Source organism: Bradyrhizobium sp. LHD-71 (assembly GCF_031157255.1).
Taxonomy (GTDB): domain Bacteria; phylum Pseudomonadota; class Alphaproteobacteria; order Rhizobiales; family Xanthobacteraceae; genus P52-10.
In genome coordinates this window covers 1-111,899 of sequence record NZ_JAVIFX010000021.1, presented here as the reverse complement: position 1 = coordinate 111,899, position 111,899 = coordinate 1, and the positions used below count along the sequence as shown (strand labels likewise).

The 111,899-nt window shown below is 62.7% G+C and carries 114 protein-coding genes and 2 pseudogenes; 64 read left to right on the top strand and 52 right to left on the bottom strand.

Translation table 11 applies throughout. From position 1 onward, the window contains the following. Positions 1–609: 609 nt before the first annotated feature. The 4 genes from RCO31_RS22635 to RCO31_RS22620 form a co-directional block, all read right to left on the bottom strand. Positions 610–837 (bottom strand): hypothetical protein, encoded by a 228-nt coding sequence (locus RCO31_RS22635; protein ID WP_308970769.1) that lies wholly within the window; start codon positions 835–837, stop codon positions 610–612. Positions 838–896: 59 nt separating this feature from the next. After that, positions 897–1,121: a hypothetical protein gene (locus RCO31_RS22630; RefSeq protein WP_308970768.1), complete on the bottom strand. Its 225-nt coding sequence runs from the start codon at positions 1,119–1,121 to the stop codon at positions 897–899. 320 nt (positions 1,122–1,441) lie between these two features. Further along, the gene (locus RCO31_RS22625; RefSeq protein WP_308970767.1) at positions 1,442–1,978 is read right to left on the bottom strand and encodes a PRC-barrel domain-containing protein; all 537 of its coding nucleotides are present in this window, start codon (positions 1,976–1,978) and stop codon (positions 1,442–1,444) included. 273 nt (positions 1,979–2,251) lie between these two features. Then, positions 2,252–2,434, bottom strand: coding sequence for a hypothetical protein (locus RCO31_RS22620; protein ID WP_308970766.1), 183 nt, complete (start codon positions 2,432–2,434; stop codon positions 2,252–2,254). Between the two features lie 738 nt (positions 2,435–3,172). Between RCO31_RS22620 and RCO31_RS22615 the strand changes: the two genes are divergently transcribed. Next, complete coding sequence (locus RCO31_RS22615) at positions 3,173–3,646, top strand: VOC family protein (protein WP_308970765.1); 474 nt, start codon at positions 3,173–3,175, stop codon at positions 3,644–3,646. A 37-nt stretch (positions 3,647–3,683) separates the two neighbouring features. Here RCO31_RS22615 and RCO31_RS22610 read toward each other — a convergent pair whose 3' ends face one another. Together RCO31_RS22610 and RCO31_RS22605 are read right to left on the bottom strand one after the other, a co-directional pair. Then, positions 3,684–4,343 (bottom strand): DUF308 domain-containing protein, encoded by a 660-nt coding sequence (locus RCO31_RS22610; protein WP_308970764.1) that lies wholly within the window; start codon positions 4,341–4,343, stop codon positions 3,684–3,686. A gap of 236 nt (positions 4,344–4,579) precedes the next feature. Further along, entirely contained in the window at positions 4,580–4,852 is a 273-nt protein-coding gene (locus RCO31_RS22605; protein WP_308970763.1) for a hypothetical protein, read from the bottom strand. A gap of 347 nt (positions 4,853–5,199) precedes the next feature. On the opposite strand from RCO31_RS22605, the gene RCO31_RS22600 reads away from it, so the two are divergent. Both RCO31_RS22600 and RCO31_RS22595 read left to right on the top strand, forming a co-directional pair. Then, a complete protein-coding gene (locus RCO31_RS22600; protein ID WP_308970762.1) occupies positions 5,200–5,433 on the top strand; it encodes a hypothetical protein in 234 nt (77 codons plus the stop codon). A gap of 75 nt (positions 5,434–5,508) precedes the next feature. Then, positions 5,509–5,691, top strand: coding sequence for a hypothetical protein (locus RCO31_RS22595; RefSeq protein ID WP_308970761.1), 183 nt, complete (start codon positions 5,509–5,511; stop codon positions 5,689–5,691). A gap of 9 nt (positions 5,692–5,700) precedes the next feature. On the opposite strand, the gene RCO31_RS22590 is transcribed toward RCO31_RS22595, so the two are convergent. From RCO31_RS22590 to RCO31_RS22575, 4 genes are all read right to left on the bottom strand, one after another. Continuing rightward, complete coding sequence (locus RCO31_RS22590; protein WP_308970760.1) at positions 5,701–6,141, bottom strand: hypothetical protein; 441 nt, start codon at positions 6,139–6,141, stop codon at positions 5,701–5,703. Between the two features lie 235 nt (positions 6,142–6,376). Then, positions 6,377–6,745, bottom strand: coding sequence for a PRC-barrel domain-containing protein (locus tag RCO31_RS22585; RefSeq protein WP_308970759.1), 369 nt, complete (start codon positions 6,743–6,745; stop codon positions 6,377–6,379). 173 nt (positions 6,746–6,918) lie between these two features. Continuing rightward, on the bottom strand, positions 6,919–7,173 hold the full coding sequence (locus RCO31_RS22580; RefSeq protein ID WP_308970758.1) for a hypothetical protein: 255 nt from the start codon (positions 7,171–7,173) through the stop codon (positions 6,919–6,921). Between the two features lie 220 nt (positions 7,174–7,393). Next, positions 7,394–7,654, bottom strand: a complete 261-nt coding sequence (locus tag RCO31_RS22575; protein ID WP_308970757.1) for a hypothetical protein — start codon at positions 7,652–7,654, stop codon at positions 7,394–7,396. Between the two features lie 416 nt (positions 7,655–8,070). Here RCO31_RS22575 and RCO31_RS22570 point away from each other — a divergent pair, with 416 nt between their 5' ends. Then, positions 8,071–8,268, top strand: a complete 198-nt coding sequence (locus tag RCO31_RS22570) for a hypothetical protein (RefSeq protein ID WP_308970756.1) — start codon at positions 8,071–8,073, stop codon at positions 8,266–8,268. A gap of 108 nt (positions 8,269–8,376) precedes the next feature. Here the strand turns inward: RCO31_RS22570 and RCO31_RS22565 are convergent, their stop codons facing one another. After that, on the bottom strand, positions 8,377–8,565 hold the full coding sequence (locus RCO31_RS22565; RefSeq protein ID WP_308970755.1) for a hypothetical protein: 189 nt from the start codon (positions 8,563–8,565) through the stop codon (positions 8,377–8,379). A gap of 261 nt (positions 8,566–8,826) precedes the next feature. Here RCO31_RS22565 and RCO31_RS22560 point away from each other — a divergent pair, with 261 nt between their 5' ends. After that, a complete protein-coding gene (locus RCO31_RS22560) occupies positions 8,827–9,060 on the top strand; it encodes a DUF6894 family protein (RefSeq protein ID WP_308970754.1) in 234 nt (77 codons plus the stop codon). A gap of 58 nt (positions 9,061–9,118) precedes the next feature. Here RCO31_RS22560 and RCO31_RS22555 read toward each other — a convergent pair whose 3' ends face one another. The 5 genes from RCO31_RS22555 to RCO31_RS22535 form a co-directional block, all read right to left on the bottom strand. Continuing rightward, on the bottom strand, positions 9,119–9,355 hold the full coding sequence (locus tag RCO31_RS22555) for a hypothetical protein (RefSeq protein WP_308970753.1): 237 nt from the start codon (positions 9,353–9,355) through the stop codon (positions 9,119–9,121). Positions 9,356–9,721: 366 nt separating this feature from the next. Next, a complete protein-coding gene (locus RCO31_RS22550; RefSeq protein WP_308970752.1) occupies positions 9,722–10,045 on the bottom strand; it encodes a DUF3551 domain-containing protein in 324 nt (107 codons plus the stop codon). Positions 10,046–10,196: 151 nt separating this feature from the next. Next, positions 10,197–10,961, bottom strand: coding sequence for an RES family NAD+ phosphorylase (locus RCO31_RS22545; protein ID WP_308970751.1), 765 nt, complete (start codon positions 10,959–10,961; stop codon positions 10,197–10,199). After that, positions 10,921–11,298 carry an MbcA/ParS/Xre antitoxin family protein gene (locus tag RCO31_RS22540; protein WP_308970750.1) on the bottom strand — a complete coding sequence of 126 codons (378 nt, stop codon included), beginning with the start codon at positions 11,296–11,298 and terminating at the stop codon, positions 10,921–10,923. Before RCO31_RS22540 ends, RCO31_RS22545 begins: the two co-directional genes overlap by 41 nt. A gap of 172 nt (positions 11,299–11,470) precedes the next feature. Further along, positions 11,471–12,832 (bottom strand): amidohydrolase family protein, encoded by a 1,362-nt coding sequence (locus tag RCO31_RS22535; RefSeq protein WP_308970749.1) that lies wholly within the window; start codon positions 12,830–12,832, stop codon positions 11,471–11,473. 433 nt (positions 12,833–13,265) lie between these two features. Between RCO31_RS22535 and RCO31_RS22530 the strand changes: the two genes are divergently transcribed. From RCO31_RS22530 to RCO31_RS22495, 8 genes are all read left to right on the top strand, one after another. Further along, on the top strand, positions 13,266–14,105 hold the full coding sequence (locus RCO31_RS22530; RefSeq protein ID WP_308970748.1) for a hypothetical protein: 840 nt from the start codon (positions 13,266–13,268) through the stop codon (positions 14,103–14,105). A 204-nt stretch (positions 14,106–14,309) separates the two neighbouring features. After that, entirely contained in the window at positions 14,310–15,401 is a 1,092-nt protein-coding gene (locus tag RCO31_RS22525; protein WP_308970747.1) for a N4-gp56 family major capsid protein, read from the top strand. Positions 15,402–15,471: 70 nt separating this feature from the next. Continuing rightward, entirely contained in the window at positions 15,472–15,819 is a 348-nt protein-coding gene (locus RCO31_RS22520; RefSeq protein WP_308970746.1) for a hypothetical protein, read from the top strand. Then, positions 15,819–17,234 (top strand): hypothetical protein, encoded by a 1,416-nt coding sequence (locus tag RCO31_RS22515; protein ID WP_308970745.1) that lies wholly within the window; start codon positions 15,819–15,821, stop codon positions 17,232–17,234. The genes RCO31_RS22520 and RCO31_RS22515 overlap by 1 nt, the downstream gene beginning before the upstream one ends. Positions 17,235–17,250: 16 nt before the next feature. After that, positions 17,251–17,397 (top strand): hypothetical protein, encoded by a 147-nt coding sequence (locus RCO31_RS22510; RefSeq protein ID WP_308970744.1) that lies wholly within the window; start codon positions 17,251–17,253, stop codon positions 17,395–17,397. Then, the gene (locus tag RCO31_RS22505; RefSeq protein WP_308970743.1) at positions 17,397–18,410 is read left to right on the top strand and encodes a hypothetical protein; all 1,014 of its coding nucleotides are present in this window, start codon (positions 17,397–17,399) and stop codon (positions 18,408–18,410) included. The genes RCO31_RS22510 and RCO31_RS22505 overlap by 1 nt, the downstream gene beginning before the upstream one ends. Positions 18,411–18,412: 2 nt before the next feature. Beyond that, positions 18,413–18,754, top strand: coding sequence for a hypothetical protein (locus RCO31_RS22500; protein WP_308970742.1), 342 nt, complete (start codon positions 18,413–18,415; stop codon positions 18,752–18,754). 214 nt (positions 18,755–18,968) lie between these two features. Beyond that, positions 18,969–20,345, top strand: a complete 1,377-nt coding sequence (locus tag RCO31_RS22495) for a glutamate-1-semialdehyde 2,1-aminomutase (RefSeq protein ID WP_308970741.1) — start codon at positions 18,969–18,971, stop codon at positions 20,343–20,345. A 67-nt stretch (positions 20,346–20,412) separates the two neighbouring features. On the opposite strand, the gene RCO31_RS22490 is transcribed toward RCO31_RS22495, so the two are convergent. Together RCO31_RS22490 and RCO31_RS22485 are read right to left on the bottom strand one after the other, a co-directional pair. Then, entirely contained in the window at positions 20,413–20,679 is a 267-nt protein-coding gene (locus tag RCO31_RS22490) for a hypothetical protein (protein ID WP_308970740.1), read from the bottom strand. Between the two features lie 340 nt (positions 20,680–21,019). After that, positions 21,020–21,175, bottom strand: a complete 156-nt coding sequence (locus RCO31_RS22485; protein ID WP_308970739.1) for a hypothetical protein — start codon at positions 21,173–21,175, stop codon at positions 21,020–21,022. 168 nt (positions 21,176–21,343) lie between these two features. On the opposite strand from RCO31_RS22485, the gene RCO31_RS22480 reads away from it, so the two are divergent. Genes RCO31_RS22480 through RCO31_RS22465 form a run of 4 tightly spaced genes read left to right on the top strand, consistent with a single transcriptional unit; the run spans position 21,344 to position 25,485 of the window. Beyond that, complete coding sequence (locus RCO31_RS22480) at positions 21,344–22,441, top strand: hypothetical protein (protein WP_308970738.1); 1,098 nt, start codon at positions 21,344–21,346, stop codon at positions 22,439–22,441. 3 nt (positions 22,442–22,444) lie between these two features. Next, positions 22,445–22,792 carry a hypothetical protein gene (locus RCO31_RS22475; protein WP_308970737.1) on the top strand — a complete coding sequence of 116 codons (348 nt, stop codon included), beginning with the start codon at positions 22,445–22,447 and terminating at the stop codon, positions 22,790–22,792. Then, entirely contained in the window at positions 22,792–24,603 is a 1,812-nt protein-coding gene (locus RCO31_RS22470) for a hypothetical protein (RefSeq protein WP_308970736.1), read from the top strand. Before RCO31_RS22475 ends, RCO31_RS22470 begins: the two co-directional genes overlap by 1 nt. Positions 24,604–24,642: 39 nt before the next feature. Further along, positions 24,643–25,485 carry a sialate O-acetylesterase gene (locus tag RCO31_RS22465; RefSeq protein ID WP_308970735.1) on the top strand — a complete coding sequence of 281 codons (843 nt, stop codon included), beginning with the start codon at positions 24,643–24,645 and terminating at the stop codon, positions 25,483–25,485. 229 nt (positions 25,486–25,714) lie between these two features. Here RCO31_RS22465 and RCO31_RS22460 read toward each other — a convergent pair whose 3' ends face one another. Beyond that, complete coding sequence (locus RCO31_RS22460) at positions 25,715–26,626, bottom strand: CmcI family methyltransferase (protein WP_308970734.1); 912 nt, start codon at positions 26,624–26,626, stop codon at positions 25,715–25,717. A 353-nt stretch (positions 26,627–26,979) separates the two neighbouring features. Further along, on the bottom strand, positions 26,980–29,004 hold the full coding sequence (locus RCO31_RS22455; protein WP_308970733.1) for a hypothetical protein: 2,025 nt from the start codon (positions 29,002–29,004) through the stop codon (positions 26,980–26,982). Positions 29,005–29,117: 113 nt separating this feature from the next. Between RCO31_RS22455 and RCO31_RS22450 the strand changes: the two genes are divergently transcribed. From RCO31_RS22450 to RCO31_RS22425, 6 genes are all read left to right on the top strand, one after another. Then, complete coding sequence (locus RCO31_RS22450; protein WP_308970732.1) at positions 29,118–29,243, top strand: hypothetical protein; 126 nt, start codon at positions 29,118–29,120, stop codon at positions 29,241–29,243. Beyond that, positions 29,240–30,091: a glycoside hydrolase family 108 protein gene (locus tag RCO31_RS22445; RefSeq protein ID WP_308970731.1), complete on the top strand. Its 852-nt coding sequence runs from the start codon at positions 29,240–29,242 to the stop codon at positions 30,089–30,091. The genes RCO31_RS22450 and RCO31_RS22445 overlap by 4 nt, the downstream gene beginning before the upstream one ends. After that, positions 30,091–30,474 carry a hypothetical protein gene (locus RCO31_RS22440; protein WP_308970730.1) on the top strand — a complete coding sequence of 128 codons (384 nt, stop codon included), beginning with the start codon at positions 30,091–30,093 and terminating at the stop codon, positions 30,472–30,474. The genes RCO31_RS22445 and RCO31_RS22440 overlap by 1 nt, the downstream gene beginning before the upstream one ends. Beyond that, positions 30,471–30,689, top strand: a complete 219-nt coding sequence (locus RCO31_RS22435; RefSeq protein WP_308970729.1) for a hypothetical protein — start codon at positions 30,471–30,473, stop codon at positions 30,687–30,689. Before RCO31_RS22440 ends, RCO31_RS22435 begins: the two co-directional genes overlap by 4 nt. Before the next feature lie 3 nt (positions 30,690–30,692). Beyond that, the gene (locus tag RCO31_RS22430; protein ID WP_308970728.1) at positions 30,693–30,887 is read left to right on the top strand and encodes a hypothetical protein; all 195 of its coding nucleotides are present in this window, start codon (positions 30,693–30,695) and stop codon (positions 30,885–30,887) included. A 337-nt stretch (positions 30,888–31,224) separates the two neighbouring features. Beyond that, complete coding sequence (locus RCO31_RS22425; protein ID WP_308970727.1) at positions 31,225–31,350, top strand: hypothetical protein; 126 nt, start codon at positions 31,225–31,227, stop codon at positions 31,348–31,350. A 41-nt stretch (positions 31,351–31,391) separates the two neighbouring features. Here RCO31_RS22425 and RCO31_RS22420 read toward each other — a convergent pair. Both RCO31_RS22420 and RCO31_RS22415 read right to left on the bottom strand, forming a co-directional pair. Further along, a pseudogene (locus tag RCO31_RS22420) lies at positions 31,392–32,039 on the bottom strand (ABC transporter ATP-binding protein). After that, positions 32,032–32,450: pseudogene (locus RCO31_RS22415) on the bottom strand (ATP-binding cassette domain-containing protein); the annotation flags it as partial. The pseudogenes RCO31_RS22415 and RCO31_RS22420, both read right to left, overlap by 8 nt. Here RCO31_RS22415 and RCO31_RS22410 point away from each other — a divergent pair. Beyond that, entirely contained in the window at positions 32,373–32,564 is a 192-nt protein-coding gene (locus RCO31_RS22410) for a hypothetical protein (RefSeq protein WP_308970807.1), read from the top strand. The pseudogene RCO31_RS22415 and the gene RCO31_RS22410 sit on opposite strands and share 78 nt — an antisense overlap. Beyond that, positions 32,565–32,957, top strand: coding sequence for a MarR family transcriptional regulator (locus RCO31_RS22405; protein ID WP_308970806.1), 393 nt, complete (start codon positions 32,565–32,567; stop codon positions 32,955–32,957). A gap of 25 nt (positions 32,958–32,982) precedes the next feature. On the opposite strand, the gene RCO31_RS22400 is transcribed toward RCO31_RS22405, so the two are convergent. The 13 genes from RCO31_RS22400 to RCO31_RS22340 all read right to left on the bottom strand — a co-directional run bounded on the left by RCO31_RS22400 (position 32,983) and on the right by RCO31_RS22340 (position 44,990). Beyond that, a complete protein-coding gene (locus RCO31_RS22400) occupies positions 32,983–33,708 on the bottom strand; it encodes a 3-keto-5-aminohexanoate cleavage protein (protein WP_308970726.1) in 726 nt (241 codons plus the stop codon). Positions 33,709–33,846: 138 nt separating this feature from the next. After that, on the bottom strand, positions 33,847–34,881 hold the full coding sequence (locus RCO31_RS22395) for a cobalamin-independent methionine synthase II family protein (protein WP_308970805.1): 1,035 nt from the start codon (positions 34,879–34,881) through the stop codon (positions 33,847–33,849). Between the two features lie 39 nt (positions 34,882–34,920). After that, positions 34,921–35,790, bottom strand: a complete 870-nt coding sequence (locus tag RCO31_RS22390; RefSeq protein ID WP_308970725.1) for a fumarylacetoacetate hydrolase family protein — start codon at positions 35,788–35,790, stop codon at positions 34,921–34,923. Continuing rightward, complete coding sequence (locus RCO31_RS22385) at positions 35,787–36,452, bottom strand: polysaccharide deacetylase family protein (protein ID WP_308970724.1); 666 nt, start codon at positions 36,450–36,452, stop codon at positions 35,787–35,789. Before RCO31_RS22385 ends, RCO31_RS22390 begins: the two co-directional genes overlap by 4 nt. A gap of 14 nt (positions 36,453–36,466) precedes the next feature. Then, positions 36,467–37,270, bottom strand: a complete 804-nt coding sequence (locus RCO31_RS22380) for an ABC transporter permease (RefSeq protein ID WP_308970723.1) — start codon at positions 37,268–37,270, stop codon at positions 36,467–36,469. Between the two features lie 10 nt (positions 37,271–37,280). Continuing rightward, positions 37,281–38,087 (bottom strand): ABC transporter ATP-binding protein, encoded by an 807-nt coding sequence (locus RCO31_RS22375; RefSeq protein ID WP_308970722.1) that lies wholly within the window; start codon positions 38,085–38,087, stop codon positions 37,281–37,283. Next, on the bottom strand, positions 38,066–38,818 hold the full coding sequence (locus tag RCO31_RS22370; RefSeq protein ID WP_308970721.1) for an ABC transporter permease: 753 nt from the start codon (positions 38,816–38,818) through the stop codon (positions 38,066–38,068). The genes RCO31_RS22375 and RCO31_RS22370 overlap by 22 nt, the downstream gene beginning before the upstream one ends. A 10-nt stretch (positions 38,819–38,828) precedes the next feature. Further along, the gene (locus tag RCO31_RS22365; RefSeq protein WP_308970720.1) at positions 38,829–39,803 is read right to left on the bottom strand and encodes an ABC transporter substrate-binding protein; all 975 of its coding nucleotides are present in this window, start codon (positions 39,801–39,803) and stop codon (positions 38,829–38,831) included. Positions 39,804–39,845: 42 nt separating this feature from the next. Beyond that, positions 39,846–40,505: a GntR family transcriptional regulator gene (locus RCO31_RS22360; protein ID WP_308970719.1), complete on the bottom strand. Its 660-nt coding sequence runs from the start codon at positions 40,503–40,505 to the stop codon at positions 39,846–39,848. Between the two features lie 232 nt (positions 40,506–40,737). Then, positions 40,738–42,180 (bottom strand): amidohydrolase family protein, encoded by a 1,443-nt coding sequence (locus tag RCO31_RS22355; RefSeq protein WP_308970718.1) that lies wholly within the window; start codon positions 42,178–42,180, stop codon positions 40,738–40,740. 106 nt (positions 42,181–42,286) lie between these two features. Continuing rightward, positions 42,287–43,312 (bottom strand): ABC transporter substrate-binding protein, encoded by a 1,026-nt coding sequence (locus tag RCO31_RS22350; protein WP_308970717.1) that lies wholly within the window; start codon positions 43,310–43,312, stop codon positions 42,287–42,289. Between the two features lie 42 nt (positions 43,313–43,354). After that, complete coding sequence (locus RCO31_RS22345) at positions 43,355–44,131, bottom strand: ABC transporter permease (RefSeq protein WP_308970716.1); 777 nt, start codon at positions 44,129–44,131, stop codon at positions 43,355–43,357. Further along, the gene (locus RCO31_RS22340) at positions 44,118–44,990 is read right to left on the bottom strand and encodes an ABC transporter ATP-binding protein (protein ID WP_308970804.1); all 873 of its coding nucleotides are present in this window, start codon (positions 44,988–44,990) and stop codon (positions 44,118–44,120) included. Before RCO31_RS22340 ends, RCO31_RS22345 begins: the two co-directional genes overlap by 14 nt. 180 nt (positions 44,991–45,170) lie before the next feature. On the opposite strand from RCO31_RS22340, the gene RCO31_RS22335 reads away from it, so the two are divergent. Continuing rightward, the gene (locus RCO31_RS22335; protein ID WP_308970803.1) at positions 45,171–45,935 is read left to right on the top strand and encodes a GntR family transcriptional regulator; all 765 of its coding nucleotides are present in this window, start codon (positions 45,171–45,173) and stop codon (positions 45,933–45,935) included. Positions 45,936–45,956: 21 nt separating this feature from the next. On the opposite strand, the gene RCO31_RS22330 is transcribed toward RCO31_RS22335, so the two are convergent. Beyond that, the gene (locus tag RCO31_RS22330) at positions 45,957–46,376 is read right to left on the bottom strand and encodes a nuclear transport factor 2 family protein (RefSeq protein WP_308970715.1); all 420 of its coding nucleotides are present in this window, start codon (positions 46,374–46,376) and stop codon (positions 45,957–45,959) included. A 165-nt stretch (positions 46,377–46,541) separates the two neighbouring features. Between RCO31_RS22330 and RCO31_RS22325 the strand changes: the two genes are divergently transcribed. Both RCO31_RS22325 and RCO31_RS22320 read left to right on the top strand, forming a co-directional pair. Continuing rightward, positions 46,542–47,822 (top strand): amidohydrolase family protein, encoded by a 1,281-nt coding sequence (locus tag RCO31_RS22325; RefSeq protein WP_308970714.1) that lies wholly within the window; start codon positions 46,542–46,544, stop codon positions 47,820–47,822. A 58-nt stretch (positions 47,823–47,880) separates the two neighbouring features. Next, a complete protein-coding gene (locus tag RCO31_RS22320; protein WP_308970713.1) occupies positions 47,881–49,485 on the top strand; it encodes an AMP-binding protein in 1,605 nt (534 codons plus the stop codon). A gap of 134 nt (positions 49,486–49,619) precedes the next feature. Here RCO31_RS22320 and RCO31_RS22315 read toward each other — a convergent pair whose 3' ends face one another. From RCO31_RS22315 to RCO31_RS22305, 3 genes are all read right to left on the bottom strand, one after another. After that, complete coding sequence (locus RCO31_RS22315; RefSeq protein WP_308970712.1) at positions 49,620–50,594, bottom strand: Bug family tripartite tricarboxylate transporter substrate binding protein; 975 nt, start codon at positions 50,592–50,594, stop codon at positions 49,620–49,622. A gap of 69 nt (positions 50,595–50,663) precedes the next feature. Next, complete coding sequence (locus tag RCO31_RS22310) at positions 50,664–52,307, bottom strand: alkaline phosphatase family protein (RefSeq protein WP_308970711.1); 1,644 nt, start codon at positions 52,305–52,307, stop codon at positions 50,664–50,666. Positions 52,308–52,358: 51 nt separating this feature from the next. After that, on the bottom strand, positions 52,359–53,351 hold the full coding sequence (locus RCO31_RS22305; protein ID WP_308970710.1) for an amidohydrolase family protein: 993 nt from the start codon (positions 53,349–53,351) through the stop codon (positions 52,359–52,361). A gap of 248 nt (positions 53,352–53,599) precedes the next feature. On the opposite strand from RCO31_RS22305, the gene RCO31_RS22300 reads away from it, so the two are divergent. The 3 genes from RCO31_RS22300 to RCO31_RS22290 all read left to right on the top strand — a co-directional run bounded on the left by RCO31_RS22300 (position 53,600) and on the right by RCO31_RS22290 (position 56,505). Next, positions 53,600–54,334: a TerC family protein gene (locus RCO31_RS22300; RefSeq protein ID WP_308970709.1), complete on the top strand. Its 735-nt coding sequence runs from the start codon at positions 53,600–53,602 to the stop codon at positions 54,332–54,334. Between the two features lie 91 nt (positions 54,335–54,425). Continuing rightward, on the top strand, positions 54,426–55,721 hold the full coding sequence (locus tag RCO31_RS22295) for an O-acetylhomoserine aminocarboxypropyltransferase (RefSeq protein WP_308970708.1): 1,296 nt from the start codon (positions 54,426–54,428) through the stop codon (positions 55,719–55,721). 4 nt (positions 55,722–55,725) lie between these two features. Then, the gene (locus RCO31_RS22290; protein WP_308970707.1) at positions 55,726–56,505 is read left to right on the top strand and encodes an alpha/beta hydrolase; all 780 of its coding nucleotides are present in this window, start codon (positions 55,726–55,728) and stop codon (positions 56,503–56,505) included. Between the two features lie 59 nt (positions 56,506–56,564). Here the strand turns inward: RCO31_RS22290 and RCO31_RS22285 are convergent, their stop codons facing one another. The 4 genes from RCO31_RS22285 to RCO31_RS22270 form a co-directional block, all read right to left on the bottom strand. Continuing rightward, positions 56,565–56,876, bottom strand: coding sequence for a YkgJ family cysteine cluster protein (locus RCO31_RS22285; RefSeq protein ID WP_308970706.1), 312 nt, complete (start codon positions 56,874–56,876; stop codon positions 56,565–56,567). Between the two features lie 124 nt (positions 56,877–57,000). Then, on the bottom strand, positions 57,001–59,268 hold the full coding sequence (locus RCO31_RS22280; RefSeq protein WP_308970705.1) for an arylsulfatase: 2,268 nt from the start codon (positions 59,266–59,268) through the stop codon (positions 57,001–57,003). 152 nt (positions 59,269–59,420) lie between these two features. Further along, positions 59,421–60,392 (bottom strand): tripartite tricarboxylate transporter substrate binding protein, encoded by a 972-nt coding sequence (locus RCO31_RS22275; RefSeq protein WP_308970704.1) that lies wholly within the window; start codon positions 60,390–60,392, stop codon positions 59,421–59,423. A 93-nt stretch (positions 60,393–60,485) separates the two neighbouring features. Continuing rightward, a complete protein-coding gene (locus RCO31_RS22270) occupies positions 60,486–61,184 on the bottom strand; it encodes a helix-turn-helix domain-containing protein (protein WP_308970703.1) in 699 nt (232 codons plus the stop codon). A gap of 153 nt (positions 61,185–61,337) precedes the next feature. On the opposite strand from RCO31_RS22270, the gene RCO31_RS22265 reads away from it, so the two are divergent. Then, a complete protein-coding gene (locus tag RCO31_RS22265; RefSeq protein WP_308970702.1) occupies positions 61,338–62,321 on the top strand; it encodes an NAD(P)-dependent oxidoreductase in 984 nt (327 codons plus the stop codon). Positions 62,322–62,453: 132 nt separating this feature from the next. Here the strand turns inward: RCO31_RS22265 and RCO31_RS22260 are convergent, their stop codons facing one another. Then, complete coding sequence (locus RCO31_RS22260) at positions 62,454–63,809, bottom strand: MFS transporter (RefSeq protein WP_308970701.1); 1,356 nt, start codon at positions 63,807–63,809, stop codon at positions 62,454–62,456. Between the two features lie 87 nt (positions 63,810–63,896). After that, positions 63,897–64,766: a phytanoyl-CoA dioxygenase family protein gene (locus tag RCO31_RS22255; protein ID WP_308970700.1), complete on the bottom strand. Its 870-nt coding sequence runs from the start codon at positions 64,764–64,766 to the stop codon at positions 63,897–63,899. A gap of 112 nt (positions 64,767–64,878) precedes the next feature. Here RCO31_RS22255 and RCO31_RS22250 point away from each other — a divergent pair, with 112 nt between their 5' ends. From RCO31_RS22250 to RCO31_RS22175, 16 genes are all read left to right on the top strand, one after another. Next, positions 64,879–65,877 (top strand): LacI family DNA-binding transcriptional regulator, encoded by a 999-nt coding sequence (locus RCO31_RS22250; protein ID WP_308970699.1) that lies wholly within the window; start codon positions 64,879–64,881, stop codon positions 65,875–65,877. A 316-nt stretch (positions 65,878–66,193) separates the two neighbouring features. Beyond that, on the top strand, positions 66,194–67,174 hold the full coding sequence (locus RCO31_RS22245) for a tripartite tricarboxylate transporter substrate binding protein (RefSeq protein WP_308970698.1): 981 nt from the start codon (positions 66,194–66,196) through the stop codon (positions 67,172–67,174). 134 nt (positions 67,175–67,308) lie between these two features. After that, positions 67,309–68,301, top strand: coding sequence for an NAD-dependent epimerase/dehydratase family protein (locus RCO31_RS22240; RefSeq protein WP_308970697.1), 993 nt, complete (start codon positions 67,309–67,311; stop codon positions 68,299–68,301). A 113-nt stretch (positions 68,302–68,414) separates the two neighbouring features. After that, a complete protein-coding gene (locus RCO31_RS22235; protein WP_308970696.1) occupies positions 68,415–69,137 on the top strand; it encodes a 4-carboxy-4-hydroxy-2-oxoadipate aldolase/oxaloacetate decarboxylase in 723 nt (240 codons plus the stop codon). 81 nt (positions 69,138–69,218) lie between these two features. Further along, positions 69,219–70,166, top strand: a complete 948-nt coding sequence (locus tag RCO31_RS22230; protein ID WP_308970695.1) for a LysR substrate-binding domain-containing protein — start codon at positions 69,219–69,221, stop codon at positions 70,164–70,166. 283 nt (positions 70,167–70,449) lie between these two features. Beyond that, positions 70,450–71,982, top strand: a complete 1,533-nt coding sequence (gene tcuA, locus RCO31_RS22225) for an FAD-dependent tricarballylate dehydrogenase TcuA (RefSeq protein ID WP_308970694.1) — start codon at positions 70,450–70,452, stop codon at positions 71,980–71,982. A 130-nt stretch (positions 71,983–72,112) separates the two neighbouring features. Further along, positions 72,113–73,102, top strand: a complete 990-nt coding sequence (locus RCO31_RS22220; protein WP_308970693.1) for a tripartite tricarboxylate transporter substrate binding protein — start codon at positions 72,113–72,115, stop codon at positions 73,100–73,102. A gap of 40 nt (positions 73,103–73,142) precedes the next feature. Continuing rightward, complete coding sequence (locus RCO31_RS22215) at positions 73,143–73,673, top strand: thiamine pyrophosphate-binding protein (RefSeq protein ID WP_308970692.1); 531 nt, start codon at positions 73,143–73,145, stop codon at positions 73,671–73,673. Position 73,674: 1 nt separating this feature from the next. Next, positions 73,675–74,271 (top strand): thiamine pyrophosphate-dependent enzyme, encoded by a 597-nt coding sequence (locus RCO31_RS22210; protein WP_308970691.1) that lies wholly within the window; start codon positions 73,675–73,677, stop codon positions 74,269–74,271. Between the two features lie 19 nt (positions 74,272–74,290). Continuing rightward, a complete protein-coding gene (locus RCO31_RS22205; RefSeq protein ID WP_308970690.1) occupies positions 74,291–75,781 on the top strand; it encodes an aldehyde dehydrogenase in 1,491 nt (496 codons plus the stop codon). Positions 75,782–75,800: 19 nt separating this feature from the next. Beyond that, entirely contained in the window at positions 75,801–77,207 is a 1,407-nt protein-coding gene (locus RCO31_RS22200) for an MmgE/PrpD family protein (protein WP_308970689.1), read from the top strand. Continuing rightward, the gene (locus RCO31_RS22195) at positions 77,204–78,187 is read left to right on the top strand and encodes a tripartite tricarboxylate transporter substrate binding protein (protein WP_308970688.1); all 984 of its coding nucleotides are present in this window, start codon (positions 77,204–77,206) and stop codon (positions 78,185–78,187) included. Before RCO31_RS22200 ends, RCO31_RS22195 begins: the two co-directional genes overlap by 4 nt. A gap of 16 nt (positions 78,188–78,203) precedes the next feature. After that, positions 78,204–80,885, top strand: coding sequence for an aconitate hydratase AcnA (gene acnA, locus RCO31_RS22190; protein ID WP_308970687.1), 2,682 nt, complete (start codon positions 78,204–78,206; stop codon positions 80,883–80,885). Positions 80,886–81,156: 271 nt separating this feature from the next. Continuing rightward, positions 81,157–81,999 carry a TauD/TfdA family dioxygenase gene (locus RCO31_RS22185; RefSeq protein ID WP_308970686.1) on the top strand — a complete coding sequence of 281 codons (843 nt, stop codon included), beginning with the start codon at positions 81,157–81,159 and terminating at the stop codon, positions 81,997–81,999. Positions 82,000–82,053: 54 nt separating this feature from the next. Then, positions 82,054–82,812, top strand: a complete 759-nt coding sequence (locus tag RCO31_RS22180) for an SDR family oxidoreductase (RefSeq protein WP_308970685.1) — start codon at positions 82,054–82,056, stop codon at positions 82,810–82,812. A gap of 59 nt (positions 82,813–82,871) precedes the next feature. Continuing rightward, positions 82,872–83,849, top strand: a complete 978-nt coding sequence (locus RCO31_RS22175) for a tripartite tricarboxylate transporter substrate binding protein (RefSeq protein WP_308970684.1) — start codon at positions 82,872–82,874, stop codon at positions 83,847–83,849. A 91-nt stretch (positions 83,850–83,940) separates the two neighbouring features. On the opposite strand, the gene RCO31_RS22170 is transcribed toward RCO31_RS22175, so the two are convergent. Then, positions 83,941–85,545, bottom strand: coding sequence for a thiamine pyrophosphate-binding protein (locus RCO31_RS22170; protein WP_308970683.1), 1,605 nt, complete (start codon positions 85,543–85,545; stop codon positions 83,941–83,943). 241 nt (positions 85,546–85,786) lie between these two features. Further along, complete coding sequence (locus tag RCO31_RS22165; RefSeq protein ID WP_308970682.1) at positions 85,787–86,701, bottom strand: LysR family transcriptional regulator; 915 nt, start codon at positions 86,699–86,701, stop codon at positions 85,787–85,789. Between the two features lie 77 nt (positions 86,702–86,778). Here RCO31_RS22165 and RCO31_RS22160 point away from each other — a divergent pair, with 77 nt between their 5' ends. Together RCO31_RS22160 and RCO31_RS22155 are read left to right on the top strand one after the other, a co-directional pair. After that, complete coding sequence (locus tag RCO31_RS22160) at positions 86,779–87,603, top strand: phosphodiesterase (protein ID WP_308970681.1); 825 nt, start codon at positions 86,779–86,781, stop codon at positions 87,601–87,603. A gap of 51 nt (positions 87,604–87,654) precedes the next feature. After that, positions 87,655–88,800 (top strand): cobalamin-independent methionine synthase II family protein, encoded by a 1,146-nt coding sequence (locus RCO31_RS22155; protein WP_308970680.1) that lies wholly within the window; start codon positions 87,655–87,657, stop codon positions 88,798–88,800. Between the two features lie 130 nt (positions 88,801–88,930). On the opposite strand, the gene RCO31_RS22150 is transcribed toward RCO31_RS22155, so the two are convergent. Beyond that, on the bottom strand, positions 88,931–89,620 hold the full coding sequence (locus RCO31_RS22150; protein ID WP_308970679.1) for a DUF4336 domain-containing protein: 690 nt from the start codon (positions 89,618–89,620) through the stop codon (positions 88,931–88,933). A gap of 515 nt (positions 89,621–90,135) precedes the next feature. Between RCO31_RS22150 and RCO31_RS22145 the strand changes: the two genes are divergently transcribed. The 6 genes from RCO31_RS22145 to RCO31_RS22120 all read left to right on the top strand — a co-directional run bounded on the left by RCO31_RS22145 (position 90,136) and on the right by RCO31_RS22120 (position 97,210). Then, positions 90,136–90,645 carry a sigma-70 family RNA polymerase sigma factor gene (locus tag RCO31_RS22145; protein WP_308970678.1) on the top strand — a complete coding sequence of 170 codons (510 nt, stop codon included), beginning with the start codon at positions 90,136–90,138 and terminating at the stop codon, positions 90,643–90,645. 118 nt (positions 90,646–90,763) lie between these two features. Further along, positions 90,764–91,723 (top strand): FecR domain-containing protein, encoded by a 960-nt coding sequence (locus RCO31_RS22140; RefSeq protein ID WP_308970677.1) that lies wholly within the window; start codon positions 90,764–90,766, stop codon positions 91,721–91,723. 170 nt (positions 91,724–91,893) lie between these two features. Continuing rightward, a complete protein-coding gene (locus RCO31_RS22135) occupies positions 91,894–94,335 on the top strand; it encodes a TonB-dependent receptor (RefSeq protein WP_308970676.1) in 2,442 nt (813 codons plus the stop codon). 271 nt (positions 94,336–94,606) lie between these two features. Next, on the top strand, positions 94,607–94,900 hold the full coding sequence (locus RCO31_RS22130; RefSeq protein ID WP_308970675.1) for a hypothetical protein: 294 nt from the start codon (positions 94,607–94,609) through the stop codon (positions 94,898–94,900). A gap of 7 nt (positions 94,901–94,907) precedes the next feature. Further along, positions 94,908–96,599: a PepSY-associated TM helix domain-containing protein gene (locus RCO31_RS22125; protein WP_308970674.1), complete on the top strand. Its 1,692-nt coding sequence runs from the start codon at positions 94,908–94,910 to the stop codon at positions 96,597–96,599. Continuing rightward, the gene (locus RCO31_RS22120) at positions 96,596–97,210 is read left to right on the top strand and encodes an invasion associated locus B family protein (protein WP_308970673.1); all 615 of its coding nucleotides are present in this window, start codon (positions 96,596–96,598) and stop codon (positions 97,208–97,210) included. The genes RCO31_RS22125 and RCO31_RS22120 overlap by 4 nt, the downstream gene beginning before the upstream one ends. 257 nt (positions 97,211–97,467) lie before the next feature. On the opposite strand, the gene RCO31_RS22115 is transcribed toward RCO31_RS22120, so the two are convergent. Then, positions 97,468–98,514 carry a LysR family transcriptional regulator gene (locus RCO31_RS22115; RefSeq protein WP_308970672.1) on the bottom strand — a complete coding sequence of 349 codons (1,047 nt, stop codon included), beginning with the start codon at positions 98,512–98,514 and terminating at the stop codon, positions 97,468–97,470. Positions 98,515–98,612: 98 nt separating this feature from the next. Here RCO31_RS22115 and RCO31_RS22110 point away from each other — a divergent pair, with 98 nt between their 5' ends. From RCO31_RS22110 to RCO31_RS22075, 8 genes are all read left to right on the top strand, one after another. Then, positions 98,613–99,944 (top strand): FAD-dependent oxidoreductase, encoded by a 1,332-nt coding sequence (locus RCO31_RS22110; protein ID WP_308970671.1) that lies wholly within the window; start codon positions 98,613–98,615, stop codon positions 99,942–99,944. Between the two features lie 37 nt (positions 99,945–99,981). Next, complete coding sequence (locus tag RCO31_RS22105) at positions 99,982–101,256, top strand: aconitase X catalytic domain-containing protein (RefSeq protein ID WP_308970670.1); 1,275 nt, start codon at positions 99,982–99,984, stop codon at positions 101,254–101,256. Further along, the gene (locus RCO31_RS22100; protein WP_308970669.1) at positions 101,253–101,702 is read left to right on the top strand and encodes an aconitase X swivel domain-containing protein; all 450 of its coding nucleotides are present in this window, start codon (positions 101,253–101,255) and stop codon (positions 101,700–101,702) included. The genes RCO31_RS22105 and RCO31_RS22100 overlap by 4 nt, the downstream gene beginning before the upstream one ends. A gap of 128 nt (positions 101,703–101,830) precedes the next feature. After that, positions 101,831–103,582: an iron ABC transporter permease gene (locus tag RCO31_RS22095; protein ID WP_308970668.1), complete on the top strand. Its 1,752-nt coding sequence runs from the start codon at positions 101,831–101,833 to the stop codon at positions 103,580–103,582. A gap of 29 nt (positions 103,583–103,611) precedes the next feature. Further along, a complete protein-coding gene (locus RCO31_RS22090; protein WP_308970667.1) occupies positions 103,612–104,634 on the top strand; it encodes an extracellular solute-binding protein in 1,023 nt (340 codons plus the stop codon). 17 nt (positions 104,635–104,651) lie between these two features. Beyond that, positions 104,652–105,752, top strand: a complete 1,101-nt coding sequence (locus RCO31_RS22085) for an ABC transporter ATP-binding protein (protein WP_308970666.1) — start codon at positions 104,652–104,654, stop codon at positions 105,750–105,752. A gap of 163 nt (positions 105,753–105,915) precedes the next feature. Next, entirely contained in the window at positions 105,916–107,589 is a 1,674-nt protein-coding gene (locus RCO31_RS22080; protein WP_308970665.1) for a dihydroxy-acid dehydratase, read from the top strand. A 189-nt stretch (positions 107,590–107,778) separates the two neighbouring features. Next, on the top strand, positions 107,779–109,026 hold the full coding sequence (locus tag RCO31_RS22075; RefSeq protein WP_308970664.1) for a threonine synthase: 1,248 nt from the start codon (positions 107,779–107,781) through the stop codon (positions 109,024–109,026). A gap of 163 nt (positions 109,027–109,189) precedes the next feature. Here RCO31_RS22075 and RCO31_RS22070 read toward each other — a convergent pair whose 3' ends face one another. The 3 genes from RCO31_RS22070 to gnd form a co-directional block, all read right to left on the bottom strand. Further along, positions 109,190–110,158, bottom strand: coding sequence for an alpha/beta hydrolase (locus RCO31_RS22070; RefSeq protein WP_308970663.1), 969 nt, complete (start codon positions 110,156–110,158; stop codon positions 109,190–109,192). 119 nt (positions 110,159–110,277) lie between these two features. Continuing rightward, positions 110,278–110,787: a gluconokinase gene (locus RCO31_RS22065; protein ID WP_308970662.1), complete on the bottom strand. Its 510-nt coding sequence runs from the start codon at positions 110,785–110,787 to the stop codon at positions 110,278–110,280. 3 nt (positions 110,788–110,790) lie between these two features. Further along, the gene (gene gnd, locus RCO31_RS22060; RefSeq protein WP_308970661.1) at positions 110,791–111,771 is read right to left on the bottom strand and encodes a phosphogluconate dehydrogenase (NAD(+)-dependent, decarboxylating); all 981 of its coding nucleotides are present in this window, start codon (positions 111,769–111,771) and stop codon (positions 110,791–110,793) included. Between the last annotated feature and the right edge of the window lie 128 nt (positions 111,772–111,899).

The window sequence follows — 111,899 nt, the reverse complement described above, 5'->3', positions numbered from 1 at the left end:
GGTTAGCGAAAGAGAGCCGGCACGGCCGAACCGGGAGCGTCGTCGCGCGTTGACGCTGCATGCGATATCCTGAACGAAGGCCCGGCAAATCTGCGCGTCCGATGGAAGGCGCGGGCGAGCCGTTGATGATCGTGCTCGCCCTTGCACTGGTCGCGCTTGGGACATGGTTCTTTTTGTCTTCGGGCGAGACAAACGCATCGAACGGTCCTGCGGCCAGGCCGGATGTCCAGGCCGGGGAGCTGATCTGGCAGCCGTCGCGCAAGCCGGCCCGACAGGCGCCAGCGCCGAGCAAGATGACCGAGGCCGTTGAGCCCCACAATGGCGATGCGTCGTCCGCCAGCAGCCGGACGCGATCGAGAACACGCATTCAAGGAAAGACTTGATCGGACGCGCAAGCGGTCATGCGGCGGAAGCCGGCCGATCCGAAGGACCCTGTCGCGCGCGCAAATGCGTGCGGGTCCAGCAACGCTCTTCGCTCGCGCAGGCATCGCCGTCGGATCGGCCGCCTCATCAACGCGTCCGTGGTGACGATGTTCCCTGCACCATGGCAGCTCGAGGAATGTATGCTCCGCATTTGGCGGAGGCCCATCACGAGAAGAGCGCTTCGAGCTAGGCATAGGGCGGCACGTCCACAAGTGTGCCGATCAAGCGGAGCAGCGCTTGTCGTTCCGGGCCGTCTCCGCTGCGCAAGAACTCGCCCAGCTCGACGTGGGAGAGGCGGCCGCCGGAGGGCGCGTTGGGCTGATGAATGATGAAGGCACGGCCATTCGTCGGCTCGCGGCCGAGAAACCATGAGTCGCCATTTGGACTACGATAGAGCTCTCGCCGTTCCGACATCAGTCTGTCCTGTTGGTTGGACCCGGAAAGCAGGCCTTCGTGTCCACGACACGCAACGTTCAATCGTCTCGCCGCGGTGTCTTCGATCGCTGGGTGTCGGCCAGACGCTTCGTCTCGACCAGACGCTTCGTCTCGACATAAAGGCGCAGGCTCAGGATTTCCTCCGTGATGGCCTGATGCTGCCGGCAGGTCGGCGCCAGGCTCCGGGCATCCTCTTCTCGCTGCCTGATGCGCTTTTCGATCTCGTCGGCAGTCAGGTTGATGTCTGGTGGGACGGAACGCATGGCTGCCTCCCTGATCGTTCACGCCCCACTGCTTCTAACGCTTCTGCAGCCGAGGGCCGCGAGATGCCCCGCCGCGCTTCGCTCGGGCGGGAGTCGAGGCCATCAGGGCGAGGCTCCAGCCGGCTGGCGCTTCGGGACGGGCAAGGGAAGCGCGGCGGAGCTGGATCCTCGGTGGCGTATCAACTTGACGTCGCCGAGATGGTTCCTCCGCATTATACGGCTGCGCAAGCCGGTCTCGCCAACGGGCTGCGCTGCACGGGGACGTGCAAAGGCCCCCGACGGTTGTCGAGGGCCCTTGCCGCAGTGTGGAGACGTTACGCTCAGTTGGAGTCCGAGTAGCTGAACTTCGGCATCGCCTTGAGCTGCTCCTTGGTGCCGCTCATCACCGCGTGGTCCGGCGCCCAGTCATTTGCGCTGGACGTGTCGCGCGCAGGCGTCGTGCCGGAGCCTGTCGCGCCGGTCGTTGCCGGGCGATCGGTGCCGGTCGTGGACGCGGTGCGGGCCGGCGTTTCCATGAACTTCAGCTTGTCCATGCCCACGGCGATGTCGTGTTCGCCGATGCCGAGAAAGCCACCCACGCCGATCACCACCGCTTGCACCTTGCCGTTCTTGTCGACGATCAGCTCGCTGATGTCGCCGAGCTTCTCGTTGGCGTCGTTGTAGACGTCGAGACCCATCAGCTTGGATGCACGCCAGTTGCCTTTCAACGCCATCTTCTGGTCGGCGGATGTGCCGGTTGCAGCGCTGGTGGAAGGCGTCGCCGCCGGCGCCGTGCTCGGCTGACTGGTCTGCGCGTAGGCTGCGCCACCGATCACGGCCGTGCTCAGCAATGCTGCGGCAAAGAACTTCTTCGTCATTGTCATTTCCTCCTTGCAAGGCGAACAATTCGCTACGGGTCAATACGCGGTGAACCGTGGCGTTCCTCAACGCGGAAACGTTTCAATGATGACGCAAAGTCGCAGGAACGAACGCGCGTGCGCGGGTGTTTCTTTTGCTGGGCGCTTCGCCGGCGCGTGCGCCTCGACGCAAACGCGCAAGCGCGATGATGTCGGACATGATCGCCGGACCCGCCGAATGCGGTTCGCAGGCAGTCCGTCGGTCGCGCATCGACAGCCCGCGCGGCCGGCGCGTCACGCCGACCAGCGGTCTTCTTCTTCCCTGTCGTGGTGCTCGTTCAGGCGGTCGGCGATCTCGTCGGCCGTCGCCTCCGAATCCGCCTCCGCGATCGTCTTTCCGTCGGTCGTCTTGACCTTTTCCTCGTCAGCTTCCAACGGGAATTCGTCAGGTGTTAACGGCGGCTTCCGTTTGGGCATCTGCGTTGCTCCGCTGAAAATGCACGTCCTCTCCTCACTTGCTTCGCCGCAGCAGGGACAGGCGTCTACGGCGTGCTGACCTCCGTCGTCATGCGCGCGAAGCGACGCCGTTCTTCGAACGGCTATGGGGACGACGCCAAACGCTAAACATCGCCTCGCCGGTAACGTTCCTCAGAACGAAAGCAGAGCGGCCGCTACGACACGAAGCGCTTCGTCTCTGCGTAGATGCGCAGGCGCGCGATTTCCCTCGTGATCGCCTGATGCCGCTCGCTGGTTGGCGCAAGGTTGGAGGCTTGCTCCTGCAGCCGCCTGATGCGCTCCTTGATGTCCCGCGCGCTCAGGTGAATGACGTCCGTCAGGCTCTATCTGTTTCCCATGCATCGCTTCCGCCCTTCGTCCGATCTTTTGCCGTTCCGGACCGGTAGGTACCACGGCCCCAGCCAGTTGAGTGCTAGGGGACGGGCAAGCGGCGGCTGGAGCCGTGGTGCCGTTTCAACTTTCAAGTTTGCCGGATCGTTCCTTTGAATTCGTTTGTCGTTCGAGCAGATCACGCTGGCGGTGCCGGGAACTGATCCGGCAGATCCAGCGCGACAACGCAGCGTCGATCTTTTCACCTGCTGTTCGGTCGTGATAGTTTCCGCGCCTCGCGAAGCGGACGATCAGCAGCGTTTCACGTCACGCCGGCTTCAAGTCGTCATGCGGTGTGGTGACAAGTGAACTCAAGCGAAAGGACAGCCAATGGCCAAGAACACGATTTGTCTATGGTACGACAAGGATGCCGAGGCTGCTGCCCGCTTCTATGCCGAGACCTTCCCTGACAGCTCGGTGGGGAAGGTCTACCGTGCGCCCGGAGACTATCCGTCCGGCAAGCAGGGCGACGTGCTGATGGTCGAGTTCACGGTCGCCGGAATCCCCTGCGTGGGCCTCAACGGCGGTCCGGTGTTCAAGCACAACGAGGCCTTCTCGTTCCAGATCGCCACGGATGATCAGGACGAGACCGACCGCTACTGGAACGCTGTCGTCGGCAATGGCGGCCAGGAGAGCGAATGCGGCTGGTGCAAGGACAGGTGGGGCATCTCCTGGCAGATCACGCCGCGCGTGCTGATGCAGGCGATGGCCGCCGGCGGCGCCGAGGCCAAGCGCGCATTCGATGCGATGATGACCATGAAGAAGATCGACGTCGCCGCGATCGAGAAGGCGCGTCGCGGCTGACGTTCGTATCCGCTGGTCCGGAAGCTTTGCGGCTCGCTTAATGAGCCGCAATTGCTCCGGCCGGGGTCTCGGGCTTGGCCGGCTTTGCGGCGAGCGAAAGCAGGATGAGGGAGACCCCCTCCATGATCAGCTCGATCGCAACGAACAAACCGATGATCCAGCCCCAGCCCCTGATCCACTCCGCCTGGCCGGCGGGCGTCGTCAGCGCTTCGGCCGAGGGATGCGACAGCGTTCCGAAGATCATGAAGCCCAGCACCACGGAGATCAGGCCCGAAATCAGGATCGTGATCCAGAGAGGCCCGGCTTCGCGCACCTGGAAGGCGATCACGCTGCGGAAGATGCCCGCGACGAGCAGGGACGCCGCGAGGAAGATCGTCAGCCAGAAGGCGGAAAAGACCGGCATCGCCACCATCACGAGACCGGCGAGCACATAGACCAGTCCGATGATCGCGTGCAGCGCGAGGCTCCTCCATTCCTTGTGGTGAAACGCATCGATCAATTGCGCCGCGCCGGCGACGATGACCAGCGCGCCGAACCAGAACACGGCGACGATGGTCAGCCAGTACGTCATGCCAAGGCCAAGGATGCCGAGCACGGTTATGAGAATGCCGAGCGCCAGCAGCCATCCCCAGCGGATGCCGCTGTCGCTGAGTACTCTGCTCATCGACGGGACAGGGACAGGGTCAGTCGCAGTCATGATCATCGCCTCCTGGGTGGGCGTCCTCGCGAACGGCTCGCGCGGACGACGTCAAAGCCAGCCTTGCGCCGGTGTTGACGACGCTCGCCTTGCGCATTGCAGCAGATCACTCTCCTCCTGATTTGCGCTTTCAGCGAATACTCGGAATTGAATGACATTCGAAGCAAGCGCTGACACCGACAACAGAATCCGGTTCGGCGATGCCGGTCGCATCAGCGGAACAACCTTCAGCTCAGCTAGCGTGAGACCGGAGGCGTGCTGCCATCCTTGCTCGGTGGCGGAGCCGGCGCCGGCGTGGTTGGCGACATGCCTGTCGTCATGCCGGGCGACGTGTTTGTCGCGAGGCGATTGTCGGCCATGGTCCAGAAGAACAGGCCGACCAGGATTGCGAACGCCACCGCCGCGACCATGCCGAGAGATCCTATGCCGCTGTTGCGGTCGCCCATCAGGGGATCGGGCGTTCTGGGCTCGAGCGGCCGATCGCGATCGTCGGGATCGAGTTCGGGCATCGTGCTTCCTCCATTCGCCGAGTTGTCGTCCGGTACAACTCCGGCGCGACTGGCAACGTTCCCGGGGAGGGCGGTTGCAGGAGGGGCGGGCGGCCGTCAGGCGGCCGCCCGCGCCCGTGGCCTCTGGCGGCGTCGCCAAATGCCGACTAGTGTCCCGAATCCGAAGTTCGCCATACTTTGCAGCGAGCTCAGAGCGAACTTCGGATTCGATCAGGACACTAGCAAGTTTATGATTCTAGTGTCGTTATGGATTAGAAATTCGCACGTTGGGCTCGCGGCAACGATGGTGCGAATTTCTGATCCACGACACTAGAATCGCAATCGACTTTTAGGATGAAAGACGCGTTGTGGCCGCCGACGACGATAAACTTCGCTTCATCGAGCGCATTGTGCATCGTCAGCACGTGGTCAAGATCACGCGGCGCCGAGATCAGATCAAGCTGCTGATCTATCCGCCCAACGCCAACCTCGCCACACGCATGGTCGTTGATGCGTTGACCAACTATGAGCGCGCCATTGGCGAGGCCAAAGCGGTGATCGATGACATGGTCGACGGCACGCAGCCGGATCGAGAAACCTGATTCCTGCCGCGTGCCGGCCTTCGAGTCCGTGGCGAATGCTACCTGCGGGCCTTTCGGGATTTGGCCTTCCGGGATTTGGCCTTTTTCTTCTTCTTCGTCTTCTTTGCCGCGCCAGGCATCATCTTCCGCGCAGTCTTCTTCGTCTTTCGCACAGCCGATCTGGCAGCGCTTGTGGTCGCTTTTGCTGCCTTCTTCACTGTGGATGCGACGCGGCTCGCGGTGGATCTCTTCGCCATGGTGCTCCTCTTTGGTTGTTGATGGGAGGTGTCAGCGTCTCGATTTCTTCTTAACGCGAGACTTCTTAGTCGCTGTCTTGACGGTCCGCCGCTTCGCGGAAGCCTTCGATGCCCGTTTCGCGGATGCTTTGGATGTTCGCCTGGACTGCTTCTTGGGCGCCATCTTTCTGGCGGTCTGCTTTTTGGAAGTTTTCTTCTTGGCCGTCTTCTTCTTTGCAGTCTTCTTCGCTGTCTTCTTTCTGGAAGCCTTGACCGCCTTTTGAGCTTTCTTCGCCGCCTTCTTGACGGGCGCAGGGGTTCGCTTCGAAACCGCTTTTGTCGCGCGCTTGGCGACGGCCCTGACCGCGGACTCGGTCATCTGGCCTGCGGCGGCGGCGATCACGTCGGTGATCTGGTCAACGACAGGTTTCTTGCTGTCGGTGGCGGGTGGAGTGGGGTGGTCCTCTTTCGGATCGTCTTTTGGATCGTCCATCATGACCCTCCATGGATGGTTGTTATCGTATCCGATTCTCGCCCGCTCCGTGAGCAGGGCAGGCGATAGCGGTCAGCCTTCGCTGCGCTATCCGTATAACAACTGCAGTGAGAAGCCAGGACGTTCCGCGGCGCAACGGATTTTTCCGCCCTTTTCGTACGACGACGGGCGGTTCGGCTGGGCATGCATGCTAATGAAAAGGCCCGCTCAGCAATGCCGAGCGGGCCGGTCCCCCTTAGTAACCGGGGAAAGGCACGCCGTAGTACTCGTTGACGGCGCGGACGCGGGACCGGTCGTCCCAGTTCCAGTTGTCGTTGTTGCCGTAGTGCGGCGCCTTGTTCAGCTCGTCATTGGTTATCGCGACCTGGTAGCCACCGAGCTCGGTGTTGTAGGTCAGCGACTGCCACGGCAACGGATAGTGATCGTCGCCCATGCCGAGGAAGCCGCCGAAGCTGAGCACGGCATACGCGACCTTGCCCCCCACCTTCTCGATCATCACCCGCTCGATCGATCCGATCTTGTCGCCGTCGGACCCATACACGGCGGTGCCTTCAACCTTGTCGCTGCCGATCAGGCCGGCCGTTTCCCGGGATTCAGTTTCCATGGTTGTCCTCCATTTTCTAGGTGTCGGACAACCTTGGCTGGAAACTCTTTGTTCCTCCGGAGTGGCCGCGGAATGTCGGTGATCATCACGCAAGCATCGGTGCAGACCATCGCCGTCACTGCGTAACGGTTCGCGTCCGGCGGCCCGACGGCGCGGCCGGGCATTGCGCCACTTCAGACCCGCAACTGCACGATCCACTCGGAGCCCGGAAAACTGGCGGGGTTTGCCGAACGGCCGCGGGCCGGTGTCAGACGGCGAAGATGGGCGCAGTCCAGCTCGATGACAATCGCCGACGGCGACGAGCTGAGCACCGTGCTCATGATGAGCGTAGCATCGCCGAGAACGATGGGTAGCTCAGCGCCGGCTGGTGGCAGTGGCTGGCGATTGTCGCTCGTCGTCAGCCATACCGAAGCACCGGTCTGGAGCATCCAATAGTGTGTGTGTGCCGCCCAGGCCAATGCCGCACCGCCACGATTTGATGGACGACGGTCCAGAATAGTGGGCTGAGCACGGTCAGATTTGATGCACCGCAATTACCCGACGGTGGAAGTTGCCGTGAAAGGCGGCTTCTGTGCGCAACGCCTGAAACAGGAATACAACTCACCGCCCGCTCGCGCTTCGCAGTCTGCTCCAACTCTGCGGCGAGCATCAGCAGGTCGGCTTTGATGTCAGCATCGTCGAGTTCAGCAACCAGCTTGCGGCACTTTCCGGCCTGCTCAGCAGGAATTCGATATTCCTGCGCGGGCGCGCGCTGATCTGTGTGCGGACCTGTTCGGCCAAGTCGCGGAACTGATCCGCTCTCTCACGATATGCCGCCCGTTTCGCAGCGTCGGCAGCCAGGCTGCCGATCATCTGGCATTCGGCGGCTTCGGAGAGGAGCTTGTCGAGCTTGTTCTTGAGATCAGGCATTTTGAGCGCAGAGTCCTTGGCATGCCGTCGCATCGGGATCCAAGCAGCTTCAATGTCTACAATAGCACAGAAGAGACATCGACGTGCTCGGCCGCGGCCGGGGAAGGCGGCATTCTTAAACTATTAATAAATTGGTTTGCATCTTCGGTGGGGCTGAAATTCCGGGAGTTGCGTATGCGTACCCGTGATTTTACCGCTAAGGCCTATCTTCTCATCATGGCCATCGGATACACGACGCTATTCATTGTTCTCCTCTCCCTGGCCTTGCGGTAAGGTTGACCGCCAGCAGCGGAAGCGTCACGCGCTCTACCCGACGTCGCGGTGTTTCGGACTCGGACAAGGAACGATCCGGGGCAGGAGTGCTTGATCTAGGTGGCGTGGGCGCGCGTTGTGGACGCAAGCGGAGGAAAAGGGTCATGCGCCGTATTCCGAAGGCGACCTACCTGACGGCCGACGAAATTGATCTGCGGAATAGGCAGCGAGAACTCGAAGCCGCTAATCTGCCACCTACCTGCGCGCAGTATCGGGCCGTGATGAAAGAAATTGCGCAATGGCGCAGCTATGCCGAGGCAAAGCGCTGGATTGAATCGCAGGGCTCGAAGCCCGACGCGTAGGCGATCAGAAAATTCGCCAGCTCCTGCTGACGCAGGGCGACGCCTTGCGCAGACCGGGCATCGCGCTGAATTCGTCGGGAAGCGCGCTTGGGGATGCGCGCGTGCGCTTCACGTGGAAGGCGGCCGTCGGTGACGAGCTGCAGGTGAACGCTTCTCTTCCTTGGTTTTATCCACTTCGGCTTGCAACTCTTCGATGACGTCTTCGAGGAGGCGCGTCACGAGCAGCTCGCTCATCGTTGAGGTTTGTTCGCTGCTTCGCCTCCTAAGCTTCCGAACCTTTTCGTCGTGGTCACTCATGGTTCTTCTCCATCAGCGGAGAAGTCGCGACGCTGCGCGAAGTTGCCCAAGACGGCAAACATTCAGCAAGGAACTTTTGGCTTGTTCGCAAAAAAGGACCCGCAGCCTTGGGGACGGTGCTGCGGGTCAATGGCACGATAGCTCAGCGTTCGGCCGCTCTGACTAGGGGACGGCAGTAGCCGGTTGCGCTGAGTAAAGGCTAATAAACGACCAGCGCGCATCGTTCCGGGAACCAACAAAAGCGATGGTGCATTCGCTCGCATGGCCAAATTCTTCTTCAATGTCTACAACGGCGCAGACAGCTACGTCGATGAGATCGGCGAAGAACTGCCGGACCGGTTTGCGGCGTGGCACGAGGCGACGATCTCGGCCGGGCAGTCTCTCAAAGATCTGGATGGCAAGCTGTTGCCCGGCACCGAGTGGCGCATGGAGGTGTTGGATGATTCGGGCCACACGCTGTACACGCTTCATGTCACTGCGAAAGGCAACCCGTAGGATCTTCACCGTCAATCGAGCGCAGCGGGCGAACTGGCTACAACCCGACGTGCTGTTATCAGTGTTCGGCAGCGCCGGGGCTGGCGCGATGTTCGGTGGTCCGAGGGACCGTGCCGGCTGGATCGCCGGCGCGATTTGTGCTGGCAATATTCCAGAACAGCGAGCCAAGCACGATTGCGAGGGCGAGCACGCTGAGCGTGCCGATCATGCTGGTACTGCAGTCGCGTGGTACATAATCCTCGACCATCTGGTGCGCGAGCGGTCGTTCGCGCGTGTTCGGATCAACCTCACGCATGACCTCTCCTCCAATCACACAGTGAGTGTCTGAGATAACGGTGGCGCGACTTGCTATGTTCCGTGAGAGAGCCGCTGTCGTTCCGTTCAAAAGTGCGCAGAACTGCGCTGCGCCTGCTGCTCCGCGCGGAGTTTGCTCGCTGGAGTTGTCATGAAGCGCAAGAGGCCGATGCTGCTTTTAGAATGACGAGACAGCGGCGCTCCTGGAAAATCTTGGCGGGCAGCCTGCTTGGAGAGGATCGACAACTGCGCCCGTGGGGAGGCTGGAGGTGTCAGAGTCGGCGGTGCGGGCGAGGCGAGCACGAGCAGCGCGCCAAGCCTGATGACGAGAGGCCGCCCAGTTGGGACCGGCTTGTTCTGAGCGAACTCAGCGCCAGCGCGTGCCCGGCGGCGGCACGGTCGCATAGGCCGCGAACGGATTCGGCGTGCAGTCACCGCCCATGGGGCCGATGATCGAAGCTTGGCATTGGGCATAGGTGAAGTAGCTGCAATCCGACGAGCCGCTCCACTGCCGGCCGCCGCGGCGCAGGCACCAGGCATAACCGCGGTCCTGGCCGTACTGGTCGTAAAAGCGGATCGCGCCGTTCGGCTCGCGAACTGCGCTTTGGGCTTCAGCGGGCTGGCCGGCGAGGAAACCGGCAGCGAGAACCGCGAGCGCGGAAGCTGTTCTGATCAGCGTCTGGGTTTTCATCGAAAAATCTTCCCGTGTGCGAACAGTTTAAGGGCAAACAAAACAGTGCGGGCAAACAGGCCGCCAACCCCGAATGTTCCGCGGGCGCGCGATCGTTACGAGCTTGTGAAGAAACGTGGTTGCCAATTCTCTAATCAGTTCACTAACAGCGTCATCGCTCCCAGCGCCATTCCTTGGCGCGTGGATCAGCAACGAACGTCGTGCGGTCGAAGGCGAGCGACCGTCTCGGGCTTTCACAGATCGCGCGCACGCCGGCGTTGCTGAAATGCAGGATCCAGGTCTCCTCCGCAAAGCGCTGCGCCGGCACGAGCGCTGCGACATCGAGCAGGGCGAGGTTGGCGCGTGCTTGCGGATCGCGCACCGATTGATAGCGGATTGCCTGGATGCCGGCTTCGCGTGCCGTGTCGGCAAATGAAAGGCAGAAGGTGTAGTCGACCGGATCAGTCCAGTGCCGGTGGTGTGCATCGAGCGGCGGCTCTGTCAGGTCGGATGCGCGCGCCGCATCGAAACGGGCTTCGAACGCGCGGAAGTCGAACGGGTTCTTCGGCCACGGCGTGCCGGGTGATTCGAAGAAGAACAGCAATCGGTAGAACACTGTTTCCGCGATCGCCGTCTCCGAATGCTCGGACGCGTAGAACACGCCCGCAGACACGCCGGCACGGCGGAAGCGCGAGGCGGTGGGGTAGGGGCTGTAGCGGAACGGCGTGAACAGCAGGTAGTGCAGATGCCTTGCGGCTTCCGGCACCGGCGGCTTCGTCGCCTCGATGACACGCTCGAGCACAAGCTGCTCCTCGAGCGTGTCGGTGAGCTTGAGCGTGATGCCCCGGCTTTGCGATTCGACCACGCGCCAGCAGGCGCCGGCCAACCGCTTGGCACTAGACAGCAGCGCGTCGCGCGTCCAGGTAATTGATGACATCGACGAGGCCGCTGACGGTCTGGATGCGTTCGATCGGTTTGGCGTGCAGCGCCGTGTTCTTGTTGTCGAGCCAGGCGCGTGCGACCTGATCGTCGCCGCCGACGATCGCGGTGAGCGAGCGGTACATGCGCACGAACAGCACGGACAGCTCATAGGCCTTGTCGCCGGGGCTCAGCACATAGGCGCCCTTCTTCATCCGGGAGATGGTCGCCTCCGACAGGCCGACAACCGCGCCGAGCACGGTGTTGGCAAGCCTGAGGTTGGCGGACGCGCGAACCAGCGCCTTGGTGACGATCGCAGCTTCCGTCGGTGTTTTCGGCGCGAGAGCCGTGGGCATGACCTATCCTTTCCATGGAAAGAATATACCTCATTTCTTTCCATGGAAAGATAAATAAGAGCGACGACACCACGAAACAATGCCCTCTGCGGAGGACAATATTCACAGGCCGCCCGGCTCTGATCGCCGGCCTGAGGGCATGCTGCGCGGGATGACCGCGCAGACCGGAGGGTCACTTAAGCAAGGCGTTCTTATGGACCTTGCCGTCCTTCATGATGACGAGGAAATTCTTGCCGGGATCTGCCACCAGGTTGATGTTCTCCAAAGGATTGCCATCGACGAGAAGCAGGTCGGCGAGTGCATCCTGCTCCACGACACCGAGCTTGCCCGGATAGGGATTGCGCTTTCCGGACAGTGCCAGCAGCTCGGCGTTTGTCGAGGTCGCCATGACCAGTGCCTCGGCGGGGGTGTACCAGCGGGCCAGCGAGGCCAGAATGGCCCCTTGTTGCCGCGCCAGCGCCGGCGAGAACAGCACATCGGTGCCCCACGCCGTCTTGATCCTGTACTTCTTCGCAAGTTCATAGGACCTGGCGATGCCGGGCCAGACCTCATCCGCCTTTGCCCGCTGAACTGAGCCCACAGGAAAGCCCAGCCTCAAGTCTTCGGGGAGTGGCTGCATGCTCAGCCAGACGCCTTTCTCGGCGATCAGTCTGGCGGTTGCGTCGTCCATCAGGAAGCCGTGCTCGATGCACTTCACGCCAGCCGCGACAGCTCCGCGGATCGCAGCCGATGTAAATGCATGCGCGGCGACGTACGTGCCCCAGTTCTCGGCCGCCTCGACCGCGGCGCGCAACTCGGGCTCGGTGAAGGTGGTCACGTCGATCGGACTGAAGGGTGACGACACCCCGCCGCCAGCCGTCAACTTGATCTGCGAGGCGCCCTGCATGAGCTGCTCGCGTGTGCGCACGCGCACTTCGTCAGGGCTGTCCGCGACCATGCTGCCACCAAGCTGCTCCATGCGGGTGAGCATGCCGCCGATCGTCCGCGGCAGATCGGTCAGCTGGCGGAAATCCCCGTGCCCGCTCGTCACCGTGATGACGGCGCCCGATGGATAAATGCGCGGGCCGGCGACGGTGCCCTCGTCGATGGCGCTCTTGAGACCGAACGCCGGGCCGCCCACGTCGCGAACAGTGGTGAAGCCGCGCATCAGCGTGTCCGTCGCTTCGGCGCCAGCGAGGAGATTGTTGTAGCCGACGTCACCGAACGCCTGTGCGGGAGTCACCCGCACCATCATCGCGTGCCAATGGGCGTCGATCAGGCCTGGCATCAGTGTGCGTCCGCCGCCATCAATGATGCGGGTGTCCGCTCTGCGATCGACCGCGATGGGCTGAGGCGAGATCGTCTCGATCCTGTTGCCGCGTACCAGAACGTTGGAGGGTGCGGAGAGCGTCGCGTTCTTGCCATCGAAGATGCGCACGTTCTCGAACAACGTAAGGTCGCCGCTCGCCTGTGGAGGATCCTGGGCACGGGTGCCGGAGGATGTCGCCGTGAGCAGGAGTGTGGCGAGAAGAGCGCCTCGGAGCATCAAGGTCATCCGATCACCTCTGGCTGGATGTTGCATGCCTTCAGATGACACTTTGTATCCAGGATAGGGGGTGTTGGGGAAGCACGCAACGGCGGGCCGGATTGCAAGCAGTTCGCTCCAACAGGTCGCTTTGGCGGTGACCGGCAAGCGTGACGCAACGTGTTCGAAGCGGCTTTGCTCGCCATCATTTTGAAGGACGATATTCACAGGATCTGCACAGGCCCGCTTTTTTCCTTTTGCTGGTCCAGCAGATCGCCTGCTAGACACCAGCATCCGAACAATCCGCCGCGGGCCGCAAGGCTTCGCGGGCTTTGCTTTTTCTCGCCAGAGAAACAGCGGGCGCCGCCGGCCTGACATGACGGGCGTTTCGCGATCCCGGCCGCGCAGAGCCGGGAAGCCGCCGCCGGGCAACGGGCGTTTGTGATCTTCACAGGGAAAGACTTTGAACAGAGAACCGCTGGACAGCATCCTGTCCGGAGGCGGCGAAGCCGTGTCCGAACAGACCGCAGAGCGAACCGAGGCCGACGCGACGCAGGCAGGGGAAGGCGAAAGCCTTCACGCGCAGCGAAGCGAAGGCTGGCCCGAGGGGGCGACCGAAGCCGATGCGGCGGAGGCGCAAGGTGACGGGGCCACGCGCATGGTCCCGCATCAGGCGCTGCATGCCGAACGGCAGCGGTCGCGCCGCTACAGCGAGGAGGTCGCGGACTTCCGCCGCCAGCTCGGTGAAACCAATGCCCGCATGGCGCAGCTTGTCGAGGCGGTGACGCCGCGGCAGGCGCCGCCGGCTCCGCCTGATTTTTTCGACAACCCGGAAGCGGCGACGCGCTTTGAGGTGGCGCAGACCGTCTCGCCGGCGTTCGAACGGATCAATCAGACGCTGCATTCCTTTGCCCGCGAGAATGCGGTTCACCGCTTCACGCAAGGGACGGTGGATGAAGCCGAGCAGGCGTTCATCGGTGCATTGCAATCGGGACGGCTCGATCCTGCGGACTACCGGCGCGTCGTCGGTAGTCCCAACCGCTACGCGGAAGCTGTCCGGTGGCATCAGCGCCAGGTCGCTCGTGCCGAGATCGGCGACGACCCCGCGGCCTACAAGGCCAGGGTCGAGGCCGAGCTGCGCGAGAGGATCCTGGCCGAACTCGGTGACGGACAGGCGCAACCGCGCTTTCCGCTCACGCCCTCCAACCTCGCCGGTGCCCGCAATGTGGGTGGCCGTCGCGGGCCGGCCTGGTCCGGCCCGGCATCGCTCAACGACATCTTCGATCGCAGAAGGCCGGGCTGAGCGTAGTCAAGTAAGTGGCGCTGCCTAGACCGTCATTGCGAGGAGCAAAGCGACCAAGCAATCCAGCGCGGCATTTGCCGCGACCTCAGACTGGATTGCTTCGCTTCGCTTCGCTCGCAATGACGGAGTTAGTCGCATCGCTCTGACCTGATCACGCTCGTCTCGGCTGTCGGCAATCATCAATCGAAAAGGAAATCGACACACATGGCTGACTCTCTGGTTGGCGCAGGTCTCACTGTGGAGCAGTGGGACGACAAGTTCTTCACCGAATACCTGACTGAAAATCGCTACTCCAGCGAGATGGGCACGAACGAGAATTCGATCATCCAGGTCAAGGAGAACCTGGCGAAGAAGCCGGGCGACCGCATCAACTTCGCGCTGGTGAACAAGCTGACGGGCGACGCCGTCACCGGCCGCGACGTGCTGGAAGGCAATGAAGAGGACATGGCCTCGCGTTCGTTCGAGGTGGCGATCACAAAGCGCCGCAACGGCGTCCGCTTCGCCGAGATCGACGAGCAGTTTTCGGCGATCTCGCTTCGGGATGCCGCCAAGCACACGCTGAAGGAGTGGGCGCTGAAAGACACCGAGAAGCTGATCGAGCGCGCGCTTGCCTCGATCAACGGCGTCGCGCTGGCGACGAGCCCGGAGGCACAGCGTGACGCTTGGCTCGCCGACAACGCGGACCGCGTCTACTTTGCGTCCGGATACGCCGGCACCGACCACTCGGCCGGCTGGGACCAGCTCGATGCGACGGCCGACATCCTCACCGCGGCGGCCCTTTCGGCGATGAAGCTGAAGGCGCTGACGCGGGCGAACCCGAAGGTGCGGCCCATTCGTTCCGAGAAGAACGGCCGGCATCTCTATGTCGTCTACGCGCATCCGCTCGCGTTCCGCGACCTGAAGAACGACAGCGTGATCACCGCCACGCAACGGGAAGTGTCGCTGGCGATGGAGAACGAGCGCCTGTTCAAAGGCGGCGATCTTCTGTGGGACGGGATGATCATCAAGGAGGCGCACGGCCTCTATGACTCCTCGACCTACACCGGCGAGGGCGCCGGCGGCACTGACACGGTGGTGCCGGTCTATCTTTGCGGCGCGCAGGCGATCGGTGCGGCCTATGCCAAACGCTGGGTGTCGAAGCAGGAGACGTTCGACTACGGCGACAAGCACGGCGTCGCGATCGAAGCCATCTACGGCATCGAGAAGATGCAGTTCGGCTCCGGCACTGCCGATCGCGACGAACTGAAGGATCACGGCGTCGTCACCGGCTACTTCGCGTCGTCCACGGTGGCGTAACGCGGGACGGACGCGGCGTGCGCAGACCCGCGCGCCGCGCCTGTCATGCCTTTTCCCTTGAGCCATCTCCATGCCCGACATCACCAAGACCCGCACCGACCTGATCGAGCGCGCCGCCACCGAGCTCGGCGTGCTGCCGTCCGGACAGTCGCTGTCGGATGAAGACGAAGCCACCATCGACAACCTGCTCGATCCGCTCATCCGGCAGCTTGCGCTCGACGACGTCGTCGACATCGGCGACAGCGACGCCATCCAGTCCGAATACTTCCTCGCCCTGGCGCGACTGCTCGCCAACGAAGCGGCGCCGTCGTTCGGCCAGCAGCGCAGCGAGCAGATGAGAGCAGAGAATGAGGCCCTGCTTCGCCGCATGGCAGCAACGAAGTCGACCCGCGAACCACTGAAGGCGGTGTACTACTGATGCCAGCACTCGTCCTTCCCACCACATCGATGCCCGGTCAGAAGCCGCAGGAGAGCGGCGGACGCCTGATCAACTGCTTTGCCGAATCGTTGGGTGAGGCGGGGCCGAACGCGTTCAAGCTGGTGCGTTGCCCTGGGCTCAGCCCTTTCGGCACGACGAACGAGGAGAACTTCCGGGGCGGTATTCAGCTCGGTTCGCTGATCTACACGGCCTGGTCCGGCAAGGTGAGCGCGCACACGGCCGCAGGCGGCGCGGGAAGCGATCTCTCCGGCGCGCTGACCGGCTCTGATCCGGTGTTCTTCGCGCGCAACAACCGCACGACGCCGGACCTCGTGATCGTGTCGCCGGACAGCGGCGCATTCGTCGCGACCGCGTCGGCGGTGTCGACTTATCCGGATGCGGATGTCGGCGCACCGAACTCGGTCTGTTTCCTCAAAGGCTACTTCATCTTCGGCTACGGCAACGGCGCGATGCGCGCGTCGGGATTGAATTCGACCGCAATCAACACGCTCGATACGGCTACAGCAGAGAGCAGGCCGGACACGCTCTATCGCGTGCTGGCGCGCGGCGATACGCTGATCGCGGCGGGAAGCGCCTCGATCGAGTTCTGGGGTATCAACGGCGAGGCGACAGGCTTTCCGTTTTCGCCGATCACGACCCATGATCGCGGCATCGTCGGCCCGTACGCCATTGGCGGACATGAGGAGGGGTTCGGCTACGGCATCTTCTTCATCGCCGACGATTTCACGGTGCGGCAGTTGGACGGATACGCATCGACCAAGATCAGCCCGCCTGATCTCGACCGGCTGATCGAGGCGGTCACAAACAAGGATACGCTGCAAATCTCCGTCTATGTCACGCAGGGGCATCCTTTCGTCGTCGTGCAATGCGATGACTGGACCTGGGAATATGACGTCGTCCTGCAGCGTTGGCACGAGCGCCAAAGCTATAACAGGTCAGGGTGGCGCGGCTCGCTGCTGTTCAAGGGTTTCGATCACTGGCTCTGCGGCGATGCGAAAAGCGGCAATATCTACAAGGTCGACAGCGCGGCGCATCGAGAGGCCGGCGAGCCGCTGATCGCCGAGATCGAGACAGGCCCTCAAGGCAGTTTTCCCTACGGTCTGCGCATCAACCGGCTGGACCTGTTCGTCACCGCAGCGGTCGGGATCGCGCCGGGCGCCGATCCGATCGAAACGGACCCACGTGTCAGCATAGCGATATCACGAGACCTCGGCATTTCCTGGTCGAACGAATGGCTGCGCGAGATCGGGCCGCAAGGATCGTCGCCGAATGTGCGCGTCAACAATCTCGGCCTGGTCAAGGCCAAGGGCGCGAAGTTCAAGATCCGGTTCTCCGATCCGGTGCATTTCGCGCTGGTCGGCGGTGATTTTGAAGCCGTGCCGTTGAGGAATTGAGACGAGGAATTGAAAGATGGCGACAGCATCGCCCCCCGTTCCGCCCACGCCGGACGCATCTGCGCCGGTCGTGATGCCCGACGGCCGCATGAACCCTGACTGGTATCGCTGGCTGAAGGCACTGGTCGATATCATCAAGACAATTCGCGGAGAGATACCCTGATGGCAAGTTTCTTTGAAAATCTGTTCGGCGGCGGTGCCGAGAAGGAAGCCGCGGAGAAGAACCGCGCGGCGCTCGGTCAGTACAACACCACGAGCCTTGCCGCGTTGGATGCCGGCTTGAACCGTGCCACGGGCGCTGTAACAGGCGCGCGGGATGCGGCCGGCAACTACCTGGATCGCAACTACGGTCTGTACGGCGATCTGCGCAACACCGGCACCGGCATTCTGAACTCCGGGCGGACGGGTCAGCTCAATGCGCTCGATCCGGCCCTTAAGAATTACGAAGCGCTGCAGTCCAAATACGGCGCCGGCACCGATCTCTATCTCGACAGTCTCGGGGTCCGGGGAGCCGAAGGCAATCGGCGCGCCGTGGATTCGTTTCAGGCCGGGCCGGGCTATCAGTTCACGCTGGATCAGGGCTTGCAGGCGCTGAACCGACGCCGCGCTGCGGCCGGCATGCTGAACTCCGGCAACGCCGACGTCGACGCGTTGACCTACGGCACCGGTCTCGCAAATCAAACCTATGGCGACTGGCAAAGCCAGCTTGCGGGGCTGATCAATCCCGAGCTGGCGGCCGCGAGCGGCGCCACCGGCGTGCGCAACAACATCTCCGACGTGATCGGACAAGACGCGCTCGCAAGGCTTGGGCTCGAGCAGGCCGTCGCGCAGGGGCAGGCAGGCGTGAATACGCAGCGGGCCGCGAACGAAATCGCGCTCGGCAACTCCTTGTCCGGGCTCTACACCGGCGACGCGCAAAACCGCGTCGGCGTGGCCGGCAACGTCGTCTCCGGCAACATGGCGGCGAACAACCTCCAAGCTCAGGGCGAGAGTCAGGGGGCGCGGAATCTGCTCAACGCCGGCCTGAACCTTGCGTCGCTTGCAGCCGGCGGCTTCGGTGGTGGCGGCGGCTCGTTCGGATCGTTCTTCGGCGGCGGCATGCCGCCTGATTATGGCCAGGCCTCCAACGTGGCCTACGGCGGCCAAAGAATTCCGGTTTTCGGGCGGGGGTCGTAGGAATGTCTGTCGGATCAATCACCATCCCGAGCTACAGCCAGGGCGACGACCTTGATTTTTCGCGGCTTTCGCAACTGCCGCAGGTCTGGCGTCAGGCGCAGCGTGATGCACTGACGCTGGCAAACATCGAGCGGCTCCGCGCGGCGCAGCAGCTGTCAGCTGCGATCAACGAAGATGGCCTTGCCGGGCGCCGGGGTGCCGACGGTAGATCTGTTGATCCCAGGCAGATCCGGATGCTTCAAGGCGGCGTCGCTACTCCGGTGTTCAACGCGCAAGCAGCGCGGGCCGACGCAATTCCTGCCACAGTCGGCGACCGGTTTCAGATCTGGAGCGTTGGGCCTTAACTGCGGGCGGCGCGCATTCGCCATCGTACAAGGCGTTACAAGCTCAGCGGAAATCAGCCGCGCGATGCCCGCAACCGAAGCGAAATTACCTCTCGGCTCGCGTCAGTCTGTGCGTCAGAAACGTGGCTGACTTGATGGTTGTCAAATTAGATGAGCTTTAACTGGAGAGACTGCGTTTGCGGATTGGGACGTTTTTAGTTGGAGTATTGCAAACATGTCAGTTGGCGGGCGTAAATGGAATGCCCTTGGTCGCGGCGACACGTTGATCGATCACTTCACCGCTTCGAACGAACTCCGTCCCCGGGCGCATTCAGTGATACCGGGTGGAGCGCACACCTACGCAAAGGGAGACGATCAGTATCCGGTGCTGGCGCCGGGTTTCATCACCAGAGGTTCCGGATGCCATGTCTGGGACATCGACGGGAATGCCTTCATCGAATACGGCATGGGGCTGCGTGCGGTTTCGCTCGGCCATGCGTATCCAAAGGTCGTGTCCGCTGCCGTACGGCAGATCCGGCGGGGGGCCAATTTCACCCGGCCTTCGGACCTGGAGGTTGCGTGCGCCGAGGATCTGTTGAAGGTGGTGCCAGGTGCCGACATGGTGAAATTCACCAAGGACGGATCGAGCGCGACGACCGCGGCGGTTCGCCTTGCCCGCGCCTACACCGGTCGCGATATGATCGCGTTGTGCGCGGACCATCCGTTCTTCTCCTATGACGATTGGGCGATCTGCGCCACACCGATGATGGCAGGCATCCCCGACGAAGCAAGGCGCCGGACCTTGATGTTCCGCTATAATGACCTGGCCGGGGCGGAAGCGCTGTTCTCCGCGCATCCTGGACAGATTGCCGCTTTCATCCTGGAGGCGGCCAAGGACGTGGATCCGGCGCCGGGTTATCTCGCCGGCTTGCGGGATCTGTGTCATCGGCATGGCGCGCTCTTGATCATCGACGAGATGATAACCGGCTTCCGGTGGCCACACTGCTCGGCCCAGCGCTACTACGGCGTGGAAGCTGATCTGTCGACTTTCGGAAAGTCGCTTGGGAACGGCTTCGCAGTCTCTGCCCTGGCCGGCAAGCGCGAGATCATGCGGCTTGGCGGCTTTGACCACGATCGCGAACGCGTGTTTCTGCTCTCGAGCACGCACGGCGCCGAAACCCATGCGCTCGCCGCCGCCATCGCCGTGATGGAGATCTATCGCGATGAGCCCGTGGTCGAAACGCTGCAGCGGCAGGGAGAGCGCCTGCAGGCCGGTGTAGCCTCTGTCGTCGCGGATTACGGTCTGAGCGATCATTTCAAGGTTGTGGGGCGGTCCTCCAATCTCGTATTCAGTTGCTGCGATCGTGATGGCGTGCCGTCCCAGGTTTTCCGCACGCTGTTCATGCAAGAGCTCATCCGCCGAGGCGTGATCGCGCCGTCGTTCGTGGTGAGCTATTCGCATTCGAATGATGACATCGACCAGACGGTCGATGCCGTCGACGGTGCGCTCAGGATCTACCGTCGCGCGCTGGATGAAGGTCCCGAACTCTACCTGGTAGGCCGTCCGGTTCAGCCGGTGTTTCGCAAGCGCGGCGACGCCGCCGTCGCCTAGCGGTTTACTTACGAAGTCCGCGGTTAGGGGGCCGCGCGCCCTTGCCGCAGACTTCGGAAGGCCAGCACTATCCGTCAGGCGTCGCGGGCGTCGGATTCAACAGCGCGATTGTTGTTTGATCGGCGCGAACTGACGTTTGCGACGCGCGCTGCGTTTGTTCCTTGAAGCATGCTTCGACGAGCTCAATCTCGTTCTGAATCGACCAGGCGATCTGCTGCAGGATGAAGCGCCTGTCGCCTTCAAGCGTGTCCGCGATGCCGAGAAGCGCCAGCGCAGATTCCTTCACGTTCGCGAGCGCGTTCTCGATCTCTCCGATGATTTCAGGGGCGCTCATCGTGGCTGGCGTTTTCAAGGTGTCCCCGCGTGAGGTTGCGCAATCATGGCAACGACAGCTGTTCAGTTCAGTTCGCAGCGGTCCCGCCCCATTTGGATTTTTCAATGCAGTTCGCGCGGCCGGAGCGGATCGGTCGGATATTCGTTGTTGCGCGAAGCTCCATGCAGACGATGGAGAGGGGGCGCCCGGGTGGCCGACAGCTTGTTACCTTGCAACTACCGCACAAGCTCGCTGAGCGATTTGAGGTCCGTCAATGTGTACGCGCGTGAGACGCTAGAATCCGACCAGGGCCTAATTGTCGCGGCCGGCCAGTCCTGAATGGAGGCCAAAGGTGTCGACCCTAGATCGTGCCCGCTTGCTGGATGGTTGTCGAACGATCTTCCTGCGGTTCGATAGCCCAGATCGATTCGTCGTGCTTGTCGGGCTGGAGGAGCGCGTTGTGTCGCGCGAGCAGTGGATGGCGTTGCCGACGTTCGTCGATTCGGCGACCAATCATGATCGTTTTCCGCTGGATCGTTCGCACTAACGAGTAGCGGGCATCTGGCGAACGATTCGCGCCTTCAGGTGCGGCTTTACATTCAGCTCTGAATCATCCGGCGCCCATCATGGGCGCGCTTTCTTCTATTGGAGTTTCCAACATGTTCGATCTCACGCGGGGCCACTGATGGCCGGACTCTATCCACTCTCACGCATGCAACAGTTTGACAGCAATGGCAGGCCGCTCTCCGGAGCTCGGCTGTTCCTGTTCGACGGCGGCACCTCTACGCCTCGGATCGGCTATCGCGATTCCTCGTTGGCCTCCGCGCATCCGAATCCGATCCGCGCCGATAGTACGGGTCGACTGCCGCTGATCTATCTCGACGACGGCTTCTACAGGCACCGACTGACGACGAGCACAGGTGCGCTCGTGTTCGACGACGATGGGTTGCCGGTGCTCTCCTCGACGTCGGGCGGGTCCGGCACCAGCGTCGATCCGGACGCGTTGTTCAAGACGCGCGATATCAAGATTCGCTTCGATGACAGCGCGATCGACGGATACGTTCGGCTGAACGGGCGGACGATCGGCTCGCCCTCGTCCGGCGCAACCGAGCGGGCAAACGCCGACACGCAGTCGCTATATGAGGAGCTCTGGGGTTTCGCCAACATTTCCGTTGTGGGCGGGAAGGGTGCGAACGCTGTCGCCGACTTCGCGGCCAACAAGCCGCTGGTGCTGCCGAACGTGGCGGGTCGCGGTATCTTCGGTATGGATGACCTTGGGGCCGGAGCGCAGGGACTCCTGACGCAAACAGTGCTTGGAAACGACCCTACCAGGCCGGGCGCTACCGGCGGTGCGCAGACGGCAACGATTGCGGCAGCAAATTTGCCGGTCGCATCGCCATGGAGCGCGAGTGGAACGGCGAGCGTGACGGGCGGGACGGACTTCCAGGGCATCCACTCCCACAATGTATCGGTGTCCGGCCAGACCGACATCCAGGGCAACCACCAACACATCGCCGGCGAGGCGGTACTCGGAGGTTCGGTCGGCGGAGCCGGGTTGAGAACCTACACCGGCGCTCCGGTGGCGCAGGGCATGACAGCTGTCGCAGGTGCTCACGCGCACAACTTCAGCGGAGCCGGCCTGACGGACAGCCAGGGCAACCATGGGCACAACGTTTCCGCCTCGGGCCCGGTCACCGTGACGATGGGCAGCAACAACGGTGGCGGCCAGGCCTTGAGCAGGTTACCGCCGCTGCTCACGTTCATGATCTATATCAGGCTGTAGCAAATGTATATCGGCTCGCTTCCCGTCGCTTCAAACCGCGCGACATACACCCAAGATTTTCAGCTCTACGACGACGAAGACGACGAAGGCATCAATCTTGCCGGTGCGGTGATCACACTGGATATCCGCAGGCCCGGTTGCGCATCATCGGAAATCTCCGCGACCATCGCCAACGGCCGCATCATCATGGTGGATGAGAACGAAGGTCAGTTCGAGCTAAGCATCGAAACCTCGGCGATGCGCAACCTCTGCCCGATGACCTATGAGTGCGGAATCACTGTCGCGCAGAACAACGAAACAACCCAATATTTCATCGGCACGCTGCCGGTTTTGGACGGGATCGTAAGATAATGGCAATCAAACTTCGCACTATCGTCAAACATCCCGGCCGGATCGATGGCGACAAAGGTATCTCCGTCGAGAAGGAGAATGGCATTGTTACGGTTGCGCTGGATCTCGCGTCAATTGCTGACACGGACACGATCCCGGACCAGAGCGCGACGTCGCTCGTCCTGGTCACGCCGGGCGCGACTGACGCCGACCCTGATCTGGTTCAGCGCATCACGGTCAACGACCTACTGGGAGAGTTGGCCGCGGTCACCGTGAGCAGGCAAATCATCTCCGGTCCAGGCTTGGACGGAGGAGGTGATCTATCGTCGGATCGAACGCTCTTTGTTGGTGCAGGCGATGGCATAGCAGTGTTCGCCGACAACGTTGCCCTTCATGCCGGGCACGTTCGTAACGTTGATCATACAGCTGTCGCGTTGACCGCTGGTGCCGGCCTAACTGGTGGCGGGGACATCTCGGCAACCCGATCATTGGCAGTTGGTGCCGGAACCGGCATCACAGTGAATGCAAACGATGTGGCGCTGGACGCTACGCATGTTCGGAACGTCGATCATAGCGCTATCGCTGTCACTGCGGGCGCGGGGTTGACGGGCGGCGGCACGATCGAATTTGCGCGAGCTCTGAATGTTGGCGCCGGGACTGGCATCTCTGTCAACGTCGATGACGTTGCTCTGGCGCCCATTGGGGCAAATGCGATCATGCTCAACAATTCGGGGTCATCCTCTGCGCCGGCCGGCGTGAAGATTTCTGCTCTTGCCGACCGGACGGTGTTCGGCACCGGCGACAAGCTGATGATCGAGGAATCGACGGGCGAGCTCCGCAAAATCGATTACAGCGACCTTCCAGGTTCCGGCGCAGGCGTGAGTTCACTCAACGGTCAGGTTGGTGCGTTGGCGATCTACTTCCCGCCTCAAGGGCGCTTGACCCTGACAAGTGCAACGCCGGTGATGGCCACGGACGTTGCCGCAGCAACGACTGTTTACTACACGCCCGATGTCGGGGACATGGTGCCGCTCTACAATGGCACGAACGTGGTGCCGACTGTGTTCACCGAGCTATCGCAGTCGACGACCGACGCGACAAAGAGCCCCGACGCCGTTGCGAACAATTCCAACTACGATGTCTTTGTCTGGAATGATGATGGCACTCTACGGGCGACGCGTGGTCCGGCTTGGTCGTCGGCCACGACCCGGGGAACAGGCGTCGGTACGACCGAGCTTGTTCGCGTAAAGGGCGTCTGGCTTAACGCCCAGGCCATCACCAAAGGTCCCTCCGCACAACGCGGAACGTATGTCGGTACGATTCGTTCGAATGGCAGCGCGTCAATCGATTGGATATTTGGCGGTCTCGCGGTTGGCGGTAAAGCGGGGTTTTTCGGAGTCTGGAACGCCTACAACCGGGTTACTGTCGCCACGATGGTCAGCGACAGCACCGACGTTTGGACGTACGGCGTGGATGGCGTTTGGCGTGCCGCGAACAACAGTTCGACGATCCGCGTTAGCGCGGTTCGTGGCTTCGATGTTGATGGGATCACAGCAGATTATGCCTCATCCGCGGTGGCTGGCAGCGGAGCCGCGGCTCGCGTCGGTGTAGGCTTGGATTCCACGACGGCATTCTCTGGAGCGACCGGGACCTGGGCACTCTCGACGGTCAGCGCGCCAATCCGAGGCTGTTATGCGGGTTTGATGGGCACAGGCTGGCATTTTGTGTCAGCAATCGAAACGAATGCCTCGGCGACCGCGTCAACCTTTGTGGGTGACGGTGGCGCTCCTGCTCTGGTTCAGACCGGACTTGCAGTTGTTCTGCGCCAGTAAATTCCCACCGATCTGAAAAACCTAAAAGCGATCCTATTGATGCAGAATGACGTGCTCGCTCCACCCGACCCATACGTCTTAAGCGACCGCCTGCTAACGGGCGATATCATTAAACCGTGGATCGATACGAACGGAAGATTGATCCGTAATACAGCGATCAATACGTCGGTAAGAAATCTCGTTCTGATCACTGCTGGTCAATCAAATCGCGCGAACAACGATGGGGCGCAGTACGCTCCCGCAAACAGCAGCGTCATCGACAACTTCAATATTTGCGATGGTGCGCTGTATGATTGCGCTGGTCCATTGCTGGGCGTGGACTATGCGCCAACCCTAGGACCGGGCAACATAATTCCGCGCGTCGCGGATACACTAATCACGAATGGCAAGTTTGATCGCGTCATTGTGGTGCCGATTGCAGTGGGCGCCAGCGAGGTTGCAGATTGGGGCTCCGGAGGCACCCTCTACAATCGGCCCCGCGTCGCTATGCAGCGATTGGCTGCACGAGGGATTGTCCCAGGCATGCCGAATGTCACCTTCGCATTTGAATGGGGGCAGGGCGAGAGCGATGGAGTCTACGGCACGTCGCAAGCGACGTATCAGACCCAGTTCAATCAGATGAAAGCTGTGCTACTTGGGGCGGGTTTCGTGGGGCGCATCTTTGTCGCAGTCGAGACGATGGTCGCGCATACGACCTACCCGGCTATTAAAGCTGCACAGGCGGCCTTGGTTGATGGATCAACAGTCTTCGCAAGCGGTAATCTCGATCTGCTGACAGGTGCGAATCGTCAGCCAGACGGAACACACTTCAGCACACTTGGCGCAGGTAACGCGGCCAACTTGATCTACAACGCCATTGCCGCAACCGGAACGCCGTTTTGATCACCACTCGCGAGCCTGAGAAACCTTCTCGTATGCTGGATCCCGCTTGTATTGCCATCGGCCGTTATATCAGCAACGCCACACATGCCAGTTGCTTCGGTCACAACTGCCGTTGATGTCCCGCTTCGGCAGGGGTGGGTTCCAGTGGTGCGAGTACCTTCGGTACGCGAGCATTGTAAAGTGCGCTAAGAAAATTGACGATTGGCGCAAACCAACAAATGCGTCATAGCTAGGTCCGTCGAAGGAAGCCATCAACGCTCCATGTAACGTTTCGTCCAAAGAAATCGCAAAACTCGCGGTCGATGGTGAATTCCGATCTTGATTTAAGAAACTCGTCGATTGCTCGCAATGGACCACCGTTGAACTGCGCATCCTCACCCATCGGGGTGGCGATCCCATCCTCGACAACGAGATATTCGCCGGGTCGCAGCGCTTCTGCCATATACGCGATCACAGCGGCGGACATCTCGAACTGGTGTCCCGAGTCTTCGATCGCAAGGATTGGGCGGGGAAGACGCTTAATCCACTCTAGCGGCCAAGATCGCTTAAGATCGAGAACGTCTCCTTGATGAAACGTGACGAGAGGGTCTTTGACCTTCGAGTTCGAGACAATGTCCAACGAGTAAACGTGTCCGTCGATGTTGTATGCGCGAAAGAGATCGGCAAACCAAAGAGCGCTGCCGCCCTCTAACGTTCCGAGTTCTAAGATCGTCCGTGGCTTTTCGCGCCAGATGAGCATCTGATAAAGAGCCATGTCTATGGGGCTCTTGCAACACCAGACGTCTTTGTAAGGATAACGCAGAACTCCGCTCTGCAGTGCCAAGAAGGTTGGCTTCTGAATTGCCGTGCGCGAGGATTCTTCAACCAGGGCCGTGTAAGTATAATCGCTTTTCAACGGTGACGTTGCGTCGGATGATGAGAAGTAAAGCTGCTTATACCAGTGGCAGAAACGGCCGCTACCCGCATTCTCAATGTCCGCGTGGGGCGAGTGTGCAGGGCCAATTTCGAGGCCGTTTTCAAATAGACGTACCAAAGATGCAGCAGGATTCTCCATGCTGTCACCGTCGATATCGACATCAGCGATGAAGCTGGCGCCGGCATGATGACGCACGTTTTTCAACTGAAGCAGTCTTGAAGCCATCTTTTGAGCGCTCTGGATGAGGCCAGATCCTTAGCGAAATCAACTGAGGCGGGCAATAGGCCTCGTATCGACCGAGCCATCCCAGCCGCCTTCGGGCGGCTTTTTTTATACGCGAAAGAAGAGCATCACATGACGAACGTCGCAATGAGGCTGGGTCCAGCTATAGCAATTCCACCGATTGGATCGCGGCCAATCGGCAGAGGCGGGGTGGGCCTTCGGCAGCCACAGGCTGCACCGATGCCAGTCCAGGGATCTGGCGGCAGGCACGACTTGTAGACGCCATTTAGGACTCTAAGGAGTGACATGGCTCGAAGTTCGGTCGCCGCCCTCGGCTGCGCTAGCGGGACAGCGCGCTATGGCCGTGGTGTCGCGCGCTTGACGATCGAAACCTCAGACTGTTTCTCGCCCGTGTCCAGCTCAAACTGCCAAGCTTTCAGCTCATTCCTTGTGAGCACCTCTTCCGGAACAATGAACAGATTGGTTGAAGCTGGGCCATTAAAGCGAGGTGCATAGACCAATGCGACGGGTACGCGGGCTGCGATGGCGGCAACAAATGGCCCGAGCTCTTTCTCTATACCCGTTCTTTCAACGATGGCTTCCAGCGCACTTTGATGCAGTGAAGGAACGTCACGCCGAAGTGGAGAACCATTTGGCTGCACGAGAAAGCCGGTAAGGGCTGGGCGCGATAGAACGAGGGGCGAACTAGCGTCGCGCGAATTAATGGCGATCACTCGCTCTGCTGGTCTGGACGACAGCCTGACAATGACCGGGACGATGATAAGCAACGAAGCGACTACCAATCCAGCGGCCAACGGTTGCCAAGATTCCGGCGTAGGTCTGGGGTCCGTGCGGTTTGTCGGGCTAGAGAGGCCAAGTGCTAGGATCAACGCAACGAAGGGATGGGTGACCGTGAGTACGCGCCCTCCGTCGTCGCGGAATGCGATCGCCGCGGACAATATGACGCTGGCGAGGACTGTCAGGAAGAATGTCGTTTCTAATAGTCGCTTGCGTGCGAAAACAAAGTAAATCCATCCTGGCAAAAGCGCCAATACAGTGAGTTGCACGACGATGTGCGGTGGCCAGAAAAGGGCTCCATACTGGACGATGAAAAAGCGAGGGATGTTCTCGACATAGGCGTACATCGTCTCGTAGAGCGTGCTGAGCAGAATGGTTGGCTGAGCCACGATGGCAGTAATGGCAATGTTTCGCAGCAGAGCATTTTGGGCAGCGGGATCGACCGACAGTTCGTTTAGCTCGCTCGCAAAAGTGACTTTGCATTCGAGCCAACTTGTTCCGCGCGCCAATCCGCACAACGTGTAAGAGAAATTGCCGCCGAGGTTGCCGGGCGACGTCGAGAAAAGAAGTCCCAAAGCATAGCTCATGCCCAGAACGCTTGCGAAAGCAAGCAGGCTCACTGCGAGAAACCGCACTCGCTGTCCTGGCTTACCGAAGGCAGCGACCATCCAGATCGCGACCGTCGGTATTGTAAACATGCTGCCCATGCGAGTGAGCAAGCCAAGGCAAAGAGCTGCGTAGCCGAAAGCGCAAGTTAGCTCCGAACGAAGTCGAAATGACTGCAAGAACAATGCAAGCGAGATCAATGCCCAAAAGAGGCCAAGCGACTCCGTCAACATCGTTGGAAGGAAGGGGCGTGCAAGACCGATGGCAAGCCCGGTGAAGCCTAGTGCGACCCACGGTCCGTATGATTTTGCGACAGAGCGGGCGCTGAGCACGATCGCGAATCCGAGTAATAGAGTCTGCACGACAATGGTCGTCGTGTAAGAGTTCGCGCTCAGGACAACGAGGACAGTTCGAAAGGCGGCCGCCAGCGGCCGTTGCGCTGCAATCCAATTCCATGCGCCTTCGTAGATGCTCTCGAAAGGGGCAGAGTAATAGGTGCGAGCATCTGAGTATGGAATTAGCCCTGCGATGCTCATGTAATGCATTTCGTGTGGCGAATAGCGCCCGGCCCACCCTCCTCCCGAAAGCTGGAAGAGCATCAGCAGTGAGACGAGCGGCCACGCAGCCCACGTCCAAAATGCTGTTATCCGCTCTTCAAGAACTCGATAGCGTTTGGTTGCTGGAGCTGTAGTAGACGCAAACCACGCTAAGGCGCAGCCGATGGCTGCGGATGCGAATATTGCGTGACTTGAGAAGGGGGACAGATCCCAAACTCGTCCGACAAGAGGCCAGGTACCGACGACTGTTCCAGTCGGCAACGCATCGCCCTTGAGCGCGCTCCAAATGATCGTTGCAGCATACAGGATCGCTGCGAGGCACATTATTGCGCTCGCCACCCAGAAGACGCCGAAGATCGCATTGACGGTGCAGACTGATAGGCCTGCGAGGTGACGCAGGCGAGACAAATGGTGGCGCATGCCTCCCCCATCACTGATGGAGGACGCTAGCCCAGCTGATACCGGCGAGCAATCGCCCCACCCACAGCCGCCCTCCGGGCGGCTTTTTTCATGCCCGAAAAGGAGAGCATTACATGACCGACGTCATCAACAAGGCCAAGGCGGGCTACCGCGAGGCGGTCGACTGGATTGCGGCCAATCCGCAGAAGGCGGGATGGGGCGCGGTCGCTGCGATCGTGCTGGTGCTGGTGATCCGATGACAGCCTCAGGATTTGCCCGTGCGCTGCCGCGCGTGCTTGCGCATGAGGGCGGTTACGTCAACGACGCGCTCGATCCCGGCGGTGCGACCAACAAAGGTATCACCTACCGGGTCTATGACGCCTATCGCGTCCGCAAAGGTCTGCCGGTGCGGGACGTACGCCAGATTGGCGGCGCCGAAGTCGCGGAGATCTACCGCCTGCAGTACTGGGACGCCGTGAAAGGTGACGAGTTGCCGCCTGGCCTGGACTATGTGCTGTTCGATGGCGCGGTGAACTCGGGCCCATCGCAGTCGATCAAATGGCTGCAGCGTGCGCTCGGCGACGTCGTGGTCGATGGCCAGATTGGGCAGGCGACGCTTGCCGCGGTGCTGGCCCATGGCCGTCCTGTGGACCTCATCGATGCGATCTGCGATCGCCGACTGAGCTTTCTGCGGGCTCTGAAGACCTGGCCGCGCTTCGGCAAGGGCTGGAGCGGACGCGTCGCCGGCGTGCGCAAGGTCGGCAAGTCCTGGGCGCTGGGGCTCGGTGCTGTGCCGATCGAAACGATGGCCGGCCCGACGGGCAAGGCGCCGGTGCGCGAGGCGAAGACGTTGCCGGGCAAGGGCGCGGCGGACGCGGCGACCGGAGGCGGGCTCGTCACCGGCGGTCTCGGCGGCGCGCTCAGTTCAGCGCGCGAACAGCTCGAACCGCTGGCCGGCGCGAGCACGCTCATCGCAACGGTCGTGACCATGCTCGTCGTCGCCGGCATTGTCCTGATGGCCGGCGGCATTGCCTGGCGCTGGTATGCCGCGCGCAAGGGAAGGGCGCTTGCCGATGCGCTCGATCTGCCGCAAGGAGTAGCCGCCTGATGTGGTCTGCGATCCTTTCCTTCCTTGGCGGGCCGATCGTCAATGCGGCGATCAGGGCGTACACGGCGAAGCTGCAGGCCGGCACCACGTCGGAGACGATCGCGGCGGAGCTTGCGGCGCGTGAGCTCGACGTGCAGCGGCGCGAAGCGGAGGTGTCGAGCGAATACAAGCGCGCGCTGATCGGGCGCTGGTACGAGCCGACCAACCTGTTCGGCTACATCATGGTGATCTATTTCGGCAAGATCATCGTCTGGGACAAGGTCTTGAGCCTCGGCGTCACCGACAGCATCACCGGGCATGGCGCGGAATGGGCCGGCTGGGTCATGCTATTCTACGTCGGCAAGCGCGGCTTCGAAAACGTCGCAAGGATTATCCGCAAATGACGCCGCGCTTCGATCCGACCATCAATCTCGGCCACCTCATCTCCCTCGGCGGCGTCATCGTCGTCGTCGGAGCGAGTCTCTATCTTACTGACTACCGGCTGAACGCGCTGGAGAGGAATGTGGAAAAGCTCTCGACCGTGATCATCCAGGCGGCGCGGACCGACGAGCGGCTGAAGGACCACGACCGCCGCCTCGACAACCTCGAGCGGAGGTGACCCATGCGCCGCCATCCCTCTGGTCGGCCGATCCGGCGCTCGGTCACGAAGAAACTGTCGATCGACCGTCCGCCGCGGGAGGAATACCTCACGCCGAGCCTGAACGCGAAGGACCTGCCGGACCGAATCGGTTTCCTGCATCATTTCCCGTCTGAGGACGACTGGGATGATGAGGACGACACACCTGACGAGGTTTGAGCCTCGACCAGCAAGCACGAGTCCGGAAGACGCCTGCCTCGGCGCCGCCAAAACGCCTGTTCAAGCCGATCAGGTCCGCAACGCGTCGATCGTGTGGGCCGCGAAGATGCCGACGCTCGACAGGCCGAGAAACGCAATGAGAACTTCGAACATGGTTGTTTTCCTTGGCCGCCCAACCGGAGCCAGAAGACGAAAACCGACTTGCACAGTCAAAGGCAAAACGATCGTGCTGCCGAGTTCGTTGCAAACTGATGCAAGACTGCATCAGCGGCCACCGCTTGAGCGGCGCGGCGCCGCCGGATAGCCTTGCTTGAGGCAATTCGGAGGCGCCCGTGCGGTGAAAAGGCAAGAGACGAAACCGATCCATCACTCGCCGATCTTCTGGCTCGGCGTTCTCATGTGCCTGGCGGCGGTCGGGATCTACCTGTGGTCGGACGATCTCTCGTGGTGGCCAACCGGCTGATCGAAGGGATCTTTCCCGAAACGGCACAGGCACGCGTTCCCTCAGGGCGCGAGGCACCGCAGCAGTTCCGGATCGTTGCGCACCGATTCGGGCTGCCCATGCAGCGCGACGCGGCCGCGGTCGAGCACATAGGCATAGTTCGCGACGCCGAGCGCCAGATCGAGATGCTGTTCGACGATCACGACGGCGATCGCTTTCGCCAATTCGCGCAGGCGGTCGGTGATCTCGTCGATGACGCCGATCCAGACGCCCTCGGTCGGCTCGTCCAGCAATAGCAGCTTCGGATTGCCCAGCATCGCCCGCCCGATCGCGAGCATCTTTCGTTCGCCGCCGGACAACGTCCCGGCCGGCTGATCGAGCCGTTGCGCGAGCTTTGGAAAGATCGCGAGCACCCGGTCGACTGCCGTCCCGTCGCGGTTGAACAGCGCGCCGACGGCGAGATTGTCCCGTACCGACAGCCGGCCGAACCCGGCGGCCGGCAATGTCGCGTCCGTCGAACTTCAATTCGCCCTTGGACTGCCGGATCTCGCCGACGATGGTCTTCATCAGCGTCGTCTTGCCGGCGCCGTTGCGCCCAGCACGGCGACGCCACCACGCCAGGGAACCTGGATGCTGACATCGAACAGCACCTGGCCGCGTCGGTAGCCGGCGTCGAGATGATTGATATCGAGAAAGCGATCGTCAGGCACGGCGCAGATAGATCTCCTGGACTTGCTTGCTGGCCTGAATTTCGGCGACGGTGCCGGTTTCCAGCACGCGCCCCTGATCGAGCACCGTCAGCCGATCGCAGATGTCGCGGATGAAATCGAGATCGTGCTCGACGATCACCAGCGAGCAGTGCGTCTTGATCGGTTGCAGCAGTTCGCCGGTGACCCGCCGCTCTTCCAGGCTCATGCCGCCGGTCGGCTCATCCAGCAGCGGAAGCCGCGGCTTGCCGGCGAGCGCTATCGCGATCTAAGCCATTGTTGCTGACCATGCGACAGGGTCGCGGCGGCATCCTGTGCTCGGTCCGCCAGGCGGAATTGGCCGAGCAGGGTCATGACCTGCTCGTGGAGCACCTCGCGCGTTCGCGACAGCACGAGATTGATGAGCGAGGTCTGCATATAGATGCGGCAAGCACCGCAATTCATTCGCTCAAGCTGGTCAAAACCAAGTCGCAAATCGTGGCAAAAGCGCCGAAATCCGACCGTCCGCTCAGCGACCGTCTTGCCTAGCTGCTCGCGCAAGCCAATCGGGAGATCAACCGGCAGCTCGAGGTGCGGCTACGCAAGGAAGGCATTCCGGTCGAGCAGTGGCGGATCCTGAAAATCCTTTCGGACGGCAACGGACATTCGATGGGTGAGCTTGCCGATGCCGTGCTGCTCAATCATCCGACGTTGACAAAGATGGTCGACCGTATGGTGTCGGATGCTTTGGTCTATCGGGTGCAGGACCCGAAAGACCGTCGCAAGGTCCTGATGTTTTCTTCCGACCGCGGCAAAGCGCTGACGGCGCGCCTCAACTCGCTGGCGATGAGCCAGGAGGCACACATCGTCGAAAGCTACGGCGACAAATCGACGAACGAGCTGAAGCGATTGCTGGAGCGCTTGATCGGCTCGTCGACGTAGGACGAGTTGACGCAGCATTGCGATTTCAAGTGGCGGTGGCGTTGCGAAAGATCGCGACGGCGGCGGCGACCAACGCGGCATTGTCAGACGCCGTCGATCCATCTGCGAGAAACTTGCCGTCTTCCAGACCGACCCGGGTCGACCAGCGACGCTGCCGTGCAAGTTCGACGAAGGGCCACACCGTCGCGTCGAAACCGTGCAGCAGGATCGGCCGTCGCATGCCCGCGGCGTCGAGCTTGTCTGCGATATCGTCGGCAATCCGGCGCGCCGCGTCGAGGTCCTGCTCGCTGATCTCGATCAGGACACGGAAGACTCTGTGATGAACGCCAAGCCCGATCAGACGCTCGGCATCAGCTGAGGAAGCAAGGCCTGCCTCGATGCCGATATCGCGCCGATGCAGCAGGTCGATGATGGCCGGCGCGTCCGCTTCCGAAAGGTTCACCGAGGCGTAATCCGGCCGCTCGCGCCAATCGGCGATCGCCTGGCGCGTTCGCTCCTCGTCCTTCTCGATCCAGGCGCCGGTCGAGACACCAACGAGCGTGCCGGGGCAGGTGCGGCGAACTGCAAGAACGGTTGCGTCCACGGCCGACAGGCTCTCCCGTGCATCCGGCCCACGCGGATGAATGTGCAGCTCAGCGGCGCCAGCGTCGACACAATGGGCCGCATCCGAGGCCATTGCCTCGGCGCCAAGCGGAAGGCGCGGATGGAAATCGGGTGCGCGCGCGCCGTTGAGGCAGGCCTGAACGATCATCTGGCGACGCTCCGAACGGATGGACAGCCAGCATAGCGCTCCGCCAGCGGCCCTGCAAAGTCTTCTCGATCGATCGGGCCCGCACGCTTTCAGTTACTGAGCGCAACGGAATCCGTCGCGCTCACGCTTAACGTCAGATCAGCTGATTTCGCGGCGCACCGTTGCGGCGGCAGTGCACATTGCCTTCAGTTTGCCGAAGGCAACGTCGCGAGGCATGTATTTCATGCCGCAGTCGGGGGCAGGGATCAGTCGCTCCGGCGCTACATATTTCAGCCCTTGCCGAATCCGGTCCGCGACGGTTTCGGCAGTTTCGATCTGCGGATCACCGAGATCGAGCACGCCCAGCATGATCTTCTTCGACGACAGATCCTTGAGGATGCCCAGATCGAGTCGCGGCTGTGCCGCCTCGATCGAGATCTGCTCGGCGCTGGTGTCGGCAAGCTCCGCCAGAAACGAATAGCCGGCCGGCTTGGTCGAGCCCGGCACCACGGCCGCGTAGCCAAAGCACAGATGCACGACGGTCGGCACGGTGATGCCCTGCAGCGCGCGGTTGATGGCTTTCACCGCATAGCGCTTCGCCAGTTCCGGATTGTTGCGCACCCAGGGTTCATCGAGCTGGATCACATCCGCGCCGGCCTGTTGCAGATCGAGCGCTTCGGCGTTGACGGCTTCGGCGAACGCCATCGCCAGTTCCTCGTCGTCCTCATAGAACTCGTTCCTGGCCTGCTGGCTCATGGTGAACGGGCCGGGCAGTGTGATCTTGGCCGCGTGGTCGGTGTTGCGCCGAAGAAATTCCATGTCGCGCAATTCGACCGGCCGTGTCCGCCGTATCTTGCCGACGACACGCGGGACCGGCGTTTCGTGTCCTGCCCGCGAGACGATGATCGCAGGCTTGTCGATATCGATGCCGTCGAGCGCGGTCGCGAACCGGTTCGAGTAGCTCTCCCGCCGGATCTCGCCATCAGTCACGATGTCGATGCCGGCGCGCTCCATGTCCCTGATCGCGACGATGGTCGCATCGTCCTGGGCTTCCTCGAGGTGCTCCTGCGGCAACCGCCACATCTCGTGCATCCGCGTCCGCGGGACGGATTTCGACAGCATGGCGCGGTCCACCAGCCATTCCGGCTGCGGATAGCTTCCGACTACGGTTGTCGGCAACAGATGTCTCGGCATGTTCATGATGCTCTCCTGGTGCTTGGGACGTGACGTCCGTCAGGCGGCCCGAACCGCAGCGTTTGCGACTTCATCCTTGACCGGATTGCGGAGGATCCCGATCCCGGACACCTCGACCTCCACGACATCGCCGTCTTTCATCCAGAGCGGCGGCACGCGATAGGCGCCGACTCCGCCCGTGGTGCCGGTGACGATAACGTCGCCGGGCACCAGTTCGGTGAACGTCGAGCAATAGGCGATCAGCGTCGGTACATCGAACACGAGATCGGAAATCGGTGCCGCCTGCACCTCGGCGCCGTTGAGCCGCGTGGTGATGGTCTGCTTGCTCACATCGGGCATCTCATCCGTCGTCACTATCCACGGCCCGAAGCCGCCGGTGCCCGCAAAGTTCTTGCCGGGCGTGAACTGAGAGGTGTGCCGTTGCCAGTCGCGGATGCTGCCGTCGTTATAACAGGAATATCCCGCAACATGGTTCAGTGCCGTCTCGCCTGAAATCCGCCGGCCGGCCTTGCCGATGATGACAGCCATCTCCCCTTCATAATCGAAGCGCTCGGATTCAAGCGGCCGGATCATCGGCTGTCCGCTGCCGACCTGGCTGTTGGCAAATCGCGTGAACACCATGGGATGCGCCGGCGTCGGATGACCGCTTTCGGCCAGATGCGTCGCGTAATTGACGCCGATGCAGAAGATCTTGTCGGGATCGGGGATCGTCGGCAGCAGTTCGACCGAAGACATCGCGTGATCCGGCTGCTCGCCCGTCAGCTTGCGCAGCTCACCGAGCGATCCATGCGCCAGCAGCGACTTCAACGTCGGAAAGCCTGTGAGCCGCCGTCCGGCATCGATGATGCCCTTGTCCGTGACGATGCCATAGCTCGCTGTTGCGCCGGTCTTGAAACTTGCAATCTTCATGGTGCGACATTCTCTTCGATGGTGGAAACGTAGGGTTCAATCGGAAGCTTGATCTCGCCGCTGCGGATCGGAACGCAATCCGGTGGAAATTCCTGGTGGAAGCGGGCGCCGGCGTCGCTGGCGCGATCGAGAAACGTCTCGAGATGACGCATCGCACCGGTGGGAAGGTCGTGCAACACGATCAAGGTCCAGGCCTGCGCGCGACATTGCGCCAGCGCGCGATCGACCCATTTGTCCGGATCGTCCCAGTCGTGCGGGATGGCGTTCCACAGCACGCAGCTATAGCCGCCCGCAAGCAGATGATCGACGACTGAACGCTTCAGCAGGCGGTCGTCGAGAATGCCGCCGCCGCCAAACGGCCGAAACCAGCGTTGCGGATGCGCGAGATCGCCGATCAGGTCCTGGGTGCGCGCGATTTCCTGCTCGGCGGCGCGGGGATCGCGCATCCGGCCAAGCGGTTCCGAATGAGTATAGGTGTGGTTGCCGATCCAATGACCTTCGCGCTGAGCCCGCGCGGACAGGCGGTGGCGTTCGGGATCGGCAAGCTTTTCTCCGATCACGAAGAAGGTGGTCTGGATGTCGCGCTTGCCGATGATGTCCAGCACGTAGGGCGTCACCTCCGGATCGGGGCCGTTATCGAATGACAGGGTCAGATCGAACACGGAAACATGCTCCATCAGGCCGTTGCGGGCTGGATCGTGCCGGCCTGGATTTCGTCCGCTGCGCGCTGACCCTCCCGCGTTCCCGTCTGCCAGATCGACGCCTTGCGTTCGATCCACTTGATCGCGGCGTTGAAGGCGATCGCCATGGCCAGAACCAGCAGCACGCCGGCGAACACATGCGGGCTGTCGAGGATGGTCCGGTAGCGGGAAATGAGGTAGCCGATGCCGGCCGACGAGATCAGCATTTCCGACACCACCACGCCGACGATGACGAGGGCGCCGCCGACGCGCAGCCCGGACAGCACCGTTGGGATCGCCGCCGGGATGATGACGCGGGTCAGCCGCTGGCTCAGCGTGGCGCCCATGCTGCGGGCGGCCAGAAGCAGTTGCGGGTCGATGGTCTGAATGCCGGCGGCGGTCGACAACATCGTCGGCAGGAAGCCGTAGATGGCCGCGAAGGCGATCTTGGACTCCGAGCCGATGCCGAGCCACACGGTGAATACCGGATACAGGATCACGAGCGGCACTGCGTAGAGGCTGGAGACCATCGGCATGATCAGAACGCGCGGACGCGGCAGGCTGCCGACGATGGCGCCGGCCAGAATGCCGCCGCCGCAAGCGAACAGCATGGAGACGCCGACCTCGTAGAGCGTCACCGCCAGCGCGTGACCATATTCGCCGGCGTCGTTCCAGCCGGCGGCGATGGTCGACGACAGCGACGGCAGAAACAGCTCAGGGATGACGCCAAGACGCGGCAGCAACTCCCACAGCACGACGAGGGAGACGACTATCAGGCGGCGTAGGGTGGCTGCTGACATCAAAGAATGCTCATGCCGATTTGCGGATATGACGCCAGATGCGGTCGCGCAGTGTTCCGAATGTTTCGCCACCGAGCATCTCGTAGGTGCGAGGCCGCGGCAGTGAAATCGTCAGATGATCGACAATCCGGCCCGGACGCGCCGACATCACCACCACCTCGTCGGCGAGATAGACGGCCTCGGTGAGGCTGTGGGTGACGAACACGACCGTCTTGCCGGTGGCAGCCCAGATGCGCAGCAATTCGTCGCCCATGGTCATGCGGGTCTGCTCGTCCAGCGCCGCGAACGGTTCGTCCATCAGCAGCACCGGCGGGTCCTGGACCAGCCCGCGGGCGATCGACACCCGCTGCTTCATGCCGCCAGAAAGCTCGTGCGGATGCCGCTTGCCGAAGCCTTCGAGGCCCACGAGCTTGAGCGCGTCCACCGCCTTGGCGCGGCGGTCGGACCTGGGGATACGGCGCAACGCCAGCGGAAATTCGACGTTCTCCTCGGCGGTAAGCCACGGAAACAGACTCGGCTCCTGAAAGATGACGCCGACCCGGTTCGGGTCGGGCTGAGGGATCGGCGCCTCGTTGATCAGGATCGTTCCCGACGTCTGCTGACGCAGGCCGGCCAGCATCATCAGCAGCGTGGATTTGCCGCAACCGCTCGGCCCGACCAGGACCACGAAGCGGCCGGGCTTGATGTCGAGCGAGACGTCGGACAACGCCACCACATCCTGTGTCGCGGTCTTGAAGACCTGACCCACATTGCTGATCTGGATCGCGCCGGCCCGGGAGCCCGGCTTGAACGGGGTTACGTTCGCCAATGGCTGCATCGTGTCTCCACCGATCGGATCAGTTCGTTGAATGTCATGGCGATGACCGCGACCATCACCACGCCGGCGAGAAGCTGCTTCATCTGGAAGTTCTCTCCCCAGGTGGCGATCTGATGGCCGATGCCCTCGCGGGAGGCGTACATTTCCGCGAGGATGACGCCGGTGAGATTGAAGATCATCGAAATCCGCAGCGCTTCCAGCAGCACCGGAAGCATGCTCGGCAGATAGACGCGGAACGCGGTCTGCAGCCTCGTTGCGCCGTAGGAGCGCGCGACGGTGAGGTGTTCGACCTTGACGGATTCCACTGCCGTCGTCGTCGACATGATGACGATGAAGATGGTGGAGAAGAAGCCAAATCCGACCTTCTGGGAGAAGCCGACGCCGAACACGAGAATGAACATCGGCAGAAAGATCGATTTCGGGATACTGAAGGCAAAGAACAGCAGCGGCTTTGCCACCTCGGCGAAGTAGCGGTTCTCGGCGATCGCGAATCCGATCAGCGCGCCGCAGGGAACGGCGAGGATGAAGGCTACCATCACCTCGCTCGCCGTCACGGCAAGGTCGTTGCGGATGCCGGCGCGCTGGAGGAGTTCAACCAGCGTCAGCAACGTGTCCGAAGCCGACGGCAGCAGGCGCGGATCGACGATGCCGGTCCGCGACAGGATCTCCCATATCGCGAACAGCGCCACGACGACGGCGACACGCGCTGCCTTCATGCCGAGACCAGCCACCGTGGCGGCCTCAGGATTTGGTCGGCACGGGCTTGAACTGCGTCGACAGAATTTCAGAGGCCGGCACCAGATCCTTCATGCCGCCGAGCTTGGCGAGGTCGAGCGCGAGCTGAAGCTGTTCGAGCGTATTGGGAGCGCTCATGCTGCCGTCCGTCTCCAGCTTCATGATCGTGTTCTCGTATTCCATTGCCGCGATGTCGGCGGGAATCTCGTAGAGGTCGGCGATCAGCTTGACGGTGGTGTCCTTGTTGGCGCGCATGAACGCCAACGCGCCATAGAGCGCGTTCAGCGTCTTCTGCACCAGCTCCGGCTTTTCTTGCGCGTATTTGTCGGGCGTGATCCAGCCGGCGGTGAGATTGGGCGGCGCCTCCTTGGCGTAATCGAGGATGGTGCGGGCCTCACCCGATTTGGAAATCTGGAAGCTGAGCGGCGAATAGACCACGGCGGCGTCGACGTTGCCGGCGAGCAGATTGGGCACCAGACCGCCGCCGCCGACCGGCACACGGGTGAAGGTGACTTTCTTTTCCTGCTGGGTCCAGAGCGCCAGCAGATCGGAGCCGGAGCCTGCCGAGGTGATGGCGACCTTCTTGCCGCCCAGATCCTTGACCTCGAGCGGCGACTTCGCGAGCACCATCAACTGCCAGCCGAAGCTGCCCATGCACGCATTCGCCACGACCTTCGACATCACGCCCTTCTTGCGGCCGGCGGCGGCCAGCGACGTCGCATCGAGAATGACATCGGCGGCTCCAGCGGCCATCGCTTCGAAGGTCTCCGCGCCGCCGCGATAGATCGTGAGCTCGGCGGTAATGCCTTCCTTCTCGAACAGCTTCTGCCGCACCGCCGTCTCGGCGATCGTCGTCGGCCAGTAGGTTTTGGTCGGCAGGCCGATGCGGACCTTTTCGGCGGCTCGGGCGCCGCCCGACGGTATCGCAATTGCGGTTGAGGCGGCCATCGCGGCCAGCATGTGGCGTCGGGTGATGTTCATGGTCGCGTTTCCTCTGTTTCTTTTGGGTCGTGCCGACGCGGTTCAGGCCGTGTCGCTCATCTTTGCGATTTTGGGAGCTGCGAGTTCGACGAGATGCATGGTGGTCATGAAGTGCTCTGACAGCGCCGAGACGGCGGCATCGGCGTCGCGCCTGAGAACCGCCTGCACGATGACCGCGTGCTCGGCGTCGACATCCCTGATCTTTCCGGTCTCACGCCGGATGGAAAGCCGCCGATAGCGTTCGCTTTGCTCGTGCAGGATGTCGCGGAAGCCGAGAAGCCACGGCGAGCCGCAGGCATCCACCAGCGCCCGGTGGAAGATGCGATGACGTGCGATCCACTCCTCGTTATGGCTCCCCGGCGCGTCGGGATGACGGTAGGGGACGGCGCAAAGCGAGGCGAACGCGCTCTCCACCTGTCTCAGCCAGGCCTGATCGCCGCGCTCGATCGAGCGGCGCAGCGCGAGGCCTTCGATATCGATGCGGGTTTGCGTGACGTCAGCCAGATCGGCGGGCGACACCGGGCTGACGCGGAAGCCGCGCTGGTCCGACGCCTGCACCAGGCCGTCGGCGACAAGCCGCGACAGGGCTTCGCGCACGGCGGCGAGGCTTACCGAAAACTGTTTCGCAAGCCCGGCGATATGCAGCTTCTGACCTGGAACGAGTTTGGTCGACAGGATGTCGGCGCGAAGCCGCTGAAGCACGGCAGAGGTGAGACTCCTCGGCCCTGCGTCTGCCTCCACATCAAAACGAACGGAAATGTTCTCCATTTGCGGGCAGGATGACGATCGCATAGCGGATCGTCAATCGAAAATCGATTTTTTTGTGCAGGCTGAACGTTGCGGCCCGTGTCTCGTCTGAGTTTCCCACAGCCCGTCCATCAAAGAACGCCGATCGGCGGTATCCAGCGGCGCTCGAAACGTCTTTGCGCGGACTCTACCCGCAGCCGCATTGTTCGCTGAACCAGCGCTTCAGGGGATGCTCGAGCCGCGGCCAGGCCGCGGTGAATGCCGCGTAGTTTTTGACGCCGGCGCGATACATCGCGCGCAGTTCGGTCTCGATTGCCGGCAGATCAACGCCGGTCGGTTCTCCGCCGCGGACGACGGTGCGCCCATCGACGACGACATCGCGAATGACGGATGCGTTGCCGCGCGCGAACAGAAGCTGCAGCGGGTCGACCGGCACGATCGCATCGCGTTCCAGCCGGTCGAGATCGATCACCATGAAGTCGGCGGGCGCGCCTGGAACGAGCTCGCCGCCGCCGGGTGCGCCGGTCGTGAGGCGGCCGTTACGGACGGCGGATGACAAGAACTCCTCGCAGGTCCAGTTCGACTGGTAGCCGACGCCGCCATGCGCAAGCTTCACAAGCCGCAACTCGCGAAGCGCGTCGTCGTCTTCGTCGAGCGCCAACCCGTCGACGCCGACCGCAATCGGACAGCCGCGTCGGCTCGCATCGGCGATCGGCGCCAGCCCCGAGCGGAGGTGCAGGTTGGACGAGAAGTTGGTGACGATACGGGCGCCAGACGCGGCGATGATATCGAGCTCGTCGGGTCTTGCGTGGATGCAATGAGCGAGCGTCAGCCGCTCCGACAGCAGGCCGATGTCGCGCAGATACTTGACGACGCCGTCGGGAAAAGCCCGATCGGCCCAGCCGCGCTGATAGATCGTCTCCAGGAGGTGCATGTGGACGCGGCGGCCGGTGAGCGCCGAGCGCTCGGCGATCGCCTCCAGCAATCCTCTCGAACACCACTGCACGCCGGCCGGCCCGAATTGCACATCGATCAGAGGGCTCTGGATACTTGCTGCGATGTCCTCGACGGTCGCGATATACTCCTTCGCCGTTGGCGCGGGATGGACAAACAGATCTTCGATCGCCGTTCGCTCATTCTCAGTGAGGCCGGCGAGAACCGGTTCGCTCTCGCCGTACACAATCGGGTTCTGATCGCGGACCGACAGCGCGAACGCCATGCGCATACCGACGTCCGCAGCCGCGCGGGCGATCGCCTTCGCCTCGTCGAGGATCGGCATGGTGCCGCTCGGCCGGGTGTAGTGGATCATCATCGCAGCGCAGCCGGATCGCGCGGAACGCGCCAGCGCGGATGCGGCCGCGAGGTACGGATCCGGCGGCGTGCCGACAACGGAGCGCAGGATCCACGACTCCAGCGGCATGTCGACCGCGCCGAACGAGGACGCGGTCGGCCGGGCATGATCATGCGCGTTGACGAGCGCCGGCAGGATGAAGGTGCGGCCTGTTTGGTTTGTATCGGCGGCCGATGAAATCCCAGTGATCACCCCGTCGTCGAATGCGATCGTCGCATGGTCGTGACGGCCGATTTCATGGCCGCAGAAGACGTGCGTTGCAGTGGTTTGCTGAGGCATGAGCAGCTCTCTCCGTCATTGCGAGCGAAGCGAAGCAATCCAGTCAGCATATATCATTCATGCCGCGTTGGATTGCTTCGTCGCGTTGCTCCTCGCAATGACGATGCTAGTTCGCCGTGTAGACCAGTTCACGCTCCGCGCGCGACGGCAGGAAATCGCGCGAGAAGACTTCAGCCGGCGTCGGGACGCGGTCGAGTTGATAGCCTTCCGCGACCATGCCGATCGCGCGCGCCATCCGGTCGTCCTTGATGTCGCCGATGCCGATCTCCTTCATCTCGGGCGAGACGATCAGCTTGTCGAACGAGTATTGAAGGCGGCGCTTCTCGACCGCCTCGTTGATCAGGTTATCGTAGTTGACGGTGGCCTTCATGCCGGCGTTCTGGTCCTTGGCGATTGCGATCATCGCCTTGTTGGTGGCGCGAACGAGCCCCGCCACCGCCTTCGGATTGCTGGCAATCAGCTTCTTCGACACCATCAGCCCGTTGGAATAGAGATCCATCCCGAAGTCGCCGAACGCGAACCACTTGAAATCCTTGTCGGGATCCTGGCGGTTCAGCACCAGGTTGAAGTAGCTCGTGATATTGAACACGAGAGCGGCGTCGATGTCGCCCTTGATCAGCATCGGCTCCTGCAGGTTCGGCGCCATGTTCGAGATCTTGATCTTCGATGCGTCGAGGCCGTTCTTGTGCACGAACACGGGAACGAGGCGCGTGGTCGGCGTTCCCTGCGCGCCGCCGAGGGTGCGGCCTTCGAAGTCCTTGACCGCGTTGATGCCGCTACTGGCCTTCGTCACGATCGCGAACGGCGGCCTGTTCCACATCATATAGACCATGACAGGCGTGTCCTGCGGCCGGGTCGATGCGTTCTGGATGATGGCGTTGACGTCGCCGAAGCCGGCATCGTAGGCGCCCGACATGATGCGCGTGACGGTTGCGCCCGAGCCTTCGCCCTGGTCGATCACCACATTGAGGCCTTCGGCTTTGAAGAAGCCGTGATCCTTCGCATAGAAGAATGCCGCGTCGCTGCCTTGGGTCTTCCAGCCAAGCGTGAGCTTGATCGTGGTTTCCTGAGCTGTGGCCGGGGCTGCGAGCGAAACGACGATCGCGATCGCCCCTGCTATCCTTGCAAACATCGACTTCTCCTTCGGGTTACAGGTTCGGCTTCAGTTGAGGGTTCATGTTGCGACGAGATCGTTCTTGCGCGTTGCCCAGCCGGTGATCCGGCCCTCGATCAGCGAGAAGGCGAGGTAGAGGACGACGCCGAGGAAGGCGAGAATGAACAAGCCGGCGAACACCAGCGGCACGTCGAAGTTCGACGACGCCGTCATCATCACATTGCCGATGCCGCGGTTGGAGGCGACGGTCTCCGACAGCACCGCGCCGACGAACGCGTAGGAGACCGCGACCTTCAGCGAGGCGAAGAAGAACGGCATGGTGCGCGGCAGGCCGACATTCCAGAGGATGTCGAACTTGCTCGCGCCGAGCGCCTTCAGCACGTCCTCCAGCTCCGGTTCGGTGGTCGCGAGCCCGGTGGCGATGTTGACGACGATCGGGAAGAAGCAGATCGACAGCGCGGTCAGCACGGCCGGCACGGAGCCGGAGCCGAACCACAGGACAAAGATGGGAACGACCGCAACCTTGGGGATCGACGAGAAGCCGATCAGCAGCGGATAGGCGGTGTCATAGGCGACCTTCGAGACGCCGATCACCGCGCCGAGCAGCACGCCGAGCGCGACACCGAGCACGAAGCCGATCATCGTCGTCGACAGCGTCTGAAGAATGTGCGGCCACAGCACCGGGAAGCGGCGGATCATGGTTTCCATGACCTGCGACGGTCGCGGCAGCACCAGGTCCGACATGCCGGACGCGAGGCAGAACAGCTCCCACAACACAAAGAACAGCACGATCAGCCCGGCGGACCAGAGCTTCTGCTTCAGATTAAGCTGGCCCATGTCCACCCTCCGGTGTGCCGGCCGACCGCGCATTGACGATCAGGTCGCGCAGGCGCTGGTTCAGCGCGACGAAATCCGCTTCGAATGTCATCTGGATGGTCCGCGGGCGCTGGAACGGCACGCTTGAGTCATCGATGACGCGGCCGGGCCGGGCGCTCATCACGCAGATACGATTGGCGAGGAAGCCGGCCTCGCGCAGGTCGTGCGTGACCAGCAGCACCGTCGGGCGGTGGGTCACCCACAAGGTCTGCAGTGTCGACCACAGCTCCTCGCGTGTGAACTGATCGAGCGCACCGAACGGTTCGTCGAGCAGCAGCAGCCGGGGTTCGTGGATGAGGGCGCGGTAGAGATTGGCTCGTTGCAGCATGCCGCCGGAGAGCTGCCAGGGGTAGCGCGGGCCGAAGCCGCCCAGTCCGACCTGATCGAGCAAGGCGTGCGCCTTGTCGCGAAACGCGTTGCGCCGCTTCTGCCTGAATTCGGAGCGGAACGGCTCGACGATCTTGAGCGGTAGCAGCACGTTCTGCTCGATCGTCATCCATGGCAGCATGGTCGGGTTTTGAAATGCCATGCCGATGCGCAGGGCCTTGGCCGCGACCTCCCGTCCGCCGACAACGACGACGCCGGTCGAGGGCCGCACCAGCCCGCCGACCAGCCGCAGGATCGTCGACTTGCCGCAGCCCGACGGGCCGACCAGGGCGAGGAAGTCGCCGTCGGCGATCCGCAGCGAGGTCGTCGACAGGGCCGGCACGGCCCGGTCGCCGCGTCCGAAGGTGACGGAGGCGTCCGACAGCTCGACCGCAATTGGTCCACTCTGTCCGGCGTGATCGAGGGGCGGCGGGGCGAGCTGCTTTACGTGCATGCGGTTCATAAACCAAACTGCATGCAAGGCTGATGCCACAGTCTATCGCCGTGTTTTCGGGAAGGACGACAAGCTTGCGGCCCTGCATCTCATTATTTCTTGTGCAATCGGCCCGGAAAATGCATGCAATCGAGGCGTGGCGCCGGCGCTTTAGTCGGCGCAGGATTCGCGGATCTCGACATGCAGGCGACGCGCACAACGGACCTCGATGGCAATGACAAGGTCGGCACGATCTGCCGCGCACTGCGCCGGGCCATCATCGAGCAGGCGCTCGAACCGGGAGCGAAGCTGCCGGAAGATGCGCTGGGTGAACGTTTTGGCGTCAGCCGGACGATCGCCCGCCACGCCCTTGGTCAACTGGCGGCGCAGGGGCTGGTGGAACTGCGCCGCAACCGGATTGCCGTGGTGGCGACGCCGAGCTGGCAGGAGGCGCGCGCCGCGTTCGACATCCGTATCGAGCTCGAACGGCTGGTGGTGCGACAGCTCGCGGGCAACCTTTCCAGGGCGCAGATCGCCGAGCTGAAGGCGCATGTCGATGCGGAGGAGGCGGCGCGCGCAGGCCCGGACGCGGTATCCATCCGGCTTGCGACGGAATTCCATATCCTTCTCGCATCAATGACTAACAGCCCGATCCTGATCCGCTATGTCAGCGAGGTTGCGTATCGGTGCTGCCTGACCTTGTCGCTCTACAGCAGGCCGCACTCCTCGGAATGTGCGATCAACGAACATCGCGCGATCATCGATGCTTTGGCCGCAGGGAAAGCCGATGACGTCATTGCGCTGATGCATACGCACCTGGATTCCGTGGCCAGTCGCGCCCTTCTCAGCCCGGCCAAACCGCGCGAGCGGGATCTGCTCGAAATTCTCGCGCCTTATGCGGCTGACGAGAGCGGCGCCGGCAAGGTGCGGCGAAAGGCTGATCTCAACGGTGGCGCGAGCGAATAGGCGTGGTTGCGGAGTGACTTGTCAGGCTTCGATTCCGCGCTGGACGAGGATCCGCTCGGCGCTGTCGTTCCAGACATCCATCTTTACGATCTGTCCGCCGCGCACCACGAAGCGGTCGACGTAGCGGTTGCCCTCGAACGGCGTGCCGTCGGGCCATTCGCCGTAAAGCGTGCCGACGCTGTAGACGATGGTCTCGTCGGCGCCAGGGCAGACATCGAAGCGATCCATGCGCTTCTTCACCCAGAGGTATCGTCCCTTGTTGAAGGCAGTCGGTCCGCGCGGCGTATCGAACGCGCGGCCGCCAGTGAAGGTGATGATGGTGCCGGGCTTCATATACGCCGCTGCCGCGTCCGGATCGGGGATCATCGACAGTTCGAGGTAGCGGCGGACGATCTCGGCGTCGGAAAGGCCGGCATCTGCGGGCGTGGCGGTGTCGGTCATGAGCTGGGTCCTCGGATGGTCAGCGAGGATACGCATGTCCCGCACAAACTGTATGCATATTTTTTGAACACTGGCCGCATCAATCTGTACACACTTTGAGCGCGCCCGAATCCTGGTCACGCGCTAGGTTGGACGTCTCGCGAGAACCGGGATCGCTGCCACTCGATGCACAGCCGCACTGCTTTCGACCGGATTCTGCGCCAGGCGACCGTCGCCGGCCGCGTTGCGGCCGCGGACATCGGTATCCGGGACGGCAGGATCGCCGCGATCGAGACGCACCTGCCGGCGGATGCGCCGGAGGTGAGGGCGGACGGGCGGCTCGTCCTTCCCGGCTTCGTCGACACGCATATTCATCTGGATAAGGCTTGCCTGCTCGGCCGCTGCGGCCACGACCATTCAAGCCTGGCGTCTGCGATCAAGGCGGTCTCCGAGCTGAAGCGCGGCTTCACCGTCGAGGACGTCTACCAACGCGGTGCCCGGGTGCTGGAAAAGGCCATCCTCAAAGGCACGACCCACATGCGCACGCATGTGGAGGTCGATCCGCGCGTGGGTCTGCGAAGTTTCGAGGCAATCCGGCAGCTCAAGCGCGACTACGCCTGGGCCATCGACCTGGCGATCTGTGTGTTTCCGCAGGAGGGACTGACCAACGATCCCGGCGCCGAGGATCTGCTCGTCGCAGCACTGCGCGCAGGCGCGGACGTGCTCGGCGGCTGTCCCTACACCGACAGCGATCCGAAAGCTCAGATCGATCGCTTGTTCGATCTTGCGGTACAGTTCGGTGTCGATCTCGATTTTCATCTCGACTTCGATCTCGACCCGACCTGGATGCTGCTGGACGACGTCTGCGAGCAAACGCTGCGACATTCGTATCAGGGCAGGGTGGCCATCGGTCACGTGACAAAGCTGTCGGCGCTGCCACCGGCGGCGTTCGACCGCGTGGCCGATCGCCTTGCCCAAGCCGGCGTGGCAGTCACCGGGCTTCCTGCGACCGATCTCTATCTGATGGGCCGGGACGCGACGCACAACGCGCCGCGCGGCCTTGCACTGCTGCACAAGCTCGTGCGCCGCGGCGTCTGCTGCTCGGTCGCGACCAACAACGTGCTCAATCCGTTCACGCCGTTCGGCGACGGCTCGCTGCTGCGGATGGCAAACCTTTATGCCAATGTCGCGCATGTATCGCCCCTCGACTTCGATCTCTGCGTCGATCTCGTCACGACCTTGCCGGCGAGACTGACGAACCTGACGGATTACGGCCTCGCTTCCGGCAAGCCTGCGACCTTCATCGTCGTCGAGGCGGAAACTCGCGCAGCGGCGCTGGCCGAGATTGCCGACGTGGCATTCGCGTTTCGAAACGGTGTGCAGACTTTCTCGCGTGCGCCCGCCGAGTTGTTTGATACGAAGGAACGACACCAGCCGGCCTTGCGCAGCGAGAAACTCCGTCGATAATCCTCCCCCGAAGTCTTCGCGTGATCAACGACGCGGACATCAGGGAGGAGAGGCGGCGGTGCTGACAGACGCGCACGCGCGGGGTCCGAAGCAGCCGGCGGTGAAGGACATCACGGTCGGCGGGTTGCTGCAGTGGGCGGCGGAGACGACGCCGGACCGGATCGCGCTGATCGCCGGTGTTCCGGAACCGGAGAGCCGCCGGCAGTGGACCTATGCCGAGCTCTATGCACAGGCACAGCGCTGCGCGCGCGCGCTCCGAACCCGCTTCGAGCCGGGCGAGCGGGTGGCGATCTGGGCGCAGAACATTCCCGAATGGATCATGACGGAGTTCGGCGCCGCGATGGCGGGCGTCATTCTCGTCACCGTCAATCCGGGGTTGAGGCCTTCCGAAGTTGAGTACGTTCTGAAGCAGTCGCGCACCGCCGGGGTGCTCGTGGTGAAGGAGTTTCGCGGCAACCGGATGCTGCAGACCGTTGAAGCGCTTGCCGCCGGCTGCCCGGATTTGCGGGAAATCATCTGCTTCGATGATTGGGATGCATTCCTTGCGGCGGGCGACGCAGCCAATCCGCAATTGCCTGCCGTGAAACCCACCGATCCGGCGATGATCCAGTACACGTCCGGCACCACCGGCTTTCCCAAGGGCGCGCTGTTGCATCATCGCGGGCTTGCCAACAATGGTGCGCACACCGCCGATCGCTGCGGCATCAAGGACGGTACGATCCAGATCACCACCATGCCGCTGTTCCACACCGGCGGCTGCGTCTGCTGCGTGCTCGGCGCGGTCGCAAAGCGCGCGACGCAGGTGCTCCTGGAAGCATTCGATCCCGGGCTCGTGATCCAGCTCGCGGGCCACTACCGTTGCGACGCTCTGCTCGCGGTGCCGACGATGCTGATCGGTATCATGGAGCATCCGGCCTTCGCCACCGCCGACCTGTCGTCGTTGAAGATCGTCTACTCCGGCGGTTCGACAGTGCCGGCAGCGCTCGTCACCGCGCTGGAGGAGCGCCTCGATGCAGCTTTCACGATCGTCTTCGGTCAGACAGAGTGTTCGCCGGTGTGCCTTGGTACCTTGCCCACCGACACGATCCGCGACAAGTCGGAGACGCTCGGCGTTCCGATGCCGGGCGTCGAGATCAAGATCATGAACCTTCAGACCGGCAGAACGGCGGCGATCGGCGAGATCGGCGAAATCTGCACCCGCGGCTATCACGTCATGACCGGCTACTTCGAGAACGAGGACGCGACAGCCGCTGCCATCGATGCCGAAGGCTGGCTGCACACCGGCGACCTCGGCGCGATGGATGCACGCGGCTACTGCACCATAGAAGGCCGGTTGAAGGACATGATCATCCGCGGCGGCGAGAACATCTATCCGCGCGAACTGGAGGAGTTGCTGTTCCGACATCCCGCGGTGGGTGACGTGGCGGTCATCGGACTGCCCGACGCGAAATGGGGCGAGGTGGTCGGCGCCTTCATCCGCCCGAAGACCGGCATCACGATCAGCAAGGAGGAGCTGTTCGACTACATGCGCGAGCATCTGGCTCCGCATAAGACGCCGCGGCACTGGTTCGCCGTCGATGCCATGCCGCTCACGGGCTCGGGCAAGATCCAGAAGTTCAAGCTGCGCGAGCAATGGTCGAAAGGCGAGATGAGGGAGCTGTGAGCCCCCGTCATTGCGAGCGAAGCATTCCAGCCTGTAGCCCGGGTGAGCGGAGCGATACCCGGGAATTGCGCTGCGACATGTACCCGGATGTCGCTCCGCTCATCCGGGCTACAGCATTGCCGCAGTGAATCGCCTCAATCCTCTGCCGTAAACCCTGACGCCTTCACCGCCGGGGCCCAGAATGCAGCATCGCGCTTCTGGATCGCGGCGAGTTCGGCGGCCGACGTGCCGGTCGGCTGCAGGCCCATGGCCAGAAGCCGCTCGCCGACCTCGGGCGTGTTTACGGCTTCAACCACGATTTGATTGATGCGGGTGATCGTATCCGGCGGCGTCTTTGCCGGAGCGAACAAAGCGTACCAGCCGCTGGCCTGCAGCTCGTAGCCCTGTTCGGCAAAGGTCGGAACGTCCGGGAGGAACGGCGAGCGCTGCGGGCCTGATGTCGCGAGCACATGGACGCGGCCGCTCTTGTGCATCTCCATCAGATCCGAAGTGGTGGTGACCACCATGGCGATGTGGCCGCCGACCAGATCGTTGAGCGCTGCGGCGGATCCGCGATAGCCCACGTGCCGAAGATCGAGGCCGGTGCGCTGCGCGAACAGCGCGCCGAGAAAGTGCGGCAGCGTTCCGGCCGCAGGCGTGCCGTAGTTGGCATCGCCCGGATTGGCCTTTGCCCATGCGACCAGTTCGCCCAACGTCTTGACCGGAACGCGAGGGCCGACGGCAACGGCGAAGTCGAACGTCGTAAGCTGGGAGACGGGGCTGAAGTCGGCAATCGGATCGTAGCCGAGCGACTTATAGGAGTGCTGATAGACGGCGACCGGAGCGATCGGCGTCAGCAGCAAGGTCGACCCGTCAGGCGCGGCACCCTTGACCGCCTGCACGCCGATCCGTCCGCCGGCGCCGGTGCGGTTCTCGACGATCACCGTCCGGTTCAGGCCGGCGCGCAGTTTGTCTGCGATCAGGCGCGACAGCGTGTCGCCGGAGCCGCCGGCCGCGTAGGGAAAGATGATGCGAACGGGCTGCTCGCCGACCTGTGCGCCGGCCGGCACGATCGCAGCAAACAGCAGTGTCAGCCCGAAACCGGCCGTGATCAGGCGGCGACTTGTCATTTTCATCTCCCCTCTGGCTCTGCGCTCATCGCTCTTGGCGGCGCTTGAGGCAAGCCCTCTCCACCGCGTTCAGTCTCCGCGATAATGCTGCCACAGCTCGTCGGGCAACTCGCTTTCGTCCCACACGCCGATCAGGATGCCGCGGCGCATCGACTTGCCGCGGCTTGCGAGCATCTGCCGCTCCGATCGCGTTGTGCGCTGCGACTGCCTGAGCCCCCATTCCGACAGCGCCGCCGCAAGCCGATCGCATTCTTTACGATAGGCAGGATCCGCGCCGAGGTCGCGAAATTCGTCCGGATCGTCCTGCAAGTCGTAAAGCATCGGCCGGAAGCCGATCGCGTGGACGTATTTCCAGCGCCGATCGACCGCCATGTACAGCCGCGCATCGCGCGGCGCGACGCCGAGTTTTGCGCCGACCGGAAGCAGCGAGTAGTCGTATTCACTGAACGCCACGTCCCGCCATGCCGGTGCCGCTTCACCGTGCAGCCACGGGCGAAGCGAGCGCCCCTCCAGCCGGTGCGACTGCTCCAGCGGATCGCGGCCGAGCACATCGAGGAATGTCGGCAAGAGATCGATTGCCTCGACCAGCGCATCGCAAGCGGAGCCGCGCGTTCGATCCGCAGCGGGCGAGGGGTCGACGACGATCAGCGGCACCTTCACCGACGGTTCGTGGAACAGGTCCTTTTCGCCGAGCCAGTGGTCGCCCAGGTAGTCGCCGTGATCGGAGGTGAAGATGATCAGCGTATTGTCCATGAGGCCCCGCTCGCGCATGAACGCGAACAGCCGGCCGAGCTGATCGTCGATCTGCCTGATCAGGCCCATGTAGACCGGAACGACCTCGCGGCGCACGTCGTCGCGGGAAAAGTTGCGGCTGACCCGCAGATCCATGAACTCGCGATAGACGGGATGCGGATCGCGCCGTTCGTTCTCGCTGCGCACCACCGGGATCACGTCGGACGCGGCATACATGTCGTTGTAGGGTTTCGGCGCGATATAGGGCCAGTGCGGCTTGATGAAAGACAGATGCAGGCACCAGGGCCGGTCGCCTGCCTCGGCCATGAAGTCCATGGCGCGGCTGGTCATGTAGGGCGTTTCAGAGTCTTCCTCTGCAACGCGGGCCGGCCTGCGCGCATGGCGCATCGCCCAGCCTGAAGCGAGCGAGTTGTGCTCGCCCTCGGCGGCGTTGGCGTGATCGTGCCAGGGGTTCTCGCCCGAATACCCTTTTTCCTTGAGATAGCGGTTGTAGCGCGGCACCTGCGGATCGTAGCGGCCGTCGGGCCCGACGGCATGCAGGCCATCGTCCCGCTCATACGGATCGAAGCCGCATTCGGCGACGCGCACGCCGATGATGGACTGCGGATCGATTCCGAGCCGCTCCATACCCTCGGTATCCGCTTTCATGTGCGTCTTGCCGACCAGCACGGCGTCGACGCCCAGCGGACGAAGGTAGTCGCCGATTGTCATCTCGCCCACCTTGAGCGGCACGCCGTTCCAGGTTGCGCCGTGCGAGTCCACATAACGGCCGGTGTAGAAGCTCATGCGTGAGGAGCCGCAGACCGGGGACTGAACGTAGGCACGCGTGAAGCGTACGCCGCGTGCGGCCAGCGCGTCGATGTGCGGTGTCTTCAGCGTGGGATGACCGGCGCACGACAGATAGTCGAAGCGCAACTGGTCGCACATGATGAAGAGGATGTTCTTGACGCGGCGGGTCAATGCGGCCTCGGTGACATCGCGTGATTTGATCGCATCCCGCCTTGTACCGGCTCAGGCGTCCAGCCGGTAGAACGTGCGGGCCGACTTTCGGTAGAGCAGCTCCTTGTCCTCCGCGCTCGCACCTTTGGTCACGCGCTTGAACGCATTCCACAGGGCGGCGTAGCTGCAGGAGGCTCCGTCGACCGGGAAATTGCTTTCGAGCATGCCGCGCGAAGGCCCGAAGGCGGTGATGCAGGTTTCGAGATACGGCCGCCAGGCGTCGGCAAGTTCGGCCGAACCGGGCTGCACCTCGCGCTTGCTGAAACCGAAGCCGCAAAGCGTCATGCCGAGACCGCCGAGTTTCACCCACACATTCGGACAGCTCGCGAGTTCCTTGATATTGCCCGACCAGCTCTGGAACACCTCGTCGCGCCGGCCGGTGTAAGGTCCGATACCGAGCGGACCGCCGACGTGATTGAGCACGATCTTCGCTTCCGGCACGGCGCGCGCGAGCGCGATCACCTCGGGCAACTGCGGGTGATACTGCCACGCTTCGAATGTCAGGTTGCGTTTGGCGAGCTCTTTCAAGCCGAGCCGGAAGGCCGGCTGCGCGTAGAGATCTTGCGGCGGATTGGTGTGGCTGTTGCGCACGTCCGGGCTCGCGTCCCAGCCCGCCGCGTGGCGGATGCCGCGAAAGCGCCCGTTGCCCGCGCGGATATGCGCGTCCAGCACCGGTCCGACCGTCTCGCCCAGCGTGAGGTCGGCTCTGGAGACGATGCCCTCGCAGGCCAGCACCTTGCCGTAGCGTCCGCTGGCGGCCATCGCCGCGGCGCCGTTGACAAATTCCGTTTCGCCGATCACGCGCAGCTCCTCAGGACCTGTCGCGCGATAGAACGAGGTGCATTCGACGAAGACCGTGCTTTGCACGTTGTGTCCGGACTGAACGTCGGCCAGCAACTCCGGCAGGAGGTAGCGGCTGTTCGGGAAATCCCACAGGTGATGATGTGGATCGCAGATCGGCAGCTCGGGTTCAAGGATTTCTTCTTTTGGGCTTGGAGCGGCCATGCGCATCTCCCTGTCATTGTCCTGTTTATTGGCGCCCGGAGCGTATGCGGCATCTATCGGCTCTCGCCGAAAGATCACAACCGTTCACGCGCTGGCGTCAGGCGTGGCCAATGCTTTCACGCACCGGAGCGGGGGTCAATCGGGGCGAAGTGCGACAGGATCATGTGACGTTTTTATCCCTTGCCGCTCGCCGGAACAGTCTCTAGATCGGCAGCCACACATGATCGGAGCCTTTGGAAACGCCTGCCATGGATCAATTGCTGACGCTTGCCGCTGATCCGGCAGCGTGGATTGCACTTTCGGCGCTGATCGCGATGGAGGTGGTGCTAGGCATCGACAACCTGATCTTCATTGCGATCCTGACCAACCGTCTGCCCGAGCACCAGCGCGAATCGGGACGACGGATCGGCATCGGTCTCGCGTTGCTGATGCGGCTAGTTTTGCTCGGTTCCGTCGCCTTCATCGTCACGCTGACGGCGCCGCTGTTCTCGGTGTTCGGGCACGACTTTTCATGGCGTGACCTGATTCTGATCGCCGGCGGTCTCTTCCTGGTTTGGAAGGCGACCAAGGAGATCCATCATCGGGTCGATCCCGATCCCGGGCCCGACATGTTCGACAGCAAGACCGCCAATCTCGGGTTTGCGGCTGCCATCAGCCAGATCGTGCTGCTCGATCTTGTCTTCTCGGTCGACAGCATCATCACCGCAGTGGGCATGACCGAACACGTGCCGATCATGGTCATCGCGGTCATCGTTGCGGTTCTCACGATGCTGCTGGCAGCCACACCGCTCGCCAACTTCATCAACAGGAATCCGACGATCGTGATGCTCGCTCTCGGCTTCCTGCTGCTGATTGGTACGGCGCTGATCGCGGAAGGTTTCGGCGCGAAGGTACCGAAGGGCTATATCTACGCGGCGATGGGCTTCTCGGCGCTGGTCGAAGGGCTCAACATGATGGAGCGCCGGGCGCGGACGAAACGTTGAGGTGTCTTTCCCGCCCTTGCCTGACCGGCAGCGCCCCCGATAAACTTGCAAGATCGCCGCTCACCTGTGTGGCCGTATCCGAGTTCCGCCCATGCCCGCGCCTAAGCCACCCGGTTTCGAGACCCTGAGCCTGCATGCGGGGCAGTCGCCCGACAAGGCCACCGGTGCGCGGGCGACGCCGATCTATCAGACGACGTCCTACGTCTTCCAGGATTCCGATCACGCAGCGGCGCTGTTCAACCTCGAGCGGTCGGGCCACATCTATACGCGCATCTCCAACCCGACGATCGCGGTGCTGGAGGAGCGTCTGGCGGCGCTGGAGAACGGCGTCGGCGCCGTCTGCACCGCGAGCGGCATGGCCGCGCTGCATCTGGCGATCGCCACGCTGCTCAATGCCGGCGACCATATCGTCGCCTCGTCCTCGCTCTATGGCGGCACGATCAATTTGCTGGCGCACACGCTGCCGCGCTTCGGCATCACCACCACCTTCGTCAAGCCGCGGGATCTCGATGCGTTTCGCGCTAGCATCAAACCCAACACGCGGCTTGTCATCGGCGAGACCATCGGCAATCCAGGGCTCGAGGTGCTGGATATCCCATCGGTCGCGGCGATCGCGCATGAGGCGAAGATTCCGCTCCTGATCGACAACACGTTTGCAACACCGTTTCTGTCGAAGCCGATCGAGCAGGGCGCCGACATCGTCATGCATTCCACGACCAAATGGATCGGCGGCCACGGCGTGGCCATCGGCGGCGTGATCGTCGATGGCGGCAGGTTCGACTGGCGCGACAGCGGAAAATTTTCGCAGCTGACCGAACCCTATGCCGGCTACCACGGCATCGTCTTCGACGAGCAGTTCGGGTCGGCGGCCTTCATCATGCGGGCGCGCACTGAAGGCCTGCGCGATTTCGGCGCCTGCCTGTCGCCGACCAACGCGTTTCATCTGCTGCAGGGCGTGGAGACGCTCGGCGTGCGCATGGAGCGCCACATCAAGAATACCGGGGCTGTGCTCGCATTCCTGAAAGGAAACAAGGCGGTCAGTTTTGTGCTGCATCCCTCGCTGGAGGATCACCCGGACCACGAGCTTGCCAAGCGGCTGTTGCCGCAGGGCGCGGGTTCGATCGTCTCGTTCGGCGTCAAGGGCGGCAGGGCGGCGGGCAAGAAGTTCGTCGAGGCGCTGCGCCTCACCAGCCACCTCGCCAATGTCGGCGACGCGAAGACGCTGGTGATCCACCCGGCCAGCACGACGCATCAGCAGATGGATGCGGCACAGCTTGCAGCGGCAGGCGTCGGCGAGGATCTCGTGCGGCTGTCGGTCGGCATCGAATCTGCGCAGGACATCATCGATGACCTCGGCCAGGCGCTGCGCGCCTCGCAACGGGAGTGAGAGGATGCAGCTGAACGTCAACGGACAAGAGACCTTCGTCGGCACCGGCGGCAAGCCGTTCGATCCCGCGCAAGCCACTGTGGTGCTGCTGCATGGCGCAGGCTTGGACCACACCACATGGGCGCAGCACGACAGGTGGTTTGCGCATCACGGATTCTCGGTGCTGGCGCCGGACCTGCCGGGCCACGGCCGCTCGGCCGGCGCGCCGCTCAAGACGATCGGCGCCATGGCCGACTGGACTGCGGCGCTTGTCGAAGCGTCAGGCGCGGTGAAAGCCAGGCTCGTCGGCCACTCGATGGGTTCGTTGATCGCGCTCGAGACGGCGGCACGACACCCATCGAAGGTGACAGGGCTGACGCTGCTCGGGACATCGGCGAAGATGGCCGTGGGACCGGACCTGTTGAAGGCGGCCGAGGCGAACGACCATGACGCGATCGACATGGTGTCGATCTGGGGCCTCGGCCCGGCCGCCGGGCTCGGCGGCAGCCTTGCGCCTGGCCTGTGGATGTACGGCGGTGCGCAACGCGTTCTCGAGCGCAGCAAGCCCGGCGTTCTGTTTGCCGATCTGTCCGCGTGCAACGCATATGAGGAAGCAGTCGATGCGGCAACGAAGGTGAAGGTCCCGGTGACCGTGATCCTCGGCGAGCGTGACATGATGACGCCGGCGAAGGCGGGCAGGGCGCTGGCCGCCGCATTGGCCGATTGTCGTACGGTGGTGCTGTCCGGAGCCGGCCATATGATGATGACCGAGCGGCCCGACGAGGTGCTGGCGGCGATGCGGTGAGGCGTTGCCGCGAAGAGAACGCCCCGGATCGACAGCTTGAAGCTGTTTCGATCGCGATCTCAGACGGTCTCCAGCGCTGGCAGGCCGAACGATTGCCTGGCCAGACTGCATTCGGCGTCGCCGGGTTTGCACGCGCGACAGACATCGGGCCTGACCGCGTACGCCAGGCAGGTGGTCGCGTCGCCGACCTTGCCCGCCAGCGCCGAACATCGGTTGCCGTTGCAGTGCATGCCGGTCTTCTCAGCATTCACATAGGCGAGCGGAATGGCGGCGATATCAGGATCGCTGTCGGTCGTGAACGCGGGCCAATGGGGCGCGAACGAACAGCACGCGCCGCAGGAGCGGCAGGGGTCAGCCTGATTGTCGGACATTGAGCCCGTCTAGTGCATCGCGACGCGCGACGCAATGTCGGCACGAGAATGTAGCCCGGATACGCGAAGCGAAATCGGGGAGTTGAGCCCCGCCTTCGCTCCACTCAGGCCGGCCACCGCCTCGCTACTGCCTCGCCATCTCGATCGCCACGTCCGCCTTCGCAGCATCTTTAGCTTCGCTCGTTCTCCGTGCCGGCAGTTCCACGACGACCTCACTGATCCGGCCCTGAAACGGGAAGGGGGCGCGGTAGTCGTCGCTGACGCCGATGCCGTCGTCGCGGCCGAGGTTGAGATTGCCGCCCGCATGACGACGGATGAGGAACGGAATGTCGATGCGGCCGCAGACGGCGTCGCCAATCAGTACGCTCGCGCGCCCGACCCGGCCGAGCCGCTCGACCGAGACGCCGAGGCTGATTTTGCCGGTCGGCAGCGTCGTGTCCGAGACCGCCTTCAGATGCTGGCCGAACAGGTTGTAGTCGAAGACCAGTCGACCCTTCTGAACATAGAGTGCAAGGCCGCTGCGGTGGTCGCCGAAGGAGAAGATGCAGCCTTCATCGTCGACGTGATCGCGCGCGATGTCGGCGGTCACCAGAAACGTCCGGTTGCCGAGCGCGGGCGCGGTCGCCATGCGGATCTCTTCGAACGGGGGGTGGTAGACATAGCGCGTCCGGTTGCGCGGATCGTGCCAGCCGGTGGTCGGCCGCCACAGTTCCGCGCGGCGATCGTCGAGCGGCAGCACGCCGTTGCGGCCGGCTTCCACCCACCAGCGCTCGACCAGCTCGCGCAGCTTCTCGGGATTATCTTGCGCGAGGTCGCGGCTCTCGGAGAAATCGCTGTCCAGATGGTAGAGCTCCCACGCATCCGCGTCCCATGACGTATTCGGCTCGTGATAGGTCACAGCCTTCCAGCCATCGGCCCAGATGCCGCGATGGCCGAACATCTCGAAATACTGCACCGGCTTGCGCGTGGGCGCAGCAGCCGCGTCGGGCGCAAACGTGTAGAACAGGCTGGTGCCGTGGATCGGCATCTGCGGATAGCCATTGACGCTGTCGGGACGCGCAGCGCCGATCGCTTCGAAGATGGTCGGCGCGATGTCGGTGACGTGGTGAAACTGGTGACGGATGCCACCCTTGTCGCTGACACCGGCAGGCCAGTGCACGATCAGGGGATCGCGGATGCCGCCGCCATGCGTGTTCTGCTTGTAACGCTTGCCCGGCGTGTTGCCGACCTGTGCCCAGCCCCACGGATAGTTGTTGAATGCTTCCGGCGTTCCGATCTGGTCGATGCGCGCAAGACTTTCGTCCAGCGTTTCAGGACGGCCGTTGAAGTAACGTGAATAGTCCACCATGCCGGCCGGGCCGCCTTCCTGGCTGGCGCCGTTGTCGGACATCAGCAGGAACAGCGTGTTGTCGAGTTCGCCGCTGGCCGACAGATAGTCGATCAGCCGGCCGATCTGCGCGTCGGTGTGCTCGAGGAATCCGGCGAACGCCTCCTGCAGGCGCAGCGCCAGCGTCTTCTCGTCCGGCGAGAGCTCGCTCCAGGCCTTGACGCCCGGATTGCGCGGCGCGAGCTCGGTGTCCTTCGGAATGATGCCGAGCTGCTTCTGCCGCTCATACCATTCCTTCCGCACCACGTCCCAGCCCGCATCGAACCTGCCGCGATACCTGGCGATATAGTCCTTCGGCGCCTGATGCGGCGCATGCGTCGCGCCAAAGGCGAGGTAGAGGAAGAACGGCTTCTCCGGCACGGACACCTTCTGGCTTCGCACCATTGCGATCGCCTGATCGACGAGGTCTTCGCTCAGGTGGTAGCCCTCTTCGGGACTTTTCGGCGGCCTGATCGCATGGTTGTCGCAGGTGAGGTCAGGGCGCCACTGGTCGGTCTCGCCATCGAGGAAACCGTAGTAGCGGTCGAAGCCGCGCGACAACGGCCATTGATCGAACGGACCAGCGGGTGAGGTCTGCTCGATCGGCGCCAGATGCCACTTGCCGACGGCGAAGGTGGAATAGCCGGTCGGCCGCAGCACTTCGGCGACGGTTGCAGCGCTTTTCGACACCGTGCCGGTGCAGTTCGGAAATCCCGTGTTCCAGTTCGCCAAACCGCGCATGCCGACCGAATGGTGGTTGCAGCCGGTGAGCAGAGCCGCGCGGGTCGGCGAGCAAAGCGCGGTGGTGTGGAAATTGGTGAAGCGGAGCCCGTCTGCCGCCAGCCGGTCGATATTCGGCGTAGCGATAGACGAGCCGTAGCAGCCGAGATGGGCGAAGCCGAGGTCATCGAACAGCACGACCACGACGTTCGGCGCGCCCTTGCGCGGCCGCGGCAGCTCCGGCCAGTGCGGGGTGCTCTCATGGACGGTGCGGCCGACGCGACCCTTGAAGAGTGAAACTGTCATTGGGCCTCCCATTTGGATTTGTGGTTATCTCAGCGTCATTGCGAGCGAAGCGAAGCAATCCAGTCTGAGGTTGTGGCAAATGCCGCGCCGGCGACGCGACGCCGTTCTTCGAACGGCTATGTTTCGGAATGACGCTTGTGGCGATGTGCTGCTCAATCCACCTTAATGTTCGCTTCGGTGACGACCTTCTTCCACAGTGCGTGCTCGGACGTCATTCGCGCGCTGAAGTCTGCGGGGCCTCCAAAAGTGATTTCGGTGCCGAGCCGTTTCAGCCGCTCGACCGTTGCCGGCATCTTCAGCACCGCTTCGATATTGGCATTGAGTTTCGCGACGATCGCATCCGGCGTTCCCTTCGGCACCATGATGCCGGCCCACACGCCGGTGTCGAAGCCTGCGCCGAGGCCGGTTTCGGAGAACGTCGGAACATCGGGCAGGAACGACGACCGCTTCTTGCCCGTCGTCGCAAGGATCTTGAGCTTCCCGCCCTCCATGAAGGGGAGCGTGCCGGCGAGGTTGCCGAACATCAGTGGAACGTGGCCGCCGAGCAGGTCGGTCGCCGCTGGCTGATTGCCGCGATAGGGCACCGCGACGATGTTGATTTTCGCTTCCTGCCCCAGCAGCGCGATCAGGAGATGCGCCGGTGTGCCGTTTCCAGGATGCGCAAAGTTGAGTGTGCCCGGCGCGGCCTTTGCTTTGGCGATCACTTCGGCCAGAGAGCTTATTTTCGCTGAAGGTCCTGCGCTCAGCACGTTCGGCACGTCGCCGATGATGGCAACCGGCTTCAGGTCATGGATCGTGTCGACGCTCTTGCTGGCGGCGAGTGCCGCGATCGTCACGTTGTGCGTGCCGCCCAGCACGATGGTGTAGCCGTCGGCCTGGGCGCGCGCGCCGGCTTCGAGCCCCACCACGCCGCCACCGCCGACGCGATTCTCGACGATCACCGGCTGGCCGAGCCGCTCACGCAAGGGCTCGGCGACGGCGCGCGCGATCAGATCGGTGCTGCCGCCTGGCGGATACGGCACGATGAATTGGATCGGTCGGGTGGGGTAGTCCTGGGCGATGGCGCCTGCCGTGGCAAAGATCAGCGCGGCCGCCGTTATCAGAAGGCTATTCCAGAACCTCATTAGGACCTCCTCCCTGTGTCACTCTTCTTGCCGATGGCGCCTTCTTGTCGAAGCCGGCGCGGTGACGCCGGTTTCGGTGTGCGCTCACGAAAATCAGGACAGCGCCGGGTCGAATGCTTGCGCCTCGGCGTAGCGCCTGAGCGCGCGCGAGCGCGCTGGCCCGACGGCTGTGTGCGGCCCCTGCATCAAGCCGACATACTCGTCGATCAATAGCTCCAGCTCGAAATCCAGTTCGTCCCTGCGCGTGCTCCAGGGACGGCCCTCCGACTGGGCCTCGAAGTGCGCCGACATGTAGCTCGACGTGCGGATCATCATCGAAATCCGCTTGTTGGCGATCGCGCGCGGCAGGTGCGCGACTTCGTCCCGGATCAGCGGCACGAGCTGGCGGATGCTGGTATCGAAGCGATCCCGCACGATGGCGTGGAAGTTGGACGACGGATTGTTGATGGCCTGGGCCAGAAACCGGCGGAAATAGCTCTTTCCTTTTGCCTCGATGATCGGTGCGAGTGCCGGTTCGCAGAGAATGGCGATCAGCGCGCGCAGCCGGTCGGCCGGCGCCGGCTTGTCCGACAGATATTGCGCCACACGCTCGATCCGCGCGCGATTGATCGGCTCCATCCGCAATTCGCAGATCGCCTCGATCAGGGCGTCGCGGGTCGGAAAATAATAATTGATCGCCGACGCGTTCCGTTGGCCGGCCTCCGTCATGATCGCCCGCGACGATGTACCCGCCGGCCCATGCAAGGCGAACAGGCGCTCGGCGGCGAGCAGCAGCTTCATGCGTGTGTCCATCGCTGCATGCTGTCACGGCTAATGAAGTTATTCAAGGAATTTAATGAGTATGCATTAAGCCGTTGACCGGACTGGAGTTGTCCCGTCGCGGCGTGGCGGTGAAGTGCGGCCGGCGATGGGATAGGGTCTGTCAACGTTCGCGGAGAAAGCGCCATGACACTCAAGGTTCTGCTGACACACACGCCGCAGTCGCGCCGTCAGTACTATGGCGAGCAGGCGCTTGCCGGCCTGCGCGACCAGGCCAACGTGGCCTTGCATGAGGGCGACGACGCGCTCGATGCGGCTGGCCTGGTCGAAGCGGCGCGAGAGACCGACGTGATTGTCGCCGATCGGCTCACGGCTGCGCCCGCCGAAGTGTTCGCAGGGCTGCCGAAGCTCCGCGCTTTCGTGCGGTGTGCGGTCGATATCCGCAACGTCGACGTCGGGGCGGCGTCTGCGGCCGGCGTGCTCGTCACCCGAGCGGGTCCGGGTTTCGTGCAATCGGTCGCCGAGCTTGCGCTTGGGTTCCTGATCGACCTGTCACGCGGCATCTCGCGCGCTGCGGCCGACTATCACGGCGGCCGCACACCCGAAGTCGTCATGGGCCGTCAGCTCGCCGGCTCCCGCATCGGCATCATCGGCTATGGCAGCATCGGGCGGTATTTGGCCCGGGTGGTTCAGCCGCTCGGCATGACGGTGTTCGTCGCCGATCCTTTTGCCAGGGTTGACGACGCCAACATCCATCATGTCGGGCTCGATGAGTTGATGCGTCGGGCCGATTATGTCGTCTGCCTCGCCGTCGCGACGAAGGACACCGAAAACCTGATCAACGCCGCCGCGCTGGCGCTGCTGCAGCCGCATGCGTTCTTCGTCAATCTGTCACGCGGCGAGCTCGTGGACGAGGCGGCGCTTGCGGCCGCCCTGCGCGAGGGCCGGATCGCGGGGGCGGCGATGGATGTCGGCCGGGCACGCGACCAGATGCCGAGCGCGGAGCTTGCGTGTCTGCCGAACGTGATTGCGACACCGCATATCGGCGGCCTGACGCCGCCGGCGATCGAAGCTCAGGCGTTCGAGACGGTGCGGCAGGTCGCGGCCATCATCAAAGGCGAGGCACCGCCTGGCGCCGTCAATGCCGATCGCTGGACGCGGCGACCATGAGAGGGCAGGTGCTTGATGGTGACCGGCTCGCGCACGATGCTGAGATCGTGCGCGAGCGCTAGATTCGTTTGTTTGGTCGCATTTTCGGTGTCTACTTCTCCGGAAGATGCTCTAGATTTGCTGCGCCATCGGCTACGTCGCGTGCTGCGGCACGGCCGCTGTGGCGTTCATCCTGCCATCGGATGTATTGTCGACGGTGATGCTCTCATCGTACGTCTCGGGACCACACCAGATCGCGAACGCAGTAAGGCCAGCCAGAAGGGCTGCGTAACATGCGACTGGCCACCAGCTTCCGGACCACGCCACCAGCGCCGCGGCCACGAACGGGGCAGGGCCGCCGGCCAATAGCGAGCCCAATTCGCGTGCGAAGGCGAATCCGGCAAACCGCCGTTGCGGTGGGAACAGTTCGGCGAAGTACGCCGCCTGCGGCCCGAACATCGCCGCCGTCACGACGGCGCGTGCACCGATGAAGGCGACCGCGATCCAGATCCATTCCTTGGTGCCGACCAGCCAGAAGAACGGAAACGCCCAGGCGATGCCGGCGAGCGCGCCGAACAAATAGACCGGACGCCGTCCAATGCGATCGGAAAGCGAGGCGAAGCCGACAATGGTGAAGAGCTCGACTACGAAACCAAGCATCAACGCGCTCAGCGCATCGGACCTGGGCACGCCGAGCGTGGTGATGACATAGCTGAGCCCGAACACCGGAAAGAGGTACCCCAGGCCGTTTTCCGCCAGGCGTGCTCCAAGCACGACGAAGAAATTTCGCGGATGCCGCTTCAAGGCTTCCATCGCCGGGTTGCGCTCGACCTTGCCACGCGCCACCACCGCCTCGGTAAAGACAGGTGTTTCCGTGATGCGCAGGCGAACGTAGATGCCGACCATGATCAGGAGGAAGCTCGCCAGGAATGGAAGACGCCATCCCCACGACATCAGGTCTTCACGCGGCAGAAGTGTTACCAGCGCAAACGCGCCGGCCGCCAGCAGATTGCCGACGGAGACCCCGAGCGGTGCAAAGCTGCCCCAGAAGCCGCGGTGCTTCGGCGGCGCATTTTCCACCAGGAAGATCACCGCGCCTCCGTATTCGGCGCCGGCTCCCAGCCCTTGCACGACGCGCATGGCGACGAGAAGCAATGGCGCCCAATAACCGATCTGCGCATAGGTTGGCAGTAGGCCGATCAGCGTGGTGCCTACGCCGATCATCAACAGCGTGGCGACCAACACGGGTTTACGCCCGAAGCGATCGCCCATGATACCGAACAGGATGCCGCCGAGCGGCCGCACCACAAAGCCGACGCCGAAGGTCAGGAACGCCAGCAATGTGCCGACCACGGGATCGCTCTTCGGAAAGAACAATTCCCCGAATACCAGCGCCGCGGCCGTACCGTAGAGGAAGAAGTCGTACCATTCGAGCGCGGACCCAACACTCGCCGCGAGGATCACACGCAAACGCGAGCGATCGGCTTTGTCGGCTGTCATTTCCGTCATGGCGTCCCCCGTTTTGCTTTTTCATTGATCGATGGTCGTCGCATTGGACGAATGCGCCCGTGCATCACACGGGCGCACTCGCAAACATCAGGCGGCGCGGGTGAAGTAGGACTTCTTTGCCGCAGACTGGGTCTCGTAGATCGAGCCTTGCCGCTTTGCCGGTGGCAATGGCAGTCGCACCGGAACATTGGTCATCCGCGGCGCAATGACGGGATCGCCCGACAGCAACCGGCTGTTGAATTCATCGAAATCCTTGACGCCCATCAGCGGCCAGGCGTCGCTGGCGGCGACTTCGTACAGCAGAAGATTGCGCGGGCGGTCCGAGGTGTTCATGGCCGATCCATGCAGCGCCCGAACGTGATGAAACGAAATGCTGCCGGCCTTGCCCATGCAGGGTACGGCGCGTTCGATTTCGTCCTTGATGGTATCGGGATCGATGAGGCCGGCGAAGCAACCGTCCTCGCCGTGATGACTCCAGACCTCGCGGTTGTGCGTACCCGGTGTGACCAGCATCGGCCCGTTGGCGAGGTCGCAGTCGTCCAGCAGCACACCGACCGCGAGCACGTCGTCGTTGGTGTGCGGATAGAACGCCCAGTCCTGATGCCACTCGACGGGCGAGCCGTATTGCGCCGACTTCATGTTGAGTTTCGAACCGTGCAGCCGCAGGCACGGACCAAGCAGTTTTTTCAGGATCCCGAGCACCGGGTCGCTGCGCACGATCTCGTCGAAAAGCTTGTGCACCTTGTGCGGCGCCTTGATCCGGCGGACCCGCGGGTTTTCCGCGGTGTGGCCCGGCTCCAGATCATAGACGTCGGTGTGTTCGAGGGTTTTGGCCGATCCCGCGACCAGCTCAGCAATCACGGCGCGCACTTGGGAAAGCGTGGCGGAGTCCAGAACATCGGGCACCACGATCACGCCATCGCGTTGATAAGTCTGCACATCCTTCGCTGTGATCACGGGCGTTCCTCCATGTTATGTTAGCGTTGTCATTGCGAATGTTAACGTTGTCATTTGCCCTGTTCAAGCCGAATCGTGCAATCCTGGCCCGTACTCGTTAGTGTTTGTCCCGATGAGCGTCGCAAGCCCCGAAGAGACCCGTTCCGCACCGACCCTGTCGGCCGTGGCAAAATTGGCTGGCGTATCGTCGATTACCGTGAGCCGCGTGGTGCGCATGCCGGAACTGGTGGCGCCGGAAACGAGAAGCCGGGTCGAGGCTGCGATGCGGGAACTCGGCTATGTTCCGAACCAGCTTGCCGTCGCTCTCGCCAGAGCGCGAACCCGCTCGATCGGCGTACTGGTACCGACGATCGCCAACTCGATCTTCGCGGATACGGTGCAGGGCCTGTCCGACGAATTGGAGCCGCTCGGCTACGCCGTGATCCTGGCACAGTCGCGCTACGACGCCGCGCGTGAAGACCACATGCTCTCGGTCCTGCTGTCGCGGCGCCCCGAGGCGATCATCATGGTCGGCTCGCCCGCTACAGAAGAAGGCGCGCGGCTACTGCGGCGCGCGGGAATTCCCGTCGCGGAGACATGGGATCTTCCGGCGACGCCAATCGATGCTGTAGCCGGTTTCAACAATTACGAAGCCGGCGTTGCCGTAGCACGACATTTCATCGAGCAAGGCCGCAAGAGCCTGGCATTCATCGGCGGCGACGATCCACGCGCAACACGGCGCTGGAATGGATTCAACGACACGGCGCAGGCGCTTGGCGCCAAAGCGCCGCGGCGGCTTGTCCTGGACCGTAACGCTTCGGGCAGTGTCGCCGCGCTTGCAGAACTGCCCGGTGTCGACGCTGTCTTCGCTGCGAACGATGCGCATGCCATCGGCTTCATGTCCGGTCTGCGAAAGGCGGGCTTCTTGCGTAACGGTCCGGCTGCGGAGCAGCCGGTTGCGCTCATCGGTCTCGGCGATCTCGAAATGGGCCGTCTGATCGCACCAAGCCTCTCCACCATCCGCGTGAACGGCGAGGCGATTGGGCGCACCGCTGCAAGATTGATCCTTGCGCGGGGAGGGCCGCGTCATATCGATCTCGGATTCGAGCTCGTCATTCGCGATAGCGGCTAAACCGTCGGGCAGGCGCGCAGACAATCCGCACCGTGTCGTTCTTCAAAATGACGACGACGCGAGCTGCAATTGCTTCCGGCGCGAAGCGGCGCTGATCATGCGAAGTGCGGCTGCAAATCCACATCAGCGCGGGACTGCTCGATTGACTGCGTCAGGCCGTTTCGGACGCCGAGTATAGCCGCACCGCATACTTCTATCAGGAATCGTTCGTTGCCGTCCGTTCCGGCCCAACGCACTATTTTCGACGGCTCATCGAACAATTGCCGTCACGGTCTGCGGCATCCGGCGACAAGACAACGATCAAAGGGAGGCTCTGGTGCGCGTTCGGGCATTCGCGACTGCAGTCATCGCCGCCGCTTCACTCTGCTGCGCCGCAGCAGCCCAGGCGGATGATTTCCCCAACGACAAGATTCGAATTCTGGTGCCGACGGCTCCGGCCGGCGTCGCCGACAGCCTCTCCCGCATCGTCGCGGCCAAGGTGCAGGAGAATATCGGCCAGACGCTCTATGTCGAGAACCGCTCCGGCGCGAACGGCAATATCGGCGCGCAGGCGGCGCTCACGGCCCCGGCCGACGGATATACGGTTCTGATGGGCCACATCGGGCTGATGACGATCAACCATCATCTCTATCCGAAGATGGGATTCAGTCCGATCAAAGCCTTCATGCCGGTGGTGCACGTGGTCTCTTATCCGGACGTGCTCATCGTCAACAACGACCTGCCGGTCACGACATTGAAGGAGTTCATCGACTACGCCAAGGCCGATCCGAAGGCGCTGACATATTCGTCGAGCGGCTACGGCAGCTCATTCCACATGGCGATGGAGTTGCTCAAGCATCGTGCGGGTATCGAGGCCGTGCATGTGCCCTTCGCCGGAACGGCGCCGGCCCTGAATGCGCTGATGGCCGGCACGGTCAACGCGGCCTTTACGGATGTGATGACCGGCGGCCCCTTCATCGCAGCGAAGAAGGTGCGGGCGCTCGCGGTCAGTAGCGCTCATCGTTTCAGAGGGTTGCCCGAGGTGCCGACTGTTGCCGAGGCCGGTCTGTCCGGATTCGTCGTCGAAGGCTGGGCCGGGCTCGTGGCCGCCAACGGCACGCCGCCGCAGCGTGTCAAGTTTCTCAATGAGCAGGTCAACAAGGCGCTGAAGGATCCCACCGTGATCGAGAAGGTGTCGGCGCTCGGCGGCGATATCGTTGGCGGCACGCCGGAGCAGTTCGGCGAGTTCATGGCTTCAGAGGACAAGAAGTGGGGTGATCTCGTTGAACAGGCGCATCTGAGGAAGAGTGGCGAGTGAAGGCGGTGTCGGCCGAGAGCGCGGCATCGAGGAACCGTACGCCTACACCGAAGAAACGTCGGTTCACGTGATACTGTAGTCTGCTCTGGCCGCACGGAGCGGTGCAGGGCGGGCATGGAATCCAGGAGAAGAACATGAAGATCAAGGGCGGAAAGTTCCTCATCACCGGCGGCGCCAGCATGATCGGCGCCCAGATCACCGAGCAGTTGATCGCTGCCGGCGCCCGCGAAATCGTGCTGTTCGACAACTATTCCCTGGCCAGCCCCGAAGGGCTCGGTGATCTCGTTCAGCGTCCACAGGTCAAGCTCGTTCGCGGCGACATCCTGCGGACCAACGAGCTTCACGACGCCCTCGAGGCGACGGATGGCGTGTTCGCCGTCGCCGGCTTCCTGACGCTGCCGATGTCGGCCAACCCGCATCTCGGCGTGGCCGTCAACGTGCAGGGCATGCTGAACACGTTCGATGCCTGCCGCTATCGCGGTGTCGGCAAGGTCGTGTTCTCCTCGTCGATCGCCGTCTACGGCGAGCCCACGGCCGATATCATCGATGAGACGACGTCGTGGACCTGGAGCCGGCTGCAGCCCGGCGCGGCGCTCTACGCCGCGTCCAAGATCATGGGGGAGAACTTTGGCAGGCTCTATCATGACCGCTATGGCGTGAACTCGATCTCGTTGCGCTATTCGTCGGTCTATGGTGAGCGCCAGCATCTGCGGGCGGTCAATTCGGTCTATATCATGGAGACCTATGAGCGGTTGAAGCGCGGCGAGCGGCCGATCATCCCGGACGACGGCCGCGAGGTGCACGACTACATCCACGTTGCAGACGTTGCCCGCGCCAATCTGATGGCCATGGAAAGCGACGTGTCACGTGAGAGCTTCAACGTCGCAACCGGCAAGGCGACCTCGCTGAACGAACTGGTCGCCATCGTGCAGAAGATCATCGGCAGCAAGCTCGAGCCTGAATACAAGACACCGCCTGGCAAGGTGCGCGCAGCCGTGTCGACGAAGCTCGACTTCGCCGTCGACAAGAGCGAGCGCATGCTCGGCTGGAAGGCGCAGATATCCTTCGAGGAGGGCATCCGTCGGCTCATCGCCTGGCACGAGGCCGAGTCGCGCAAAGTCGCGTAACCGTCCACGTGAGCTGACATGGGACGTCGCGTCACGCCTGCGTGCCTTCTGCACAGGCGTGGAGCGCGCACGCGCGCCCTGAGACCGAACAATGCGAACCCGAGGGCAGGCGAATGTATGGACATATCTTCTATCAGGTCGCGCGTCCGGAGCCGGAGATCCTCGTCGCCTTTTTGGAGATTCCGACCGCAACCTTGTCTGACAGCATGGGACGCCACGGTGCGCTCGCTTCAGATATACGCCCGATGTATGAGGGCATCCGCATGGTCGGTGCAGCGTTGACGGTCCTCTGCTTTCCCGGCGACAACCTGATGACGCACAAAGCCCTGCAGATGGTGCAGCCCGGCGACGTGCTGATCGTCGATGACGGCAATTCGAATACGGGATGTTTCGGTCATCGCAGTGCGCTCGCGGCGCGGGCGCGCGGCGGTGTGGGAGCTGTCGTCTCCGGCTCGATCCGGGACGTCGCAATGCTGCGCCAGGAGGGCTTTCCGGTTTTCGCCCGCGGCGTTTCGCCTCGCGCTCCGCAAAAGAATACGCCGGGATCGATCAATGTGCCGGTGCATGTCGGCGGCATCGTCGTGTGTCCGGGCGACATCGTGGTCGGTGACGACGACGGCGTGGTGGTCGTTCCCCGCGCGATGGCGAAGGCAGTCCTGGAAAAGGCCCGCTTTCGCGACCTTAAAGAGAAGGATTTGGGCAGTACAGCAACCGGAGAACTGCCGCTCGATCCCTCAGGTGCGGCGCTTAGTCTCGACGATCTGCTTGCGGGCAAGGTCGTCGAGCATCACGGCCTGCAATCCTGGAGCATTGATTTGGGCGCAGCCAAGCCATGAAGCCGCTGCCGACTTCCGGCTATTACTCAATTTGCGGGACCTGCTAGTATATCCATCACAAAAAGATATACCGGGTAGGAAATGAACCTGCAGCAGTTGCGGTATGTGCTTGAGATAACGCGGCACGGCAACCATCTTTCGGCGGCGGCGCAAGCTCTCAACACGTCTCAACCGGGCGTCAGCCGGCAGATCCAGATGCTGGAGGAAGAGCTTGGATTCAGCATCTTTGTGCGGACCCGCAATCGTATCATCGGCGCGACTCCGCTGGGCGAGCACGTCATCGATATCGCCCGCCGCGTGATCGAGGACATTGGCGCGCTTCGCTCGCTGCATGATCAGGCGCGCGCCAGTGACCGGGGCACGCTCACCATCGGCACCACGCACACGCAGGCGAAGTATGTTTTGCCGCGTGTGATCGCGAGCTTCGTCGAGCGTTATCCGGAGGTTGATCTCGTCTTCAGGGAGGGCGATCCGGAGGAGGTCTGCCAGATGGTCGAGGACGGGGTGGCGGACTTCGCCATCGGCACAGAGACGACGAAAATCTTCCCGCATCTGGTCAAGCTACCGGGCTTCGAGATTCAGCGCAGCGTTGTCGCCTGCCTCGGCCACGAGATTCTGACGGTCGATAAGCTTACGGTGCAGGAGATCTCGAAATATCCACTGATCGTCTACGGTGCTCGCCACAGCGGCCGCTCGAAGGTCATGAAGGCCTTCCGCGAGGCGGGCATCGAACCGAAAATCAGCCTCAGCGCTGTCGACGCCGACATCTGCAAGACCTATGTGGAACTCGGGCTGGGCATCGCCATTCTCGCGGACATCGCGTTTGATCCGGCCCGTGATACCAAGCTCTGCGCCCGCAGCGCCAAGGACTTGTTCGAGAGCAGCACCTGCTTCGTGACCATGCGTCCTGCCGCTTATCTGCGCCCGTATGTTCTCGATTTTCTCAGTATCGTTTCGCCGGCGCTGACTCCGGCCATGGTGCGAGAGACGATGCGCTCGGCGCGCCGGCGGACCGACGCCGAGGCTTGAGCGGTCGGTTGGTGGAGTATTGCGCCCGACGATAGCAGGATCGTGAGAAGTTCTGAGGTCGGCCAGGGCGCAGCTGATACAACCGCCAGGCATCTAGTGTCGTGGATCAGAAATTCGCACCATCGTTGCCGCGAGTCCAACGTGCGAATTTCTGATCCATAAACGACACTAGAATCATAAACTTGCTAGTGTCCTGATCGAATCCGAAGTTCGCTCTGAGCTCGCTGCAAAGTATGGCGAACTTCGGATTCGGGACACTAGGACGTACAAGGAGCGGTTGGCGATGGCGCAGACGGTTCAGGCTGCTCAGATTGCCGAAGATCATGACGTGATCGTCGTCGGCGGCGGCAACGCCGCCCTCTGCGCCGCGATCAGCGCTCGCGAAGAAGGCGCGAGCGTCCTGATGCTCGAACGGGCGCCGGAGGACGAACGTGGCGGCAACAGCTCCTTTACCGAAGGTCTGATGCGCTTCGTCTATAGCGGCAGGGACGACATCGTCGCTCTGTCGCCGGACCTGACACCCGACGAACTCGCGAGCGATTTTGGATGGTACACCGAAGAGGGCTTTTTCGATGATATGGCGCGCGTCACGCAGAACCGCACCGATCCCGATCTCTGCGAGCTTCTGGTGAAACAGAGCAATGCCACGCTGCACTGGATGCGTCGGCAGGGCGTGCGCTTTCTTCCGCAGTTCGGACGGCAGGCGTTCAAGGTCGACGGCAAGTTCACGTTCTGGGGCGGCGCGACGCTCGCCGCAGTCGGGGGCGGCCGAGGCCTGGTCGACCAGCTGTACCGCGCCGCCGAGAAGGCGGGCGTGAAGGTTCTCTACAACGCATGGGCCCGCGAGCTGCTGCACTCCGATCGAGGCATCGAGGGTATCGTCGTCAACGTGGACGGCGTCACGCGCCGCTTCGTTTCGCGTGCGATTGTGCTTGCCTGCGGCGGTTTCGAGGCGAATGCCGCCTGGCGCGCGCGCCATCTTGGTCCCGGCTGGGACTTGGCCAAGGTGCGCGGCAGCCGATACAACTGCGGTGATGGTCTGGAGATGGCGATGCGCATCGGTGCGCAGACGGCCGGCCATTGGTCGGGCTGCCATGCGGTCGGCTGGGAGCGTTATGCCGACGACTTTGGCAGCTTCGACACGATGGACGACTACGAGCGCGACAACTATCCGTTCTCCATTATGGTCAATGCCGATGGCAGGCGCTTTCTCGACGAAGGCGCCGACATCCGCAACTACACTTATGCAAAGTATGGTCGGATCATCCTGCAACAGCCTGGCCAGTTCGCCTGGCAGATATTCGATTCATCCGTGACGCACTTGCTGCGTCCGGAATATCGGGCCAAGCGGGTCACCAAGGTGGTGGCTAACACGATCGAAGAACTTGCCGACAAGCTTGACGACGTGAACCGCGACGCGCTGCTGGCAACGATCCGGGAGTATAACGCCTCGATCACGCGCGACGTCCCGTTCAATCCGAACGTCAAGGACGGCCGGCGCACCCAGGCGCTTGCCATACCCAAGTCGAATTGGGCGGTCGCGCTGGAGAACCCGCCGTTCGAGGCCTACGCCGTCACCTGCGGCGTCACCTTCACGTTTGGCGGATTGAAGGTCACGACCGACGCCCAGGTGCTTGACACCGGCAACCGACCCATGCCGGGCCTGTTCACCGCCGGCGAAATGCTGGGCGGGCTGTTCTATTTCAATTATCCAGGCGCCACCGGTCTCACGAGCGGAGCCGTGTTCGGCCGCATTGCCGGCCGTAGTGCAGCCCGAGCGGCGACGAACGCCAAGCCGCAGACGCGTGTTGCATAGGGCCGGCGCTCGCCGCCGTGCAGCAGGCGTCCGCTATGCCGGGGGAGGCATAGCAGTATCCGCTCTAATAATTTCCGGTGAATGGTGAGCTTCGCTAGGGTCGAGAGAACGAAACCATGCGGAGAGGATCATGCGCAGATCTCGCTTGATGGCGGTCGCGCTCGGTGCCGCATTACTGCCAGCTACCGTGGGCCAGAGCGCCGCTCAAGCCGATTACCCGACCGGAACGGTGCGTCTCATTTCAGCCTTTGAGGTGGGAGGCGGGAACGATTTCATGGCGCGCGAGCTCGCGCATCAATTCTCGGAGCTGTACGGGAAGACCTTCATCGTCGAGGCTCGCCCGGGCGGCAACGGCGACATCGCGACGGACTACGTCGCGCGGGCGAAACCCGACGGCAACACGCTTCTGGTGACGACGAACGCGACGATCGTCATCAATCCGCTCATGTCCGAGAACGCGGCCAGGCTCGATCCGGAGACGAGCCTCGCGCCCGTCAGTCTGCTCGCTCGTCAGCCCTTTCTGCTCGTCGTCAACCCGAAGTTGCCGGTGGCGACGCTTGGCGAGCTCATCGATTATGCTCGCGCGCATCCTGGCAAACTGAACTTCGGCTCCTCAGGCGCTGGCGGCGGCGCTCATCTCGCCGGCGAGATGCTGAAGTCGCGGCTCGGACTGCAGATGGAGCATGTTCCTTATAAGGGCATCGCGTCGGCGTTGCGCGATCTCGTAGCCGGCAACATCGATTTCATGTTTGGCGCGATCCAGACGGTGCGTCCGTACGTGCAGAACGGACAGCTTCGGCCGCTCGCCGTGTCGAGCCGCGAGCGCAACCATTCGATGCCGGACGCGCCGGCGGTTGCCGAGTATCCCGGCCTCGAAGGCTTCGAGTCGGATCTCTGGTACGGGCTGCTCGCGCCGGCCAAGACCGATCCGGCAATCCTTGCGAGCCTTGCGCAACGGACGGCCGACGTCTTCAAGAAGCCTGCCGTCCGCGCGCGCTTCGAGCCATTCGGGACGGTGCTGGTCGGCAGCACGCCTGCGGAATTCTCGGCCAGCATCAAGAGCGACATCGTTGCCAATGGCGAGGTCCTCAAGAGGGCGGGTCTCGTCGCTCAGAAATGATGATCATCACCATAATTGCCTTCGAACGAGCGGAGTTCACGTGACCACTGAAGCGCCAGCGCGGACTTGGCCGCGTGACATCTACGACGTGTTCAAACAGGTCGGCATTGAACAGATCGCCTATGTTCCCGACGCCGGACACGCGCAACTCATCCGTGATTGCGAAGCCGACAACGCGATGAACGTGGTCTCGCTGACGACGGAGGAAGAGGGGGTCGCGATGCTGGCTGGTGGCTGGCTTGGCGGCAAGCGCGGCGCGCTGCTGATGCAGTCGTCAGGCGTCGGCAACTGCATCAACATGCTCAGCGTGGTGATGGAGAGCCGTTTTCCGCTGTTGATGATCGTCACCATGCGCGGGGAATGGGGCGAGTTCAACCCGTGGCAGCTGCCGATGGGGCAGAGCACGGGCAAGGTCCTCGAGGACATTGGCGTCTACGTGCAGCGCGCCGAGCGTCCCGATGAGGTGCGCGACGTCGTGCATGCCGCGGCGCAGATGACGTTCTCAAGTAATCGCCCGATCGCCGTGCTGCTCGGCCAGCGCCTCATCGGCTTCAAGGACTGGAGCAAGTGACATGATGGAGCGCAGACAAGGAACCATGGACCGGCGGGAGGTCGTCGCGAGCATGATCAAGGGACGCGGCGATGCGCTGATCGTCACCGGTCTCGGGTCGACCTGCTACGATTTCGGCACGGAGGACCATCCGAACACCTTCTATCTCTGGGGCGGCATGGGCGCCGCGGCCATGCTGGGTCTCGGGCTGGCGCTGGCGCAACCGGCGCGTCGCGTCGTGGTTGTCACCGGCGACGGTGAAATGCTGATGGGGTTCGGCGCCTTCGCCACGATCGGCGCCAAGGCGCCCAAGAACCTGTCCCTCGTCGTGATCGACAATGAGCACTACAGCGAGACGGGGATGCAGCCGACGCACACCCGCCGCGGCATCGACCTCGAAGGCGTGGCCAAGGCCTGCAACTTTCCGAGCGCCGAAACCGTTTACACCGAAGCTGAGCTCGCCAAGTCGGTTTCGGAGATCTTCGGCGGAACGGAGCTGCTGTTTCGCGATATCAAGGTCAACACAAAGCGTTATCCGATGTCGCTTCGATTGCGCGACGGTGCGCACATCAAGAACCGCTTTCGCGAGAATCTGCTCGGATCAAAGGCCTTCGATTGATTGAACGGGAGCGCCTGCCATGGATACGAAAAGCGAGTCTCTCACCAAGTACAAGATGTGGATCGGCGGCGAGTGGACCGAGGCCACCTCCGGCGCGTATTTCGAGTCGTATAATCCCTACACCGGCAAGCCATGGGCGCTGATGCCGCGCGCCGGAGCGGCGGACATTGATCGCGCCGTCCAGGCGGCGCACCAAGCCTTTACCGCCGGCGCGTGGCCGAAAATGACGGCCTCTCAACGCGGGGCACTGCTCCGCAAGCTCGGCGACCTGATCACCGACAATGCTGACGCGCTCGCCAAGATCGAAGTTCGTGACAACGGCAAGCTGTTCTCGGAGATGCGCGGCCAGACTGCGTACATGGCGCAATGGTACTATTACTTCGGTGGGCTGGCCGACAAGATCGAAGGCGCGGTCATCCCGAGCGACAAGGCCGACACCTTCAATTATACCGAGCACGAGCCGCTGGGCGTGGTTGCCGCCATCGTGCCGTGGAATTCGCCGTTGCTGCTGACCGCCTGGAAGCTCGCGCCGGCGCTTGCAGCCGGCAACACCGCGGTGATCAAGCCCTCCGAGTTCACCTCGGCCTCGCTGCTGGAATTCTGCAAGCTGATCGAGAAGGCTGGCTTTCCGCCCGGTGTCGTCAACGCCGTCACCGGCTTCGGCGACGAGGCAGGTGCGCCGCTGATCGAGCATCCGCTCGTCGCCAAGATCACCTTCACGGGCTCGGACAAGACCGGTCAGCGCATCTATGAGACGGCCGCCCGCGGCATGAAGCGTGTCAGCCTGGAGCTCGGCGGCAAGTCGCCGAACATCGTGTTCGACGACGCCGACCTCGACAATGCGGTGAAGGGGGCGATCTCCGGCATTTTCGCGGCGACGGGGCAGACATGTATCGCCGGCTCGCGCCTGCTGGTGCAGCGCTCGATCCACGACCGGTTTGTCGACAAGCTTGTCGCCTTCGCCAAAACGGCGCGTATCGGCGATCCGATGAGTCTCGACACCCAGGTCGGCCCGGTGACGACACCGCCGCAATACAAGAAGGTGCTCGATTATCTCGACATCGCGAAATCGGAGGGCGCCACGACCGCGCTTGGCGGCAACCGCGCCGAGGAGTTCGGCGGCTATTTCGTCGAGCCGACGATTTTCACCGGTGTCAGGAACAGCATGCGCATCGCCCAGGAAGAGGTGTTCGGTCCGGTGCTGGCGGTGATCCCGTTCGAGGACGAGGAGGACGCGATCGCCATCGGCAACGACGTCGTGTTCGGGCTGGCGGCGGGGGTCTGGACGCAGAGCATGCGCCGGGCGTTCCTCATGGCCAAGCGCTTGCAGGCCGGTACGGTGTGGATCAACACCTACCGTGCCGTCAGCTACCTTTCGCCGTTCGGCGGCTACAAGCGGAGCGGTATCGGCCGCGAAAGCGGACAGGAAATGATCAAGGAGTACCTGCAGACGAAGAGCGTCTGGATCTCGATGGCGACTGAAGTCCCGAACCCATTTGTCATGCGGTGAGCACGGAGAAATGGTTGCAATGAACGCGCTGCCCGACGGACATGGACAGGAGCTCGTCAGTTTTGCTCATAGCCTGACGTTGAGCGACCTGCCTGTCGACGTCGTCGCACGGGCCAAGACTTGCGTTCTTGAAGCGATCGGCTGCGGCATCTTCGGCTCGACGCAGCCATGGTCGCGTATTCTGCTCGCCGAAATGACTGCCGAGGGCGCACCGGGCGCGTGCAGCGTGCTCGGCACGTCGCAGATGCTCGCGGCGCCGGCGGCGGCGCTCGTCAACGGCACCGCGATCCATGGCTTCGAGCTGGACGACCTGATCGCCGAATCCATCACGCATCCGGCGGCCTGTGTCATCCCGGCAGCACTTGCTGCCGGTGAAGCGGTCGGCGCGTCGGGTGCGCGGCTGGTCGAGGCGATCGTCGCCGGCTACGAGGTGATGCATCGCGTCGGCCTTGCGCTCGGGACCGAACCCGCCAAACGCGGCTTCCACACGACGAGCCTCGTCGCGCCGGTCGCGTGCGCCGTTGCTGCCGGAAAGGTCATGCAACTCGGTGTCGACCAGCTTTATTCCGCAGTCGGGCTCGCCTGTTCGGCTGCGTCCGGCGTCAAGAGTTTTGCTGCTGGCCGGGGCGGCGGCATGGTCAAGCGGTTGCACCTCGGGCGTTCGGCGGAAGCCGGCGTGCGCAGCGCGCAGCTCGCAGCGCGGGGCTTTCTCGGACCGCCTTTCGCACTCGACAGCGCCTTCGGCCTGCTCGAAGTGTTCGGCGGCGCTGGCGCGGACGCGAGCAAGCTCACTCATGGGCTCGGCCGAAACTGGGCCGTCAGAGATGTGTGGTTCAAGGTGTTTCCCATTTGCGGCTGGATTCAAGCTGTGGTGGTGCTGCTGTCCGAAGCGCGGGGGACACGGCCCTTGTCCATCGGGGAGATCAAGACCGCTCGCATCGGCGTCAGCGCTTATGCCGCGAAGAACAATGGCGAGCCCGCGCCTGTCGACACGATGGGAGCGCAATACAGCATTCCTTACTGTGCCGCCGTGGCGCTTCTCGGCGAACCGCGCGACCCGAAATCCTTCCTCATCGATGCAATCAATGATCCGGTCACGCGCGCGCTGGCTTCGAAGATCGAGGTCGTCGTCGATCCTGCCATCGAGGCGATCTATCCGCGTCAATTCGGTGCCAGTATGAGGCTCGAACTGGCCGACGGCACGCTGCACGAGCGTGCGGTTATGGAATGTCACGGCACGCCGGCCGATCCGTGCACGGAGAGGGAGCACCTCGACAAGTTTCGTTGGCTTGCGGGCAGCGTGCTGCCGGCAAGTGCGGTTGCTGAGCTCGCTCGGCTGATTGACGCAATGCCCGCGCTCGCGAGCGTGCGCGATCTCACCGCTCCGCTGCATTCCGCCGCTCTGGACGAAAGGCAGCGTGCATGACGATTGCAACACGCATCGTCCGTGTTCTTCTGGCAGTCGGCGCCGTAACGGTGGCTGCAACTGCGGCGGTCCGTGCACAGACCTACCCGGATCGCGCTATTCAGCTGGTCGTGCCATTTCCGCCGGGTGGTCCGGCCGACATCGTCGCGCGGCCCTTGGCCGAAGGACTGTCGCGTGCGCTTGGCCAACCCGTGGTGGTGCTCAACAAGTCGGGTGCCAGCGGCACCATCGGCGCCGCGTTCGTCGCCAAGGCGCAGCCGGACGGCTACACGCTGCTGATGGGCACGAGCAACGAGCTGACGATGAGCCCGGGCCTGTTCGACCAGCTTCCTTACGATCCCAGCCGCGATTTCGTGCCGGTTTCGACGACGGTGCTATTTCCCAATGTGCTCGTGGTCGGAAAGGATCTGCCGATCCATGCGGCGAACGATCTCGTCGCCGCCACGCGCGCGCATCCGGAGCGGTTCAACTACGGCACCAGTGGCAGCGGCAGCACCAACCATCTCACCGCCGAGCTTTATCGCACCGCGACAGGGCTACAACTGAACTATGTGTCCTATCGCGGCGGCGCGGCAGCAATGACCGACCTGATGGGCGGCCGCATCCAGGCGATGTTCGCGACAATGCCGTCCGCAGCGGCGCTGATCAATTCGGGGGCGATCCGCGCGCTGATGGTGACCGATACCAAGCGCTGGAGCGCGATTCCGGACGTGCCGGACGCAGCAGAAGCCGGCTTTCCTCAGGTGAAGGTTATCTCCTTCAACGGCGTTCTGGCGCCGGCAGGAACGCCGCGTCCAATCATCGACAAGCTTAATGCGGCGGTCCTCAAGGTGATGAACACGCCGGACATGAAGGCGCAAATGGCCATCAGCGCCGGCGAGGTCTCGACCTCCACGCCCGAGGCGTTCGCGCAAATTCTGAAGAGCGATTTCGAGAGCTGGCTCGCCTTCATCAAGGCCAACGGCATCCACGCGAACTGATCGTTGCATTGACACCATGAAGTCCCTTCTCAGCGAAGTGTGCGAACGCAAGATCGACCTCGGTTTCGGTCGTGAGTACCGTTACTTCTCGCTGCCTGCGCTGGAAGAAGCCGGCTACGGCGCCGTATCCCACCTGCCACTGTCGTTGCGGGTCGTGCTGGAGTCGCTGGTGCGCCATTGCGACGGCCGCCGTGTGACCGAGCGGCAGGTGCGCGATCTCGCCTCGTGGCAACCGCGTGCCGTGCGCGAGAGCGAGCTGCCTTTCACCGTTGGCCGCATCGTGCTCAACTGCGCAGCCGGCATTCCGTTGCTTGGCGATCTGACTGCTCTGCGCGGTGCGATCAGCTCGCTCGGCCGCCCGGTTCGCGAGATCGGTCCGAAAGTGCCGGTCGACATGGTCCTTGATCACACGCTGACCGTCGACTTCACCGGTACGCCCGATGCGCTCTCCCGCAACATGGAGCTGGAGATCAGCCGCAATGTCGAGCGCTTTCGTTTCGTCAAATGGGCGATGCAGGCTTATGACGGCATCCGCCTGTTTCCGCCTGGAGCAGGCATCCTGCATCAGGTGAATCTCGAATTTCTCGCCCGCGGCGTTCTCATCGAGGACGGCGTTGTCTATCCCGATAGCCTGGTGGGCACCGACTCCCACACCTGCATGATCGCCGGCCTCGGAGTCGTCGGCTGGGGAGTCGGCGGCATCGAGGCAGAGGCGTCCGCGTTGGCGCAGCCCTACTACATGCTGACGCCTGACGTCGTCGGCGTGAACGTCATGGGTGCGCTGCGGGCGGGCGTGACGTCGACCGACCTTGTTCTGCATGTAACCGAAACGTTGCGGCGGCACAAAGTGGTCGGCAAGTTTGTCGAGTTCTTTGGCGAGGGGGTCGCCAGTCTCAGCATTCCCGACCGCGCGACCATTTCCAACATGGCGCCGGAGTATGGCGCCACCATCGGCTACTTCCCGGTCGACGAACAGACCTGCCGCTACCTGACGCAGACCGGCCGTTCGCCTGAGCAGGTGAAGGCGGTAGAAGCCTATTTCCGCGCCCAAGGTGCTTTCGGCGCACCGAAGATCGGCGAGGTCGACTATACGAGCCTGTTCGATCTGGATCTTGCAGACGTAACACCAAATCTCGCCGGGCCGAAGCGCCCGCAGGACCGCCTGCCGCTCGCGCAATTGCGTCATCGCTTCAATGAAGTGTTGAGACAGCCGCTCGGCAGCGGCGGCTATGGCAAGGCCGCTCCTGTCTCAGCCAACGGTCCAAGGCAAAAGACCGCGCATGGCGATGTGGTGATTGCCGCCATCACCTCGTGCACCAACACGTCCAATCCGACGGTCATGGTGATGGCCGGTCTGGTGGCCCAGAAGGCGGTCGCGCGCGGGCTCACCGCCAAGCCCTGGGTGAAGACCTCACTCACGCCGGGATCGCGGGTGGTCAGCAAGTACCTCGATGCGACCGGGCTGCAAGCCTCGCTCGATCAACTCGGATTTGCCGTCGCGGGCTATAGTTGCGGAACCTGCGTTGGCGCCTCGGGACCGATAGACCCGGTGCTCGAGAGGGCGATCGTCGACAACGACGTCGTCGCCTGCGCGGTGCTTTCGGGAAACAGGAACTTCGAGGCGCGCATTCACCCGGCAGTCCGCGCGGCGTTCCTGGCGAGTCCGCCGCTCGTCCTGGCCTTCGCAATCGCCGGCACCGTCGATATCGATATGGAGAAGCAGCCGCTCGGACACGACGTGAGCGGCAACGATGTCTATTTGCGTGACGTTTGGCCGACACAGGCCGAGATCGACGCCGCACTCGCGGTTGCGGAACGTCCGGAATTCTATCGCGAGATCTACGGCGGCGATCTGACTTTCGGAAATCCAGCCTGGAGCGCGGTGCCGCAACCGGGTGGCGACATCTATCCCTGGGAGGCGCGCTCCGACTATATCAAGGAGCCGCCGTTCCTTGCCAGCGAGTTCCGGCACACGGTGCTTACGCCCATCAAGGACGCACGAGCGCTGGCAATGCTGGGCGATTCCGTCACCACCGATCACATCAGCCCGATTGGCGGCATCAAGTCGAACTCGCCCGCAGGCACCTATTTGCGCGGACTCGGTGTGCAGCCGATCGACTTCAACAATTACGGCGCCCGGCGAATGAACCACGAGGTCATGGTGCGCGGCGGCTTCTCCAACGTGCGGCTCAAGAACCTGATGCTGCCGGGGACCGAAGGCGGTCTAACTGCGCATCAGCCAAGTGGCGACCGCATGAGCATCTACGACGCCGCGATGCGCTACAAGGCGGGGGATGTCCCGCTGATCGTCATTGCCGGCGAAGAATACGGCACAGGCAGTGCACGGGACTGGGCGGCCAAGGCGACGCGCCTGCTCGGCGTACGCGCAGTCATCGCCCAGAGTTTCGAACGCATCCATCGCAGCAATCTCGTTGGTATGGGCGTGCTGCCTTGCCAGTTTGTTTCCGGGCAGAGCGCGGCAAGCTGGAATCTCACCGGCGAAGAAGAATTCGATGTGCTAGGCCTCGACGACGCGCGGCCACGACAACCGCTCACTCTCGTCGTTCGTCGTCGGGACGGCACCACCGACCGCATACAGCTTGTGCTGCGGCTCGATACGCCGATCGAGATCGAGTTCGCGCGGCAAGGCGGCATCATGCCTTACGTCCTGTCCGAGCTTGCGGGCGTGCCGGCCTGAGACCTCTATCAACTAATCCTGTCGGCGCTGCGACAGGCTCGCCGTAGCCCGTGTGACAGCGGAAGTGATCAAGGTAGTGCTCGTGCACGCCACCGCCGCTCGTCGCCCGTGCCTCACTATACATGCGCAGGCATAGCAGTATTTCTTCTTGCAATTTCATAACGAGGTATCGGGCGACTAGAATCCCGGCCAACTAAGCTCCAGCGTCAACGCGCGATCTGAAAAATTGGAGCGCATTGGAGGACAATCCATGAGCTTTAAGACTCGACCTTTGGCGTCGACCATCGGCATGGAAGTCGTCGGCCTCGATTTATCAGAGCCACTGGATGATGCGACCTTGGCCGAGGTCAAGACGCTCTTCAATAACAACGGCATCTTGCTGTTTCGCGATCAGGATCTGACCGAGGAGCAACACATTGCGTTGAGCCGGCGCTTCGGTCCTTTGCAGAGCCACGTGCTCAAAAGCTACCTCAAGTCCGACCACCCCGAGATTCTCGTCGTCTCCAACATTCTCGATGACCAGGGCCGACCAATCGGCATCGGCGATGCCGGTCAACTTTGGCATTCGGATACGTCCTACATCGCTGAACCCTGCCACTGCTCCCTGCTTTATGCCAGGGAGATACCGAAGCCTGACGGAGATCGCACTTACGGCGATACGGCGTTCGCCAGCTTGATCGCGGCGTTTGAGGCGCTATCGCCCGATATCCAGGCCAAGATCGCGGACAAACGGGCAGTCCATTCCTACGAGGCATACTACGTCCGTCGGCAAAAGGAGGGTTCAAAGCGCCCGTCGCTTACCAAGGAGCAGCAAAAGGAGGCGCCGGATGTCATCCACCCGGTCGTGCGCCCGCACCCGATCACTGGCCGGAAAGCCCTTTTTGTCAACGAGAGCTACTCTGTGCGCGTTCTCGACATGGAGCCGGCGGAAAGCGAAGCATTGCTTAACGAGCTGATCGCATTCGGCATCTCCGACCGCTTCGTCTATCGACACAAATGGCGCAAGGGTGACCTGATCCTATGGGACAATTGGGCGACGCAGCATTTGGCGATCGCCGATTACACCCTACCGCAGCGACGGTTAATGCATCGCACGACCGTGCTTGCCCGGTGAGCTGAAGTCTGACGCACGTTCGCGCAGGCGCCCGAATAAATTGGGGAACTGGCCGTGAATGTTTCGAGCCTGAACGGCGCAAACGCCATCGTGACGGGTGCGGGGCGCGGCATGGGCCGTGCTGTCGCGTACGATCTCGCTAAACATGGCGCCAACGTCACCTGCCTGGACATCAATGAGCAAGGCGCGGATGAGACGGTGACGACAATCAGGAACAGCGGAGGTATTGCATCTGCCGCGCGTCTTGACGTTTCCGATGTGAGGGAGGTCCGTCGCACCTTCCGCGGCCTGGCCGCGCCGCCCGACATCGTCGTCTGCGCGGCCGGTATCTTGCGTGCCAAGCCTTTCCTCGATCACGAAGAGGAGGACTGGGACGTCCTAGTCCGCGTCAACCTGAAAGGTACATTCTTTTGCGTTCAGGAAGCGGCGCGCGCGATGCTGCCGCGGCGCCAGGGCGTCATTGTGACTTTCGCCTCGACATCGGCCTTCGTTTCTTCGCGCATCCCAGAAATCGCCTATGACGTGACAAAAGGCGGTATCCGTCAACTCACCGTCTCGGCGGCTGTGGAACTCGCGCCTTATGGCATCCGCGTCAACGCAGTTGCGCCGGGAACGATCCTGACCGACTTCAACCGCTCTTCCCTCGATACCGAGGACAAGCTCCAGGCCGTCGCCGATCGACTCCCGCTCGGTCGCGTCGGCGCACCCGACGACGTGGCTGGAGCAGTCACTTTCCTATGCTCGGCTGGTGCAAGCTACGTCACAGGGCACACGTTGGTGGTCGATGGAGGTCGGCTCGCTCGTGCCGGATGAGTACCGCGGCCACACTTGCCTCCGGCAATAGATCACGAAGACAAAGCAGGGGAGCCTGTATGTTCAAACTCAGGATCGCTTTCGTACTCGCACTGCTTATTGTGATGACGGCGCTTATGCCTTCGTCGCATGCGCAGACATGGCCGGATCGTCCAGTGCGTATCATTGTTCCCTGGGCCGCAGGCGGCATTACAGACGTTCTCGCCCGGCTGATTGCGCAGAAGCTGGCGAATAAATTCGGGCAGCCATTCATCGTTGAGAACAAGCCAGGGGCGTCCGGCAATATCGGCGCGGGTTATGTCGCGGCGTCGGCGCCGGATGGCTACACTCTGCTGCTCACCAATCCGGGAGCCTTTGCCACCAATCAATTTCTCTATCGTCAACTCATGTACAAGCCGGGTGAATTTGTGGCCATCTGTTTGCTTGCTGATTTCCCCAATGCATTGTTGGTCAATAAGGAGCAGCCGTTCCGCTCCGCGGAGGACGTCATTGCTTATGCCAAGGAGCATCCCTACGAGCTGAACGGCGGCTCGTCCGGCAGCGGCTCGGTCGGACATCTGTCGATTGAAATGTTCAAAATGCTGACGGACACGAAAATCACCAACGTCTTCTATCGCGGCGCAGCCGCCTCCAGGGTCGATCTGTCAGCGGGACGCATCCAGTTGGTGATCGACAACATCCCGAGCTATTTGAGCGAAATCGACGCAGGCGCGGTTCGCATGATTGCTGTCGGCACCAAGGAGCGATTGCCGAATTACCCAGATGTGCCCACCCTGCATGAGGCCGGGGTGTCGGATTATCACTCGACGGTCTGGTACGCCTTGGCGGCACCGAAGGACACGCCGGGCCAAATCGTGGACATGCTGAACAAGGCGGTGAACGACGCCCTCAAACAGGACGAGGTCAAGAAGATGCTGGCCATTCAAAGCGGCATTGCTATGGGCGGAACGCCGGCGGATGCCGATCGCCTCTTTCAAGATGAAACCAAGCGTTGGGGCGCGGTCATTACGGCGGCTGGGATCACGCCGGTCGATTGAGCGGAGCGCGTTTCCGCTCAGTAAAGTTCGAGGCCATGGATTCCGGCCCTCACGATCCGGAATTCTTCTCTGCGCGGCGGCATCGAACGGCTCAGCCGCGAAGCGAGACGAGCTGTTCGTGATAGGCTGCGGGGTTGACCCGGACGTCGACGACAACGGGACCTTGCGCGGAGAAGGCGCGCTTCATGGCTGGTTTGAGCTGCTCCGGCTGCTCGACCCTCAGGCCCAGGCAGCCGAAACCTTCGGCAATCTTTGAGAAGTCGGCCGGTGAGAAATCGACGCCGGCATTGGGGAGCTGGCGGCGCCGTTGCCGGGCGCCGATCAGCGTCAGGCTCTCGTCGTTGAAAACGATGAGCACGAGGTTGCATCGATATTGCGCCGCCGTGCCGAGCTCGCCGGCGCACATCATGAGACCGCCGTCTCCAGTGAAGCCGATTACCGGTCGCCCCGGCTCTGCCAGCGCTGAGGCGATCGCCGCCGGAAGCGCGAAGCCCATCGTGGCGTCGCCGCGTGATATCAGGGTCTGGCGTGGTTCGGTTGCCTTCCATTGATGCAGCACGGGTATCATGTGCGCACCGGCGTCGAGCGTGATGCGGGCGTTACGAGGGGCCGCCTCGATGACTGCATCGACCAGCATGTGCGGCGAGATGGGGCCGCCATCGCCGACGCGTGCACGCTCGGCAATGGAACGCTTGGCGGTCGCACGAAAATCGACGGGCCACTTGGAATTGATTTTCAGCTTCAAGAGGGCTGCCCCGAGCTCGTCGAGCGGCCCGACGACGACCACGTCGGGACTGATGATGTTTCTATCAAAGGGATAGGCGGTGATCTCGACCATTGGCGCGGAATAGCGCCACTTATGCGGCGGTAGTTCAATCGCATCGAAGCCAAAGAAGACGATGAGGTCGGCCTGCTTTAGCCAGGGCTCCTCGGCGACACCGCCGATGTAGTAGCCGATCAGATGGTCGTCGTCGTCCGGCACGACCCCTTTGGCCTTGTAGGTCACGAGGATCGGCACGTCCCATCCCGCCATGAGCTTGCGCAGCATCGCTGCGGCCGTTGTTTCGCAAGCCTGAAGACCGGCGATGATGACAGGTCGTTCTGCCCTGTTCAGGAGCTCCTGCACCTTCGGCGGCAGGTGAGGGGCCGCGGGTCGTGGCGCGGGCTTTGTGCGCTCAATCGGTTCCGATGTTTGCGCTCGTATATCTGAGCCGCGCAACTCGAGATAAACCGCACCCTGAGGCGATGCCAGCGAGGTTTCGGCGAGTTCGTCGAGGCGCTTGGCGGCGTTCTCGCCGCCGAGATGATCGTGGGCTTTAGTGAGTGGTTTCAGCATGGCCACCTGGTCGAAGCGCTGGTGCGAGACGTGCTCATTGGTGCCGTCGTAGGCATCGGCGAGAACCATGAGCGGCGCGCGGTCCAACGCAGCATAGGCAACGCCGTTCATGGCGTTTGCGATGCCGGGGCCGCGCGACGTCATGACGACGCCCGGAGTTCCGGTGAGTTCGCCCGTCGTTGCGGCCATGATGCTCGCCGCCGCTTCGGCGCGTGTGAGGACGAAGTCTATGCCGTGGTCGGCGGCTGCCTGAATGATGTCCAGGCTGCAATCGCCGCCCGGTACGCCGAAGAAGCGTTTGACACCGTAGGACGCCAAACGCTCAGCCCAGAGATTGGCAACCGTTTTCGTCTTGCTCATGCTTTCTTCCCTGACACGCGCGGCCTTCTGAGATTGCGAGGCGCGTCCTGTTGTGGGGCGAGACGCTAGCATAATGGAATTGTTGGTGGCTGCTCCGATGACGAGAATATCTACGCATTCTGGGATAACGCGATCGATATGCTGATCGGGCGTATGTCATCAAAAGGCGAGGCGCCACATGGCGCCGTCAAATCACTGGACGCGGCGACTATGTCGGATCGGGTGTTGGCAGCGTGTTGGACTAGACTCCGAGAACTTGCGCGGCCACGTCGATGAAGCTGCGCACGAATCGCAACTCGCGCTTGTCCGTCGGCGTGACGAGGCAGTTCGTGTAAGTCTCATCCATCTCTGCGATATTGATCGCGATCAGGTCTCTCGACGTGGACATGCTGTCGTCGAGGAGCAGGCCGACGCCGACGCCATGCAGGACGGCCTCCTTGGCCAGAGGGAAGGTGGCCGCCTTCACAAGGCTTGGCAGCGTGATGCCGAGTTCACAGCACTTGCGGTGCAGGAGCTGTTGCGTCAGCGATCCGTCTTCCGGCACGATCACCGGCGTATTCACCAGATCGCGCAATGACAGGCGTTTGAAGCCGGCAAGCGCGTGACCGCGCCGCACATAGGCGCGGTAGCGGGTCGTCGCGACCGGCAGACTGTAGAGAAGCTCGTCCGCCTCCGGCTGCGTAACGATGGCAATGTCGACCGTACGTTCGCGCAGCTGCTGCATCGCCAGCGTCCAGCTCACGAGGGCGAAGCTGATCTGCACGCGTGGATACCTGGCAACGTAGCCGGCGATCACCGGCATGGCCGGACGCGGCGCATTGGCCACGACGTTGAGATGGCCGGTGGCGATCTCGCTGTAGCTGTCGACCTTTTCCTCGATCAGTTGCTCGAGGGTGCGCAGTCGGTCGGATACTGCAAAGAGTTCGCGGCCCGCGCGCGTCAGCTCCAGGCCGTCCCGCCGGCGTATGAAAAGCTGCGTTCCCATGATCCGCTCCAGCTTGATCACATGCTGGGTGATCGACGATTGCGTCACGCCGAGCCGTTCCGCGGCCTTGGTGAAGCTGCGCTCACGCGCCGCGTGGGTGAAGGCGCTGATCTGATAGGGGCTTGTTTTCATGCGCAGGAAGCGTTGGTCGAAATGGACTACTTCAGACATTAGCTCCGCTAATACGACGTCATGGTGACGTTAATCCGGCTTGCTAGTGCGGCACGCAAGGGTCTGAGAGCCACCGCATGAAGCTGATTCATCTCACGGACATTCACCTGACGACGCCGGGGCAAACCATCGGTGGACGCGATCCGAATGCCAATTTCGAGAACGCGCTGACACACGCGCTGGCCCGGCATCCCGACGCGGAAGCGATCGTCATCACCGGCGACCTGTCGGATTGGGGCGAGCGCGCCGATTACCAGCGTCTGCGTGCGCGGATCGAAAGGCTTCCGGTGCGGGTGCAACTTGCGATCGGCAATCACGACGACAGGGCCACCTTCCTGGAGGTGTTCCCGGAGCTGGCTGATGCCGACGGCCATGTGCAGACGCGCTTTTCGCTCTCGCGCGGGACCGGCGTGGTGATCGACACCTGGGGGCCGCGAAGTCACGCCGGCTTCTACTGCGATAAGCGCTGCGCGTGGCTGGATGCCGCCCTGGCGCAGTCGGAGGGTCCGGTGTTTCTTTTCATGCATCATCATCCCGTGCCGTCGCATGTGGGGCCGGTGGACCAGATCATGCTGCGCGACGCGGATGCATTCGGCGCGATCATTGCGGCGCACCGGCAGCGGATCGCGCATATTTTCTTCGGCCATTGCCACTTTGCGTTCTCCGGTTCTCTGCACGGCGTGCCGTTCAGTTGTGCGCGTGGGACCAATCATGCGGGATGGGCCGATTTCACCGAAACCGCGATGCTGCTCGGCTCTGATCTGCCCGAAGCCTATGCCGTGGTGTTCGCCAAGGGCGCGTCGGTCACCGTGCAGATGGTGGAGTTCGGCTATCGCGGCGCGCACAGGATCGAGGGCTCGCCGGACTGCGCGGCCTGGAGCCGCGCCACGATGGCGCGGTGATCTCGTCGAAGAGGGCCTGTCTACTCGGACCAAACGAGGGAGGACCAAAGGATGCAACTGAGCGCTTCACGGATACTGACGACGCATGTCGGCAGCCTGCCGCGCCCGGCAGAGCTCGAGGCCCTGCTGCTTCGGCGCGAGAAGGGCGGACTCGCTCCGCAGGATGAAAGCCGGCTGCCTCGCATCGTCGCCGACGCCGTCCAAGCGGTCGTCAGCCGGCAGGCGGCGCTCGGCATCGATATCGTCTGCGATGGTGAGATGAGCAAGTACGCCTACGCGACCTACGCGCGTGAGCGGATGACGGGTCTGGAGGGGGAAGACCAGCCGTTGGCGCTGTCCGAACTGGCGGAGTTTCCCAATTTCGCACAGCGTATCAAGCTGGACATCAAGACGCCGGCTTGCGTTGGACCGGTGAGCTATCGCGGGAGCGAGGCGCTCGACAATGACATCGACAACCTGAAAGCCGCGGTTGATGCGGCCGACGTCGAGGCCGCCTTCATGTCCGCTTCGTCGCCGGGCATCATGTCGCACTACATGCCGAACAGGCATTACGCATCTCAGGATGTCTACCTGGAGGCGCTGGCTGATGCGATGAAGCACGAATACGATGCCATCGCCGCTGCCGGGTTGCTGTTGCAGATCGATTGTCCGGATCTCGCGCTTGGCCGCCATTTTCGCGCCGCGCCTCTTGGCGTCGCCGAGTTCCGCAGCGAGATTGCCCGCCTGGTGGAGGTTCTCAACCACGCGCTGCGCGACATTCCGCCGGAGCGCATGCGGCTGCATCTGTGCTGGGGAAACTACGAGTCGCCCCATCACCACGACATCGAGCTGTCTCTCATCCTCGACTTGCTTCTCAAGGTGCGTCCTGCAGCGCTGCTGATGGAGGCCGCAAATCCGCGCCACGCGCATGAGTGGGCCGTGTTCAAGGAAACGCCGCTGCCTGACGAAAAGGTGCTGGTGCCGGGCGTGATCGACACCTGCACGAACTATATCGAGCATCCGGAAGTCGTCGCACAGCACATCGAGCGCTATGCAAATGTCGTCGGACGTGAGCGGGTGATCGCGGGAACGGACTGTGGCTTCGCGAGCTTCGCGACGCTGCATACCGTTGATCCCGACATCGCCTGGCGCAAGCTCGAAGCGCTGGTGCAGGGAGCCGAGATCGCCTCGCGCCGGCTCTGGTCGATCAACGGATAGCCCCAAGGGCGTACCGTCTGTGCAATCGATCCGATTGAAGGGAGGCGTCGCCAGGGCGCCGTTCTTCAAGTTTCGCTGTCGGGGCTCCGCCTTACTCGGTTCGTCGTCGCGTTACGCAGAGCCGGCAGCGTCACGCGGCCAGCCATCCGAACGCGTGGCGTAGGAATGCCCGGGCATCCCTTTCCACCGGTGTGCCGTGGGCCATCAAGACCTTCTCGGCGGGCCATGCGAAAATGCGCTCTAGCGCGTCGCGTGCGGCGCGGCGGTTGGTAAAGGCCATCCGAAACTTGCGCGGCACCGACGGCTCGGGGCCTACCATGAGGTCCAGTTTCGCCACGACTTTCCGCCAGCCGGTGAACAAGCTGGCGGGAAGCTGCTGGATCAGATCCGTAAAGATCACGGTGCCGCTTTCGATGTGGAAGAATACGACTTCCGTCGTGATGAGATTGCCCTGCATCAGGACCTGATCGATGTCCTTGGCCCAATCCGGGCTTGGCCCGTGTCCGAGGTCAGCATCGAAGGCAATGTCCGTACGCTTCTTTCGCAATCCTGGCGGAGCGTGAAGCTTCGCTCCCGGGTAGGCGCTCTTCCACTCCGGAAGAGACAGATGGTGAAGCGAATTGGGAGCAATAATGTGCTGCACTTGACCGAGGGCATCCACCTCTGCCCGTAGAGCATCGGTGAGCCGTATCGGCGACCAGATGAAGAGCTGTCCGTCAGACAGCCTGATGACGGCCATCCGGGTGGGGTAATGAAATCCGGCCACGACGGCGTCGGGCCCATCCGCCGTCCAGACCTCTTGGCCGAATTGCTTCAACATGGCCGATCCAATGCCACTAATGCCGACGGATGGCCACGGTGCGGCTCACATGTTCACATTCGAAGAGGCCCGGCTGATGCATCGCTGCGCTGGGCAATAATTCGTCGGCTCCTGCTTCTTGCAAGGATTCCGACGGTCTTCGCAGTGTGGCATTTCCGCGACTCCCGACCAGAATGCGACCGGATCGCCACTGGACGGAACTGTTTCAGCACGCCTTCCGCGGGATCTATCGCGCGGAAAACGCAGAGTATTCGCCTCATCGACGAGCAGATGTTGCCAGGCCTGCTTAGAAGCTATCTAAATCGTTGCAGTTGCAGGAGAATTTCGGAGACAATATTGGGTGAAGGATCGATGATCAGGGACGGTGACAGCGTGCCGGGATCTTAACTCTTGCTGTTTCGCGTCTGCATCATGGTCCATTTGAGTTCCGCTTTCATCTGCCTTCGGCCTCTGTCGCCGGCTGAATCCGCTTCCCGCGGAGGTATGACATCCGGCCGGCGCCCAGGGAGGCGCCGATGAGTTGGGATCTTCACGCACTCTTCGTCCGTCATTCGAAGGAAATCGCGAATGCACTGCGCCGGCGAGGAGTCAGCTCGGAGAACGCAGCCGACCTGACGCAAGAGGCTTTCCTTAAATTAATCGTGGCGGGCCGCCCAGGCCAAGCGACACGCGACAACCCGCGCGCATTTCTTTTTCGAGTGTCCCGCAATCTGCATATAGATCAGATTCGGCGCGAGCGGCTTGCGTCGCGGGTTGCCCTGACGCACGCTGAATTTGAGGCCATTCCGGACGATATGCCGTCGCCGGAAACAAAGGTTTTCGATCGGCAACGGCTTGCGATTTCAAACTCGGCCTTGAAGGAATTGCCAGAGCGAACCCGGCGGGCCTTCGAGATGCACCATCTCGGAGAAAAGGGCATCGAAGCCGTGGCGCAGGAGCTGGGATTGTCCACCACCCGGACCTGGGTCTTGATCCGCGACGCTTACCGACATGTTCGCGATCGCCTCCGCGAGGCGGAAGGCTGACCCGCAGCCCGAGAAGGCGGCCAGAGACCGGGTCAGGGGAAAAACGTCGCCGCTCTTTCGTATTACTCTATCGTAGGCATGTGGAGCGCCGGTCGGCGCAGCCCCGAAGGCGTTTTGAATGACCGAGGAAGCATCCGAACGCGACCGGCTGTTCACAGAAGCCACGGATTTGATGATCCGGCTGAAGAACGATCCCGACAATCCCGTTCCGCACAGAATGATCCGGGAGTGGCGCACGCGAAGCCCGGACCACGAAAGCACCTGGGCCGAAGTCGCGGACATCCACGGCATGATGGTGAAGATCATCACGGATGATCGTGCCGCCGAAAGGAGGGCCGCCGCCACCCGTGTCACGCGGCGCGCGCTTGTCATCGCCGGATTGGTGGGCGCCGGCGCGGCCGCCAGTTATCTAGCGGTGCCTCGCCTTCTGGTCGAGGCCAGGGCGGATTTCAGGACCGGCACGGGCGAGATTCGCCGTGTCGATCTCGCTGACGGAAGCGTGGCAACGCTGGGGCCGGACAGCGCGATCGCGGTGCAGTTCACCGAGGGGCAGCGGTTTATTCGTCTGCTCCAGGGCATGGCATTCTTCGATGTAGCAACCGATCCGAATCGGCCGTTTCGCGTCGGCATCTCCGAACTGGTGACAACCGCCCTCGGCACCGCTTTCGAGGTCAGTGACGGTGCCGGCTATCTCTCGGTTTCCGTCGACCACGGCACGGTGGAGGTCGCTTCCACGAAGCCAGGAATCGACACCACCCGCCTGTCGGCGGGGCAATGGCTGGCGTTTGAGGAGCGGGGACGGACGAGCCATCATGGAACGCGAGAGTCGGGCCAGATTGCCGCTTGGCGCTCCGGACAGCTTTTTGCGGAGGATGAGCCTGTCTCGTCAGTGATTGCCAAGATCGGCCGGTGGCAGCCCGGCCGCATGATCGTCATCGACCCCAATTTTGGCGCGCAGCGGGTCAGCGGCGTGTTCGACGTGACCGATCCGTCCCGCGCGCTTCAAGCGCTCGTGCATCCGTTCGGCGGGCGCGTCCGGATGGTCGGTTCTTATCTTACAGTGATTTCACCGATCTAAAATTTTTTCAGCACGAAATGGGAAAACCCCGAAGCCCCGTTCGTATGCACGAATAGGGGCGCCCTCAAGCGGCCCTGTTGAAGCATCTCAGGGGTGGTTTGGTCATGGGGTTGGGGTTCTCAAGAGATGTTGCATGGACGCGTTTGAGCGCCGGCGTTGCGGTTGCTCTGATGGCGTCGACGGCGATGACGGGCGTTGTCTTCGCGCTGTCGACGCCGGCAAGCGCGCAGACCACGCAAACATCCTACTCGATCCCCGCTGGGCCCCTGAATCGCGTCTTGGCGGCATTCGGCCGCCAAAGCGGTTTCCAGATTGTCTATGTGCCCGCAATCGCGGCAGGCAAGTCTTCTCCCGGCGTCAGCGGCGCCGTGTCGCCGGCGGAGGCCGTGGCGAGAATCCTTCGGGGCACAGGGCTCACTTACTCGTTCCCGGATGCACGAACCGTCTCGATTGCGGCACCGTCCGCCGCCGCCGCAGATGGCGACGCATTGCCGTCCGGTGCGATCCAGCTCGACACCATCGACGTGCAGGCCGCGAATCCAAATTCGACGATGACGCTAATGCCGCCCTATGCGGGAGGGCAGGTGGCGACCGGCGGGCAGGTCGGAATGCTCGGCAACCGCGACGTGATGAACACCCCCTTCAGCCTCACCAGTTACACGAGCAAACTCATCAAGGATCAGCAGGCGCGGACTGTTCAGGATGTATTGAACAATGATCCCTCTGTTGTAGCGAGCACGTCGAGCGGTACCCCCCACGATTATCAAGTCATCCGGGGATTTGGGGGGTACGGAATCGACGGAACCCGCACCCTCAACGGCTTGGCGGGTATGGCACCCCTGTATTTCCCGTCGTCCGACTACATTGAACGCGTGGAGATTCTAAAAGGCCCAAGCGCACTCCTGAACGGTGTGACGCTTGCGTCCGCAGCGGTCACCGGCGCTATTGGTGGCTCGGTCAATCTAGTCACGAAGCGCGCAACGGATGAACCGATCACGCAGCTGACTACGCGCTATGTGTCGAACTCCCAAATTGGTGCGCATGTTGATGTCGGCCGTCGTTTCGGAGCAAGCAACGAGTTCGGTATCCGTTTCAACGGATCTATCGACGGCGGTCATACGCCAATCGATACACAACACGCGAAACTCGGTACAGCGGCGCTCAACCTCGACTATTCAGGCGAACGTGTCCGACTGTCAGCAGACTTTGCACATCAATCTCAAAAGCTGGATCCGAACGGGGTATATATCCAGGCTCGGTCTGTCGCCGGCTCACTATTATCCTTTCCCCGCGCACCAAGCTCGACAGTGAGCCTCGTTCCTCCCGGGTCGGAATATAAAACCAAATCAACCATGGGCATGATACGAGGCGAAGTCGATGTACTTGAGAACGTCACAGCCTATGCCGCCATAGGTAAGCAGATTTCAAAAGCCGACTTGAATGGCTACGAAAAGGTCCGGCTGCTCGACAGCGCCGGCCGATACAGTATCGCGCGAGAAATACAACATTATTCGCGGGACATCCTATCCATGCAAGGCGGCATTCGGGCTCAAGCGAATACCGGTCCAGTGGGGCACGCCTTGAGTCTTAACGTGTCTCGGTCAGAGCTTACGTACAAACGCGCAGAGTCCGAAGGATCCGCTTCGATAATAGAGTCGATGTATGATCCTGTATTTCCGCTCCTGTCCTCTGTTGCTGATCCCGGCGATCCCAAGAAGAGCTCCCAGACGACGGCGTCCAGCATCGGCTTTGCAGACACCTTATCGATCTTCAATGAGCGTATCCAATTTCTGGCCGGAATTCGCTATCAGGAAGTGGGTATCAAAGACTTCAATAGGACAACAGGACTGCTGTCCTCGAAATACGACGCCAATGCCTGGACTCCTGCGTTTGGGCTGGTCGTTAAGCCGTGGGAAAACGTTTCGCTCTATGCCAACTATATCGAGGATCTGAGAGCAGGAACCATCGTCGGCTCGACGTACGCGAATGCTGGCGAGATATTCCCGCCGTATGTCAGCAAGCAGTACGAGGCCGGTGTCAAAGTCGACTGGGGTCAGGTGACGACGACGCTTGCTGTATTCCAGATCGCCAAGGCCGCTTCAATTTCGATAGACGATCCCGCGGGCGGGGACCCGACATTGGCGCAGAACGGAGAAGAGCGCAATCGCGGCATCGAACTGAACGCCTATGGCGAACTCATGCCCGGCGTTCGCCTGTTGGGCGGGCTCACCCTGCTCGACGCCCGCCTGACCAAGACCGACGGCGGCATTCTCGACGGCAAGAGGAACGATACCGCTCCGAAATTCCGCGCGGTGATTGGAGCCGAGTGGGACACGCCCTTCATAGAGGGGCTGACGCTCACCGGCCGGTTAACCCATACTGGTGATGCGGTTGTGTCAACCTCCTCCGGCGTCACTATTCCATCATGGACCACACTAGACCTTGGCGCACGCTATAGCTTCAATTCTCCGTGGAACGAGAAGCCGGTCACTGTCCGCTTCAATGTCGATAATGTCTTCGACAAAGGCTACTGGGCCGGTACTTATGCGTCTGGCTTCGTGTACCGAGGTCAGCCGCGCACCTATCGCCTTTCGACCACGTTCAATTTCTGAACCATGATCGTGGTACTAGCATTGACTTTGACCGTTCTAGGCTGTGCGTGCCTCTATCTTGCGAACCCAAATCAGCAATGGCTGTCGCGGGTTCCGCCGCGACGGCTGTTGCTGGCGGCCGGTTGCCTGCTGTTGGTGGCCGGGCTTGCCGCATGGATTGCGGCATTGCGGCCCTTGGCTGGTTTCTTCGTAGCGCTGCATGTTGTGATGGTTTGTCTTTTCATCTTTCCTTATTCGGCCGCGCTCCGCGGCTTCGCGCGGAAGAACTGACATGCCAGGCGACATTCGTCCTGACTGGTGGAGCAAGGCCAGCGCCGGTGCAATCCTCGGTTTCGGCTTGGCGCTCTCGCTGGTCGGCCTCTACGCCTATCTGGGGCCGGGCGGCATCAATGCGCCGGGTGGGCGCTACTCGCTGATGCGCTACCTGGAAGCGTTCGTCTGGATCGCAGTAGTCGGCTTCTGCTTCCTGTTTCGCAGCGGTCGCGCTGCCTGGGCATGGCTCGGCGCAGCGAACCTGCTCGCCTTCGCCGCACTGTTTGCCTGCCGGTTCTATTTCTTCGCGTGAGGACAGAATGATCCGCGCCGATATCGTCAAGCTCTACAAGACCGTCCACACATGGACCGGCATTACTTGCGGCTTTGCGCTGTTCATCGCCTTCTATGCGGGCGCGCTCACCATGTTCAAGGAGCCCATATCGCGCTGGGCGTCACCACCCGCCGTGGGCGTGGCGGCGGTTTCATTGGACGATGCGCCCCGTCTCCTCGAATTGGTCGCCGCCGCCCATCCTGAAGCGCGGGAGGAAGGTATCAAGCTGCATCTGCGGGGAAACGAGAACGAGCCTGCGCGGGTGACGTGGGAAGAGGACGCGCCGCATCAAGAGGGGCAAGCGCACGAGCATGTCCATTGGTGGGCGACGCTCAAGCCTGACGGCACGTTACTGGCGAAGCAGGAGGAGCCGTCCGAACTGGCGGATTTCATCAATCACATCCATATGCGCGTTGGGATTCCGGAACCGTGGGGATCCTATTTCATGGGGGTGGTCTCGCTGCTCTACGGCGTAGCGCTGATCAGCGGCGTGATCGTACTGCTGCCGTCACTCATAAAGGACTTGTTTGCGTTGCGTGTCGGCAAGAACCTCAAACGCATGTGGCTGGACGCCCACAATGTCGTCGGAGTTGCAGCACTCCCATTTCACATTGCGATGGCGATTACCTCGACCGCATTGAGCTTCAGCGGCCCACTTTGGTCCGTGCAAGAAAGTGTTATTTTTGGCGGCAAGCAAGAAATCCTGAACGACCTTGATAATGAGCCATTTAGAGCGCCAAAGCCGATCGGCGAGGCGGGTGTAATGATGCCGCCCGCACAGTTGCTTCAAAAACTCAAAGTTCAGGCGTCCGATTTCGAGCCCCGCTTCATGATCTTTAGGAATATCGGAGACAAGGCCGCTTCGGTGAGAGTCCCCGGAGCCGAGCGTGGCTATGTCGGGGATACTCATCTTGGGGGCGTCATGCTCAGCGCCGTGACCGGCGAATTGCTCAAAGACAGTACACGTCCATCGCGTCAGGACCCCGACCGTCGAGCGTCAGAGACGTTCTACGGCCTGCACGCCGGACAATATGAGGGCGCGACGATTACGTGGGCCTATTTCTTCCTGGGCCTGTCGGGCGCGTGGCTGTTCTATGGTGGCAACCTGCTGTGGATAGAGACGCGCCGGAAGAATGCGCGCAAGGGCGGCGAGGTCGAGCAATCGCGCTCGACGCGCCTTTTGGGCAGTGCGACCGTCGGCGTTTGCCTCGGCTGCGTCGCGGGCATCTCGCTCACCATCGTTGCCGCCAAGTGGCTGCATGGTCGCGTAGCCGATCTCAATCATTGGCATGAGCTTGTTTATTACGCGGTGTTTCTCGGTTCGGTCGCATGGGCCTTTGCATGGGGTGCGGCGCGCTCGGCGGTGCAACTGCTCTGGCTCTGCTGCGCCGCGACTTTGGCGATCCCGCTGACAACGCTTCTGGCTGCGCTATTCCCGGCGCTCGACATGTGGGCGCACGGCAGCGCCGCGACCATCGGCGTTGATGCGGTCGCCTTCATCGGCGCGCTCTGCTTCGCCTGGATGGCCATCGCGACCACGCGTCGCATCAGGAACGGCCCCGCCGATAGCATCTGGTCGATCCAGAAGGCCGGGGACCGCGCAGCGCCGCGAGAACCGATGGCGCTTCCCGGCGGAGGCTCCGTCACTCTCACCGTTCCAATCAGGTTGAACCGATGACGCCTCGATTCCGTATTTCATCATGCGTTCTTGCGTTCGCCGCCGCCGCGATTTTCGCGACGGCGAATAACGCCGTCGCGCAGCAACCGACACCGCGCTCCGCCGCGCCCGCGGGTACGCAGCCTCAGGGCGTACAGCAGCCGGCCACGCCATCGGCGACGCTGCCGAACGGGGCTTCGTCAATCAACGAGACCTATGGCGATTGGACCGTGGATTGCAGGCTCGCCGAGGGGCGCAAGCAGTGTCTGCTGTCACAAGCGCAGGGCAACAGCCAGACTGGCCAGCGTGTCTACGCGATCGAGCTGCGCCCACCTGCGGATGGCAAGACCGACGGCACGATCCTGATGCCGTTCGGGCTCAATCTCGACAGCGGCGCGATTCTCAAGCTCGATGACAAAGACCTCGGCAAGGGATTGCGATTCAGCACCTGCGTCCCGCAGGGATGCCTTCTCCCGCTAAGTTTCCCGACGGTCGCGACCGACGCGCTGCGCAAGGGCGCCAAGCTCGTCGTCGCGTCGCTCAATCTCTCGAGCGGCGACGCCGTCACATTCAACGTGTCGCTGAACGGCTTCGGCGCCGCGTTAGACCGTATGATTCAACTCGCGAGGTAGGATCCATCAATCCGTGATCCGATCAAAAAACGCAGGCATTGCGCCATCAGGCCAAACTCGCGCTCGATAGCACCGGCAACCAAGCCGTCAGCCCGACATGCTCAAGGCGTTCGCCCGCGTATCATGGGATCGAAGTCGGAATTGCTGCGCACCCTGGTCGCGGCGGAGCGTGAACCTTCGCTCCCGGATAGGCGCTCTTCCACTCCGCAAGAGACAGATGGTGCGGCTCCCATATCCACATTCACACTGCCCATGATCTACACTGCCCATGACGGCAGCGGCTGCATGCGCTCCCTGATCCATTGCAACAGGCTCTGCACCGCGGCGCGTTTGATCTTGTTGGATGGAATCAGCGCCTTCAGCCACAATTCCGGCACCGGATAGTCCGGCAGCAACGTTCGCAAATGCCCAGCTTCGATCGCCGGCCGCGCGATGTAGCGGGCGACCATGGCGATGCCGAGACCGCGGCAGGCCGCACTCTGCAGGATCTGGCTGTCATTGGCGGAGAAGCGCGAGCGCACGTCGACGTTGATCAACCCGCGCGGACTTTCGAACGACCATGTGGAGCCGGTGGTCTGAAAGGTCAGGCAGTCGTGCCCGATCAGGTCGATCGGATGTTTCGGTTCGCCATGCGCATCGAGGTATGACGGCGCGGCGCACAGCACCCGCGGATAGGGCGACAGCGGCTCGTCGATCACGTTGGCGTACGACGCCGGCATCGCGCCGATGGCGATATCAAAATCCTCCTCGACCGGATTGACCGATCGATCGATCAGCACCAGGTCGACGGCGATGCCGGGGTGGGCCACCTGAAAGTCGTTCAGGATCTCGCCGAAGTTGAGGATCGCCAGCGTCGTCGGACACTTGATCCGCAGCTGCCCCTCGATCCGGTCGGCCGACGACGCCGCACCGTTGAGGGCGTCGTCGACGTCGCCGACGATCGTCTGGTAGCGCGGGAAGTAGCGCTCGCCGGTCTCGGTCAATGACAGCTTGCGGGTCGAGCGCACGAACAGCTGCGCGCGCATCTGGTCTTCAAGACGGTTGATGCGCTTGACGATCACCGACGGCGCGACACCCAGCTCGCGTGCGGCCGCCGAAAAGCTGCCGGCCCGGGCCGCGGTGAGAAAGGCCTTTATATTCAGAAGCGTGTCCAGATCTCTCTCCCTTTGGGCCTTTCTCCTTTTGAGAAAGCTTTCGTCGCGCAGAGTTCCTGCGGCAATCGGACACCCGGCCGTCGGACCGCAGAACGTGACTGTTGCCAGCAGCTTATCCAGCTTTCTCAATTCGAGAAAGCTGTTGATCATGGATGCTGCTTTTTCGGCGATTTCGGCGGGATTAGCATCGGGTGCGCAAGCAACAACGAGTCCGTCAAAAGGACGGCGGGATTTTCGGGAGAAGGCGCATGGCGGGATCCTTGGGCGTCTCGGTCGGAACGCATATCGTCCGCCGGACGGGAAACGGCGCGGTGCGGAAGGTCGAGGCCGACATCTGCGTGGTGGGAGCCGGCATTGCCGGTACGTCGGCCGCGATCGAGGCCGCCCGGCTGGGACGCAAGGTCGTGCTGATCGACGGATTGCCGGCGCTGGGCGGACAGGCGGTGAACTCGATCATCGGCACGTTCTGCGGCCTGTTCTCCAACGGCACGCATGGCTATCAGTTCACCCACGGCATCGCCGATGACATCCTGGAGACGCTCGGCAGGAACAGCGAGCAGCTTTATTACCGGAACGGGCCGCTGACGACCGTCGTCTATTACGACGAGGTTGCGCTCGGCCGCTGGATCGAGCGCACCGTGCGCGAGCTTGGCATCACCGTGATCGTCGGCGCGGTGCTGCGTCAGGCGGATGTCGAGAATCGGCGCATCAACCGGCTGCATCTTGCGACACGCTACGGCGACGTCGATGTCGGCGCGACAGGCTTCGTCGATGCCAGCGGCGATGCGGCCTTGGTCTGGCAGGCGGGATTTGCCTGCCGCGAGCCGTCCGACGGCCCGGTCTTCGGCACGCAAATGGTGATCCTGGAACACATCGATGAGGACAAGCAGCCCACGCGTGATGAGATCGGCGCGCGGATGAAGGAAAAGGGCGCCGACTACGGCCTGGTCCGGCGCGAGGGGCTTGGCTTCATCATCCCCGGTCGCGGCGTCGCGGCCATGAACATGACGCATGTGGAAACGCCGCTCGACCCGATCGAGGCGTCGGTCAAGGGCATCGACGGCAAGGATCAGGCCGACCGCGCCGTGACATTCCTGCGCAAGGAATTTCCCGAATGCTTCGGCAACGCGCGCGTGCGCGCCTATGGCTTCCCGGGCATCCGCCAGACGCGCTGGATCGTCGGCCGCCAGCAGCTTTCCGTCGATGACGTGCGCGCGGGCACCAAGTTTCCCGATGCGGTGGCGCGCACCGCCTGGCCGATCGAGCTGCACGACCACGGCAGCGGCCACACCTGGCAGACCTTCGATCAGGATCATGTGCACTACGTGCCACTGTCGAGCATGATCCCCGCGGAAGGCGATAACGTCGTCGCCGCCGGCCGTTGCATCGATGCCGACAATGCGGCGCTGTCGAGCGTGCGCGTCATGGGGCCGTGCATTGCCATGGGCGCTGCCGCCGCCAAGGCGCTGGACCTCGCAGGCACCGGCAGCGTGCACCAGATCGATATCGCGGCGCTCGCCAGGCGGGTGCATGATAACGTTGAGACGAAACACATGCGGTGGCCGGGCAGGGCCGCCTGACAGACGTCCGGTGCGGGTCTAGGCGCGTGGGCCATACATGAAACTGACCGACTACGAACAGGCGATGTACGACGGCGTCCATGGCCGCGCCAAGGCGCGGGCGATGGATCTCCTGGTGCGTTATGGCGAGGCGCTGAGCGCCGAGCGGCTGGTTGCAACCAACAACGTCGCCGGGGCGTTCAATGCATCCACGCCTTCGGTGCGGGAGCTCGTCAAGAAGGGTTTCGATGCGGTCTATTCGGAGCTCAACCTCGACAGCAAGGAGGTGGTCGAAGTTCCGCGGATGGCCGCCAATACATGTCAGCTCATCACCGGCATCGACAATGCGAACTGGCGCGTGCAGGGAATCCCTGACGACCTCGCCGAACAGCAGAAGCGCGGCGAGGAATTCTTCGGCAGCCGCGGCATCAACATGTTTGCGACCTGCACACCGTATCAGGTCGGCAACGTGCCCGTGAAAGGCGAGCACTGTGCATGGATGGAGTCGTCCGCTGTCGTCTACTGCAACTCCGTGCTCGGCGCGCGCACGAATACGGAAGGCAAGGAGAGCACCGGCGCCGCCGCCCTGACCGGGCGCATTCCCTACTGGGGCTATCACATCGCCGAGAACCGGCGCGGCACACACCGAGTCGAGATCGATATCGACGTCGACGACATCATGGATTGGGGCCTGCTCGGCTACTATCTCGGCGAGATCATCGACGATGAGATCCCGGTGCTGACCGGGCGCTACCGACAGCCGAACCTGATCAAGCTGAAGCATTTCGGCGCTGCGGCGGCTTCGTCGGGCGGCGTCGAAATGTATCACATTCCCGACATCACGCCGGAGGCGCGTTCGATCGAGGAGGCCTTCGGCGGCAATCGTGTGCGCGACACCGTGCGGTATGGCGAGGCCGAGCGGCGCGCGGCCTATGACAATCTGAACTGCGCAACCGACCGGAACGTCGATTTCGTGATGCTCGGCTGTCCGCACAATTCGATCGATCAGGTCTGGCTGATCGCGTCGTTGCTGGACGGGCGCAAGATCAGCGCCAACACCCAGCTCTGGGTGCATACGCCGCGCGCGTTGCGCGACGTCGCCGACCGCAACGGCTACACGAGAATGATCATGGACGCCGGTGGCTTCGTCATGAGCGACACGTGCCCGGCGATCTCGCGGCACATGCCGAAGGGGACCAGGGTCGTCGCGACCGATTCCGCCAAGCAGGCGCACTATCTGCCGGCCATCACCGGCGTCTCGGCCTGGTTCGGCTCGGTGAAGGATTGCGTCGAGGCGGCCATCAGCGGACGCTGGGAGGGAGGCCTGCAATGAGCGACACGCTCGCGCCGACAAACGACGCGGCCCGGATCGTGCTGCGCGGCCGGAAGGTTGTGGGCGGCTGTGCTGAAGGCGAAGCGATCGTCACCCGCGACACCATTTCCGGCTGGGGCGGCATCAACGAGCGCGACGGCACCGTGATCGAGCGCCGGCACGAGCTCCGCGGCCAGAGCTTCAAGGACAAGGTGCTGGTGTTTCCAGGCGCGAAGGGCTCGTCCGGCTGGTCCGCCTATTTCCACATGGCGCGGCTGAACGGCGCTTCGCCGCGCGCCATGATCTTCAACAAGATGACGACCAAGGTTGCGCTCGGCGCGGTGGTCACGCACGCGCCGGCGATGACCGAGCTTGAACGCGACCCGCTGCAGATCATCGAGACCGGCGACTGGGTGAAGGTCGATGCCGACAACGGCATCGTCGAGATCACGAAGCGACGGCGCTGACGACGAGAGCATTTTCCGGAAAGGTGGATACCGGCTTTCCGCAAGAAGATGCGACCACTAAGGGAATCCGGAGCGTGTCCCGTTCAACCTGAACGGAATACGCTCCGGGGGCTGGGGAGAGGACTGCAATGTCCGAACAGACGGCCGGCAGACTGGCGGTCAGGCGTGACGAAGGCACGCACATGCTGGACCGGCTGCGTGCGCTCCTGCGCGGCCGCAATCTGGCGGTGCTGGCGCTGATCCTGCTCCTCGCCTTTCTCACGGTTTATCCGTTGTCGATGCTGCTCTATGGCAGCCTGCATTCGACGCCGCCCGGCACCGCCGGCAGCTTCAATCTCGAGGGCTATCGGCAGATCATGACCGCGCACAACGCGGTCGTGCTGCTCAATACAATCGGCATCTCGTTCGCCAAGACGATTCCCTCGCTGGTCGTCGCCATCTTCCTGGCCTGGATCATCGCCCGCACGGACACGCCTTGTCGCGGCGTGCTCGAGGTGATGATCACGCTGCCGTTCTTTGTGCCGCCGATCCTCACGGCCATGGCCTGGGGCATGCTCGGCAATCTGCAGGTCGGCCTTATCAACCAGACCTGGAAGGCGATCACCGGCTCTGAAACCTCGCCGATCAACGTCTATTCCTATGGCGGCGTGATCTGGCACATGTCGCAGTATACGACGACATTCCTCTTCCTGTTCCTGGTCGATGCCTTCCGGGCGATGGATCCAGCGCTCGAAGAGGCGAGCCGCATGTGCGGCGCGTCGCGCTGGACGACATTCCGCAAGATCACGCTGTTCCTGCTGCTGCCGGTGCTGACGAGCGGGGTCATGCTGAGCTTCATCCGCGGCATCGAGAGCTTCGAGTCGCCCCTGTTCTTCGGAACGCCGGCCGGCATCAAGGTCATCTCCACGGAGATCTATGACCTGATCACCCAGCGCGCGGTGCCGGAGTATCAGTCGGCGACGGCACTGAGCTTCGTCATTCTTGGCCTGATGCTGCTGCTGGTGGTCTGGCAATGGACCGTGCTGCGCGGGAAGAGCTTTCAGACCGTCACAGGCAAGGGCTTCAATCCCGGCGTGGTCAGGCTCGGAGCCTGGCGCTGGGCGACGTTTGCCTTCTGCCTGCTGTTCTTCTTCGTCACCACGGTGTTGCCGGTCGGCCAACTCGCGGTCGGCTCATTCTTCCAGTTCTTCGGCTTCTACGGCTGGGACATGCTGACGCTCGATCACTATCGGGCCGTGCTCGGTGACAGCGAGTTCTGGCGCGCGACCAGGAACACCATGATGCTCGGCCTCGTCGGCGCCACGGCGACAATGGTGCTCGGCAGCATCGTGGCCTACATCTCGATCCGCACCACCTGGCGCGGGCGGCGCCTGATCGATGCGATGGCGTGGCTGCCCTGGATGATGCCGGGCATCGTGCTGGCGATCGGCTTTTTGTGGGGCTTTGCGATGCTGCCGGCGCAGATCCCGATCTACGGCACCGTGTGGGCGCTGTTCCTCGCGTATCTCGCGCTCGGCACGCCGGTCTCGGTGCGGGTGATGTCCGGCGCCTACGCGCAACTGTCCTTCGATCTCGAGGAATGCTCGCGCGTGCACGGCGCCACCTTCTTCCAGACGTTGACGCGCATCCTGGTGGCGCTGGCATGGCCGGCGTTTGCCGTCGGCTGGGTGCTGGCCTTCTTCGGCATCATGCGCGAGCTGTCGGCCTCGATCATGCTCTACACCACGGGCTCCGAAGTGCTTTCGGTCGTGCTCGTGAAGCGCTGGGTCAACGGCCTCGCGGAAGAGGTGAGTGTGATCGGGCTGATGATGATGGCGCTGGTGATCGTGTTCCGCTGGGTGCAACTGGCGGTGATCAAACGACGCATAAGTACGCTGTAGATAACGCGACAAGGGGAAGGGAGGGTCTGATGCTCGGAAATCTCTGCAAGGTCGCCGTCATCGCGGCGAGTATGACGGTCGCGTCGATCGGCATCGCGCGCGCCGCGGATGAGGAACTGCCGGCCGACGTCATTGCCGCGGCGAAGAAGGAAGGCAAGGTCGCCTTCTACACCTCATTCTTCGGCGCAAAAGCCCATCTCGACATCATCAAGAGCTTTGAGGCAAAGTACGGCATCGCCGTCGAACTGCTCGACGTGCGCGCTAGCGAGATGACCGAGCGTATCCGCACCGAGCAATCCTCGAAGCGCTATATCGCCGACGTCGTGCAGAACGGTGCCGCAAGCCTCGTGCGGCAGCAGCGGGAAGGTTACCTGCAGCCGCATGGCGGCATCCCCAACGCCAAGAACTTGCTCGCGGAGCACAAGGAGACCGATTTTGGCGTGCCGACCTATATTCTCGGTTACGGCATTCTCATCAACAAGAATGCCGTGAAGGGCGACGACGTGCCAAAGTCCTGGCAGGACCTGAAAGATCCGAAGTGGAAAGGCAAGATCATCTCCGACGACCCGCGGGCGCTGGGCGGCGGCAACGTGATGTTCACGGCATTCCAGGACAAGCTCGGCGACGACTACAACAAGGCGCTTGCGCAACAAGCGCTGGTGCTGAGCCGCGACGTCGGCAACGACGAACGCCGCGTCGCGCGCGGTGAGTATCCGATGCGCATTCCGCAGCTATTCTCGAATTGGCTGGCGCTGAAGAAGCTGCCAGTGATGTTCATCGTTCCGGTGGAAGGATTACCTTACATCCGCTTCGACTTCGGCGTGCTGAATGGCGCACCGCATCCGAATGCCGCGCGTGTGTTCATCAACCATTACCTCAGCGAGCAGGTGCAGACAGCCTATGCCGCCGCCGGACTGATGCCCGTCGTCGACGGAGTCCTCGACAAAGCGGGCGAGGCGGGTGCCGAACTGAAGGGCATCAAACTGCTCGGAACCACCGACGTGGATCACCAGAACGCGATGCTTGATCGCGCCAAGCAACTCTATCCGTAAATTCCGCGAGGACGCCGATGACTGCTGTTCTGCTTGAAAATGTCAGCCGTGCGTTCGGTGCGACGCTGGCGGTCGACCGGGTGAACCTCAAGGTCGAGGCCGGCGAGTTCCTGACGCTGCTCGGTCCGTCGGGCTGCGGCAAGACCACGACGCTGCGCATGATCGCGGGGCTGGAGCAGAACACGACCGGACGCATCACCATCGGCAACACTGTGGTCAGCGACGCCGATCGCTCGATCTTCGTGGCGGCGGAGCGGCGCCGCCTCGGCATGGTGTTCCAGTCCTACGCGATCTGGCCGCACATGACCGTGTTCGACAACGTCGCCTATCCCTTGCGAATCCGCAGGCGTCCGGCGGACGAGATCAAGCAGCGGGTGATGCGAACGCTCGATCTGGTGGAGATGCAGAAGTATGCCGAGCGTCCCGCGCCGGCGCTTTCCGGCGGCCAGCAGCAGCGTGTCGCCATTGCGCGCGCGCTGGTGTTCGAGCCAGAGGTGCTGCTGCTCGACGAGCCGTTGTCGAACCTGGATGCGCGGCTGCGCACCCAGACAGGTGACGAATTCCGCAAGCTGCAGAAGCGGCTCGGCATCACCAGCCTCTACGTGACGCATGACCAGGAAGAGGCCATGGCGCTGTCAGATCGCGTCGTAGTGATGGAGGGCGGCAAGATCCTGCAGGTCGGGTCGCCGGAGGAGATCTACCAGCGGCCCGGCAGCCGCAGCGTCGCAGCGTTCTTCGGCTCGCCCAATCTGCTCGATGCCGAAGTGACGGCAAGCCAGCCGGCCGATGCCGGCTATTTCCGTCTCGACGTGGCCGGGCGCAACTGGCGGGGCCACTGCCAGGCGGCCTCGCGCATATCGCCCGGCACGCGTGTCGGCGTGCTGGTTCGCCCCGAATGCATTGCGCTGACAGCGCGGGACGCAACAGCCGACGCCGACAGCATCCGCTGGGACGGGCGGGTCAAGGAAATGATCTTCCGCGGCTCCCGCCGGTCGATCGCGGTCGAGACTGCGGCGCAGGTCCTTCGCGTCGAGGCCCCGTCGCAGCAACCCGTTGCCGTGGGAGACAGCGTCACGCTGACGACGTCGGCCCGGACCGCCTGGGCGATCGAGAGCTAAGCGCTATGCGAACCCGTCGTCATTGCGAGGAGCGAAGCGACGAAGCAATCCAGCGCGGCGCTTGCGGCGAATTCAGACTGGATTGCTTCGCCATAGGCGAGCGAAGCGACGCCGTTCTACGACGGCTATGGCTCGCAATGACGCAAAAGTAATGCCTCACAACATGGCAAGAAAGCTTCGGAGCAATGCAGAGTATGGCAACGCGCGCTGGGCGACCCGGCGTGCACTCTGGCGCGCCCTCGGACTGACGGATGAGGATTTCGAGAAGCCGAAGATCGCGGTGGTCAACTCGTCCTCGGACCTTGCGATCTGCTACGCGCATCTCGACGGCATCGCTGCACGCATGAAGCAGGCGATCCGCGCCGCCGGTGCGGTCGCCTTCGAAGTCCGCACGACTGCGCCGGCGGACTTCGTCACCAGTTGGGGCCACAGGGGCGGCTATATCCTCTCGGCGCGCGACCTGATCACCAACGATATCGAAGCGCAGGTCGAAGGCGCGCTGCTCGACGGCATGGTGTGCCTTGCATCCTGCGACAAGACTCCGCCGGGCCAGTTGATGGCGGCCGGCCGGCTGAACATTCCGACCCTGATCTTCTGCTGCGGGTACCAGCCGAGCGGACAGCACAACGGTCACATCTGCGACATCGAGGATGTGTTCGCAACCGCCGGCGGGCTCGCCTACGGCAAAGTCTCGATCGATGAAATCAAGGCGATGAGCGATGTCGCCATTCGCGGCCCCGGCGTCTGCGCTGGAATGGGCACCGCCAACACGCTGCACGCCGCCTGCGAAGCGCTTGGCATGTCGTTGCCGGGCTCGACGCCGATTCTCGCGAACAGTCCAAGGATGTGGGATTTCGTCGAGCAGGCGGGCAGGCGCATCGTTGCGATGGTCGACGAGGACCTGAAACCGCGCGACATTCTCACCCGCGAGGCGTTCGAGAACGCCGTGATGGTGATGCTCTGTGTCAGCGGCTCGATCAATTCGGCCAAGCATCTGTCTGCGGTCGCGCAGGAGGCAGGCTGTGATATCGACCTCTACAAGCTGTTTGAGACCTATGCCGACATGATTCCGCTGCTGACGGCTGTGCGTCCGAACGGCGAGGCGACCACGGAGGCGTTCGAAGCAGCCGGCGGAACGGCTGGCGTCATGAAGCAGCTCGAGCGTTTCCTGAAAAGAGGCGCGAAGACGATCACCGGCAAGACATTGGCCGAGAATCTCGCAAGCGTGGTCGTCGCCGACGAAGAAACCATACGCCCTGTGACGCGACCACTCGGCACGCACCCGACCATCGTCATGTTGCGCGGCAGCCTTTCGCCGGAAACCAGCATCGTCAAGCTCAGCGTGACCGAGCAACGCAATCTGCAGCTGCGCGGACCGGCCGTCGTGTTCGAGACAGCAATGGATGCGATCGACGGCATCCAGCGCGGCAAGGTCAGCGAAGGACAGGTGGTGGTGGTGCGGGGCCTTGGTCCGAAGGGAACGCCGGGCATGGGCGTGGCCTCGGCGGTGGTGTTCGCCGTCCTCGGCGCCGGCCTTGCCGGCAAGGTCGCCGTCGTGACGGATGGGCAGCTCTCGGGACTGACCAATGTCGGCATCACCGTGGCGGAAGTGGCGCCGGAAGCAGCGGTGGGCGGCCCGATCGGCCTTGTCGAGAACGGCGACATCATCGCCATCGACGTGGCGAAGCGGACCGCCGATCTGGAAGTGTCTGAGGCCGAGCTCGCCACACGGCGCGCAAAGATCTCCAAGTGGTCGACAACGGATGAGCGAGGCTGGCTCGCCATCTACCGCGACCTGGTCGAGCCAGTCGCAAAGGGCCGCATCCTCCGACGTTGATCGTGAGCCTCGGCGTCATTGCGAGCGAAGCGAAGCCTGCTCGTCATTGCGAGGACGAAGCAATCCAGTGCGGCGGTTGCGGCAGACTCAGACTGGATTACTTCGCTCGCAATGACGGGGTCTTGCTTTATTGGTGAGCGGATGGTCAGCTTGCTCCCAATACGAAGGCAAAGGACGAAGGCAATCGAAATGAACGACGACGAGAATTTGCGCACCGAGCGACCGACGTTCGTGACGCATCTGGAATGCTCCTACACCGGTGAGCGGTTCGAAGCGGACCGGATCCACGGCTTGTCGTCGGCGGGAAAGCCTTTGCTGGTCTGCTACGATCTTGCGGGTGTGCGGAAGGCCCTGAGCAAGGAGCAGCTCGCGCAGCGGCCGCCTGACATCTGGCGCTACCGCGAGCTTTTGCCGGTGCGCCGCGTGCAGGACATCGTCAGCCTTGGCGAGGCGCTCACGCCGCTGGTGCGTCTGCCGAACCTTGCGCGGAAGCTTGGCGGGGCTGAGATCATCGTCAAGGACGAGGGACGGTTGCCGACCGGTTCCTTCAAGGCGCGGGGCCTGGTGATGGCGGTCTCGATGGCGAAGGCGCTCGGCATCACGCACATGGCGATGCCGACGAACGGCAATGCGGGCGCCGCGCTCGCAGCCTATGCAAGTCACGCGGAGATCAAGAGCACGGTGTTCTGCCCTGAAGACACGCCGGAAGTGAACGTCAGCGAGATCGAGCTGCAGGGCGCGACAGTGTACCGGGTGAACGGCCTGATTGACGATTGTGGAAAGATCGTCGGCGAGGGGAAGGCGAAGGTCGGCTGGTTTGACGCGTCCACGCTGAAGGAGCCGTATCGGATCGAGGGCAAGAAGACCATGGGTCTGGAGCTTGCCGAGCAGCTCGGTTGGGACGTGCCGGATGCGATCTTCTACCCGACCGGCGGCGGCACCGGCCTGATCGGCATGTGGAAGGCGTTCGCCGAGCTCGAAGCGATCGGCTTCATCGGCAAGAAGCGCCCGCGCATGATCGCGGTGCAGGCCGAAGGCTGTGCACCGATGGTCCGCGCGTTCGAAGCAGGCGAGGAGCATGCGCCGCGTTTCGAGAACGCGCACACGATCGCGTCCGGCATCCGTGTGCCGGCAGCGGTCGGCGATTTCCTGATCCTGCGTGCGGTGCGTGAGAGCGGCGGATACGCCGTCGCTGTCAGCGATGACGCCATTACCCAGGCGGTCGAGGAAGTGGCGCGCGGGGAGGGGCTGTTGCTGTGCCCGGAAGGGGGCGCGACCTACGCCGCCTACAAGCAGGGCCTGAAGGACGGACGCGTAAAGCCGACCGATCGCGTGATGCTGTTCAACTGTGCGACGGGCCTGAAATATCCGCTGCCACCGGTGACGCGCACCATCGATCGGACCAAGCCGATCGATTTCAATCAGTTCGCGCGGTGATGCCGCAAATTCCGGGTCGTCCCTGCGAAAGCAGGGACCCATAACCTTCGCGCTGATCGATTGCGGAGCGCATGACAAGGCAACTCAGGTCTTTCGCATCATCGACGTCACGGCGTATGGGTCCCTGCTTTCGCAGGGACGACCTCGCGTTTTCTGCCGCTTCCTATCGATGATTGTCCTTGAGAAATGAAATGAGCGCGCGGTTGACCTCTTCCGGGCGCTCCTGCTGCGTCCAATGCCCACAACCCTCGAGGATGATGGTGTTGCGTAGTTGCGGGACATGCTGCTTGAGATTGGGGACAAGCTGATCCATGCCGCGGAATCTGTAAACGAGATCGCGGTCTCCAACCATATAGAGAGCCGGCACGGTGACCTTCGCGCCAGCCCATGGCGCGAGAAGCGCCCAGTTGCGGTCGATGTTGCGATACCAGTTCAGGCCACCGCGAAAACCGGCGCGCGTGAATTCCTCGACGTAGAAGTCGACGTCCTGTTGGGTGAGCCATGGCGGCAATGTCGTTGGCATGGGCCGTCGCGAGAGCCAGCCGCCAGTGCGCGGGACCATCCCGACGTTCGCCGTATCGCCCGGCTCTGCATTGCCCGAGGTCGAGACCAGCGTGCCCATGATCGTCGCCCTGACGTCGTTTTCGAACTCCCGTTCGGCAACACCCGGCTCCTGGAAGTAGAGCTGGTAGAACATCGCGGTGTCGGTCTGCGGCATGACGCTGGTCGGAAGCACAGAGCCTCGCGGACGAAACGGTACGCTCAGGGCGGCGACGGCCTTGAAGATGTCGGGCCGAAACAGGGCCGCGTGCCAGGCGACCGGAGCGCCCCAATCATGTCCGACGACGACGGCTTCGGTCGAGCCGAGCGCGCTTACGGCTCCGACCATGTCGCCGGTCAGTTGAAACAGGGTGTACTGGTCGATGTCATGCGGCTTGTCGGTCTTTCCGTAGCCACGCATGTCCGGCGCAACGGCATGATAGCCGGCTTCCGCCAACGCCTTGAGCTGGTGCCGCCACGAGTACCAGGATTCGGGCCAGCCATGGCACAGCAGCACCAGCGGGCCTTGTCCCGCTTCGGCCACGTGCATCGAAAGTCCGTTGGTCTCAATCGTCCTATGCGAGATATCCATGGTTTCGTCCCTCACATTGTTCGCTCGGCTCTCGACTGGCCGAGCTGATCAAACCCTGCTTTGGCGTTGCCCGCAATCGCCTTCAGCCGCTGGCCGCGAAAAGGACGCGGCGTTGTCGTTCAACTGTTAAGCGTCTGCACGATCTCGTCGACGATGGCGTCGATGCTCTTGTCGATTGCAATCACCAGTGCCCGCTCGGCAGGCTCCGGCTCTTCCAGCGCCGCGAACTGGCTGTCGAGCAGGCTCGCGGGAAAATAGTGCCCTTGGCGAAGCTGCAGGCGGCTCATGATGAGTTCGCGCCCACCTTGGAGGTAGACGAGTTTCACCCCGGGCCGCCCGTCCGTCAGGATCTTGCGATAGGCGCGCTTCAGCGCCGAGCAGGCGATGACGATGGGTCGCGGCCCCGGGCGTTGCCTGTCGATTTCGGCTGCGATCGCGCGCAGCCACGGCCATCGGTCGTCATCCTTCAGCGGCGTTCCCCGACGCATCTTCTCGACGTTGCTGGCTGGATGGAACGCGTCACCATCGACGAACGTCCAGCCGCGGCGCTTTGCCAGCGCCTCGGCGATGGCCGTCTTGCCCACACCGGACACACCCATGATGACGATCGCGTGAAATGCGTCCGGCATCGGTTACGTTTTCGGTTCTTTATGACCGCCAAAGCCATCGCGCATGGCCGACAGCACCTTTTCCGCAAACGTGTGGTGTTGCCGCGACCGGAAGCGCGCGAACAGCGCCGCCGTCAGAACCTCGGCCGGTACGGCTTCGTCGACCGCGGCGTTGACGGTCCAGCGGCCTTCGCCGGAATCCTCCACGTGGCCGGAATAGCCGTCCAGCGTTGCGTTGCGCGCCAGCGCCTGGGCCGTGAGATCGAGCAGCCAGGAGGGGATCACGCTGCCGCGCCGCCAGACCTCGGCGATGTCGGCGATGTCGAGGTCGAGGCGATGATCTTCCGGAAGCGCCTTGCTATTCGCGTTCTTCAGGATGTCAAATCCCTCGGCATAGGCCTGCATCAGGCCATACTCGATGCCGTTGTGGATCATCTTGACGAAATGACCGGCACCATTCGGCCCGGCATGGATGTAACCCTGTTCAACACGCGGATCGCGACCCTCGCGCCCCTGCGTGCGCGGAATATCGCCAAGGCCCGGTGCCAACGCCGCAAACAGCGGATCCAGGCGATCGACGACGCTCTTCTCGCCGCCGATCATCATGCAATAGCCGCGTTCGAGCCCCCAAACGCCACCGGAGGTTCCGACGTCGAGATAGTGGATGCCTTTGCTGCGCAAGGCCTTTGCGCGCCGGATGTCGTCCTGCCAGAATGCGTTGCCGCCGTCGATGATGACGTCGTCCTGGTCCAGCAGGGTGGCAAGCTCGTCGATCGTGTCGTCGGTGGTCTTGCCTGCCGGCAGCATCACCCAGACTGTGCGCGGTTTTGTCAGCCGTTTGACGAAATCGGCCAGAGTTGCGGCGTGATCGGCGCCTTCCGACGACAGGGCGGCCACGGCGTCGGCGCTCCTGTCATAAACCACCGCGCTGAAGTCGCCCGCTCTCAGCAGCCGACGTACGATATTGGCGCCCATGCGCCCCAGGCCGATCATGCCGATCTGCATTGCGTCCTCACCCGTTTGGCGTTTTGTTGCTAGTGTCGTGGATCAGAAATTCGCACCATCGTTGCCGCGAGTCCAACGTGCGAATTTCTGATCCATAAACGACACTAGAATCACAAACTTGCTAGTGT

Bases quoted from the DNA above. Each gene is read 5' to 3' on its own strand.
- RCO31_RS22635 (WP_308970769.1), bottom strand. From the start codon at position 837: ATGTCGGAACGGCGAGAGCTCTATCGTAGTCCAAATGGCGACTCATGG.
- RCO31_RS22630 (WP_308970768.1), bottom strand. From the start codon at position 1,121: ATGCGTTCCGTCCCACCAGACATCAACCTGACTGCCGACGAGATCGAA.
- RCO31_RS22625 (WP_308970767.1), bottom strand. From the start codon at position 1,978: ATGACGAAGAAGTTCTTTGCCGCAGCATTGCTGAGCACGGCCGTGATC.
- RCO31_RS22620 (WP_308970766.1), bottom strand. From the start codon at position 2,434: ATGCCCAAACGGAAGCCGCCGTTAACACCTGACGAATTCCCGTTGGAA.
- RCO31_RS22615 (WP_308970765.1), top strand. From the start codon at position 3,173: ATGGCCAAGAACACGATTTGTCTATGGTACGACAAGGATGCCGAGGCT.
- RCO31_RS22610 (WP_308970764.1), bottom strand. From the start codon at position 4,343: ATGACTGCGACTGACCCTGTCCCTGTCCCGTCGATGAGCAGAGTACTC.
- RCO31_RS22605 (WP_308970763.1), bottom strand. From the start codon at position 4,852: ATGCCCGAACTCGATCCCGACGATCGCGATCGGCCGCTCGAGCCCAGA.
- RCO31_RS22590 (WP_308970760.1), bottom strand. From the start codon at position 6,141: ATGGACGATCCAAAAGACGATCCGAAAGAGGACCACCCCACTCCACCC.
- RCO31_RS22585 (WP_308970759.1), bottom strand. From the start codon at position 6,745: ATGGAAACTGAATCCCGGGAAACGGCCGGCCTGATCGGCAGCGACAAG.
- RCO31_RS22580 (WP_308970758.1), bottom strand. From the start codon at position 7,173: ATGCTCCAGACCGGTGCTTCGGTATGGCTGACGACGAGCGACAATCGC.
- RCO31_RS22575 (WP_308970757.1), bottom strand. From the start codon at position 7,654: ATGCCTGATCTCAAGAACAAGCTCGACAAGCTCCTCTCCGAAGCCGCC.
- RCO31_RS22570 (WP_308970756.1), top strand. From the start codon at position 8,071: ATGCGCCGTATTCCGAAGGCGACCTACCTGACGGCCGACGAAATTGAT.
- RCO31_RS22565 (WP_308970755.1), bottom strand. From the start codon at position 8,565: ATGAGTGACCACGACGAAAAGGTTCGGAAGCTTAGGAGGCGAAGCAGC.
- RCO31_RS22560 (WP_308970754.1), top strand. From the start codon at position 8,827: ATGGCCAAATTCTTCTTCAATGTCTACAACGGCGCAGACAGCTACGTC.
- RCO31_RS22555 (WP_308970753.1), bottom strand. From the start codon at position 9,355: ATGCGTGAGGTTGATCCGAACACGCGCGAACGACCGCTCGCGCACCAG.
- RCO31_RS22550 (WP_308970752.1), bottom strand. From the start codon at position 10,045: ATGAAAACCCAGACGCTGATCAGAACAGCTTCCGCGCTCGCGGTTCTC.
- RCO31_RS22545 (WP_308970751.1), bottom strand. From the start codon at position 10,961: ATGTCATCAATTACCTGGACGCGCGACGCGCTGCTGTCTAGTGCCAAG.
- RCO31_RS22540 (WP_308970750.1), bottom strand. From the start codon at position 11,298: ATGCCCACGGCTCTCGCGCCGAAAACACCGACGGAAGCTGCGATCGTC.
- RCO31_RS22535 (WP_308970749.1), bottom strand. From the start codon at position 12,832: ATGACCTTGATGCTCCGAGGCGCTCTTCTCGCCACACTCCTGCTCACG.
- RCO31_RS22525 (WP_308970747.1), top strand. From the start codon at position 14,310: ATGGCTGACTCTCTGGTTGGCGCAGGTCTCACTGTGGAGCAGTGGGAC.
- RCO31_RS22520 (WP_308970746.1), top strand. From the start codon at position 15,472: ATGCCCGACATCACCAAGACCCGCACCGACCTGATCGAGCGCGCCGCC.
- RCO31_RS22515 (WP_308970745.1), top strand. From the start codon at position 15,819: ATGCCAGCACTCGTCCTTCCCACCACATCGATGCCCGGTCAGAAGCCG.
- RCO31_RS22510 (WP_308970744.1), top strand. From the start codon at position 17,251: ATGGCGACAGCATCGCCCCCCGTTCCGCCCACGCCGGACGCATCTGCG.
- RCO31_RS22505 (WP_308970743.1), top strand. From the start codon at position 17,397: ATGGCAAGTTTCTTTGAAAATCTGTTCGGCGGCGGTGCCGAGAAGGAA.
- RCO31_RS22500 (WP_308970742.1), top strand. From the start codon at position 18,413: ATGTCTGTCGGATCAATCACCATCCCGAGCTACAGCCAGGGCGACGAC.
- RCO31_RS22495 (WP_308970741.1), top strand. From the start codon at position 18,969: ATGTCAGTTGGCGGGCGTAAATGGAATGCCCTTGGTCGCGGCGACACG.
- RCO31_RS22490 (WP_308970740.1), bottom strand. From the start codon at position 20,679: ATGAGCGCCCCTGAAATCATCGGAGAGATCGAGAACGCGCTCGCGAAC.
- RCO31_RS22485 (WP_308970739.1), bottom strand. From the start codon at position 21,175: ATGATTGGTCGCCGAATCGACGAACGTCGGCAACGCCATCCACTGCTC.
- RCO31_RS22480 (WP_308970738.1), top strand. From the start codon at position 21,344: ATGGCCGGACTCTATCCACTCTCACGCATGCAACAGTTTGACAGCAAT.
- RCO31_RS22475 (WP_308970737.1), top strand. From the start codon at position 22,445: ATGTATATCGGCTCGCTTCCCGTCGCTTCAAACCGCGCGACATACACC.
- RCO31_RS22470 (WP_308970736.1), top strand. From the start codon at position 22,792: ATGGCAATCAAACTTCGCACTATCGTCAAACATCCCGGCCGGATCGAT.
- RCO31_RS22465 (WP_308970735.1), top strand. From the start codon at position 24,643: ATGCAGAATGACGTGCTCGCTCCACCCGACCCATACGTCTTAAGCGAC.
- RCO31_RS22460 (WP_308970734.1), bottom strand. From the start codon at position 26,626: ATGGCTTCAAGACTGCTTCAGTTGAAAAACGTGCGTCATCATGCCGGC.
- RCO31_RS22455 (WP_308970733.1), bottom strand. From the start codon at position 29,004: ATGCGCCACCATTTGTCTCGCCTGCGTCACCTCGCAGGCCTATCAGTC.
- RCO31_RS22450 (WP_308970732.1), top strand. From the start codon at position 29,118: ATGACCGACGTCATCAACAAGGCCAAGGCGGGCTACCGCGAGGCGGTC.
- RCO31_RS22445 (WP_308970731.1), top strand. From the start codon at position 29,240: ATGACAGCCTCAGGATTTGCCCGTGCGCTGCCGCGCGTGCTTGCGCAT.
- RCO31_RS22440 (WP_308970730.1), top strand. From the start codon at position 30,091: ATGTGGTCTGCGATCCTTTCCTTCCTTGGCGGGCCGATCGTCAATGCG.
- RCO31_RS22435 (WP_308970729.1), top strand. From the start codon at position 30,471: ATGACGCCGCGCTTCGATCCGACCATCAATCTCGGCCACCTCATCTCC.
- RCO31_RS22430 (WP_308970728.1), top strand. From the start codon at position 30,693: ATGCGCCGCCATCCCTCTGGTCGGCCGATCCGGCGCTCGGTCACGAAG.
- RCO31_RS22400 (WP_308970726.1), bottom strand. From the start codon at position 33,708: ATGATCGTTCAGGCCTGCCTCAACGGCGCGCGCGCACCCGATTTCCAT.
- RCO31_RS22395 (WP_308970805.1), bottom strand. From the start codon at position 34,881: ATGCCGAGACATCTGTTGCCGACAACCGTAGTCGGAAGCTATCCGCAG.
- RCO31_RS22390 (WP_308970725.1), bottom strand. From the start codon at position 35,790: ATGAAGATTGCAAGTTTCAAGACCGGCGCAACAGCGAGCTATGGCATC.
- RCO31_RS22380 (WP_308970723.1), bottom strand. From the start codon at position 37,270: ATGTCAGCAGCCACCCTACGCCGCCTGATAGTCGTCTCCCTCGTCGTG.
- RCO31_RS22375 (WP_308970722.1), bottom strand. From the start codon at position 38,087: ATGCAGCCATTGGCGAACGTAACCCCGTTCAAGCCGGGCTCCCGGGCC.
- RCO31_RS22365 (WP_308970720.1), bottom strand. From the start codon at position 39,803: ATGAACATCACCCGACGCCACATGCTGGCCGCGATGGCCGCCTCAACC.
- RCO31_RS22355 (WP_308970718.1), bottom strand. From the start codon at position 42,180: ATGCCTCAGCAAACCACTGCAACGCACGTCTTCTGCGGCCATGAAATC.
- RCO31_RS22350 (WP_308970717.1), bottom strand. From the start codon at position 43,312: ATGTTTGCAAGGATAGCAGGGGCGATCGCGATCGTCGTTTCGCTCGCA.
- RCO31_RS22345 (WP_308970716.1), bottom strand. From the start codon at position 44,131: ATGGGCCAGCTTAATCTGAAGCAGAAGCTCTGGTCCGCCGGGCTGATC.
- RCO31_RS22340 (WP_308970804.1), bottom strand. From the start codon at position 44,990: ATGCACGTAAAGCAGCTCGCCCCGCCGCCCCTCGATCACGCCGGACAG.
- RCO31_RS22335 (WP_308970803.1), top strand. From the start codon at position 45,171: ATGCAGGCGACGCGCACAACGGACCTCGATGGCAATGACAAGGTCGGC.
- RCO31_RS22330 (WP_308970715.1), bottom strand. From the start codon at position 46,376: ATGACCGACACCGCCACGCCCGCAGATGCCGGCCTTTCCGACGCCGAG.
- RCO31_RS22325 (WP_308970714.1), top strand. From the start codon at position 46,542: ATGCACAGCCGCACTGCTTTCGACCGGATTCTGCGCCAGGCGACCGTC.
- RCO31_RS22315 (WP_308970712.1), bottom strand. From the start codon at position 50,594: ATGACAAGTCGCCGCCTGATCACGGCCGGTTTCGGGCTGACACTGCTG.
- RCO31_RS22305 (WP_308970710.1), bottom strand. From the start codon at position 53,351: ATGGCCGCTCCAAGCCCAAAAGAAGAAATCCTTGAACCCGAGCTGCCG.
- RCO31_RS22300 (WP_308970709.1), top strand. From the start codon at position 53,600: ATGGATCAATTGCTGACGCTTGCCGCTGATCCGGCAGCGTGGATTGCA.
- RCO31_RS22295 (WP_308970708.1), top strand. From the start codon at position 54,426: ATGCCCGCGCCTAAGCCACCCGGTTTCGAGACCCTGAGCCTGCATGCG.
- RCO31_RS22290 (WP_308970707.1), top strand. From the start codon at position 55,726: ATGCAGCTGAACGTCAACGGACAAGAGACCTTCGTCGGCACCGGCGGC.
- RCO31_RS22285 (WP_308970706.1), bottom strand. From the start codon at position 56,876: ATGTCCGACAATCAGGCTGACCCCTGCCGCTCCTGCGGCGCGTGCTGT.
- RCO31_RS22280 (WP_308970705.1), bottom strand. From the start codon at position 59,268: ATGACAGTTTCACTCTTCAAGGGTCGCGTCGGCCGCACCGTCCATGAG.
- RCO31_RS22275 (WP_308970704.1), bottom strand. From the start codon at position 60,392: ATGAGGTTCTGGAATAGCCTTCTGATAACGGCGGCCGCGCTGATCTTT.
- RCO31_RS22270 (WP_308970703.1), bottom strand. From the start codon at position 61,184: ATGGACACACGCATGAAGCTGCTGCTCGCCGCCGAGCGCCTGTTCGCC.
- RCO31_RS22265 (WP_308970702.1), top strand. From the start codon at position 61,338: ATGACACTCAAGGTTCTGCTGACACACACGCCGCAGTCGCGCCGTCAG.
- RCO31_RS22260 (WP_308970701.1), bottom strand. From the start codon at position 63,809: ATGACGGAAATGACAGCCGACAAAGCCGATCGCTCGCGTTTGCGTGTG.
- RCO31_RS22250 (WP_308970699.1), top strand. From the start codon at position 64,879: ATGAGCGTCGCAAGCCCCGAAGAGACCCGTTCCGCACCGACCCTGTCG.
- RCO31_RS22240 (WP_308970697.1), top strand. From the start codon at position 67,309: ATGAAGATCAAGGGCGGAAAGTTCCTCATCACCGGCGGCGCCAGCATG.
- RCO31_RS22235 (WP_308970696.1), top strand. From the start codon at position 68,415: ATGTATGGACATATCTTCTATCAGGTCGCGCGTCCGGAGCCGGAGATC.
- RCO31_RS22230 (WP_308970695.1), top strand. From the start codon at position 69,219: ATGAACCTGCAGCAGTTGCGGTATGTGCTTGAGATAACGCGGCACGGC.
- tcuA (WP_308970694.1), top strand. From the start codon at position 70,450: ATGGCGCAGACGGTTCAGGCTGCTCAGATTGCCGAAGATCATGACGTG.
- RCO31_RS22220 (WP_308970693.1), top strand. From the start codon at position 72,113: ATGCGCAGATCTCGCTTGATGGCGGTCGCGCTCGGTGCCGCATTACTG.
- RCO31_RS22210 (WP_308970691.1), top strand. From the start codon at position 73,675: ATGATGGAGCGCAGACAAGGAACCATGGACCGGCGGGAGGTCGTCGCG.
- RCO31_RS22205 (WP_308970690.1), top strand. From the start codon at position 74,291: ATGGATACGAAAAGCGAGTCTCTCACCAAGTACAAGATGTGGATCGGC.
- RCO31_RS22200 (WP_308970689.1), top strand. From the start codon at position 75,801: ATGAACGCGCTGCCCGACGGACATGGACAGGAGCTCGTCAGTTTTGCT.
- RCO31_RS22195 (WP_308970688.1), top strand. From the start codon at position 77,204: ATGACGATTGCAACACGCATCGTCCGTGTTCTTCTGGCAGTCGGCGCC.
- acnA (WP_308970687.1), top strand. From the start codon at position 78,204: ATGAAGTCCCTTCTCAGCGAAGTGTGCGAACGCAAGATCGACCTCGGT.
- RCO31_RS22175 (WP_308970684.1), top strand. From the start codon at position 82,872: ATGTTCAAACTCAGGATCGCTTTCGTACTCGCACTGCTTATTGTGATG.
- RCO31_RS22170 (WP_308970683.1), bottom strand. From the start codon at position 85,545: ATGAGCAAGACGAAAACGGTTGCCAATCTCTGGGCTGAGCGTTTGGCG.
- RCO31_RS22165 (WP_308970682.1), bottom strand. From the start codon at position 86,701: ATGTCTGAAGTAGTCCATTTCGACCAACGCTTCCTGCGCATGAAAACA.
- RCO31_RS22160 (WP_308970681.1), top strand. From the start codon at position 86,779: ATGAAGCTGATTCATCTCACGGACATTCACCTGACGACGCCGGGGCAA.
- RCO31_RS22155 (WP_308970680.1), top strand. From the start codon at position 87,655: ATGCAACTGAGCGCTTCACGGATACTGACGACGCATGTCGGCAGCCTG.
- RCO31_RS22150 (WP_308970679.1), bottom strand. From the start codon at position 89,620: ATGTTGAAGCAATTCGGCCAAGAGGTCTGGACGGCGGATGGGCCCGAC.
- RCO31_RS22145 (WP_308970678.1), top strand. From the start codon at position 90,136: ATGAGTTGGGATCTTCACGCACTCTTCGTCCGTCATTCGAAGGAAATC.
- RCO31_RS22140 (WP_308970677.1), top strand. From the start codon at position 90,764: ATGACCGAGGAAGCATCCGAACGCGACCGGCTGTTCACAGAAGCCACG.
- RCO31_RS22135 (WP_308970676.1), top strand. From the start codon at position 91,894: ATGGCGTCGACGGCGATGACGGGCGTTGTCTTCGCGCTGTCGACGCCG.
- RCO31_RS22130 (WP_308970675.1), top strand. From the start codon at position 94,607: ATGCCAGGCGACATTCGTCCTGACTGGTGGAGCAAGGCCAGCGCCGGT.
- RCO31_RS22125 (WP_308970674.1), top strand. From the start codon at position 94,908: ATGATCCGCGCCGATATCGTCAAGCTCTACAAGACCGTCCACACATGG.
- RCO31_RS22120 (WP_308970673.1), top strand. From the start codon at position 96,596: ATGACGCCTCGATTCCGTATTTCATCATGCGTTCTTGCGTTCGCCGCC.
- RCO31_RS22115 (WP_308970672.1), bottom strand. From the start codon at position 98,514: ATGATCAACAGCTTTCTCGAATTGAGAAAGCTGGATAAGCTGCTGGCA.
- RCO31_RS22110 (WP_308970671.1), top strand. From the start codon at position 98,613: ATGGCGGGATCCTTGGGCGTCTCGGTCGGAACGCATATCGTCCGCCGG.
- RCO31_RS22105 (WP_308970670.1), top strand. From the start codon at position 99,982: ATGAAACTGACCGACTACGAACAGGCGATGTACGACGGCGTCCATGGC.
- RCO31_RS22100 (WP_308970669.1), top strand. From the start codon at position 101,253: ATGAGCGACACGCTCGCGCCGACAAACGACGCGGCCCGGATCGTGCTG.
- RCO31_RS22095 (WP_308970668.1), top strand. From the start codon at position 101,831: ATGTCCGAACAGACGGCCGGCAGACTGGCGGTCAGGCGTGACGAAGGC.
- RCO31_RS22090 (WP_308970667.1), top strand. From the start codon at position 103,612: ATGCTCGGAAATCTCTGCAAGGTCGCCGTCATCGCGGCGAGTATGACG.
- RCO31_RS22085 (WP_308970666.1), top strand. From the start codon at position 104,652: ATGACTGCTGTTCTGCTTGAAAATGTCAGCCGTGCGTTCGGTGCGACG.
- RCO31_RS22080 (WP_308970665.1), top strand. From the start codon at position 105,916: ATGGCAAGAAAGCTTCGGAGCAATGCAGAGTATGGCAACGCGCGCTGG.
- RCO31_RS22075 (WP_308970664.1), top strand. From the start codon at position 107,779: ATGAACGACGACGAGAATTTGCGCACCGAGCGACCGACGTTCGTGACG.
- RCO31_RS22070 (WP_308970663.1), bottom strand. From the start codon at position 110,158: ATGGATATCTCGCATAGGACGATTGAGACCAACGGACTTTCGATGCAC.
- RCO31_RS22065 (WP_308970662.1), bottom strand. From the start codon at position 110,787: ATGCCGGACGCATTTCACGCGATCGTCATCATGGGTGTGTCCGGTGTG.
- gnd (WP_308970661.1), bottom strand. From the start codon at position 111,771: ATGCAGATCGGCATGATCGGCCTGGGGCGCATGGGCGCCAATATCGTA.